Annotated in this window: 81 protein-coding genes, 1 tRNA gene, 2 pseudogenes and 1 riboswitch; of the genes and pseudogenes, 22 read left to right on the top strand and 62 right to left on the bottom strand. The window is 43.8% G+C overall.

The annotated features are described in order from the left end of the window. Positions 1-97: 97 nt before the first annotated feature. The 7 genes from ACTNBF_RS07255 to ilvD form a co-directional block, all read right to left on the bottom strand. Complete coding sequence (locus tag ACTNBF_RS07255) at positions 98-397, bottom strand: hypothetical protein (protein WP_441088943.1); 300 nt, start codon at positions 395-397, stop codon at positions 98-100. 128 nt (positions 398-525) lie between these two features. Further along, positions 526-2310: a sugar transferase gene (locus tag ACTNBF_RS07250; RefSeq protein WP_441088942.1), complete on the bottom strand. Its 1785-nt coding sequence runs from the start codon at positions 2308-2310 to the stop codon at positions 526-528. A 31-nt stretch (positions 2311-2341) separates the two neighbouring features. Continuing rightward, positions 2342-4156 carry a polysaccharide biosynthesis protein gene (locus tag ACTNBF_RS07245; RefSeq protein ID WP_441088941.1) on the bottom strand — a complete coding sequence of 605 codons (1815 nt, stop codon included), beginning with the start codon at positions 4154-4156 and terminating at the stop codon, positions 2342-2344. A gap of 234 nt (positions 4157-4390) precedes the next feature. Beyond that, entirely contained in the window at positions 4391-4591 is a 201-nt protein-coding gene (locus ACTNBF_RS07240) for a helix-turn-helix domain-containing protein (protein WP_427820075.1), read from the bottom strand. Between the two features lie 399 nt (positions 4592-4990). After that, positions 4991-5830: a tyrosine-type recombinase/integrase gene (locus ACTNBF_RS07235; RefSeq protein WP_441025552.1), complete on the bottom strand. Its 840-nt coding sequence runs from the start codon at positions 5828-5830 to the stop codon at positions 4991-4993. A 288-nt stretch (positions 5831-6118) separates the two neighbouring features. Then, positions 6119-7105, bottom strand: a complete 987-nt coding sequence (locus ACTNBF_RS07230) for an ornithine cyclodeaminase family protein (RefSeq protein WP_441017255.1) — start codon at positions 7103-7105, stop codon at positions 6119-6121. 23 nt (positions 7106-7128) lie between these two features. Further along, positions 7129-8796, bottom strand: coding sequence for a dihydroxy-acid dehydratase (gene ilvD, locus ACTNBF_RS07225; RefSeq protein ID WP_427805929.1), 1668 nt, complete (start codon positions 8794-8796; stop codon positions 7129-7131). 171 nt (positions 8797-8967) lie between these two features. Between ilvD and ACTNBF_RS07220 the strand changes: the two genes are divergently transcribed. After that, entirely contained in the window at positions 8968-9831 is an 864-nt protein-coding gene (locus ACTNBF_RS07220; RefSeq protein WP_427805930.1) for a LysR family transcriptional regulator, read from the top strand. Positions 9832-9908: 77 nt separating this feature from the next. On the opposite strand, the gene ACTNBF_RS07215 is transcribed toward ACTNBF_RS07220, so the two are convergent. Beyond that, positions 9909-10961, bottom strand: coding sequence for a PTS transporter subunit IIC (locus ACTNBF_RS07215; protein WP_427806035.1), 1053 nt, complete (start codon positions 10959-10961; stop codon positions 9909-9911). 243 nt (positions 10962-11204) lie between these two features. Between ACTNBF_RS07215 and ACTNBF_RS07210 the strand changes: the two genes are divergently transcribed. Further along, the gene (locus ACTNBF_RS07210; protein WP_441088940.1) at positions 11205-12869 is read left to right on the top strand and encodes a DUF885 domain-containing protein; all 1665 of its coding nucleotides are present in this window, start codon (positions 11205-11207) and stop codon (positions 12867-12869) included. A gap of 99 nt (positions 12870-12968) precedes the next feature. Here the strand turns inward: ACTNBF_RS07210 and ACTNBF_RS07205 are convergent, their stop codons facing one another. The 3 genes from ACTNBF_RS07205 to ACTNBF_RS07195 form a co-directional block, all read right to left on the bottom strand. Beyond that, a complete protein-coding gene (locus ACTNBF_RS07205; protein WP_427805932.1) occupies positions 12969-13493 on the bottom strand; it encodes a spore maturation protein in 525 nt (174 codons plus the stop codon). A gap of 105 nt (positions 13494-13598) precedes the next feature. Further along, positions 13599-14957, bottom strand: a complete 1359-nt coding sequence (locus ACTNBF_RS07200) for an MATE family efflux transporter (RefSeq protein ID WP_441017266.1) — start codon at positions 14955-14957, stop codon at positions 13599-13601. A gap of 204 nt (positions 14958-15161) precedes the next feature. After that, complete coding sequence (locus tag ACTNBF_RS07195; protein WP_441029261.1) at positions 15162-16373, bottom strand: Gfo/Idh/MocA family protein; 1212 nt, start codon at positions 16371-16373, stop codon at positions 15162-15164. Between the two features lie 166 nt (positions 16374-16539). Here ACTNBF_RS07195 and ACTNBF_RS07190 point away from each other — a divergent pair, with 166 nt between their 5' ends. Beyond that, positions 16540-17436, top strand: coding sequence for an AraC family transcriptional regulator (locus ACTNBF_RS07190; protein WP_441017272.1), 897 nt, complete (start codon positions 16540-16542; stop codon positions 17434-17436). A 23-nt stretch (positions 17437-17459) separates the two neighbouring features. Here ACTNBF_RS07190 and ACTNBF_RS07185 read toward each other — a convergent pair whose 3' ends face one another. Next, positions 17460-19163, bottom strand: a complete 1704-nt coding sequence (locus tag ACTNBF_RS07185) for a M3 family oligoendopeptidase (RefSeq protein ID WP_441088939.1) — start codon at positions 19161-19163, stop codon at positions 17460-17462. A gap of 198 nt (positions 19164-19361) precedes the next feature. Between ACTNBF_RS07185 and ACTNBF_RS07180 the strand changes: the two genes are divergently transcribed. Beyond that, the gene (locus ACTNBF_RS07180) at positions 19362-19565 is read left to right on the top strand and encodes a hypothetical protein (RefSeq protein ID WP_441049474.1); all 204 of its coding nucleotides are present in this window, start codon (positions 19362-19364) and stop codon (positions 19563-19565) included. A gap of 181 nt (positions 19566-19746) precedes the next feature. Here ACTNBF_RS07180 and ACTNBF_RS07175 read toward each other — a convergent pair whose 3' ends face one another. The 14 genes from ACTNBF_RS07175 to ACTNBF_RS07110 form a co-directional block, all read right to left on the bottom strand. Further along, a complete protein-coding gene (locus ACTNBF_RS07175; RefSeq protein WP_441029271.1) occupies positions 19747-20349 on the bottom strand; it encodes a nucleoside recognition protein in 603 nt (200 codons plus the stop codon). 98 nt (positions 20350-20447) lie between these two features. Continuing rightward, positions 20448-21680 carry an AI-2E family transporter gene (locus tag ACTNBF_RS07170; protein ID WP_441088938.1) on the bottom strand — a complete coding sequence of 411 codons (1233 nt, stop codon included), beginning with the start codon at positions 21678-21680 and terminating at the stop codon, positions 20448-20450. A 43-nt stretch (positions 21681-21723) separates the two neighbouring features. Continuing rightward, entirely contained in the window at positions 21724-24396 is a 2673-nt protein-coding gene (locus ACTNBF_RS07165) for a cation-translocating P-type ATPase (RefSeq protein ID WP_441088937.1), read from the bottom strand. Between the two features lie 346 nt (positions 24397-24742). Then, the gene (locus ACTNBF_RS07160; RefSeq protein WP_427820652.1) at positions 24743-25855 is read right to left on the bottom strand and encodes an ABC transporter ATP-binding protein; all 1113 of its coding nucleotides are present in this window, start codon (positions 25853-25855) and stop codon (positions 24743-24745) included. Between the two features lie 148 nt (positions 25856-26003). Then, positions 26004-26843 carry a 16S rRNA (cytidine(1402)-2'-O)-methyltransferase gene (rsmI, locus tag ACTNBF_RS07155; protein ID WP_427805942.1) on the bottom strand — a complete coding sequence of 280 codons (840 nt, stop codon included), beginning with the start codon at positions 26841-26843 and terminating at the stop codon, positions 26004-26006. 15 nt (positions 26844-26858) lie between these two features. Then, positions 26859-27620: a tRNA1(Val) (adenine(37)-N6)-methyltransferase gene (locus tag ACTNBF_RS07150; RefSeq protein WP_427805943.1), complete on the bottom strand. Its 762-nt coding sequence runs from the start codon at positions 27618-27620 to the stop codon at positions 26859-26861. Further along, entirely contained in the window at positions 27610-28521 is a 912-nt protein-coding gene (locus tag ACTNBF_RS07145; protein ID WP_427820651.1) for a PSP1 domain-containing protein, read from the bottom strand. The genes ACTNBF_RS07150 and ACTNBF_RS07145 overlap by 11 nt, the downstream gene beginning before the upstream one ends. A 3-nt stretch (positions 28522-28524) precedes the next feature. Beyond that, a complete protein-coding gene (gene holB, locus ACTNBF_RS07140; protein WP_427805945.1) occupies positions 28525-29514 on the bottom strand; it encodes a DNA polymerase III subunit delta' in 990 nt (329 codons plus the stop codon). A gap of 69 nt (positions 29515-29583) precedes the next feature. Beyond that, positions 29584-30180: a guanylate kinase gene (locus tag ACTNBF_RS07135; protein WP_427805946.1), complete on the bottom strand. Its 597-nt coding sequence runs from the start codon at positions 30178-30180 to the stop codon at positions 29584-29586. Continuing rightward, complete coding sequence (locus tag ACTNBF_RS07130; protein ID WP_441017813.1) at positions 30173-31582, bottom strand: aminotransferase class I/II-fold pyridoxal phosphate-dependent enzyme; 1410 nt, start codon at positions 31580-31582, stop codon at positions 30173-30175. Before ACTNBF_RS07130 ends, ACTNBF_RS07135 begins: the two co-directional genes overlap by 8 nt. Positions 31583-31722: 140 nt before the next feature. After that, entirely contained in the window at positions 31723-32685 is a 963-nt protein-coding gene (locus ACTNBF_RS07125; protein WP_441024971.1) for a DUF4340 domain-containing protein, read from the bottom strand. A gap of 12 nt (positions 32686-32697) precedes the next feature. Further along, a complete protein-coding gene (locus ACTNBF_RS07120) occupies positions 32698-34149 on the bottom strand; it encodes a Gldg family protein (protein WP_441049471.1) in 1452 nt (483 codons plus the stop codon). 12 nt (positions 34150-34161) lie between these two features. Next, the gene (locus ACTNBF_RS07115; RefSeq protein ID WP_427820646.1) at positions 34162-35028 is read right to left on the bottom strand and encodes an ABC transporter permease; all 867 of its coding nucleotides are present in this window, start codon (positions 35026-35028) and stop codon (positions 34162-34164) included. After that, positions 35012-36052, bottom strand: coding sequence for an ABC transporter ATP-binding protein (locus ACTNBF_RS07110; protein ID WP_441017809.1), 1041 nt, complete (start codon positions 36050-36052; stop codon positions 35012-35014). Before ACTNBF_RS07110 ends, ACTNBF_RS07115 begins: the two co-directional genes overlap by 17 nt. Positions 36053-36284: 232 nt before the next feature. On the opposite strand from ACTNBF_RS07110, the gene ACTNBF_RS07105 reads away from it, so the two are divergent. After that, on the top strand, positions 36285-36776 hold the full coding sequence (locus ACTNBF_RS07105) for a prolyl-tRNA synthetase associated domain-containing protein (RefSeq protein ID WP_427820579.1): 492 nt from the start codon (positions 36285-36287) through the stop codon (positions 36774-36776). A gap of 94 nt (positions 36777-36870) precedes the next feature. On the opposite strand, the gene ACTNBF_RS07100 is transcribed toward ACTNBF_RS07105, so the two are convergent. Then, positions 36871-37953 carry a hypothetical protein gene (locus ACTNBF_RS07100; RefSeq protein ID WP_427805953.1) on the bottom strand — a complete coding sequence of 361 codons (1083 nt, stop codon included), beginning with the start codon at positions 37951-37953 and terminating at the stop codon, positions 36871-36873. Positions 37954-38079: 126 nt separating this feature from the next. Beyond that, positions 38080-38772: a 5'-methylthioadenosine/adenosylhomocysteine nucleosidase gene (locus tag ACTNBF_RS07095; RefSeq protein ID WP_427820580.1), complete on the bottom strand. Its 693-nt coding sequence runs from the start codon at positions 38770-38772 to the stop codon at positions 38080-38082. A 145-nt stretch (positions 38773-38917) separates the two neighbouring features. Between ACTNBF_RS07095 and ACTNBF_RS07090 the strand changes: the two genes are divergently transcribed. Further along, the gene (locus tag ACTNBF_RS07090) at positions 38918-39157 is read left to right on the top strand and encodes a TIGR03905 family TSCPD domain-containing protein (RefSeq protein ID WP_427820581.1); all 240 of its coding nucleotides are present in this window, start codon (positions 38918-38920) and stop codon (positions 39155-39157) included. Between the two features lie 77 nt (positions 39158-39234). On the opposite strand, the gene ACTNBF_RS07085 is transcribed toward ACTNBF_RS07090, so the two are convergent. Further along, positions 39235-41217: a sodium-translocating pyrophosphatase gene (locus ACTNBF_RS07085; RefSeq protein ID WP_427805956.1), complete on the bottom strand. Its 1983-nt coding sequence runs from the start codon at positions 41215-41217 to the stop codon at positions 39235-39237. A gap of 202 nt (positions 41218-41419) precedes the next feature. Between ACTNBF_RS07085 and ACTNBF_RS07080 the strand changes: the two genes are divergently transcribed. Continuing rightward, a complete protein-coding gene (locus tag ACTNBF_RS07080; protein ID WP_427805957.1) occupies positions 41420-42592 on the top strand; it encodes an aminotransferase class I/II-fold pyridoxal phosphate-dependent enzyme in 1173 nt (390 codons plus the stop codon). A 12-nt stretch (positions 42593-42604) separates the two neighbouring features. Next, complete coding sequence (locus ACTNBF_RS07075; RefSeq protein ID WP_427820582.1) at positions 42605-43117, top strand: GAF domain-containing protein; 513 nt, start codon at positions 42605-42607, stop codon at positions 43115-43117. Here ACTNBF_RS07075 and ACTNBF_RS07070 read toward each other — a convergent pair. The 3 genes from ACTNBF_RS07070 to ACTNBF_RS07060 all read right to left on the bottom strand — a co-directional run bounded on the left by ACTNBF_RS07070 (position 43114) and on the right by ACTNBF_RS07060 (position 45520). After that, positions 43114-43272: a hypothetical protein gene (locus ACTNBF_RS07070; protein WP_427805959.1), complete on the bottom strand. Its 159-nt coding sequence runs from the start codon at positions 43270-43272 to the stop codon at positions 43114-43116. The genes ACTNBF_RS07075 and ACTNBF_RS07070 overlap by 4 nt on opposite strands. 105 nt (positions 43273-43377) lie before the next feature. Next, on the bottom strand, positions 43378-44619 hold the full coding sequence (locus ACTNBF_RS07065; protein ID WP_427820583.1) for a replication initiation protein: 1242 nt from the start codon (positions 44617-44619) through the stop codon (positions 43378-43380). Between the two features lie 828 nt (positions 44620-45447). Further along, positions 45448-45520 (bottom strand) — tRNA-Lys (locus tag ACTNBF_RS07060). 225 nt (positions 45521-45745) lie between these two features. Here ACTNBF_RS07060 and ACTNBF_RS07055 point away from each other — a divergent pair. Further along, the gene (locus ACTNBF_RS07055; protein WP_427805961.1) at positions 45746-46213 is read left to right on the top strand and encodes an Lrp/AsnC family transcriptional regulator; all 468 of its coding nucleotides are present in this window, start codon (positions 45746-45748) and stop codon (positions 46211-46213) included. Between the two features lie 71 nt (positions 46214-46284). On the opposite strand, the gene ACTNBF_RS07050 is transcribed toward ACTNBF_RS07055, so the two are convergent. Further along, positions 46285-46890 (bottom strand): adaptor protein MecA, encoded by a 606-nt coding sequence (locus ACTNBF_RS07050; protein WP_441088936.1) that lies wholly within the window; start codon positions 46888-46890, stop codon positions 46285-46287. Between the two features lie 215 nt (positions 46891-47105). Between ACTNBF_RS07050 and trmB the strand changes: the two genes are divergently transcribed. Further along, positions 47106-47762 (top strand): tRNA (guanosine(46)-N7)-methyltransferase TrmB, encoded by a 657-nt coding sequence (gene trmB / locus ACTNBF_RS07045; RefSeq protein ID WP_427805963.1) that lies wholly within the window; start codon positions 47106-47108, stop codon positions 47760-47762. Positions 47763-48033: 271 nt separating this feature from the next. Here trmB and glgB read toward each other — a convergent pair whose 3' ends face one another. From glgB to ACTNBF_RS07030, 3 genes are all read right to left on the bottom strand, one after another. Continuing rightward, positions 48034-49950, bottom strand: a complete 1917-nt coding sequence (glgB, locus tag ACTNBF_RS07040; RefSeq protein ID WP_427805964.1) for a 1,4-alpha-glucan branching protein GlgB — start codon at positions 49948-49950, stop codon at positions 48034-48036. Between the two features lie 128 nt (positions 49951-50078). Beyond that, complete coding sequence (locus ACTNBF_RS07035; RefSeq protein ID WP_441088945.1) at positions 50079-53222, bottom strand: hypothetical protein; 3144 nt, start codon at positions 53220-53222, stop codon at positions 50079-50081. A gap of 136 nt (positions 53223-53358) precedes the next feature. Continuing rightward, the gene (locus tag ACTNBF_RS07030; protein WP_441024981.1) at positions 53359-54276 is read right to left on the bottom strand and encodes a ketopantoate reductase family protein; all 918 of its coding nucleotides are present in this window, start codon (positions 54274-54276) and stop codon (positions 53359-53361) included. 1384 nt (positions 54277-55660) lie between these two features. Here ACTNBF_RS07030 and ACTNBF_RS07025 point away from each other — a divergent pair. Continuing rightward, positions 55661-57070, top strand: coding sequence for an amidophosphoribosyltransferase (locus ACTNBF_RS07025; RefSeq protein WP_427805967.1), 1410 nt, complete (start codon positions 55661-55663; stop codon positions 57068-57070). 429 nt (positions 57071-57499) lie between these two features. On the opposite strand, the gene ACTNBF_RS07020 is transcribed toward ACTNBF_RS07025, so the two are convergent. From ACTNBF_RS07020 to ACTNBF_RS06990, 7 genes are all read right to left on the bottom strand, one after another. Beyond that, a complete protein-coding gene (locus ACTNBF_RS07020; RefSeq protein WP_441088935.1) occupies positions 57500-59455 on the bottom strand; it encodes a beta-propeller domain-containing protein in 1956 nt (651 codons plus the stop codon). Between the two features lie 27 nt (positions 59456-59482). Next, positions 59483-59929: an RNA polymerase sigma factor gene (locus ACTNBF_RS07015; protein WP_441017829.1), complete on the bottom strand. Its 447-nt coding sequence runs from the start codon at positions 59927-59929 to the stop codon at positions 59483-59485. 194 nt (positions 59930-60123) lie between these two features. Further along, positions 60124-62415, bottom strand: a complete 2292-nt coding sequence (locus ACTNBF_RS07010; protein ID WP_427805969.1) for a hydratase — start codon at positions 62413-62415, stop codon at positions 60124-60126. A gap of 43 nt (positions 62416-62458) precedes the next feature. Then, positions 62459-63562, bottom strand: a complete 1104-nt coding sequence (locus ACTNBF_RS07005) for a PucR family transcriptional regulator (protein WP_427805970.1) — start codon at positions 63560-63562, stop codon at positions 62459-62461. Between the two features lie 12 nt (positions 63563-63574). Next, positions 63575-64999 (bottom strand): pyruvate kinase, encoded by a 1425-nt coding sequence (gene pyk / locus ACTNBF_RS07000; RefSeq protein WP_441024986.1) that lies wholly within the window; start codon positions 64997-64999, stop codon positions 63575-63577. Between the two features lie 158 nt (positions 65000-65157). Further along, complete coding sequence (locus ACTNBF_RS06995) at positions 65158-67407, bottom strand: ATP-binding cassette domain-containing protein (protein ID WP_441029298.1); 2250 nt, start codon at positions 67405-67407, stop codon at positions 65158-65160. Positions 67408-67693: 286 nt separating this feature from the next. Further along, positions 67694-68872: a M20 family metallopeptidase gene (locus ACTNBF_RS06990; protein ID WP_441088934.1), complete on the bottom strand. Its 1179-nt coding sequence runs from the start codon at positions 68870-68872 to the stop codon at positions 67694-67696. Between the two features lie 189 nt (positions 68873-69061). On the opposite strand from ACTNBF_RS06990, the gene ACTNBF_RS06985 reads away from it, so the two are divergent. Then, complete coding sequence (locus ACTNBF_RS06985; RefSeq protein ID WP_427820577.1) at positions 69062-69517, top strand: hypothetical protein; 456 nt, start codon at positions 69062-69064, stop codon at positions 69515-69517. 245 nt (positions 69518-69762) lie between these two features. Here the strand turns inward: ACTNBF_RS06985 and ACTNBF_RS06980 are convergent, their stop codons facing one another. Beyond that, entirely contained in the window at positions 69763-71046 is a 1284-nt protein-coding gene (locus ACTNBF_RS06980; RefSeq protein WP_427820576.1) for a serine dehydratase subunit alpha family protein, read from the bottom strand. Between the two features lie 198 nt (positions 71047-71244). Here ACTNBF_RS06980 and ACTNBF_RS06975 point away from each other — a divergent pair, with 198 nt between their 5' ends. From ACTNBF_RS06975 to ACTNBF_RS06955, 5 genes are all read left to right on the top strand, one after another. Continuing rightward, positions 71245-72126 carry a LysR family transcriptional regulator gene (locus ACTNBF_RS06975; RefSeq protein ID WP_427820575.1) on the top strand — a complete coding sequence of 294 codons (882 nt, stop codon included), beginning with the start codon at positions 71245-71247 and terminating at the stop codon, positions 72124-72126. 136 nt (positions 72127-72262) lie between these two features. Continuing rightward, the gene (gene nhaC, locus ACTNBF_RS06970; RefSeq protein ID WP_427820574.1) at positions 72263-73717 is read left to right on the top strand and encodes a Na+/H+ antiporter NhaC; all 1455 of its coding nucleotides are present in this window, start codon (positions 72263-72265) and stop codon (positions 73715-73717) included. Between the two features lie 18 nt (positions 73718-73735). Further along, positions 73736-74893: a beta-aspartyl-peptidase gene (gene iadA / locus ACTNBF_RS06965; RefSeq protein ID WP_427820573.1), complete on the top strand. Its 1158-nt coding sequence runs from the start codon at positions 73736-73738 to the stop codon at positions 74891-74893. 1 nt (position 74894) lies between these two features. Beyond that, positions 74895-75737 carry a D-amino acid aminotransferase gene (locus ACTNBF_RS06960; protein ID WP_427820572.1) on the top strand — a complete coding sequence of 281 codons (843 nt, stop codon included), beginning with the start codon at positions 74895-74897 and terminating at the stop codon, positions 75735-75737. Between the two features lie 24 nt (positions 75738-75761). Beyond that, on the top strand, positions 75762-76691 hold the full coding sequence (locus ACTNBF_RS06955; RefSeq protein WP_427820571.1) for an alpha/beta fold hydrolase: 930 nt from the start codon (positions 75762-75764) through the stop codon (positions 76689-76691). Positions 76692-76770: 79 nt separating this feature from the next. Here the strand turns inward: ACTNBF_RS06955 and ACTNBF_RS06950 are convergent, their stop codons facing one another. The 6 genes and pseudogenes from ACTNBF_RS06950 to ACTNBF_RS06925 form a co-directional block, all read right to left on the bottom strand. Next, complete coding sequence (locus ACTNBF_RS06950; protein ID WP_427805978.1) at positions 76771-78456, bottom strand: formate--tetrahydrofolate ligase; 1686 nt, start codon at positions 78454-78456, stop codon at positions 76771-76773. Positions 78457-78569: 113 nt separating this feature from the next. Then, positions 78570-78652: riboswitch (ZMP/ZTP riboswitch) on the bottom strand. A 78-nt stretch (positions 78653-78730) separates the two neighbouring features. Then, positions 78731-80347 (bottom strand): AAA family ATPase, encoded by a 1617-nt coding sequence (locus ACTNBF_RS06945; protein ID WP_441024994.1) that lies wholly within the window; start codon positions 80345-80347, stop codon positions 78731-78733. Between the two features lie 153 nt (positions 80348-80500). Further along, complete coding sequence (locus tag ACTNBF_RS06940; protein WP_441088933.1) at positions 80501-82393, bottom strand: extracellular solute-binding protein; 1893 nt, start codon at positions 82391-82393, stop codon at positions 80501-80503. A gap of 6 nt (positions 82394-82399) precedes the next feature. Continuing rightward, positions 82400-83236 (bottom strand): ABC transporter permease, encoded by an 837-nt coding sequence (locus ACTNBF_RS06935; RefSeq protein ID WP_427805982.1) that lies wholly within the window; start codon positions 83234-83236, stop codon positions 82400-82402. A 504-nt stretch (positions 83237-83740) separates the two neighbouring features. Beyond that, positions 83741-84814 (bottom strand): annotated as a pseudogene (locus tag ACTNBF_RS06930) (ABC transporter ATP-binding protein); the annotation flags it as partial. A 15-nt stretch (positions 84815-84829) separates the two neighbouring features. Further along, the gene (locus tag ACTNBF_RS06925) at positions 84830-85363 is read right to left on the bottom strand and encodes a helix-turn-helix domain-containing protein (protein ID WP_427820567.1); all 534 of its coding nucleotides are present in this window, start codon (positions 85361-85363) and stop codon (positions 84830-84832) included. 527 nt (positions 85364-85890) lie between these two features. Here ACTNBF_RS06925 and ACTNBF_RS06920 point away from each other — a divergent pair. Together ACTNBF_RS06920 and ACTNBF_RS06915 are read left to right on the top strand one after the other, a co-directional pair. Further along, positions 85891-86202, top strand: coding sequence for a nucleotidyltransferase family protein (locus ACTNBF_RS06920; RefSeq protein WP_427805984.1), 312 nt, complete (start codon positions 85891-85893; stop codon positions 86200-86202). Further along, positions 86189-86593 (top strand): HI0074 family nucleotidyltransferase substrate-binding subunit, encoded by a 405-nt coding sequence (locus ACTNBF_RS06915; protein ID WP_427820566.1) that lies wholly within the window; start codon positions 86189-86191, stop codon positions 86591-86593. Before ACTNBF_RS06920 ends, ACTNBF_RS06915 begins: the two co-directional genes overlap by 14 nt. A 101-nt stretch (positions 86594-86694) precedes the next feature. On the opposite strand, the gene ACTNBF_RS06910 is transcribed toward ACTNBF_RS06915, so the two are convergent. From ACTNBF_RS06910 to ACTNBF_RS06900, 3 genes are all read right to left on the bottom strand, one after another. Then, positions 86695-86856, bottom strand: coding sequence for a hypothetical protein (locus ACTNBF_RS06910; RefSeq protein ID WP_441088932.1), 162 nt, complete (start codon positions 86854-86856; stop codon positions 86695-86697). A 14-nt stretch (positions 86857-86870) separates the two neighbouring features. After that, positions 86871-87914, bottom strand: a complete 1044-nt coding sequence (locus tag ACTNBF_RS06905; RefSeq protein ID WP_441088931.1) for a 3-isopropylmalate dehydrogenase — start codon at positions 87912-87914, stop codon at positions 86871-86873. Positions 87915-88257: 343 nt separating this feature from the next. After that, a complete protein-coding gene (locus ACTNBF_RS06900) occupies positions 88258-88782 on the bottom strand; it encodes a nitroreductase family protein (protein WP_427805987.1) in 525 nt (174 codons plus the stop codon). Between the two features lie 341 nt (positions 88783-89123). Between ACTNBF_RS06900 and ACTNBF_RS06895 the strand changes: the two genes are divergently transcribed. Continuing rightward, entirely contained in the window at positions 89124-90494 is a 1371-nt protein-coding gene (locus tag ACTNBF_RS06895) for an NAD(P)/FAD-dependent oxidoreductase (RefSeq protein ID WP_441088930.1), read from the top strand. An 82-nt stretch (positions 90495-90576) separates the two neighbouring features. Here ACTNBF_RS06895 and ACTNBF_RS06890 read toward each other — a convergent pair whose 3' ends face one another. The 3 genes from ACTNBF_RS06890 to ACTNBF_RS06880 all read right to left on the bottom strand — a co-directional run bounded on the left by ACTNBF_RS06890 (position 90577) and on the right by ACTNBF_RS06880 (position 93216). Beyond that, entirely contained in the window at positions 90577-91116 is a 540-nt protein-coding gene (locus tag ACTNBF_RS06890; RefSeq protein ID WP_427805989.1) for a Uma2 family endonuclease, read from the bottom strand. Between the two features lie 24 nt (positions 91117-91140). Then, positions 91141-91872, bottom strand: a complete 732-nt coding sequence (locus tag ACTNBF_RS06885; RefSeq protein WP_427820560.1) for a DUF554 domain-containing protein — start codon at positions 91870-91872, stop codon at positions 91141-91143. Positions 91873-91986: 114 nt separating this feature from the next. Then, entirely contained in the window at positions 91987-93216 is a 1230-nt protein-coding gene (locus ACTNBF_RS06880; RefSeq protein ID WP_427805991.1) for a helix-turn-helix domain-containing protein, read from the bottom strand. A 174-nt stretch (positions 93217-93390) separates the two neighbouring features. Here ACTNBF_RS06880 and ACTNBF_RS06875 point away from each other — a divergent pair, with 174 nt between their 5' ends. Next, positions 93391-94788 carry an MFS transporter gene (locus tag ACTNBF_RS06875; RefSeq protein WP_441088929.1) on the top strand — a complete coding sequence of 466 codons (1398 nt, stop codon included), beginning with the start codon at positions 93391-93393 and terminating at the stop codon, positions 94786-94788. 12 nt (positions 94789-94800) lie between these two features. Beyond that, a complete protein-coding gene (locus tag ACTNBF_RS06870; protein ID WP_441088928.1) occupies positions 94801-97020 on the top strand; it encodes a glycoside hydrolase family 2 protein in 2220 nt (739 codons plus the stop codon). A gap of 95 nt (positions 97021-97115) precedes the next feature. Here ACTNBF_RS06870 and ACTNBF_RS06865 read toward each other — a convergent pair whose 3' ends face one another. The 6 genes and pseudogenes from ACTNBF_RS06865 to ACTNBF_RS06840 all read right to left on the bottom strand — a co-directional run. Next, positions 97116-97379, bottom strand: a complete 264-nt coding sequence (locus ACTNBF_RS06865) for a Fic family protein (RefSeq protein ID WP_441088944.1) — start codon at positions 97377-97379, stop codon at positions 97116-97118. A gap of 33 nt (positions 97380-97412) precedes the next feature. Further along, positions 97413-97742: a glycoside hydrolase family 2 protein gene (locus ACTNBF_RS06860; protein ID WP_441088927.1), complete on the bottom strand. Its 330-nt coding sequence runs from the start codon at positions 97740-97742 to the stop codon at positions 97413-97415. Continuing rightward, positions 97720-97908, bottom strand: coding sequence for a hypothetical protein (locus tag ACTNBF_RS06855; RefSeq protein ID WP_427820557.1), 189 nt, complete (start codon positions 97906-97908; stop codon positions 97720-97722). Before ACTNBF_RS06855 ends, ACTNBF_RS06860 begins: the two co-directional genes overlap by 23 nt. Positions 97909-98138: 230 nt before the next feature. Then, complete coding sequence (locus tag ACTNBF_RS06850; RefSeq protein WP_291818514.1) at positions 98139-99110, bottom strand: LPXTG cell wall anchor domain-containing protein; 972 nt, start codon at positions 99108-99110, stop codon at positions 98139-98141. A gap of 184 nt (positions 99111-99294) precedes the next feature. Continuing rightward, positions 99295-101892: a transglutaminase domain-containing protein gene (locus tag ACTNBF_RS06845; protein ID WP_441088926.1), complete on the bottom strand. Its 2598-nt coding sequence runs from the start codon at positions 101890-101892 to the stop codon at positions 99295-99297. 149 nt (positions 101893-102041) lie between these two features. Next, a pseudogene (locus tag ACTNBF_RS06840) lies at positions 102042-103702 on the bottom strand (hypothetical protein); the annotation flags it as partial.

Here is a 103702-nt window from a genome sequence, read left to right as displayed (position 1 = left end):
AAAGATAAATTCGACAACAATAAATCCATAAATTCGACGGCAAAATATTACATATCTAATTCTTAATCAGAAGGATTCAGCCTTCATAGACACAAAACTATTTACGCCCTCCAGAAAAACCACGATCTTTAGTATGTTCCATCAAATAAATAGGAATTTGAGAAATAGCTACCGGTGCTTCTAAAAACGTTTTGCGATACATTTCTGTATCGCCGAACCAAGAACGATTCATGCACCAAATGGCATACGGACAAGCCAACATAATTGCTGCCCCCCAGCTCCATCTATTCTCCGTCTTCCCCAACACTCGCTCCGGCCTTTTCGGCACCGCAATTGTCAAAATCCCTCCGGCGACAAAAAGCCATATTAGCAGCCACCAATAATTCGTTAATGTCATATCTGTGTCCCTTTCTTCCCCCGCATCACCACCACTCCCGATGCCCAATTCATCCGAAAAGCCAGCATACACGAAAACGATATGAATTCTCTCCCTTCATATCGCCTTCGACTTTCTCTATCCAATCACTATCCCCGTCTCTCAATCTCCTCTATCGTCCGTCTCACAACGTCCCCTTTATCAAATTCCCTCTCCATCTTCCGACGTCCCGCCACTCCCATGGCTTCTCTTTCTTCCGATGGCAATTCCAGAACTTTCTTCATCACCCGGTACAGACTTTCGACATTCTTCGCTTTACACAAATAACCAGTCTTCCCATCCTCCACCGCTTCCCTGCACCCGGGAATATCGGATGTAATAACCGGCCTTCCGGTTGCAGCTGCTTCCAGATTCACATTGCTCATCCCTTCATGATAGCTTGGCATTACGATACAGTCAGCCGCTGTATAAAAAGGTCTCGGATCCTCCTGGAATCCGTGAAATACAACAATACCTTTTCCCGTCAGCGTTTCCACTTTTTCTTTATATTCATCTTCAAAAAAACCCACCAGATCCAATACAAATGCTTCTTGCTCCTCATGAAGCCTTTCTGCCGCTTTGAAAAGTTCATCCATCCCTTTCTCTCTCATGATTCTTCCAAGATACAGGAAATGAACTTTATCATTCTTCGGATACGGCTGCAGGGAATAATAGTCCAGATTAATGCCAGCTCCGTGAAGTACAACTTCTTTGTCTTTTTCGATAATCTGTCTCTTACAGAATTCTTCTGCATTTGCCTCATTTTCGAAAAAGACTGCTTTGACTTTTCGGAACGCCGCTTTATACAGCATCGAAACAAATCTTGCCAGACTTGGATTCTGAAATGCGGTTCCCATTCCCTGCACATTGGCGAAGAACGGTATTTTCAGCACTCCACACACGAACCCGGCATAAATGTTTGGTTTAATCGAATAGGTAAGAACGATATCCGGTTTTTCATCCCTGATCACCTTAAAGTAGCTTTTGATAAGAGACATATCTTTTACCGGATTCATCCCCCGGCGCTCCACATTGGTCTGAATGCATTTCACACCCATGGCTTTGAAATCTTCTTCGTGTCCCACGAACGGCATGCTGATGATGACATGGTATTTTTTCATCAATTCAGCAATCAGCTCTCTCCGGAACTGCCAGAGCATATAAGAATGATTCGTCACAATTAATGCGGTCTTCTTTTCAGTCCTCTCTTCAGCGGTCTTCTCTTCTCCCTTCCCACGAATTGCCCCTGTACCACCTTCTACAACCCCATCGCTCTTTGCCACAGAAACAATCGTTCCAAGAAAGGCTTTTATATCAATTACAAATCCTAAATGTCTTAAATAATATCCGTCTAATTTGGCTTTCTCCCTGATTTCCAGTTCATCCCGCCCGTGGATCTGTGCCCAGCCGGTGAGGCCCGGCTTGATCTGGTGAACACCATATCTGTCCCGCTCTTCAATCAGATCGAACTGATTCCAGAGTGCCGGGCGCGGTCCGATGACTGCCATATCGCCTTTGGCAATATTCCATAGTTGCGGCAATTCGTCAAGTGAAGTTTTCCTCAGTATTTTCCCCACTTTGGTTATGTACTGTTCCGGATTTGCGAGCAGATGGGTCGGAGTGTCATGCGGCGTATCCAGTTTCATACTGCGGAATTTATATAGTTCAAAATGCTTTTTATGAATGCCCACCCTTTTCTGTGAGAAAAAGACTGGTGCATTCCATCCATCTTCTGATTTACACATAACGATTATGATCAGAAACAGTGGTGATAATATACAAAGTCCTATGATAGCTAGTACTCTGTCCAATATATCCTTCACCTTCATGTAACGTTTCTGATATTCCGTAAGCTTATGATACGGATTTTTCTGATGTCTTTTTTCCGTTTTCATAGCCACCCTCATCCCCCAAAAACGTAACTCTCTATTCTTCTACAATTCCTTGTGGAGCATATTCCGGCACCAATTCCTTGATGTAGGAACGGATATCCTGCGTCTCATCGTATGCTTCTTCGATCAGTTTCTGGACCGCCTCCTGTATTTTTGCAGAATCGACACCCGTCTGCTGGGCAACGAAAATGCGGTCTTTATCCGTCTTTTTCAGATTGTCCTCATCAATCAGAAGTTCTTCATACAGTTTTTCACCAGGGCGCAGTCCTGTAATTTTGATCTGAATGTCTACATTCGGTTCGTATCCGGATAAACGAATCATCTTTTCAGCCAGTTCTATGATTTTAACGGGTTCCCCCATATCCAGGATGAAGATTTCTCCTCCTTTTGCAAGGGCGCCGCATTGAAGGACAAGGTTCACAGCTTCCGGGATCGTCATAAAATACCGGATCACTTCCGGATGAGTCACCGTCACCGGTCCGCCTTCTTCAATCTGTTTTCGGAACAATGGAACAACGCTTCCGTTGCTTCCCAGTACATTTCCAAAACGCACCGCCGCATATTCTGTCTGCGAATTCTGTGCAAAGCTTTGCACGATCAGCTCGCATACTCTTTTTGATGCTCCCATAATGTTGGTCGGGCGCACGGCTTTATCGGAGGAAATCAGAACCATCTTCTTTGCCCGGTACGCATCTGCAGCGCGGGCCACGATCCAGGTCCCGGATACATTATTTTTAATCGCCTCATTCGGGCTGTCTTCCATAAGAGGCACATGTTTGTGTGCTGCAGCGTGGAAAACCAGTTCCGGACGATACTGTTCAAAGATGGAATCGATCCGTTTTCTGTTTCTCACAGACCCGATCAGAACCTTCAGGTTCATGTCCGGATATTTTGCAAGGAGTTCATTCTGTACGTCGTAGGCATTGTTTTCATAAATGTCCAGAATAATCAGAAGTCCCGGATTGTGCAGTGCCACCTGCCGGCAGATCTCACTTCCGATCGATCCTCCGCCTCCTGTAACCAGTACGACTTTGCCCTGAACATATTCCATGATTTCATCCATCTCGAGATTGACCGGCTCTCTTCCAAGCAAGTCCTCAATCTGAACCTCGCGGAGCATGGATACACTGACTTCATCGTTGACCAGCTGATAGATTCCCGGGAGAATCAAGATTTTACAGGGTGTTTTCTGGCAGATATCCAGCAGTTCCTTCTGGCCTTCTCTGGATATCGTCGGAATCGCAATTACAATTTCTTCGATTCCATATTTCTCAGCATAATACGGAATCATTTCTTTCTTTCCGACGATCGGTATTCCCTGGAGATATGTTCCCTGTTTTGCGGGATCATCGTCAATAATACAGGGAATCTTTCGATTCAGATGCTTGCTGTTATTCATCTCACGCACGATCATGTAACCGGCTGATCCGGCGCCTACGATCATCGTCTGAATGGGCGAAATTTCTCTTTCTTTCCTGTATTTGTGCATCGCGATCCTCAGGAATCGATAAGAAAATCTACTTACAATCGTCAAAAGGGCAAGCAACAGCAGGTAAAGGAACGGATAACTTCTCGGCACCTCACACCCCATAAGTTTCATCCCTGCAGTCTGTGTCACCGATGACAAACACACAGCGATAATGACATTCTTAAGTTCTTCTATACTCGCGAAGCGCCACAAACTGCTGTATAATCTCAAAATTGAATAAATCAATACTGTACAGGTAATATTAATGAGCATATAATCATGCACAGATTCCAAAAAAATACTGTCAATCTTACTAAACTGGAAATCACATCGAATCCAAAGCGCTCCCCCCATGCTGATAATAATGATTGCTATATCCATAAATAGAAGCGCCATACTCCTCAAAAACATCTCTCTGTTTTTAACAATCTTTTTTCTAAAGTCTCTCATTATTTACTTTTCACTTTGTCTTCTCATGCATCCTATTATTCCGTCCACAAAGCTACGCTTCCTCCTGGTATTTATGAAATAACTAGTTGCTTATAAATCAATTGGCTATACCAAAACGCATTGTCTCCGGTACTCCTCTACCTGAAACAATGCGTTTTGAAATTCTTATTTTTGCTCTCTTCCGACTAATTCATCCAGACTGATGTGATACAAATCCGCAAGCATGATCAGCACTTTTATAGATGGCTCCCGCAAGCCCCTCTCATAGTTGGAAAATGCCTGACGGCTTACACCTGCATATTCTGCGACTTCTGCCTGTGTGAAACCATGCCTTTTTCGAAATGTCTTTAATAACTTATAGTTCAAAATCCGTACCTCCTTATACTTGAAAATCCACACTGAAATGGAATCAAAATATTCTATAAATATATAATTTATGACATAATTCACATTATGTCAGTACAATAGATTTAATCCACATAAGTATCTAAAATTTATCAACGAAAGTATAGCATAAAACAGTCGAAAAATCAAGCAATGCGCTCGAAAAAATGCGATTCCTGTAGGGAGAGGCAGCAAGAATTCTGTCGAAATCCGTCGAAGCGCAAAGGAAGATGATCCCCAGTCAAGATTTCTGTGAAATCAAAAAGGAGGATATTTCTTCGTGTACTCAAAAATCCGAAAAAATACCCCTAATATACCTGAAACATATTCATTTTTTTATCAGTTAAATAACATAATGTGAATTATGTCAGTTTTTTATATTCACACGACAAGGCCAAGCTGTTCGATCTTTTTTCGATGCTCTGCCCCTGTACTCATGATATAAATCCGGGTCGTGTCGATGCTGCTGTGTCCCAGAATATCGGCCAATTTGGCGATATCCTTTTCGATACCGTAGAATGTCCTTGCAAAAAGCTTCCTCAGGTTATGCGGAAATACCTTTCCGGGACTCACGTTCGCCTCCTTACAAAGTCCTTTCATCTGTTCCCAGATATAACTCCGGTTTAACGGTGTTTTCTTTTGACTCAGGAAAATGGTTCCGGATTGTATTTTCTGCTTCCGGGCATAATCAAGCAACCGTTTCCGCAGTTTCCCGGGAATCAGGATCGTTCTGGTCTTTCCTTTACAATTGACGATGACCTCTCCTTGTTTTACCGCCTCCACAGTAAAATGCTGCAGTTCTGAAACACGGATTCCGGTTCCGCATATTGTCTGCATTACCAACTGTAGCTGCGGTTTTTTCTTTGACGCTTCCAGAAGCCGGAAATATTCTGCCTTGGTCAATTCTTTTTCTTCGGCACAATACACTTGTTTCTGCATTTTAATATTTTTCACTTTGCATTCGGACCATCCCAGGAAGTCCAGCAGACTGCTCAAACTTGCCAGCATGGAATTGATCGAGCGAACTGCATATTCTTTCACCTGCAAATTCTGTTTATAGTCCATAACAAGTTCTTTTGTCACAATCTTGGAACCGATATACGTTGAAAAGGTCCGGACATCGCGAAGATATTTCTCGATTGTTGCCGTACTTTTTTCTTCCTGAACTAAATATTGATGAAAAGATTGTATGATTTCCTCCGTTATGATTCTTTCTCCCATTTTTACACTCTCCAATTAATTGATTTTGTTCCCCTCTGTCTTCATTGTAACGAATTTATTCATTTCTTTTGTAAAACAATGAAAAAAAGCGCCGTTTCAAGTATTTTATCTCTTGAAACGGCGCTTTACCATTCGTTGCTTATTTTTTATTCTTTCCTTAACGCTTCCAGATGCTCAACATTCATTTCCGCTCCCATTACCCATAGAACATCTCCCTGCCGGATCACGGTTGTGGCATTTTATCAATGAGAACACAATTTCTGAAAGTTTTTTTGAATTTATTTTATTCTATTTCCACTCAGTTCCTACATTTGCTTCCACCGCTTTTTCATAGATCTTCTTGGCAGCCACCAGATCCTGAACCGCAACTCCTACGGTCTCGAAAACAATGATTTCCTCATCATTTTCTCTGCCTACGAGTTCCCCTTTCAGTACCATTCCAAGATCTCCTGTAAAGTCTTCTTCGGTGATGATTCCTTCTTCTAATGGAATCAGAATATCTCCGGATTCAGACAGCACCGCCTCTTTCGAATCGAAATAAATCTTGGATGCTCTCGGCAGGATTGCCGGATCCATCTCCTGCATGTGGTGCTGGTATGCTCCGACACAGCTAATGGTCGCTCCGGCTTTCACCTTTGTTCCGTCAAACACCGGTTTGGAAGATGGTGTCACGGTGATCAGAAGATCCGCGTCATCGATTGCTTCATCGGAAGAATGAACCGGAATAATCTTTGCTCCGTATGCCTTCAGTTCTTCCTGCATTCTTTCTGCAAATGCGGCAGTACGCTCATAATTCAGGTCATAAACCCGGACTTCCTCCAATTTTCTTGCTTCCAGCATTGCTTCCAGCTGAGTCGCTGCCTGTCCTCCGGTCCCGATCAGTGCACCGATCCGGCAGTCTTTCTTCGCCAATACGTCGAATGCCGCGCCGGAAGCCGCACCTGTACGGATCTGGGTCACATAGGTTCCGTCAAGCACAGCCGTAACGATTCCGGTCTTTCCGTCAATCAGAAGAACCTGTGCCGGAGAGGACGGCTTTCCCTGGTCAATATTGTGCGGAAAAATGTTGACGATCTTCACCGCAGCGGTATCCATTTCTTCTACATAGGCCGGCATAAACAAAAAACATCCGTCATATTTCGGCGCCTGGATATTTGTTCTGAGCGGGGAATCGCATTTTCCCTCAACAACCAGACGGAACGCCTCCTTATCCGCCTCGATTGCATCCCTCATAGTGAATACTTTTTTAATATCTTCTCTTGATAATAACAGCATCTTTTCACTCTCCTAAAATTTTATTATTTGAATTTCGCGTCCAGTCCCCACGGCTGCATCGCTCCGCCTTCTTCTGCCGGGCGGCACATCTTTGCGTAAATGTTCAGGCATCCCTTCTCTTCCTTAAGCGGCGGGCATACCCAGTTTTCACGTCTTTTTGCCAGTTCCTCATCGGATACCAGAAGCGATACTTCACCGTTCGGAATATCGATCACAATCTCATCTCCATTTTCCACCAGTGCGATCGTACCTCCGTCATATGCTTCCGGTGAAACGTGCCCGATAATAGCACCGAAGTTAAATCCGGAGAATCTGGCATCGGTAATCAGTCCTACACTCTTATGTAATCCAAGTCCGATCAGAGCATCAATACTCAGCATCAGTTCTTTCATTCCCGGTGCGCCTTTGCATCCTTCATAGCGGATTACAATGATATCGCCAGGCACGATCTGTCCACCCTGAATTGCTTCAAATGCGGAACGGTCATTTTCAAATACTTTTGCTTTGCCTTTCATGTACTTCACTTCGTCATAAACCGCTGTCGGACGTACGATTGCTCCGTTCGGGGAAAGATTTCCGCGAAGGATCTTAAGTCCCGGTTCATGGAACAGCGGACGGTCCAGAGAATGGATTACTTTATTTTCCTGTGCGGTTACTTTGGACAGCACTTCGCTCCATGGACATCCGTACATGCTCGGTGCGTCTGTATGCAGTTTGCTCTCCAGCATTTTCATGACATTCGGTACGCCTCCGGCATAGTGAAAATCTACTACCGTATACGGGCCGCTCGGTACGACTGCATTGATGCACGGGATTTCCTTGGCATAATGTTCAAAGTCTTCCAGTGTCAATTTGATTCCCAGTTCGTATGCATAAGACAGCAGATGCAGTACCGCATTGGTTGATCCGGCTACCGCCATGTCAAACATGATTGCATTTTCCAGAACTTCCTTCGTGATCAGATCGGAAGGTTTTCTTCCTGCTTTTGCCATCAGAACCGCATATTTTCCTGCTTCACGAGCTTTGCGAAGTTTTGCATTATCGGTTGCAGGGATCGTTGACGTTCCCGGAAGTACCAGATTCAATACTTCCCCCAGCATCTGCATCGTATTCGCTGTTCCCATGGACGGACATGCACCAAATGACGGGCAGACATTGTCTTCCATTTCCATCAGTTCACTCTCATCGGCGCCTGAGAAACGTGCTGCATCCAGATCCGCTTCTACGACTGTTTTGCCGCAATACTGTCCCGGCTGCATAGATCCCCCTGTCACCACCATGGCAGGGATATCCAGGCGCATTGCCGCCAGATAGCAGCCGGCAATAATATTATCACAGGATGCAACCATAACCAGCCCGTCAAAATTGTGGACACGGCTGACAAATTCTACCGACATAGCCACAATGTCGCGTCCTACCTGCTCATATTTCAATTCTTCCGCTCCATTTGCGATGTTTCCACACGTTGCCGGAATTCCAAATTCTACCGGAACACCTCCTGCTGCCCAGATTCCTTCTTTTACCGCAGCTGCGATCTGGCGCAGATGTGCGGATCCCGGTGATCCCTCCATATATGAATTCGGTACACCAATATGCGGTTTCTTGCGGATATCACTATCTGAATATCCGGCCGCTTTCATCATCACTCGTCTATGTGCCGCTTCTGCTCCATTCCAGAATTCTGTTCCCATAAATTTCTCCTCCTATTTAGTATGCATTTGAGGCAGTGACTGGGTGACTATGTACCCGTCCCGCTCTTGACAAAAAACATTCATCCATGTTTATAATAAAAGATAAAAAGCAATTCGAAAAGCAAATTATTTTAATAGGTAGTATCACTTTTTTTAATAGAAGGAGTTCGCATGAATAAATATGAAATCATTCTAGATGTCTGCGAGACACACAGTATTTCTAAAACGGCCGAAAAACTGAATTATACGCAGTCTGCCATCAGCCAGGCGATCCGAAGTTATGAGAAAGAGCTTGGTTTTCCCCTGTTCAAGCGTTCCAAATCCGGCATGGATCTTCTGCTTGGCACCGAGGAGATCATTGAATCACTTCGGATCATCTGCCGGGAAGAGCAGCAGATCAACCGGCTTGCGGCGAGACTGAACGGACTGGATACCGGATATATCCGGATCGGTACAATCCAGAGCATCGCCTATCACTGGCTCCCAGATATTCTGAAGGAATTCTCTTCCGTCTATCCGAATATCAACTTTGAACTTACGGTCGATGGTTTCAGCGGATTGAAAGAACGTCTCCACAGCGGCGAACTGGACTGTATCTTCGTCTCCCGCTATTCTGTCCCGGAAGCTTCCTTTATTCCGGTGGGAACGGATGAGCTGATGCTGGTCACCCCCGCCGGCCACCCGCTTGCATTTCAGGCCGAAGTATCTCTTGCCGATATCGATAATGAGAACTTTATTCTTTCCTCTGATGGTCTGGATTACGAGATGGGAAATATTTTCGCCATGAACAACATTACCCCTAAGATCCGCTACCGGCTGAACGAGGATTTTGCCACTTTGAAAATGGTGGAAGCAGGTTTCGGTATTACCGTACTTCCGCGTCTTTTGCTGACCAATGCGCCTTTTGACGTCTGTGTCCGCTCTTTTTCCAGCCACTATACGCGTGTTCTGGGTGTCGCTTATTCTGAAAATGCAGCCGCAGCCCCGGCAACGCTTCGGTTTCTTGATTTTGTCAAAAGCCACAGCAATTCATAACAAGTAAAAAAACGAGTAACCTCTTCGATCCGGTTTGGTTACTCGTTTTTCTTATATGTATTCGTCTAAATCTTCTTTTACAGATCCAGTTTCAGATCGTTTTCTCCGATCCAGCCTTTCTTGCGCATCGGAATCGCGATCAGCCATGACAGAAGTCCCGGCAGGATAAAGCAGATCAGGAGCAGGCCGATCCAGTCCATTGCTGTGATCGCGGCTTTCGCTCCGTTTGCGATATCACTCACCCATCCGGTGTACACACCGATCTGTCCCACAAGGCCGCAGGTTCCCATTCCGGACGCAACTGCTGCTCCGTTCATCTGAAGGCGGAAGATACAGGTGGCAATCGGGCCTGTGATTGCTGAAGCCAGAATTGGCGGGAGCCAGATCTTCGGATTCTTAACGATATTTCCCATCTGAAGCATGGAAGTTCCGATTCCCTGGGCAAAGAGTCCGCCCCATTTATTTTCCTTGAAACTCATCACAGCAAATCCCACCATCTGGGCACAGCATCCGGCCACTGCAGCCCCTCCGGCAAGCCCTGTCAGAGAAAGAGCCGCACAGATTGCCGCACTGCTGATCGGAAGTGTCAGTGCAATTCCTACGATCACAGATACCAGAATTCCCATAAAGAATGGCTGCAGTTCTGTCGCCCACATAATTGCAGTTCCTACGGTGCTCGCCGCCTTGCCGATTGCAGGCGCACATCCGAGGCTGAGCAGAACGCCGACTCCGATCGTCACCATCGGTGTTACAATAATATCAATTTTGGTTTCTTTGGAAACCAGTTTTCCAAATTCAGCAGCGAAAATCGTCACGACCAGAACCGCAAGCGGTCCGCCTGCTCCTCCCAACTCGTTTGCCGCCATACCTACCGCCGCCAGTGAAAATAATACCAGCGGAGGACACTGCAGCGCATATCCGATGGATACCGCCATCGCAGCACCGGTTGCTCCCTTTGCATAAGCTCCCACCGTCACAAGGATCTCAATTCCGGTCTGTTCTCCAATCGTACTGATGATCGTACCGATCAGAAGAGACGCAAACAGCCCCTGGGCCATTGCACTGAGTGCATCGATCCCATATCTCTTTGCAGAGAAAATAATGTTCTTTTTCTTTAGAAACTCTTTCATAAACCCTCCATTTTCCATTGCCATCCGGCATGTCATCTCATCACTTGTCATCTGTCTTGTCACTTGTCGTTTCTATGAATATTATCCACATTTTTCGCATTTCGTCAATATCTTTTATTTCTTTTTTTCCCTATTTCTTCATATATTAATAAAAAATCTTATGGAGTCTCTATGTCCTATCACCTTCTTCACTCCCAGAAGAAACGAATTTCTCTCATTCTTCCCTTTTTCATAATTCTTACTATGCTGAACGGCTGCAGTCAGATCAGCTTTTCAACCAATGAAGATAAAGCATTTCGTAAATTCACCCACGATCTTTTTTGCCGTGAAGTTTCTTCCAACACGATCAGCCTTCACTACACCCTTCGCAACCCGGCCGATTACGGTATTTCGGACTGCCCCGTTACATACGGGAGCTTTCCCAGCGATCCGGATGCTGCTCTGGCTTCGATTGAGAACTGCCAGGCATCGCTTCATCAGTTTCATCCCGCCTCTCTTTCTGAGGAGAATCGGCTGACATACGAAATTCTGGACTCTTATCTGGATACTTCCTCACAAATGGCGGAATATCTCCTTTACCAGGATCCTCTATCGCCAATCACCGGCATTCACGCCCAGCTTCCTGTCCTGCTCTCGGAATTTCAGTTTTACAGTGTCGAAGATGCCGAAACATATCTGGAACTTCTGGAAGATACCGATGACTATTTTGATTCTTTGATTGCATTTGAAAATGCCCGTATCGACGTCGGCATGTTTATGCCGGATTATCAGGTGGATTCTGTTACGAGCCAATGCATTTCCTTTGTAGAAATGGGAGAAGATAATTATCTGTACGAAACATTTGAAGAACGGCTGGATTCTCTGGAGCTTTCCGATGAGGAACGGAGCAACCTTATTTCACAGAACGACGCAGCGCTTCAGAATGTGATTTTCCCTGCATATCTGGAACTTGCCGATTCTTTAAATGCATTAAAAGGAAACGGAACGAATGAGAAAGGGCTTTGCTATTTACCCGATGGGAAAACCTATTATGAGATCCTGGTCCGCAGTAAAACCGGCATCTCCGATTCCATCGAAGATCTGAAGAAAATGACTCAAAAACAGATCATAGAAGACCTGACTGCCATGGAAGAGGTTCTTTATTCCGATCAGCTTCTGTCGGTTCTGGATTCCATGGCGCCTTCTTCGATGTTAAATGACCTGAGGCAGAAGATCAACGGTGCGTTTCCAGAGATTCCGGACGTAGAGACCTCTGTCAAATATGTCCCGACCGCTCTGGAGGATTACTTAAGTCCTGCATTTTACATGATTCCTGCAATCGATAATATTTCCGAAAACGTGATTTACATCAATCAGGGGCAGACTTCCGGCGGACTTTCCCTCTACACCACACTGGCTCATGAGGGCTATCCCGGTCACCTGTATCAGACTGTATATTTTTCTTCACAGAACGCCGATCCGATCCGCAGTCTCCTCGATTTTGGCGGCTATGTAGAAGGCTGGGCAACCTACGCAGAAATGATGTCCTACTACATGGCACCGATTTCCAAACCGGAAGCCAGCCTGTACCAGAAGAATACTTCTGTTCTTCTTGGGCTCTATACGCTTGCCGACATCGGAATCCATTACGACGGGTGGACGCTGATCGATACCGCTGTGTTTTTCAAAGACTATGGGATCACAGACCTCGCAGCGATCCAGAATCTCTATGAACTCATCATCGGTGATCCGGCGAACTATTTGAAATATTATCTTGGTTATCTGGAATTTCTGAATCTGAAGAAAGAAATCGCGGGAACACAAGGCGACGATTTCTCGCAGAAAGAATTTCATAAGGCCGTACTGGATGTGGGGCCTGCACCGTTTGATATTGTGTATGAATCTGTCAGAAAGGCACTTTCAAATTGAACAAAGACAACTAAAAAAGGAGGATCCTTCGGGACGCTATACTAGTACCGGTTGCAGGATTCCTCCTTCAAAAAACTGTTTTCAGCAAGACATCGTTTCTCACATCATCCCGGCCAACACCACACTTGCCGCCAGCCCCGCAAACGTAGCCACGAGCGCCCCGGCAAATGTGTATCTGGTCTTCGTCACCTTCGCCGTCATGAAATACACGGACATGGTATAGAAAATCGTTTCTGTACATGACATCGAGATGGAAGCGATCAGACCCACTCTTGAATCCGTTCCATATTCCCGGAAAATATCCAGCAAAAGGCCGGTTGCCGCCGAAGAAGAGAACATTTTCACAACCGTAAGCGGCACCAGTTCTCCCGGAAATCCGACATACTGTGTCACTCGTCCCAGAAGTCCGGATATGTATTCCAGGAATCCGGACGCTCTGAGAATCCCGACCGCCACCATGAGCCCGATGAGCGTCGGCATGATCTTGATCACCGTGAGGAATCCGCTCCTGGCTCCCTTGATGAAGGTATCATATACATCCACATTCATACTGATCCCATAGATCACAATGCCAAGAATCAGAAACGGTACAATAAGATCGCTCATATAGAGAAAAAACTGCATAAAAAACTCCGCTTGAATTCCTTATTACAAGTCTATTCAGCGGAGTTTTTCCCCATTCTTCCAAAATTCAAGTACGCCGAGTCTTTATCTTCTTTCAAGATAAATTTATTCCGACACAGGTTGTTCGAATTTCTTCATGTCATGCTTCATAATGTAGAAATACATCACCAGAAGCAGACTTCCTGCCAATACCCACGCGGCAGGACTTGCAAGGCACACACCCACATAGCTTTTTCTTCCGGCAGCGACCACGGCGACTACTCCTCTTCCGATCAGTTCCGCCACCCCTGCCATCATCGGCATGAGTCCATATCCCATTCCCTGGATTCCGTTTCGGTATACATTCACGATCATAAGCGGGACAAAAAACATCACCACACATTTCAGATAAATATCCACCGACTGCATAATCGTATTGACGTTATCAGAAACGAAAACATATGTCATATATTTTCCAAAGAACGCTATGAGCAATCCAATCACTGCCGAATAAACGCATCCCATCATTGTGACTGAGCGAAATCCCTGATGGATTCTTTTTACTTTTCCGGCACCGATGTTCTGCGCCGAATAGGTCGCCATCGTTGTTCCCATCGCCACATATGCCTGATTTGCAATTTGTTCCACTTTCCCTGCTGCGGTAAATGCTGCCACTTGCACGGATCCCAGCAAATTCAATGACGTTTGTACCATCATACTTCCGATCGCTGTGATGGAATACTGAAGTGCCATCGGGAAACCCACTCTGAGTTGATTCCATATCAAATATGATTTGAACCGGAAGTCATCTCGTTTCAAATGTAAAACAGATACCTTTTTCACAATATAAACCAGGCATAAAACCCCCGAGATACCCTGCGCTGTCACGGTTGCCCATGCGGCCCCTGCCGTTCCCATTTTACATACAATAATAAACACAAGATCCAATACAATATTGAGAAGTGCCGCCAGTATCAGGAAATACAACGGAACCTTACTGTTCCCCAGCGCTCTTAAGATGCTCGACAGCAAATTATACAGCATCTGTGCAAAAATTCCCGCACAGATAATCATGATATAGACATAAGCATCCTGAAATATATCCTCCGGTGTCTTCATAAACCGTAGGAGCGGCTTCATAAATGCCATACTGACCACGGTAAGAAGTACAGACATCAACGTAGAAAGTATCGTCGCACTCGCTACTGTCTGGCGCATTGCTTTCATATCACCGGCTCCGAATTTCTGTGCAGTAAGCACCGTAAATCCGGCCGTCATCCCCATCACAAAACCAAGGATCAGAAACATGATCGTTCCGGTGCTTCCCACTGCCGCCAGAGCACCTGTTCCCACAAACTTCCCGACGATCACCGTATCCGCCATATTATAAAACTGTTGAAATACATTTCCAATAAAAACCGGGAGTGTAAATTCAAAAATAATCTTCCCGGGGCTTCCTGTTGTCATATCTTTCTGTAATGCCATGCTCTTTAGCTCCCCTTCTCATATATTGCTATCGTTCAAGCGACCGCCCTCCTGCTTTTCAAGTGCTATCGGAGAGCGGCCGCTTTCTTTCAAAATTTACAAATGCAATTATAAGAAAAATAATAGCAAAGCACAATTGACGTTTTTACAAAAAATATAGGAAAATACAATCTGTTTTTCGTAAGAATGATAAACCGGTAACAATTACTCCCTTGGAAGGATCTCACTATCCCACTTTCCATTTGTGAAATCCGGAATATCCACCACTGCTCCGCCTCTGGCAATAGACATTTCCGAAAGTACAGTAATTGCCATCCACGAAGCGGCATCGTAAACATCGATTGGCATAGGTGCATTTTCTCGAAGTGCACGGAAGAAAGTCCTAAATTCCAACCAGTCCATTCCATCATGTGTTCCCTGAACTCCTTCGGCAAGATACTCCTTCCAGACCGGATGCTCATACTGTTCTTCATAAAGGTGAGCATTGTTTATATTTGTCTTTCCCCAGTCAAAATCATGGGCAATATCCTCTTCTCGGTCCAGAAATACAGAATCTGTCACTTCCTCATACATTCCCGCGGTTCCCCGTACTGTAAAATTGCGGGTATAATATCGCGGCAAAGTTGTATCCAGTGTCAGCACAATCGTTTCACCCTTTGCACATTTAATGACCGTCGTCACGACATCTCCCTGTGTAAAAATCTGGTTCTTCAGAAATTCATCTTCAGGTTTATTCTTTAAAATGTAATCACGAAGTCCGGACGCCTTTGAAGCCGTTGATGTCAGTGTCAGCATACGATTTCCATGATTGATATTCAATATTTTGGCAATCGGTCCCAGATCATGTGTCGGATAGTTGTCACAGTTTCTTGACAGGTAATTTCTGAGGCGATAATGCCTGTTCTCTTTTCCAAATGTAACTTCCTTCCTGAGATCATGCTGGTATCCACCGGCGCAGTGCACGATCTCGCCAAATACGCCCTGCTGTACCATATTGAGTACCATCATTTCGCGTCTTCCAAAACAGCAGTTTTCCAGAAACATAAACGGTGTCTTTGTCTCTTCATAGGCTTTTACCAGATCCCAGCACTGATTCAATGTATAGGCTCCCCCTACTTCCATCGCAACTGCTTTCCCCGCATACATAGCAGCGATTGCGATCTCCACATGGCTTTCCCACGCCGATGCTATGATCACCGTATTCACTTCTTCATCCCGGATCACGTCCTCCGCATCTGTATATACATGAGGTCTGTCCTGACCCGCTTTGTTCACCAGTTCCGCTCCATTTTCCGCCCGGTCAGCATAAGAATCACAAACCGCCGTCACGTGTTCCCCCTGTCCAAGCACAATGTCTTCCAACAAATTCGCGCCTCTGCTTCCGAGTCCAATAAATCCGATCTTGATATCCGTCATATCATTCTCCTCCTTTATCTCCATAAGAATCACTTTTCAATTTCTCTGGACAATGCTATAATATCACCATCAAAAAGATATATCTATGGCTCATTAGCTCATATATATGTATTTTTAGCTCATTTTATAGACAAAGAATATGGGACCACTAAATCGCAGCATGCAAATGCAGAATCTGACACAGATACGGGAGAATATCGGTATGCAAAAAGAAAACATAGTCTGGATGGCCTATCATATTGAAGAGCAAATTATAATAAATAGTCTTTATTCATTATTTGAAATGCATTATAACGATGGGTATGCTTTTCAAGGGGAAACCCACAATTTCTGGGAATGCCTTTACGTCATAGACGGTAAAGTCTGCGTCTCCGGAGATGAGCGTGTTTACAACCTTACACGCGGTAATATCGTATTTCATAAACCGATGGAATTTCATAAATTTCTTATTCATGGGGAAGTCGGTGCCGATCTGCTGATTTTCTCATTTTCTGCCGAAGGATCACTTACTTCATTTCTCAAAAACAAAGTATTTGCTCTGTCCGAATCCGAAAAAGAGATTATTTGCCGGATGCTCTCTTATATGAGATCCGAGGCAGATAATCTCTCTTCTTCGAATTCTAAAGGCATTGACTACCTGGAGTCTTTCGTTCACTCCCCCGCTTACTTTCAGACAGTGAGTACCTACATTCAGCAACTGATTCTTCATTTGTCCGAAAATGGAGTCGTATCCTCCACTTCCTCCGCACCGGATGCGGTATGCTTCAGCAGAGCAATCAGTTACCTGAACAGCAATATCCATCGCCAGCCGTCCATATCAGAAATAGCCAGGTTCTGCAACATCAGCGAAGCAGGAATTAAACGCATTTTTGAGAAGTTTGCGGGAATCGGCGTCCATAAGTATTTGATCAAACTCAAAATGAAGACCGCTTCCGAACTCCTTCAGGATGGAGAAAGTGTGTCTTCTGTCGCAATAAAGCTTGGTTTTAACAGCCAGAGTTATTTTTCCCGCGCTTATAAAAGGGAAACCGGCAGAATACCCTCCAATGAAAAACAAAAATAAACACGCTAAAGCAATGTCCGTTTTTATTGAATCCCTCCCAAATCGAACTCGCTCAGCCATTTCTTTGCAGCTTCCGCTACTGTCTTCAGGCAGTTTTCATCAAACGGGCTTACCATTCCCGCATGCTCCAGGAGCTCTGTAAACACGCGGCTTCCTCCCTGTCTGGTATAAGCCATGTAGTGTTCCCACGCATCCTTCCGATCTTCCTGGATCATGGCCCAGAATTCCAGTGCCACCGTCTCTGCAATACAGTAATCGATATAATAGAATGGAAGCGAATAAATATGGTGCTGTCTCTGCCATCCCTCTCCTTCACTGTAAAATGGAATCTCGCCGTCCAGTTTCATCCATGGCATGTAAATTCCCAGCAGTTCTTTCCATACTCCGTGCCTTTCCTTCGGTGTCATATCCGGTTTTTCAAACACAATGTGCTGGAAATGATCCACCATCGTTCCATACGGAATGAATGTCAGTGCACCGGCGAGATGGCTGTACTTGAATTTACGGGTGTCTTCACCAAAAAACCCGTCAGCCCACGGCCATGCGAAGAATTCCATAGACATAGAATGTACTTCACAAGCTTCCATTCCCGGCCAGATCTGGCTGTACGGTACCCGGTCGCGATTCAGCCAGGCCGCAAATGCATGTCCCGCCTCATGTGTCACGACTTCCACATCTCCCTGGGTACCATTAAAGTTCGCGAAAATAAACGGCACTCCATAGTCAGCAATGCTTGAGCAGTAAGCTCCGGCTTCTTTTCCAGGCGTTGATAATACATCAAGAAGTTCCTGATCCAACATGGTGTTGAAAAATTTGCTGGTCTCCGGAGACAGTTCATCATAGAATTTCTTGCCTTGTGCAAGAATATCTTCCGGCTCCCCGCACGGCTTTGGATTTCCAGAACGGAACTTCAGCGCCGCATCCGCAAAGCTTAGCGGATACGCTCTTCCGATGCGTTTCGCCTGCTCTCTGCAGACCTCGTCCGCTACCGGCACAAGATATTTCACAACCGCCGCGCGGAAACGCGCTACATCCTCTTTACCATAACAATTTCTCTGCATTCTGTAGTAACCAAGTTCAGTATATCCGTCATACCCCAGTTTTCTTCCTATTTGATCGCGTACATGCACAAGCTGATCATACAGATCATCCAGTTCTTTCTGATGATCCTTGTACCACTGACCTTCCGCTTTCCATGCTGCAAGACATCTGTCATCGTCTGCATCATTTTTAAACGGTGTCATCTGAGAAAGCGTGTACATATTCCCTTCAAACGGAATCTGCGCTGATGCAAGCAGTTTCTCATATGTTGTCGCCAACTCATTTTCCTTCTGCAGATCCGGGATGATCTCCGGTGCAAATGTCTTCTTAGCCATCTCCGCTTTTATAAACATTACATTGCCGTATTCTTCTTCGAACTGCGGACGGAACGGGCTTTCCAGCATTACTCTATTCCATTCCTGGCGGTATTCTTCCAGAACCGGTCCTGAGGTATTCCAGAACTTCATCTCCTCATCATAGAATTCATCTCTGGTATCAATAGAATGGCGGATGGATACCAATGACTCCATGGTATCCACATGCTTCTCATACGTTTCCCTCTCAAGGAAAACAGCCTTCGCACTTTCATAGCTTTCCGCCTTTGCCAGACGTTCATTAAATTCATTTAATTGCGCCTTGACTGCCTCGAGATCCGGGCGTTCATAAGGCATTTGTGAAAACTTCATTTCTTTGCTCTCCTTTAGTGTTATATGATTTTTCCACAAATAATGGTATCACAGTTGAAAAAGAATCACAAGCGCCCAAAGCGGAGAGCTGTATTTTTCTCGCCGTAAGGCATCTCATTTTCGGTGCTTTCCTTTCGAGGCAATAACCCGCTAATGATGAAACAAACAATATTATTTTTTACCAAGGAGGATTTGCCTATGTCAAATAATTTGCACACTCTATTCCCATTTCTCCACACACAAGAAGCACTTTTAGGAGAAACCCATATGCACAAACATCTGCTTTCTCAATTCGAAAGCTGGCAAAAAGAACAGCAAGAAGGTATGATTGATGCCCAGCGGTTAAAGTTATCCAAAATAGAACAGGAACTCCTGGAATTACGAAAGAAGTTAAATTCTTAAACCTAATAGCAACTTCGAAATCGAAAAGCAGTCTTTACAGATTATTCTCATTCTCCCGTAAAGGCTGCTTTTTGTAATTGTCATATATGTTTCTCTTACCATAGTATTTGAAGCCAAAGGGCGCTGGTCGTGGCAAGATGCTGGGGTCAAAAGCCCTGGCATCGTGGCAAAAGAACCGTCCCTAAGTTCTAAGTTTACAATACACAACCGCCACTCCGGTACTCACCGCCGTCGCCAAGATCCCCGCCCCTACAATCGCCGCCGGGTTCACGCTCCCATACTGGCTCCTGTAGGCGATCACATTTACCGGGATCAGCTGAAGTGAGGAGATATTCAGAATCAAAAAGGTACACATCTCATTACTTGCGATTTCTTTCTTCCTTACCGGTCCCGGAAGTCTTCCTCTCCGTCTGTCTTCTTCCAGATCCGCCAGCGCTTCCATCGCTTTCAGCCCGGCGGGGGTCGCGGCCCAACCGAGGCCGAGGACATTGGCAATGATGTTACTTGTTATATGTTCTTCCGCGGGATGTCCTTCGGGTAATTCTGGGAACAGAAACCGTATGAGTGGTCTCATTTTCTTCGCTGCAGCTTCCATGATCCCACCTTTTTTCGCGATTTCCATGATGCCTACCCAGAACGACATCACTCCCATCATCGTGATACACAGGGTGACTGCCTCTTTAGAGGAATCCAGTGCGGCATTTGTGACATCTGCCATTTTCCCGGTAAATGCGGCAAATATGATTCCCATAATAATCATGCCCGCCCATAAATAGTTCAGCATTTATTTCACCTGAAAAAGCTTCTCTCTAATAGATATGCGGAACCTTTTCAATATTTCACTTATAGTTCTTCTTCTTCAAATACCCAGATTGTTTCTTCTTAATCTTCCGCATGCTCCGCTTCGAAGATTTCCTGCATTTTCTGCACTTCTTCCTCCGTGTATTCTTCCACAGTCTGCGCTGTCACATTTTTGATCTTATGTTTCTTAAGCTCGAGATATACGATTTCCCGGAATAATGTATAGATTACTGAAACGATCGGGATAAAGATCAACATTCCGACAACCCCCATCAGATTTCCACCGATGCTGACTGCTGCCAGCACCCAAATCGACGGAAGTCCCACAGAATTTCCTACAACATGCGGATAGATCAGATTTCCTTCTATCTGCTGAAGCACCAGGAACATAATAACAAAAACAACCGCTTGCCTTGGATTTACCATAAAAATCATAAAAGCTCCCAGGGCACATCCGATAAATGCACCAAAAATCGGGATCAGTGCGGTGAAGGCAATAATAATTCCGATCAGAAGTGCATACGGCATTCTAAGAATCGTCATCGTCACCACAAACATGCATCCCAGAATGATTGCTTCCAGACATTGCCCTGTCAGAAAATTGGAAAAGATCTTATAGGTCAGTGAGCATATCTCCAGTGCCGCCTCCGCTTTCCTTTTGGGAATAAATGCAAAAAATACCTTTCTGACCTGTACATGCAGTTTTTCCTTCTGAAAGAGAACATAACAGGCAAATGAAAACGCAATAAAGAATTTGGCCACGCCACCGACAAGATTACTCACCGCATTAAATGTCGTATTCATCACATTTCCGGCTCCGTTTCCAAGCATTCCCATTAGCCAGCTGATCATCTTATCCGGATTAAATTCAATCTGATCCACCCATTTCATCACATCCGGATTGTTATTCGTAAAATTCCCGACCCATTCCTGCAGTTTCGGAATGAACGCTGCAATGCTGCTTCCCAGGCTGGAAAATGTATCCCCCAACTGCGGTACAAGAACAAACATCACAAGTACGATCAGACCGACAACAATCGCAATTGTTAATACGAGACTGACCGGCCTTGCCAGCTTCTTCGCCGCTTTTCCTCTGTCTTCCTTATTTTTTCCGAACATTTTCGCTTCGATGAAGCTCATCGGGACATTGATGATAAATGCAATTGCACCTCCAAGTACAAACGGAAACACAAGTCCCCATATCATTCCCACAATCTCTAAAACTTTATCGAAATTCCAGAGTCCAACCATAATCAAAATCGTAAATACAATCAATCCTCTTATTTTTCGAAGTGTTTCCTGACTCCAATCCATTTACGCCACGCTCCTCCTGCATTTCTTTCTGTAATTCTTCCTATTATTTCTGCTTTCTCCAACCTTTTCTCACTGCCCTCAGCACCTGAATCACCGGAAGATTCAGAATCGCCAGTCCACAGACGGTCAGGAACTGCCCGCCATCCAGCGTCACCACCTTGAACACATTGTGAAGTCCCGGTATCATCAGGACTGCTGTAATGAAAACAAAACCGATTCCGAATGCACCAATCAGATATTTATTATTAAACAGCTTTTTGCTGAACAAAATCATATCATCTGATTTACAGTTGAATCCGTGAACGAGCCTTGACAGGCACAATGTTCCAAATGCGAAGGTGCTTCCGAGTGCAGCTCCGCCCTGACGGTATCCCATCAAAAAACCGATCGTTGTCATCACTCCGATCACCAGACCTTCCAGACCGATTTTGAGTAAAAAAGATTTCGTCAAAATGGATTCATTCATCGGGCGAGGCTTTTCTTCCATCACATCTCTGCTGTGCGGTTCCAGTCCCAATGCGATTGCCGGAAGGCTGTCAGTCAGCAGGTTGATAAAGAGAAGATGAACCGGTTCAAACGGCACCGGAAGTGCTGCCAGCGAAGCAAAAAGTACGGTAAGAATCGCGCCAAAATTGCCGGACAGGAGGAACTGAATCGAATTCTTAATGTTTCGATAGACATTCCGTCCGTTTTCCACCGCTTTTACAATGGTTGCAAAATTATCATCTGTCAGCACCATCGCCGCCGCATCTTTGGCCACTTCGGTTCCGGTTATTCCCATCGCAACACCGATATCCGCCTGTTTCAGAGCCGGTGCGTCATTGACTCCGTCACCGGTCATGGCTACAATATTGCCTCGCTCCTGCCATGCGCGGACAATCCTTATCTTGTGCTCCGGTGAAACGCGGGCGTAAACCGAAATCTGCGGAACAAATTCTCTCAGTTCTTCATCCGTCATTCCATCAATCACTGCACCCTCACATGCCTCTGAAAAATCCTTTAAAATGCCGATGCGTTTTGCGATTGCCGCTGCAGTAATCTTATGATCCCCAGTAATCATGACTGGTCGGATCCCTGCTTTGATACATTCTGCGACTGCTTCCATGGATTCTTCTCTCGGCGGATCCATCATCGCGATCATTCCCTGAAATACCAGATCCTGCTCATCTTCCATTTGTAATACCGGAGCCTGTTTATTCGCAAGGCTTTCGCCCAACTTGCCGCCATCTTCTAACGGAATGTCCCGGTATGCAAATCCCAGAACGCGGAGTCCCTCTCCGGAGAAATCCCGATTCTGTTTTTCAATCTTTTCTATGTCCTTGGCATTAATTTCCCGGACACCGTCTGCCGTCTGGATCCGGCTGGCACGGTCAAGGATCACGTCCACCGCACCTTTCACAGCCATGCGGTACACTTGCTCTCCCTGCTGATTTTCCATCAAATGCAACGTAGACATCAATTTTCTGTCACTGTCAAACGGAATTTCAGAAAGTCTCGGATACTGTGCCCTCTCTTTGGCTGCCTCGATTCCCAGTGCACTTCCTATATTAATGAGCGCTGACTCTGTGGGATCGCCAATCTCAATTCCGTCTTCATTCGTTGAATCATTACAAAGGATACTATACCGCAAAAGCTGTCTCTGCAGTGTATCATTCAGATCCACCTCTGCAGCGCGGATTCTTCTGGCATCCACATAATAATCTTCCACGGTCATTTTATTCTGTGTCAAGGTTCCTGTTTTATCAGAACAGATCACAGACACACTGCCCAGCCCTTCAACTGCCTGAAGTTTACGGATGATTGCATGCTCTTTAGCCATTTTCTGTGTTCCAAAGGAAAGCACGATCGTTACAATAGAACTGAGCGCTTCGGGAATAGCGGCAACCGCGAGTGCAACGGCAAAGAGAAATGCATTTCCGATATTCTCTCCCCGCAAAACACTGATTCCGAATAAAATGGCACAGAACACTAAAATAATAATGGATAGCTTCTGCCCAAACTGATCCAGATTCACTTGAAGCGGTGTCTTTTTCTCGGAAGCATTTTTCAGCAAACCGGCGATTTTCCCGAGCTCGGTCTGCATTCCCACATCCGTCACGACAAAGCTTCCACGCCCGTATGTGACATAGCTTCCCGAAAACACCATGTTGGTCCGATCTCCCAGAGGAACTTCGTTTTCAATGACATCTTCCTGCTTCTCCACTCCAAGGCTCTCCCCTGTGAGTGCACTTTCATCGATCTTGAGGCTTGCATTTTCCAGAATTCTTCCGTCCGCCGGGACATAGTCCCCTGCCTCCAGCATCACGAGATCTCCCACGACAAGTTCCCGGACCGGGATCGGGGCGACCGCGCCGTCACGCATGACTTTCGCCTCCGGACCCGAAAGTTTCTTCAAGCTTTGCAGGGACTGTTCCGCTTTCAGCGTCTGTACCGTTCCGAGGATCGCATTGATCGTAATGACCACCAGAATTACAATCGCACTCTCCATATCTCCTAAAATTCCGGATATAATCGCAGATATGATCAATATAAATACAAGGAAATCTTTGTATTGCTCCAGAAAAATCTGCAGTACACTCTTCCTCTTCCCTTCCGTCAGTTCGTTCCATCCTGATCTCTCACGACTTTGTTCTACTTCCGTTTTGGATAGTCCGTCCGGATGGCTGTTCACTCTCTCCTGCACCTCAGCAGCTGTTAGCTGGTAAATTTCTTTCATCGTGTTTTCCTCCTACTTCCAAGTATTTACAATTCAGAAGACACTATGCAAAAAGATAAAAAGAAAAGACTTTCATTGCATACTTCTTCCTGCAATAAAAGTCTCACCGTTTTCTCACGATACCGGATGGGTTCCATCGTATTGACGATATCGTAAACGCATTCATGACAAACGTAGGTTACTCCCTTTTACTTATTAGTTATAATAATCAGATTCTATTATTTTGTCAATCATTTTCGGAAATTTGAAAGATTAAAAAAATTCCACCGGATCTGTTTGGCGTACACATGGCAAAAAACAAGAGACATATCTCAAATGGGATATGTCTCTTGCGGATTACACATTCTTAGTTTGTGATTGTCTTTTCTGTTTCTTTATCGAATACATGAATCTTGTCTGCATCCAAAGCAAATTTAACAGTATCGCCTGTTCTTGCTGTTGTTCTAGGATCAACTCTTGCAGTCATGCTTGCTCCTTCGTAATCGAAGTGTAAGTAAACTTCTGCACCAAGCATTTCGTATACACGGATTGTAGCTTCAATCAGAGTACCCTGAGATTTTGCGATAAATTCTGGTTCGTCATGTACATCTTCCGGACGGATTCCGAGAACAACTGTCTTTCCATCATATCCGCCATCGATAAGCTTTTTAGCTTTTGCAGCCGGAAGTTCGATATCAGAAGGGCCAGCCTGAAGGTATACTTTGTCGCCTTTTACTTTACATACAGCATCTACGAAGTTCATCTGCGGAGATCCGATGAATCCTGCTACGAACAGGTTGCACGGGGTATCGTATAATACCTGTGGAGTATCTACCTGCTGAACAACACCTGCGTTCATAACTACGATTCTGGTTCCCAGTGTCATAGCTTCTGTCTGGTCATGTGTTACGTAGATGATGGTTGTACCTAATCTCTGATGTAATTTAGAGATCTCAATACGCATCTGTCCACGAAGCTTAGCATCCAGGTTTGAAAGAGGCTCATCCATAAGGAATACTTTCGGGTTACGAACGATAGCACGTCCCATAGCAACACGCTGTCTCTGTCCACCTGATAATGCTTTCGGTTTACGATCAAGCAGGCTTTCCAGGTCAAGGATTCTTGCCGCTTCACGAACCATTTTATCAATTTCCGGTTTCGGAACTTTTCTTAATTTAAGACCAAATGCCATGTTATCATATACAGTCATATGTGGATACAGAGCGTAGTTCTGGAATACCATTGCGATATCTCTGTCTTTTGGTTCTACATCGTTCACTACTTTATCACCAATCTTTAATTCACCGCTTGAGATGTCTTCCAGACCTGCGATCATACGAAGTGTTGTGGATTTTCCACATCCTGACGGTCCTACAAAGATGATAAATTCTTTATCTTCGATTTCAAGGTTGAAATCTTTAACTGCCTCAAATCCGTTTGGATAAGTTTTGTTGATATGTTTTAATGATAAACTTGCCATTGGTTCTTTCCTCCTAAAATGTTTTGATTACTTTTTATTACGGCTCAGCCGTTTTCTCTATCTGTCATTTAGTATAGTAAAAAAATCGTTTCTGGTCTATGTTCGGGTTGAACAAAGTTTTATAAACAAGGTGTACAAATTGACGAAACTACAAAAGTGCCTTATATACGTCACGTTTGCCGATCCCTCTGTCCTTTGCGACGCATTTCATAGCCTCTTTCTTCTCCATTCCCTGGTTCAGATAATACTCCATATGCTCCGGAATGCTCATCTGCTCCCATTTCCCTTGTTCTTCACGTCGTATCATTTCACGGCTTTTTCCCTCTGCAACCAGCACGCATTCTCCCTTTGGCTCATTTTCTTCATAATAAGAGACTGCTTCGGCAAATGTTGTGGTAAATGCTGTTTCGTGCTTCTTCGTAAGTTCTCTGCATACAGTCAGCCGGCGGTCTTCTCCCAGAACCTGCCCCAGTTCCTTCAAGGTCTTCACCAGGCGGTGCGGTGCCTCGTAAATGATCATGGTTCTGGTTTCTTCTGCCAGTTCCGCCAGAACTTCCTGACGCTCTTTTTTATCGGATGGCAGAAATGCCTCAAAAGCAAATCTTCTGGTTGACAATCCGGATATCGTGAGCGCAGTAATACATGCGGCCGCACCCGGAAGTGAAGTCACTGTAATCCCGGCTTCATAGCACATCTTCACCAGTTCTTCTCCCGGATCCGAGATTCCCGGCGTACCTGCATCTGTAATCAATGCTATGTTCTGTCCTTCCAGCAGTTTATCCACCAGCTTTTGTCCCTTTTCGATTTTATTGTATTCATGGTAACTGGTCATCGGTGTCTTAATCTCAAAATGATTCAGCAGCTTGATGCTGTTCCTCGTATCTTCTGCTGCGATCAGATCTACTTCCTTCAATGTCCGGATCACCCGGAACGTCATATCTTCCAGATTGCCGATGGGTGTCGCACACAAATATAATGTTCCCGCCATACGCTCTCCTTTCCGTTACCTGCCGTTATTTCCCAAGCCGTCCATTCCATAGTGTTCCAGTACTTCCTGTGTATATGTTCCATCTTTTTTGTAAACGATCAGCGGCGGTTCGATCGTCATTCTGGGCTTCGCACCCCGGATTCCTTCAATCAAAACCATATTTGGTTCCTTATCTATGTATGGATATACCAGACGCATCCTTTTGGGCTCCAATCCCGTTTCTGTCATTTTGGACAGAATCTCAGCAAGCCGAAACGGCCTGTGAACCATGTAAAATCGTCCGCCCGGTTTCAATACTTTTGTACTTTCCCGGATAATGTCATCCAGTGTACACAGTACCTCGTGGCGTGCGATCGCTTTCTCGCTTTTCGGATTTGCCAGTCCGTGTCCGCCGATCATATACGGTGGATTTGTACTCACCACATCCATCGATGACGGCCCGAAGATCATCGATGCTTCCTTAATATCACCGGTTACGATTTCCACCCGTTCTTCCAGGTGATTGTGCTGTACGCTTCTTCTCGCCATATCCGCACTCTCCTCCTGGATCTCCAGCCCGGTAAAATGCCTGCCTTCTGTCTTTGCAGCGAAAAGAATCGGGAGAATTCCCGTTCCTGTCCCAAGATCAAGAACACATTCTCCCGCTTTTATCTTTGCAAATGCACTGAGAAGAACCGCATCCATCCCAAAGCAGAACCTTCCCGGATGCTGTATGATCTCATATCCTTTTATCTGTAAATCGTCGAGCCGTTCCCCCTGTTTCAGATTAGTTGTCATCTAATTTTGACGCTCCTTCACCCTTTTCCAGAGCCGCAAGCTCTTTCATCTCCTGTTTCGTCAGCTTCACATCATTCTTACGCTTTCTCGGCCGGAACTTCAGTTCGCTGACCTTATAATCCCGGATCTCCTTCTCGTCGTTATCCAGGTTTACAATCACCTTTACCTGCTGTCTTAAGACACTCAATGAGTGTACCTCTCCCCGCAGTCCGTCACTGGTCGTCACGGTATCTCCCACTGCCGGGAGGCGGCTGTTCAGTTCTTCGTAGGTCTCTTCCTCGTTCGTCAGACAGCACATCAGCCTGCCGCATACGCCTGAGATCTTTGATGGATTCAGCGACAGATTCTGTTCCTTCGCCATCTTAATCGATACCGGTGCAAATTCAGACAGGTAAGTGTGGCAGCAAAGCTCACGCCCGCAGATTCCGATTCCTCCGCGGATCTTCGTCTCGTCACGTACCCCGATCTGTCTTAATTCGATCCTCGTACGGAACACCGCCGCCAGATCCTTGACCAGTTCACGGAAGTCGATTCTTCCGTCAGCTGTAAAATAAAACAGAACTTTATTATTGTCAAATGTGTATTCCGCATCGATCAGCTTCATTTCCAGTCCATGCTTCTGAATCTTCTCAAGACAGATGTTGAATGCTTCTTTTTCTTTTTTCCGGTTCTTCTCTTCGGTTCTCCGGTCTTCGTCTGTTGCAACGCGGATCACCGTCTTGAGCGGCTGGGTGATCTCCTCATCGGGGATTTCCTTCGGTCCCATCACGACATTTCCAAATTCCACTCCCCGTGCCGTCTCCACGATTACCTGATCCCCGCGCTGAATCTGCAGCTTGCCCGGAGCAAAAAAATAAATTTTCCCTGCAGCCCTGAAACGGACTCCTATTACTTTTGTCATCGGCTAATTCTCCTTTATCGTCAATAACAGAAGCTCCATTACCAGGTCAAAGTTCACATTCGCTTTCAGACGTGTTTTCGCCTTCTCCAGCGCATTCAAAATCGTTTCTATCCCTTCATAGGAGCTTTTCTTCGCGCGTTCCTTGATATAATCAAGCTGTTCGCTAAAAATCACTCTGTCAATATTCTTCGTTGCTTTGTAGATCAATACATCCCGATACCAGATCATCAGGATATCCAGATAGTCATTGATCTCGATCTTATACGCGGTAATCCGCTTAACCGCCTCGACCAGGTCGCTGACTTCCATCGTATCAATGTTCTTCAAAAGCTGGATTGCTTCTTCCTTGATCTCATTAAAATGCTCTGAGTTTGCCAGCATAATGGCCCTTCCCACATTGCCCTGTGCAAATGCCGTGCAGACATCCGCTTTGTAATCCGGAATCTCCAGCGTCTCCATCAGATACTTTTTCACCAGTTTATCCTTGATATTGCGAAGCTTCAGCATAACACATCTGGAACAGATCGTCGGGAGCAGGCTGTCTGCATTCTCCGTAAGCAGGAAGATCACCGCATAAGACGGCGGTTCCTCGATCGTCTTTAACAATGCATTCTGTGCCTGTACCGTCATCAGATCTGCATCCGGTACGATATAAATCTTATATTTCCCGTTGTACGGCTTCACCTGAATATCTTCATTGATCTGTACACGGATCTCATCTACACTGATGGAATTCGGTTTTTCATGGGTCACACGGATAATATCCGGATGATTGCCACTCATGGCCTGACGACAGGAATGACATTTATTACACGGCTCATCCCCATTGTTCTCACACTGAAGTTCCTGGGCAAAAAGCTTCGCCAGCAGCTTCTTTCCTGACCCTTTCGGTCCATTTAAAATATAAGCGTGAGACACTTTATCCTGCTTCACTGCATTTTTCATATATTCAATAATCTCAGTATGTCCAACGACATCTTTAAAACCTGACATAGCTTCACCTTCTTTAATGTATAAATTCCCGTAACTACCTGTTATTGTATCATAATTTCAGCGGAATACCTAGCCTAATTCGCCTGTTTTCTGCTGAATTCTTTCTGAAATTTTTCTTACCGTTTCCTCAAGTTCCCGATTTTCAAACCGTTCGGTAATTCCCACCGCTTTCAGATTCTCTTCCGAGAAATCCTCGGTATCTGCAAGGAAGCGTCTGCACATTTCCGCATATTTCGGCTCTTTCTGCATTCTCTCTCTGGTAAGTGCACGCATCAGACGTTCCCCGTCCTCCACTTCGATATAGAGTGGCACTATTCTTTCTTCGCCAAAATATTCTCTCATCTTCTGATAGGATTCCAGTGTCCCGATCATAAGATAATCTGCCGTATCCTGATCAAACTGTCCGTCATCCACAGTAAAATAGTTCCAGGGACCATGAACGGTGTCATAGGTGCGCAGCTCAATCACTTTCCCATCATCCAGTAACTGCTGCAATTTCTCTTCATTTACGAAATAGTATTCTTTCCCGTTCTTCTCCCCCTCACGGATCGGGCGGGTCGTGTAAATCGTGACCGTTTTCAGTTCCGGATGCAATTCTTTGATTCTTTTGTAAATGGTATCCTTTCCGGATGAACTTTTTCCCATCAGATAATATATATTACTCATTTTTCAGCACCCTGATTCTTCCTTTTTCCTGAATTCCTTCTATCTGAAATTTCTGTTCTTCATAAAATGCAAGAAGCTCCACCGCCTCTCTGCTGATTCGCTCGCCCGGCACAATGACCGGACTTCCCGGCGGATAGAGATACGCATATTCCATAGAGACTCTTCCTTCACTCTGTCTCCAGGAAATACTTTCTCCCAGTCCCTGTTCGTTCTTTTCGGCAATTTCAAACGGTGTAAACACCTGCTCCTGCCGCGGAAGCTCACCGGAAATCTCTGCACAACACTTCGGCTCTTCCAATTCCCCGTCAATCTCTAATAGTGCCTTCACCAGACGGTCCAGGCCTTCCTTCGTATCGGCGACCGATGTCATGGCAATCAAATACGTCCCTGCCACCATTTCCATTTGCAAATGATAGTCACGCAAAAGTTTCTCATATAACTCATGGCTCGTCAGATTCGCTTTTGAAACCGAAATTACGATTTTGGACGGATCATAATGATCGGATTCCAGAAGTCTCAGAAAGCGCAAAGAGGCAAGTTTATTTCTGGTTTCCGCAAGGCGTTCGGCATAAATATGAAATGCCCTCGCACCTTCCTCCCCTGCCACAAAATCAATGCATGCATCCATACTCGCCATGAAGACATAAGAGGGGCTGCTGCTCTGCAGCATATCCAGATAACGCCGTATCCGTTCTCTGTTTGCAATCGGTCCGTTCATATGAAGAAGTGCCGTCTGGGTCAAGGATGGCAGCGTCTTATGAAGACTCTGGATCACCACATCGGCTCCCAGTCCATTTGACCGCTCCGGGAAATACGGGTGAAAGCCAAAATGTGCTCCGTGCGCCTCGTCCACAATCAGAGAAATTCCCTTTTCGTGCACGATCCGTGCAATCTCCCTGATGTCTGAAACCACCCCATCATAATTCGGAGAGACCACAACGACCGCCCGTATGTCCGGCTCTTCTTCGAGTGCTTTTCTGACATCTTCCGCGCGGATTTCTCCATTCCAGTGTTTTTCACCGTCAAAATCCGGATAGAGGTACCTCGGTCTCAATTCATTTAAATAGATAGCATGATGAACCGACTTGTGACAATGACGTGCCACCAGGATCTTATCGCCCTTCTTTGTACTTCCCAGAATTCCACTCAGAATTCCCACTGTACTTCCATTTACCAGAAAATGTGTCTCATCCGCCCCAAATACGGATGCCGCTCTTTCCTGCGCTTCCTTCAGAATCCCATCGGCATGATGCAGATCGTCGAACCCGTCTATCTCGGTAATGTCAATCGCATACGGCAGATCCACTCCCAGAATTTCTGTATTTCTTTTATGCCCGGGCATATGAAAGCCATAATAATCCTGCCGGGAGTATTCTTCTAATCTGTCATATAATCGTTTCATGCGTCCTCCATATTTCCTGCAGAACCACTTTTTTGTGTGTTCCGCCAACCTCTCATATCATAGCGCAACAAACCGCTATACCAAGTCCAGTTCTTAGTATAGCGGTTTTAAAATGGAATTACAACAAACGATATAAATTTCTATTCCGGAAGAATGGTCTTAATGCTATCGGAAAGAACCCGGTTTACCCGGATGGAACCGTCAAGCTGAACATAATAATATGAGCCGTCCTCATCTTCTTTCCCCACATAGAAGATCACCGTTTTCTCTTTTTCTCCGTCCTGCGAGTCTTTGTAAGTCACTTCCACCTTCGTTCTGGACGCCTCATCCAGACCATACCCGGCTTTTGTCTCATCTGTCACATGATAATCGACACAATCGGTAAAATACATTCCGGCAATTCCATTTGCAACTTTCTCAACCGGATTATTTTCTTCTGCATCATCCGACTGTTCTGTCTCATCTTCCGAATCTTCTGTTTCTTCCACTGCTTCATACACCGTTTGTGTTCCATCCGGTGCCGTAATCACCTCTTTGACAAAATGATCTGCAATAATCTGAATAAAACTGTCTTTCTCGGCAATATCAGCCAGGTTCCACAACATCTGGGAAGTCAGTTCTGAAGAAACTGTGTAGACATTTTCTCCGTTCTCCTCCATAAAATAAATCTGCTCCCCTGTTGTATTTCCAAACAGATACTCATGTTCCGTTCCATCTTCCTCTGTGACGGAAAGGCGGTATGTCACCGCATCGAACCCATAATCTGATAATTCATCGGGCGAGCTGATCTCTTTGATCGCCTGAATGTCCGAAAAAGCATTTTCCATATCCAGCATCACATCCTCCTGAAGCTCGATCACCGGATCTTCACTGAACTTCCAGACCCCTTCTTCCTTCTCGAATGCCATACTGTTTCCTTCTGCATCTGCATATGTCATCGCATTCAGACTGTCTGCCTTCAGAACCTGGATTTTTTCCTCCTCTTTTTTCTGCTCTTCCTTCTCTTCATTCGCATGATTTACATACTTCATTCCAAAGAATGCCAGTAACAGAATCACAATCACTCCTATAAGAATTGCAAATGTTTTCTGCTTTTTCTTCATATACAGTCCTCCCTATGATTTTCTCCTGCGCATCCATGTCACAAATCCAATCACAAGAATCGCAATCGGAATCACAAATATGATGATCAGACTGATCGTTCCTGCATGAACCGGTGTGTTCTGCTCCACACTCAGACTCTTCGCTTCAATTGCAACATTTTCCACATCATCAAAATTGTTCATGACAGAATTCACAAACAGTGTCAGGTTATCCAGTGTTGTGAGCTGATCGGTAATATCCGAACTGATCAGAGAATCCGAAGCGACGACTGTTAACCGGGAAACCTCCGATTCTTCTGTATCCCCGGAACCGGCATCCTCCTCATCTTCATTCGTATCTTCATCTCCGGTATCGCAGGTCTTCTTTACAACTGCTCCCAGAATGTACTGTCCTTCCGTCTCTCCGTCTTCCCGCACCGCATAGCTTTGCGTTGATGTTTCCATAAATGTTGACACCGTCAGTGCGTCGTCTTCTGTATCCAGTTTTTCCAGTCCATGCGAATTCAAGAGCAGAACCATCTCATTTTTAATTCCCTGCCCCAGGTCACCGGTCAATGTAAGCTGCGGGAAGATCGCATAATAATTATTCTGATAGCATCTCTGCATATCCGCAATATAACCATCCGCACGTCCCAGCCCATAATCTGCCATAATCGCTTCCAGGTTCGGCAGATCCACTTCATCCGTACCCAGAATCAGATACACGTTGCCTCCATCCGCGAGATAATCCTCTATCAGCGTCTTTTCATCATCCGTAATATCAGAAGATGGCGCATAGAGGAACAAAAGATCACAGTCCTCCGGAATCTGCGCATTCATACTCAGATTGATCTCGGATGTCTCCAGATTATTCTTGGAAAACAATTCATTTACCGATGTAGAAAACGTCGCCTCACCGTGTCCGCTGGTGCGATAGATTTTCTTAGTCTCGGTACTGGTCACATATCCGATTGCGCTTGTAAGTTGTCCTTCTCCATCGAATTCCGTCTCACTAAGCTGTCCGGACATATAATATGTGTATTCATCATATTTGATAATATCGTCAAAGGCAATCTGCGTGCTCTTTCCTGTTTCTTCACACTCTACGTTGATGATGTCGCCCTCTGTATTATACTTCTGCAAAGCGGAAGGATGCTGTACACTATCGATCCATTCCAGGTCGATCTTCTTCGATAAAGCCGCATATTTCTTTACAAATGTCTCAATTCTTTGATCGACAGAATCCAGATCCGCCACGACCGTCAGCTTCACCTCTTTATCCAGTTCGTCCAGAATTTCTTCCGAGACCTCACTGATCTCGTAGATTCCGTTGTCACTGATGTCAATATTTCTCATACTTTCCGGAAGCTGACCGGCCACAAGATTGACCAGCACCGCAATCACCAGAACCAGTACGGTAAGGCCTACACTATACGTACCATTTTTGGAGGATACACTTTTGAACATTTTCTTAATCTTTTCCATGTCTCACCCCTCCTAACTCCAACGTCTTTTCTGAATGGACTGCATCGTAAAAAAAACAAACACTGCAATCACGGTCAGATACATCACAAGTCCACTTACATCAAACAGACGATTTACCGCTATATTCTCAAACACTTCCGTAATATATAATTTCTCCATCAGATTGACCAGAAGATTCTCAAACAGTTCCGCCTTTACAAAACTGAGAGCCACGACTATGGCTACGCCGATAACTTCTACAATACCGGAAATCATCCAGTTTTTCGTCATCTGATAAATAACTGCTGCCACGATCGTCAGAAGAATCACCATCCCGATCATACCACTGGTCTTGGATGTTGGAAGGAACTGAGTCAGTCCTCCCCAAAGATAAACCAGAAGCAGCGCGCCAAAGGTTGTGACGGCCGCGATAATCTGGCTCTCTGTGAGGGATGAAAGGAACATTCCGATTGATATGTATACACATCCCATCAGGAAAAACATTAAAATTGATAAATAATCCACTTTCAGATAGGCCGTCCCAAAGCTTTTGATAATCAACGGAAATGTGCAGAATATTACGCATGGTACTGCAAATACAGTAATCATCGCCAGATATTTCCCCAGTACTACTTCTGTCAGACTCACCGGTGCAGACAAAAGCATCTGATCTGTCCTGCTCTTTCTTTCCTCCGCAAAGGAACGCATAGTCAAAAGCGGTACGATAATAATCAATATATAATTAATACTCAGCAAAACATACGAAAAATACGGATACCCCGAATTCAGATTATACGCCATAAAATAAATCCCGGTAAACACGACCATGAATGCGGTAAGTACATATCCTGTCATGGATTGGAAATAGGATTTTAGTTCTCTTTTATAAATCGCCGTCATCGCCCGATTCCTCCTCTCCTTCATACAGTTCTTCTTCATCCCATAGTTCTTCTACATCGCTCTTTGTCCTGGCTTGTTCCACGGCGGCACTCTCTTTTTGAGTCAATTCAAGGAATACATCTTCCAGTGTTGTCCTGCTGTGATATAGCATCAGGAGCGGGCAATCCGCACCGGCAAATGCACGGAACACATTCTCACGGATATCCTGATTTTCTGTAGGAATCACACTTGCCTTTGTCGTTCCGCCTTCTTCCCCCGGTTTTACGTCTGCGCTTTTCACCTCAGGAATCGACTTCAGAATCATCCTTACCTTATCTTCCGTTCCTTTTGCAAGAATTTCAACCGACCGCTGTCCTTCAAGGAGTTTCTCCAGATTTTCCGGTGTATCACTCGCCACAAGCTTTCCTCCGGAGATGATCATGATATAATCACAGACCTCCTGAATCTCCGCCAGAATATGGGAACTTAATATAACGGTATGCTTCTTTGCCAACTCACGGATCAGTTCGCGAATTTCAATGATCTGCTTCGGATCCAGTCCGACCGTCGGTTCGTCCAGAATGATGATTTCCGGGAATCCCAGAATTGCCTGTGCCAGTCCGACTCTCTGCTTATATCCTTTTGACAGGTTCTTGATCAGACGATTCTCTACATCTGTAAGTTTCACCATCTTCATCGCCTGTTCCACTGCACTTTTCCGCTCTTTCTTCGGTATCTTCTTCAGCTCCGCCGCAAAATCCATATACTCGCGGACCCGCATCTCCAGATAAAGAGGCGGCATTTCCGGCAAGTATCCGATGCATTTCTTCGCCTCTTCCGGTTCTTCCAGAATATTATGCCCGTTAATCAGGACTTCCCCTTCGGTTGCCCCCAGATATCCTGTCATAATGTTCATCGTGGTCGATTTCCCGGCGCCATTCGGTCCCAGAAATCCGTATATCTGCCCCTTCTCTACTGTAAAACTCAAATGGTCCACGGCCAGATGTGTCCCATATCTCTTTACAAGATTCCTTACTTCAATCAACACGTTCCCTCCTAGCTTTTTTCTATCTTTCTCAGCTTATGCTTCAAACTGCCCGGATACCACCGGATTTTTCTGATTGCATAAGAGCCAGTATAAGGAATAACTGTGAAAGTTTTGCGTGAGAATTGTGATTTTTGTGTGTCTTAACATACGAATCTGCCAGGTTCAATCTTTACATTCCAGACGCTTTCGCCTATAATGATAGAAAATAAAATGCAAAGGAGATATGGCAATGGGAGATCAAAAGCAGCGCATTTATGATATGTTAAAAAAATTGAATATTAAGTATGAAGTTGTCGAACATGAACCCGTTTATACAATGGAAGATATGGACCGCCTTGGTCTTCCTGCAAAAGGGATCCTGTGCAAGAACCTGTTCCTCAGGGATTCCAAGGGCAAGCGGCATTTCCTGGTAACTTGTGATGAAGCAAAGAAAGTCGATTTAAAATCTCTTGCCAGACAGCTTGGCACCGGCGGACTTAGCTTTGCCTCCGAAGAACGCCTTGAAAAATATCTGGGGCTGAAACAGGGAAGTGTTACTCCGTTCGGACTCATCAACGATACCGACCATGCAGTCGAATTCTTTATCGACCGTGACCTGACCAAATGCAAGAGCCTCGGCATTCATCCTCTTGAAAATACGGCAACTGTTTTCCTGTCCTATAAAGATCTGGATAAGTTTTTATGGGAACTTGAAGTTGATGTTATGCAGATTCGGCTATAGTGCCGAATCTTTACGATACCTGAAATATCTTTGAGTTTACGCAAAGAGAGCTGATCGTTTTTTTATGAACAATCAGCTCTTTTTCAATCTATTATTAAGCGAGGAATTCTTCCAGGATTTCCCGGATTCTCGCCTCCTTCTCCAACTCTCCTGTTTCATTTGTCACCGGTGCTTTCGCATACCCACGCTCCTGCTCCGGCATATATTCTCTCCTCATACTCTGCATTCCATACTGTTCGTAATCATACCTTGTATTTTGCGATTCCGGCTGTGGGTAGTTCTCCGCCGCGTACGCATTTCCTGAAGCCGCCACCGTCTCTGCTTTTTCCTTTTTCTTCTTTAATCCGTGCCCGAACGGTGCTTTCCCTTTCTTCCCCTTTTCTGCATTTTCTTCTGATGCATTCGGTGACTGCTGCCCGGTCATGGTATATGCCTGCGGCTCCGTCACCGGAACCTGCTGAGGCTGTGGCGTGACGTATGGAGCAGGCTGCGGATCAACTACGGGCACAGGCTGCGGACGCGGTTCACCTCCGGGTATCGGCTGCCGCGGCATCTGTCCGGGCATATTTCCCGGATCTGAAATCGGTTCTCTCTGCGGCGGAACATTTTCCCGTTCCTCCATTGCACGCTGTACGGTAACCTGAAATTCTTTCCGGGGACCTTTTGTATAACGATGAGCATATGTATTTTCCAGGAAATCTACCATATAAGTTTTTGCCGCCTCGAGCTGATAGCGTTCATCTGAAGTGATATGGAGCAAGAATAACGCCAGCATACCGACAGAGCCCAGAATCATGTACTGATACATGATCGTATCAGGTCCTTTCACATAATATACCATACCTGCACCGGCAAGACTCAAAAGACCACAGAGCCAGATTGCTGTTCTCTCAAGCTGACGCCATGAATGCAGTCTGAGTCCTAGCACTTTGTACTCATATACATACTTGTCCACAAATGCCCGCACATTCTGCACTTTATCACTGATCATACATGCATGCTCAAATTTTGCTCTCACAAGCTTCATCAGTGCATGATTACTCTTTCCCATGTTACTTGCCGCCTTAACCAGACGTTTTAACGAAATGCCGGCGATAATCTTTGCAAGAACTCCAATAGCAATCACAGCGCCGACGAAGTAGAAAAACACTTGCTGTGTTACGATCCTCTCTAACATAAAAAGAGTCCTCCTTCTTTGATTTGCCACCATTATAGCGTAAATCTCAGGAATTGGACTCTATAATCGTTCTTCATATTCCGACATTCCTAAATGCCGAGATGTCAGAATCTGCCTCTTCATCTGTTAAACTTTACCCATCAAATTCCGCACAAGCCTTACCGTATGGGTGATCGCCTGCTTTTCAAATGCAGCATAATCCATCGTCGAACTGTTGTCAGCTTTGTCCGAAATAGCCCGAATAATGACACACGAAATTTTGTTGAGGTAAGCCGCCTGCGCAATCGCAGCTCCTTCCATCTCCGTACATTTTGCCTGAAACTGTGTCACAAGCCGTTCTTTAACAGCCCCGTCCGATACAAACTGATCTCCGCTCACTACTCTTCCGGTAAATGTATGAATATCCGGATTCGCCTCCTCATTCGCCTGAACAGCAAGCTGTACCAGTCTCTCATCGGCAGGGAATGCAAATGTATCCATACGCGGGATCTGTCCCACAGGGTCTCCCAGTGCACTGACATCCATATCATGCTGCACGGCATCTGTTGAGATTACAATGTCTCCGATATCGATCGCCGCATCCAGAGATCCCGCAACTCCTGTATTAATGAGCGTATCCACTTCAAAAAGATCGGCCAGAATCTGCGCGCAGATTCCCGCATTTACTTTCCCGATTCCGCTGCGCACCACCACAACATCCTTTCCGTCCAGCTTTCCCTTAACAAAGGTCATTGCTGCACGCTCTACTGTTTTCTCCACCTGCATTGCCTCTTTTAAATGGGCAACTTCTTCTTCCATTGCACCGATAATGCCTATCATGTTCTATTTCCTCCAAATTCTGTTGTTATACCTTCTGATTTTATGACATGGTTGTATTATAGCAAATTTCCGAATATAAACCTAGCTTTTTTTTCTTCCTTCTGCTATAATCCACTCAGAGAAAGATTATCAGGAGGTCTATGACATGGATTACAAACCGCATGGCGTATGTTCGCAGCTAATTCACATCGAAGTAGATGATGAGAAACGAATTCACAATGTTGCATTTACAAAGGGATGTTCAGGAAATCTACAAGGCATTGCACGCCTTGTAGAGGGCATGACGGTAGATGAAGCCATTTCCCGTCTGGATGGAATCCGCTGTGGAATGAAATCAACATCCTGCCCGGATCAGCTTGCACAGGCTTTAAAAACGCTTCGTTAATAATGAACCTTAATTCCGGTTATTAAAAAATCCAGGTCTTTGTTCTGAAGGCCTGGATTTTTACACTCAATATAGTTTTAAATTAATCCCCCGATTCTCAGGAACAATGGTGCAAATACCAGTGACACGATCGTCATCAATTTAATCAGGATATTAATGGAAGGTCCTGAAGTATCCTTAAACGGATCCCCTACCGTATCTCCGACTACTGCCGCCTTATGGGCTTCACTTCCTTTGCCGCCATGATGATCATTTTCAATATATTTCTTTGCATTATCCCATGCGCCGCCCGCATTAGACATAAAGATCGCCATCAGCACACCCGTTACCAGTGCCCCTGTCAGCAAACCTCCCAGAGCTTCCGGCCCAAGTAAAATTCCCACCGCAAGCGGCGACAAAACTGCCATAATCCCCGGAACCAGCATTTCTTTCAAAGCTGCCGTCGTGGAGATTGCAACACAGGACTTATAGTCAGGCTTTGCCGTCCCTTCCATGATTCCCGGAATACTCCTGAACTGCCGCCGCACTTCTTCGATCATCTGATACGCCGCTTTTGAAACGGATTCCATCGTCATCGCCGAAAAGAGAAACGGAAGCATTCCTCCGATGAAAAGTCCTATGATCACCCTGTAATTCAGGATATCAATGCTTTTCAGTTGTACCGCCTCTGCATAGGAAATAAAAAGCGCCAGTGCGGTCAAAGCCGCAGAACCGATTGCAAATCCTTTTCCGATCGCCGCTGTTGTATTTCCGACCGCATCCAGTTTGTCCGTAATGTTGCGGACGGATTTATCCAATCCGGACATCTCTGCAATACCACCTGCATTATCTGCAATCGGGCCGTACGCATCTACCGCCACGGTAATCGCTGTAGTTGAGAGCATTCCAACTGCCGCAAGTGCAATTCCATAAAGCCCACATACCTGATACGCCGCAAAAATACCTGCACAGATCAGCAGAATCGGAGCCGCTGTAGATTTCATTCCCACAGCCAGACCGCTGATTACCGTTGTGGCCGCTCCTGTTTCTGACTGTTCTCCGATCACTTTTACCGACTTATAGTCCTCTGACGTATAAATCTCTGTAATGGCGCCTATCAGAAGTCCTACGATCAATCCGGAAACCACGGCAACAGCCGCCTTAAAATTTCCAAACAGCATTTTACTGAAAGTAACGGACACAAGAACCACTACAATACTCGCTACATATGTACCCATTTTCAGCGCCTTGTGCGGATTTGATTTTTCATCTCCCTTTACAAAAAAGGTACCAAGCACGGATGCAAGCAGTCCAAAACCGCAGATCATAAGCGGATACATTGCCCCTTCCGCCTGAAAATACACAATTCCCAATGTCAGTGCCGAAATCAGAGCCCCCACATAAGATTCAAACAGATCTGCTCCCATGCCGGCTATATCACCGACATTATCACCGACATTGTCGGCAATGACCGCCGGATTTCTGGGATCATCCTCAGGAATTCCTGCCTCTACCTTACCCACAAGATCCGCTCCCACATCTGCAGCTTTTGTATAGATACCTCCTCCGACACGAGCAAACAAGGCGATCGAAGACGCCCCCAGGCTGAATCCCGACAGCACATCTACATTTTTGGTGAGCAGATAGATCGCACTCACTCCCAGGACACCAAAACCTGCCACGCACATTCCCATTACCGCGCCGCCGGAAAACGCCACCGACAGCGCTTTATTCATTCCACTTACTCGAGCCGCATTTGCCGTTCTGACATTGGCCTTCGTCGCCACACTCATTCCACAATACCCCGCCATGGTAGAAAAGAGCGCTCCTACGACAAAGCAGATCGCAGTCACCCAGTTACCGATCCCGATGCCAATTAAGACAAACAGCACGACAACAAAGAAAATGAGAATGCGGTATTCGGCCATCAGAAATGCTCTGGCCCCTTCACTGATCGCTCCTGCTATCTCTTTCATACGCCCTGTTCCTTCTTCCTGACGGGCAACCTTTCTTGCAAGATACGTTGCAAACAGCAACGCCAGTATTCCAAACACCGGAATCATTTTTACAATTGCTTCCATTTTACCCCTTCTTTCTGAAATTTATTGTATTTCATCCCATATTATCTGTTAATTATATTTTATCAGACATACCCGGAACTGTGAAGTAAAATATATTATTTTCAGTGATAATCCATAGTTGTCTCTCTTGTTCTCCTATTGCAAATGCCGCTTTTCAGTGCTAAGATTACCTTATTCAGAAGATAACAGGAGGTACTGAAAAATGGAATTTCAATTTTCAGATATGGTGAATCAGTTCCAGACCGGCATTTTTGCCATGTTAAATGAGAAGAAGGAGGAACTGATCCGACGCGGCCGAAAGATTTACAACCTCTCAATAGGTACCCCCGATTTTTCACCGGCGCCGCATATTATGAAAGCTATGCAGGATGCCTGTGGGAATCCCGAAAACTACAAATACTCTCTGCGTGATATTCCGGAACTTATAGAAGCCGTACAGTATCGCTATAAACATCGCTTCCAGGTAGATCTTGAACCGGATGAGATCATGTCCGTCTACGGTTCCCAAGAAGGAATGGCACATATTGGAATGGCGCTGTGCAACCCGGGCGATACCATCCTTGTACCGAATCCCGGATATCCATTATTTGAAATGAACGGGATTATGGCAGGTGCCCATATTGAGTATTACAAAATCGAAGAGAAGAACGGATACCTTCCGGATCTTGAACATATACCGGAAGAAATCCTGAAACAGGCTAAATATATGATCGTATCATATCCTCTGAATCCGGTATGCGTCTGTGCCCCGGATGAATTCTATGAGCGATTGATTGCCTTTGCAAAGAAAAATAATATTATCATCATTCACGATAATGCTTATTCCGATATTATATTTACCCGTAAGCAGGGACGTTCTTTCTTGTCCTTCGAAGGCGCGAAGGATGTAGGTGTAGAGTTCTACTCCCTTTCCAAATCCTACAATCTGACCGGTGCCAGAATTTCTTTCGTGATCGGTAATAAAAAAATCGTTGAAAAATTCAAAATACTGCGCAGTCAGATCGACTACGGCATCTTCCTGCCGGTACAATATGCCGCAATCGCAGCACTTACCGGTCCTGATGATTTTGTCGAAGAGCAGCGTCTGAAATACGAAGAAAGAAACCGTGCCCTCTGCGGCGGTCTCCGTGAGATCGGATGGAACATACCCGACAGCCAGGGAACTATGTTCGTATGGGGACGCATCCCGGAAGGCTATGCTTCTTCATTGGATTTCTGCATGGAACTGATGGAACGCACCGGACTGATCGTTACTCCGGGCAGCGCATTCGGCAGCGAAGGTGAAGGCTACGTTCGAATGGCTCTCGTCATTGATCCCGATGAAATCAAAGAATTGCTGGAAGTTCTGAAGGCTTCCAATATGTTTCAAAAATAAGGAGATAGATTAATGTTTGAAAATACCAGTACTTATCCGGAAGACAAATCACATCTGTATCCACTTATAAAAACCAGGCTGCTGGGGCTGATTGATGGGAATCCCCACTGGCTTCCTGCCCTGGCTAATGCATCTGCGCTGTTAAATCTTGCCTTAACAGATATTAACTGGGCCGGATTCTACCTTATGAACAGTTTTCTGAATCCGGCTGCAGATTCTTCCGAAGATTTTTTGATACTCGGTCCTTTCCTTGGCAAACCCGCCTGCGTGAAAATTCAGGTAGGGAACGGAGTATGCGGCACCGCTGTTGCCCGTGACGAGATCATGCTCGTAAAAAATGTACATGAATTCCCGGGACACATTGCCTGTGACTGCGCTTCCAATTCGGAAATCGTAATTCCACTTCATTCCAATGGAAAGGTGATCGGAGTCCTTGATATCGACAGCCCCGTCATCGGACGTTTTGATGAGGATGACCGTAAAGGTCTTGCTGAATATGCAAAAATATTAGAGCAGCTATTTTAATGCTGCTCTGCTATTTTATGGAAACAGGCTTTCTTTCCTTCATACCAGCTCCCAACCAGTCCCAGTACAGAAAGGGCCACTCCCACCGGCCAGTAGATCAGGAGCGCTGCTCCCCATATAAAAATAAACAAATCGCTGTTTAAAAATCTTTTCATCTCAAACTCCTCCGTTTCATAAACCAACCTTTATGTTTCTCATATGTTCTGAATTTATGATATCGAAAGAGGTGAGTCATAAAAAGTACACCTTACATCGGCTTGCTATTTACATAAACAAACTTTACTCTTATCTCTTTCATTAAGATACTCCTGATATAAATCAAGTGTCATCTGAGATTCTTCCACTGTTTTCCCTTTAAACTTTGGCATCGTCTCCGTTTCATACCATTTTTCTTCAATGCATCTTCGCATCCATCCGATCAGATTATGCACAAAGCTCTGCTCCTGTGCCATCTGAAATGCCTTCTTTATCACATCCGGTCTGTTTTCCGATACCTGGAGCAGCATGCGGATCTCCTGAATGGTGACCGGCTCTTCGCCAAATATTTCAGCCACTTCAAGAATCATACTTTCATTCACAACTACTTTCTTAGGTGCAAGAACATCCGGTGCTATTTCTTCCATTTCCGCTTCCACCGCCTGCATACGCTTCAGATCGGAATGATGTGTACAATTCGGGTTCTTCTTTACCAAAAAGCGGATCCCTGTCACTTTTCCGCCTTTTCCGCTCTTGACCGGTTCATAATCAAAACAGATCTCCGAATACTCGGATTCTTCCAGCTCTTTCTTCGCGACCTCCAGAACTTTTCTTCGGAAATTTCTCCAGTCATCAAATGGCGCATCTTTGATTTCTCCCAGCGCTTCTTCAAATCTTCCCTGCTCTACCAGGCGTTTCACTGCTTTGGAAGCATTGGCATCCACCACATTCAATGTAAATTTCAGTTCTGCAACAGAATACGGTTTCTTAGGCGGCCGCGGCACCACCAGCACATCCCCCGGTTCACGCTCAAACCGGTAGTACTGTGTCCTCAGGATTTCGTAGATTCGTGTTGTAAACAAGGATTTAAACGAGCAAAGTACATCCAGACTCATCCGGGTATAATCTTTTTTAAGATTATAAATATGCGGCTTCATTTCTTTTGTAAAACGCGTTGTGAACACGCCATCCTGGTATTCACATTTATTCACAACATTAAACATGATAAAATTCTCTTTTTCGTCATCCTCAATACTTACAACATGTCCCAAAGTCTCCTTTGACACCTCTTTCAGCCTTGAATAGATTGAATTTCCGCTAATATGCAGATAATTCTTAATCTCCTTCGTCGACACTTTTGCAATCAGCTCCCCGTCTTCAATATATGCCTTCGAAATTGCAATATTCAAAAGCTTCCGTTCAAAAAGAGATGTACTGGACTTACTCTCAATCAGCACATTCGAGCGCGACACCATGTCCCGTTCCATCAATTGTTTATCTTTCGTCTTTTTCCCTGTCTCCACCATTCCTTTAACCCCTTATTATCTTGCATCGTCATCGTGTACCTTTTGGGTGTATAAATTGTTTTGTGTACCTTTCAGGTGCCATATTCCCTCACAGCACTCTTCTCTGCACCCTTTTCCTTACAACTTGTGTACCAATCGGGTTATTGTGTACCTTTTGGGTAACACGTTCAAAAATATATCACTCTTTTCGTGTACCAAAAAGGGTATTCCTACACTAAAAAACAGAATCCGCCATCCCCTCAGGAATCCTCTTTCTTATCGTGTACTTTTCAGGGTACCCCTTTCCTTTTTGTGTACCAAAAGGGTGCGTCGCATTCTAAATTATGTGTACCAAACAGGTACACTGCATAAAGCAATTATATACAAGATATAGGATTTTGTAAAGAAAAAAATCCGATTTTGTATCATTGTGTACTTTTCCGGTCATTCATATTCCCTTTAAGGTACACAACATGCCCCTTATTCCTACACAAGTCCCCCCTGAATTGTACACGTCTTTACCCTGAAAGGTAAACAAGCTACCCCTTTCCGGTACACAAAATCCCCCTAAGAATCCCTCAACCACGCGGTTTTCAAGGCTTTCTAATATAAACAAAATTTAATTAAAATATGTTGTTGTTATCTTCAATATATATAAGAATGTCCTCATTTTTGCTATTCCCCCAAAAGTACCCCTCTTCTTTATATTGTGTACCTTTTTGGGAGAGCGGGATACATGAATGATCTTCAAAATGGATGGACACCTTTCTCTTAATATCATTTTTTATACAACAAAAAAGCACCGCCCCCGATGTCTCTCATACAATCATCGAAAACAGTGCTTATAAATGCGCCTTCAGGGACTCGAACCCTGGACAAATAGATTAAGAGTCTACTGCTCTACCAACTGAGCTAAAGGCGCTTGCTTTATGTCACTTTCGTAACGCAAGATTTATTATATAACCCCTTTCGCAAAAATGCAAGTGTTTTTTTATATTTTTTTTAAATTTTTTCAACCCATTATACGCAAAACTATTACAATTATCAATTCCTACCAAAATTAATCGAAATCTTTTGACAAACTGTACATTTTATATCATAATAAATGTGTGAGACCTTACTTGAGTTAGCGAAAGGAAGTGGCATTATGGACTCACTGGATTACCAAATTTTATCTATACTGAAAAAAAATGCAAGAATCAAAGCATCTGATATAAGCAAAGAGATTCATCTTTCCGTATCAACTGTCATCGAACGTATACGCAAACTTGAAAACAGCGGCATCATAGAATCATACACCATTATTACGGATGAACACAAAATGGGTAACGACTTAACGGCCTTGATGGAAATCAGTCTCACTCATCCGCGCTTTAACGATTCATTTATCGAAAAAATAATGGAACACCCTAACATCATTTCCTGCTACTATTTAACAGGTGATTTTGATTATCTGGTAAAGATTTGCTGCCGTTCTTCGGAACATCTTGAGCAGATACATAAATGGGTCAAAGATCAGAGGGGTGTTCGTTCTACACGAACTCAATTTGTTTTACGAAATGTTAAAAATATTTATACCTCTCTTCCCGAACCCTCTCCTGAAGATAATGCTTGATTTTCGTTCAGAAATCCACAAACTGATGGAATTACGCAAAAATGCTCTGACGAAGCATTTTTGCGCTTTTCCTATGAATCCATTTCACACAATTTCTCTATTGCGCATTCCTTAATCAGACATTTTTCATGTTCATTGAGAAACAATTCCGATATCACGTTCTGCTCTACAAGCCCTCCGAACTCCTCTGCCACAATGATGGATCGTGCCGCGTCTCTTCCTTCTTCGGTATTATTAAAATCCATCATCAAGTAATACATCCTATCATTCTCATAAAGTCTGCTCTCTGCCGCCTTTCCGGCTCCGAATGCCCCACAGAACTGTATCATGTGATCCAACTCGGGAAATACGATTTGATAAGACAAACATTCTACAGCATCCTCGCTGGTAAGCTCTTCCTTCACGCGTTGCAGCTGATTCGCCTTCTGCTTTTCCTCTTCACAGGCAATAGAAAGAAGAAGACTTCGATCCGGCAATAACGCGCCATAGAAACTTGTTACATCCCCGCTCACCTGCATATTGAGAACCTCACATCCCTTTTCAAGCAGCAAATTCAGGAACTCTTTTGTCCGTTCATGATTCTGCATCAGTTCTTCCATGCTGTAACCCAATATTTCTATCTCTTCCTGCGTGATCAGGCAATTCATTTTTGTCTCTGTTATTTTCCAGAATGTCATATGTCCACTCCCCTCTTCTTCTAATCAATCCACGCCTTGTTCTATATGTTGTATAACATTATTTCTGTTTTGTCAATCTTTTCATGCGAATTTATACTTTTTTCAGTTTTTACCCTCTATGTACGAACGTTTATTTTTCTTTAATTTCCTATTTCAAATTCTACACAGATAGTGTAAAATAAATTAGGTTATACTATATAAGGAGAGAATAAATTATGAGATTACGAAACGTACCGGGTGCCGATGCCTATTTAACAGCACATCCTCTGGTAATCAAAAATGAGACACGGTATCGCGGAACCTGGAAGGAAACCTTCGAACACCCCGAAAATCCGATTCATATAGAGATTGGCATGGGAAAGGGACAGTTTCTTCTTACCCTGGCAAAAGAAAACCCGAAAATTAATTATATCGGCATCGAACGCTATTCCAGCGTCCTGGTACGTGCTCTGGAACGTTACGATCATGATGAAGCATATCAGGATGTTTCCAATATCCGTTTTATCTGTATGGATGCGCAGAACCTTCCTGAAGTCTTTGCCGTGGGAGAAGTGGATAAGATCTACCTGAATTTCTCCGATCCATGGCCAAAGGCCAGACATGCCAAACGCCGCCTGACATCTCGTCAGTACTTTGAGCGTTACGATAAGATTCTTGCTTATGACGGGGTTGTTGAGTTTAAGACAGATAATAAAGAGTTATTTGATTTTTCATTGGAACAGGTCGATCTGGCAGGGTGGGTTCTTCTCGCAAAAACCTATGATCTCCACAACGATCCAACTCTCAGCCGTGGCAATGTTATGACAGAATACGAGGAGAAATTTGCCGGACAGGGACATCCAATCCACAAACTGATTGCCATGCGGCAATAGGTATTTTTTGAACGCAAAACGCATAATATAAAGTAACACAGATCACAAAAAGGCGTACACAAATGAAACAAAAATGTAAAATAAAGCATTTTATGTGCTGCTTCTTTTATGACAATCCATGTATAAACCGAAAATTGAGATGTCTTCGGAAGTCTTTTCGGGAAATACATGATATTCTGAATCCCAAATGCATACCATAATCAAAAGAATCCGGCTTAGCGCTTTATAAAAGTACCAAGTCGGATTCTTTCGTTCCATTTTACTACTATATTTAGAACTCAAATACAGCTACGCCATATGGCGGCAGTTTATACGGTATAGAATATGGTCTTCCGTCACATTCTTGTTTCTCAGGTTTATATACCTTCGGGCGTTCTTCTCCCTTTCCTCCATACTGAGGTTCATCACTGTTCAAGATCAGTTTATACTGCTTTCTACGCGATACCCCAACTCTGTAATCTTCCCATTCCATCGGAGTAAAATTGCATACAAAAAGCAGATTCTTTTTATTATCTTTCGAATGACGTATAAAACTATAAACACTTCTGTATCCGTCATCCGCATTCACCCATTCAAATCCTTCCGGTGAACAGTCTTCTTCATATAACGCCTTATTCTTTCTGTAAAGATGCAGAAGATCTTTATAGAAATTCTGAATTGCCTGATGCTCTTCTTCTTTCAGAAGATACCAGTCTAGCTCGCGCGCCTCACTCCATTCACGTAACTGCGCAAATTCTTGTCCCATGAAAAGCAGCTTCTTTCCGGGATGTCCCATCATGAAAGCATAGCCCACTTTCAGATTTGCAAACTTATCAAATCCAAGTCCCGGCATCTTATTCAGCATAGAGCACTTCAAATGCACCACTTCATCATGCGATAATACCAGAATGTAGTTCTCACTGTACGCATAGCTGCTGGCAAATGTCATGAGATTGTGAGCGCCTTTTCTAAAATACGGGTCCAGTTTCATGTACTCTGTAAAATCATGCATCCATCCCATATTCCACTTCATACTGAATCCCAGACCACCATCTTTCGGTTTTCCGGTTACCATCGGCCAGGCTGTAGATTCCTCTGCAATCGTCACAACACCAGGATTTCTTCTAAGTACAACGGAATTCATATGACGGAAGAACTCAATCGCTTCCAGATTCTGGTTGCCGCCATACTTGTTCGCCACCCATTGCCCATCCTGACGTCCATAATCAAGGTAAAGCATGGATGCGACTGCGTCTACCCGAAGCCCATCAATATGAAAATGTTCCACCCAGAACAGAGCATTGGAAATCAGGAAATTCTTCACTTCATTCTTACCATAGTCGAACACTTTGGTTCCCCAGTCCGGATGCTCCCCCTTACGTGGATCCGCGTATTCATATACCGGTGTTCCGTCAAAATCAGCAAGACCGTGGGCATCTCTCGGGAAATGAGCCGGTACCCAGTCCAGAATAACACCAATCTTATTCTTGTGGAAATAATTGATCATATACGCAAAGTCTTCCGGCGTTCCATAACGGGCAGTCGGTGCGAAATAACCGGTAACCTGATATCCCCATGAACCGTCAAATGGATACTCTGCAATTCCCATCAACTCAATATGTGTATACCCCATCTCTTTCAGATAACTGACCGCCTCATGGGCGAATTCTCTGTATGTATAAAATCCTTTATAGTCTTCTCCCGGATGGCGCTTCCATGAACCGATATGCGCCTCATAAATTGCCATGGGTTCTTTATGGTGATCCCATGTCTTTCTGTGCTCCATCCACTTTCCATCCGACCATTTTAAATTTGAAATATCTGTGATTCTGGATGCAGTTCCCGGGCGCATCTCTGCACTGTTAGCAAACGGGTCTGCCTTGTCAATGAAGGAACCACTGAATGTCTCAATGCAGAACTTATATAGATCCCCCTTCTTTGCTTCCGGGACAAATGCGGTATAAATGCCAAGTGGGTCATTGCGCTCCATCGGACACGCTTTAGAATCCCAGTTGTTAAACTCTCCTATAACAGATACGGACTTTGCATGCGGCGCCCAAACGGCGAAATAAGTACCGTCATTCTTTCCATCATTTACCAAATGAGCTCCTAATTTCTTATAAATCTCATAATGGGTTCCCTGCCCAAATAAATACTGATCCAGTTCGCCTATTTCATATTCTTTTAATGTTTTCTCTTTCACAGCCATCCTCCCGCCTTCTTGTTCAAATGATTATGAATATTATACTAGAAATCGTTGAAAAAAGAAAGAGTTTTGGTTGATTTACACATGCCAAAACTCTTTTTTCTTCCTTTGTATTTTGCAAAAGCACTTATTTAAAGCTTAAAGTCCTCTTCTTTCAAAATTACGCGGTCCGAATCGTCCTTATTCTTGCCGAATACACGTTTCATCAGATGCTTCACATTGGCTTTCTGAGAATGCTCAATCGCTTCATCCATGATCTCTTTCACTTCCGCCACAGTCACTGCATGATCTTCTCTCTGCATCATATCAATACGGCTGTAAAGTGCAAGGATACCCATTTCATCGATCCGGTAACCATTTTCCTTTGCATAAGTCTGTCCAAATGTTACCAGCTCATCATTAATAAACACCGGAAGTTCCAATCTGGACGTAAACTTCTTTTTGAAATTAGGATTTGCTGCAAACAGCTTCTCCAAAGGTTTTTTCTGCTCTTCCAAAACAAACAGCAATTCACCGGTCTGCTCATCCATCAGATCATTCAGTTCATTGACGGTTCTGGCATTCATTTTTGCTGCTTTTTCAATAATCAATGCCCCACCATTCAGTTTTCTGATGATTCCGCCAAGTTCTTTTTTATTCAGAGAATCACCGGTAATAATCGCTACTTTACCCTGTTTCAACTTACGCTGCTTCTGAATTGCTTTTACAATGTCTACTGCAAGCACGGTTTTTCCGGTGCCCTTTTTACCTACAACAACAATATTACCTGTGCGGGATGTTCCATATCTGTTCTTACATCTCTTGTCATTGTCCAGAACTTCTACCAACTGTTCGCTCACCCCTCGAATCGGGACAAAGTAAGAAAACAGTTTCTTCTGTTCCTCAGTAAGACCGGCTTTCAGACCAATTTCACTCGTTGCACTTAGATCATAACGTCCCTGCACAATAAATCCTGTATCAAATTTATTCATACGGGAAGTAATCTCTTCCTCTGAAGGTTCTTCAATTTCCAGAACTTCTTGTTTCTGCTCCGGGCGCTTTGAACGAGGTCTTTTCTTCGAAGCCGGCTCTGAATCTGTCTCTGATTCCAGTTCAATATCAAAATCAGGATTAATCGCAAATTCTGGATCTTCTGCAGAATCTGATTTTTTCTGTGCTTCGAGTATCGCATCTATATCCAGTTCATAGACATCCTTTTCATCCAGATATTCATCCTCGAGCTCATCGTATTCTTCTTCATACTCGTCGTCTTCGTATTCCTCTTCCGCATACTCTTCCGCATCTTCATACTCGTCTTCCTCGTATTCTTCCGCGTCTTCATACTCCTCTTCCTCGTATTCTTCCGCGTCTTCGTACTCCTCTTCCTCATACTCTTCTGCGTCTTCGTACTCCTCTTCCTCGTACTCTTCTGCGTCCTCGTACTCCTCTTCCTCGTATTCTTCCGCATCCTCGTACTTGTCGTCCTCGTACTCTACTTCATCCTCATACTCTTCCGCGTCTTCATACTCCTCTTCCGCGTATTCTTCCGCGTCCTCGTACTCGTCTTCCTCTTCTACTTCTTCCTCGTACTCTTCTGCGTCTTCATACTCCTCTTCTTCGTATTCTTCCGCGTCCTCGTACTCGTCTTCCCCTTCTACTTCTTCCTCGTACTCTTCCGCGTCTTCATACTCCTCTTCTTCGTATTCTTCCGCGTCCTCGTACTCGTCTTCCCCTTCTACTTCTTCCTCGTACTCTTCTGCGTCCTCATACTCCTCTTCTTCGTATTCTTCCGCGTCCTCGTACTCGTCTTCCTCTTCTACTTCTTCCTCGTACTCTTCTGCGTCCTCATACTCCTCTTCTTCGTATTCTTCCGCGTCCTCGTACTCGTCTTCCTCTTCTACTTCTTCCTCGTACTCTTCTGCATCCTCATACTCCTCTTCTTCGTATTCTTCCGCGTCCTCATACTCGTCTTCCTCTTCTACTTCTTCCTCGTACTCTTCCGCGTCTTCATACTCCTCTTCTTCGTATTCTTCTGCATCTTCGGACTCGTCATCATCATCGTCCAATTGTAAGGATTCTACAACATTTCCCATATTGTCAACGTCATCATCCTCATATTCTTCGGTGATGCCATCTTTCTCTTCATCTTCCAGCGTTTCTGAAGGTTCTGTTCCATTTTCCAACTCCTCCATCAATCTCCGGATATCATCCGCCAGGATTGTCTTGGTATCTCCCAGCGACTCTTCCTCCTGTTTTCTGGCTGCCTTCCTGCGTTTTTTCTCTTCTTCATTTTTTTCAATGATTTTTGCATTTTCGCGCTGGGTTACTTCCCAGTTTGCCAGAATCTCTTCAATCTTCATCTGACCTGTCACCTGAGGATCATCTTGCTTCTGCTGCTGTGCAGCAACATCCACACCACTTGCCACAGCCACACCGGCCTTCAGGACATCGGCCAAATTAGAGCCGGAGATCGTAGTCACAATCTCAGAAGTATTCTCGATCTTGGTTCTCGGCCTTGGCGGTACCGGACGCTCATCCGGAAGACTTTCCAGATCTGGTGATACAATTTCTGCCATCGGCTCAGGAAGATCAGGAAGGTCAATGCTTCCCGTCACATGTACATTTTCCCGAATCTTCTGAGCAATCCTTGGATCCGGTGCCGGACGTTCCTTCGGTTTCTTGAACATCGGTTTCTTTTTTACAGGTTCTTTCTTCTCCCCCGCAAAACGGCTATCATATTTTTCCTGCTGTAAAGGTGTGAGCGGTTTATACTTCATTTTCAGTTCCATTGCCTGATAAACGTACGTGCCTTCACTGAACCATAAAATCAGATCATCACATTCCTCCAGACACTCCGCAGTCATGCCAGCTTCATGATATAACTTAGCAAGTTCATAAGCCCATTTTTCTACATACTCAGCATGCTTGAAATCTTCAAGTGCTTCAATCTGCTGTGCGATCGGTGCATTCTGGGCTCTAAGAATCTTATATTTCAAAATATGCTGATTCGGATCCTTTGGAGCCATCTTGACAAATTCCTCATAGCAGTCCATTGCCTCATCTAACTCATTTGACTTCAATGACAATAGTCCAAGACGATATACAATCTTGCGGCTTGTCGGTGCTTTATCATATGCAATAAACAAAATTTCTTTTGCTTTTTGCAGTTCCCCCATATTTTCGTATATCTCACTCACAGTAGAAAGCATGGATGAATTCTTAACTTTACGCCAGTCAATTGTATCCGCAATTTCCATTGCTTTTCTATAGGATTTTTCTTCGGCATATTTGAGCATCTGCTCTGTTTTTATGCGATATTCATATTTATCCACTGTTTCTCACCTCTTACAATTATTTTTACTTTTCCTCGGTAAGTTTATATATTTTTACCAGTTAAGTGTAACATACAGCGTAGTCAATGTCAAAAAATATCTAATAATCAAATTTACCATCATTTTTTTCTTCCAACGCTCTAATCAAATAATATGTATATTCACAATACGGCACATCTATTCCATATTCTTTGCCCATTCGTATCATTTCTCCGGCAAACATTTCAATTTCTGTATGACGCCCCGCATCCAGATCCTGCAGTGTAGAAAATCTTGCATCTGCTTTCACTCCCCGGAAAAGCACAACTCTCTCTGTAAGAGGAATTCCTTTGGCATGAGCTACATTTGCCACTTCTTTCCAAAGCCGTTCTGCAATCGCATATACACTTTTACTGTCTTTATACGCATTGAATCCCACTCCAAGAATAGCCTGCGGAAGATTCTGTGAAATGTTGCTTGCATATTTTATCCACATATCCAGCACAATATCTTCCATAACATGGCAGCCAAGTCCTGCACTTTTCAGCAATTGTTCCACAGCCAATACTCTTTCTGTCGGCTCTCTGGTCCCTTTCTCTCCAATATAAACCCCAGCTGTATGCTCCTCGGAAAATGTGATCCGGTTTCCTTCCCTCACCGATGCAATCCGCATAACCGCATACAGCATATGCTCCATACCTATCACTTTTCCAATTATTTCTTCAGAGCTCACCCCATTAAGCAAGCTGATGACGATGGTATGTTCATCAACAATGTTCCGAATATCTTCCAGGATCCCCTGCAACGCATCTTGTTTACATGATACCAGCAGCAGATCCACTCCTTTTGCTGCTTCCGGCTCCTTTACATGCAGTGAATACTTCTTTCCGTTTATGACAATTCCGTCTCTTTCCAATCGTTCTTTCCGTTCGTCACTGGCTATAACACAGAAATGATCCCCCATCTTTTCTGAAAGTCCCCATATAAAATATGCTCCTACCGCGCCAGCTCCCAGAAGCGCTACTCTTTGTATTTCCATATTTCTATGTTCTTTACCTCCATCTTTATCCCGAAACTATCTGCTCTTTACTTCAAACACTGTAATTATACTACATTCTATAAAATAGAGTAAACCTAAGGAATCTTAAACATTTATAAAAAAACAGCCATTACCTTTTTGTAATGGCTGTTTTTTATATTAAGTTGTTATAATCTTCTTTTATCGGAGGAATCAATCTTTCATTCCTGTTCCTATGTTTATATATTTTATATAATTTAAAGCTCCGGACTATCGTCTTTCATACCTGATTTATAACTTCCAACTACTTTTTTATAAATATCCCTTTGTTATTCTTATCTATAATTTCATCTATGATTATTGGTGCCTTTTTCAATCATTCATATTTGATAATTATTCCGTCTATAACTGATATCTACTTTCATTTTCTATTTATAAATCATCGATATCTGCTATCTGATGTTTCTTTACACATCTTATAGCTCTTTAAATTATTGTGGTATTTTTCTCAATATGTCTGCAAATTCTGAATCTTTTAATCTTTATTCCAGCTTCTATATCTCTCCGATATATTTTATCATTTCTTTTTATCTCTGCCGGTTAAAATCTATGGTAAAGGCTCATCTCACAGGAACTTTCATTTGCCATACCACTAACATATTGAGTTGTAAATTCTGAATTGTCCAACGGTCAAAGCCTCCTTCCTTTCCAACTCTTTGTCCAAAATTTTTATAAGATATCTGATACTTTCAAAATAAATTTCTTTTACTCATCGAATACTGTAAGTTTTTTATTAAATATAAGTTTTATCAGAAGCTAAATTAAAATTTTCTCTTAATATTTATGAATCATCAATTTTAAAAATTAGATTTTATACACCCCACCTACAAAACTCTCATAAATAAAATGTATACTCGCTTTCTTAAAACTTTCAAATCTTCAAATACTAATTATTCTTTTAATCCTTTTCCGATCTCATCTCTTATATTTTCTTTTATACTCTTGGCGAGTATAATAAATTCGTAAAAGAAAAAATATTTATTAGTAAAAAATTCTTTTTTGAAATTCCCTTTCTCGTCAGGAACTTCTTTTCTTTTGGATTGATTAAATAATACCACCTCAATGTATATTTGTCAATACTATTTTGAAATTATTTTTAAGTTAATTTATAATTTGTTATTTGTGCACTATTTTTCATACAATTTATACTTTTTATTAAATTTAACAGTTTTCCAATTCACAGAGCTTATCAACATCATAGAATGTTTTTTCCCAATTATTGTATTTTTTATAGTTATCACCTATTTTTTATTTTTCATTTTGTAAAATTCATGTTAAACTGTTTTCGTAGGATTTTCGACATACTCCTACGTGTCTTTTTGAAACAGGAAAGGAGAACTTAATTATGGGAGGTTTTTTTGGTGTTGCCTCAAAGTCTGAATGTGCTCTGGATTTGTTTTATGGAATAGATTATCATTCTCACCTGGGGACAAGACGTGGAGGAATGGCTACTCACGGGGAAGAAGGCTTCAACCGTGCAATTCATAATATTGAGAATTCGCCATTCAGAACAAAATTTGACAAAGATGTAGACGATATGAAGGGGAATATCGGAATCGGATGTATTTCCGATTTTGAGCCACAGCCGCTTTTGATCCAGTCTCATATCGGCAGTTTTGCAATTACGACTGTCGGCAAAATCAACAACGCTGATCAGCTTATGAAACTGGTATACGAAAAAGGGCATGCGCATTTTCAGGAAATGACGAACGGGCAGGTAAATGCTACTGAACTGATTGCAGCCTTAATCAGTATGCGTGATTCTTATGTAGAAGGTATCCGTTATGTCCAGTCTCTGGTCGACGGCTCTATGACCCTGCTTCTCATGACACCGGAAGGCATCTATGCCGCCCGTGATCTTCACGGACGTACTCCGGTTGTAATCGGGAAAAAAGACGACGGATATTGTGTTTCTTTCGAAAGTTTTGCTTATATCAATCTTGGTTATACCGATTACAAGGAACTAGGCCCCGGTGAAATCGTTTATATTACCCCGGAGAGTGTGGAAACTGTAAGCCCGGCATGTGATAAAATGCGTATCTGCTCTTTCCTCTGGGTTTACTATGGATATCCGACCTCTTCTTATGAAGGTGTAAATGTAGAACAGATGCGTTATAAATGCGGAAGTCTTCTTGCCAAACGTGATGCCGGAACAGTAGAACCCGATATCGTTGCCGGTGTTCCGGATTCCGGTATTGCACATGCGATCGGCTATGCAAATGAATCCGGCATTCCATATGCAAGACCGTTTATTAAGTATACCCCAACTTGGCCGCGTTCTTTTATGCCTACCAATCAAAAACAGCGTGATCTGATCGCGCGTATGAAACTGATTCCGGTTCACGATCTGATCGAAGATCGTAAGTTACTTCTGATCGATGACTCGATCGTCCGTGGAACGCAGCTCAGGGAAACAACGGAATTCCTTTATCAGAGCGGTGCGAAAGAAGTACATGTCCGTCCGGCGTGTCCGCCGCTTTTGTATGGATGTAAATATTTGAATTTCTCACGTTCTAAATCAGAGCTTGATCTGATCACACGCCGTATTATCCGCGAGTGGGAAGGCGACAATGATGTCAATGTACTGAGTGAATATGCGGATCCGAACAGTGACCGCTATGCAAAGATGCTGGATGAGATTTGTAGGATTCAGAATTTTACTTCGCTGAGATATCATAGACTGGATGACCTGATCGAATCGATTGGGTTGGATGCTTGTAAGGTTTGTACGTATTGTTTTGATGGTCGGGAATAAGGTTGTGGTCGCGGGGAGCGCAGGAGGGGATGCATTGCTCCAACGCTCTGGTCCCTGCGACTCGGGACTTCAGAATGTAACAAAAAGGCAGGATGTTCGCCAAATGTGGCTCGCATCCTGTCTTTTTTAACATTCTGATAGTCGCGATTCTCCGGGCCCGCCGCTTAACTTCCGCAATGCATCCCCTCCTGCGCTCCCGCTCTTCAACTTTAGTCCCTGGGGGGAGGGTTGTGTGGGGAAGGATGAGGTTTGACGCAGCGGCGCTGGGGTGTGACGACTCTGCGAGCGTCACACCGGGGGAGGTTTTGTTTTTTGGTGGCGGCTCTTCGAGCGCACTTTGAGGTTGTGATTTTTGGGGGGCGGCTCTGGTGAGCGACTTATGAGTGTTTGTGATCGGGGGCGGCTCTGATGAGCGCCTCCCGGATGATTTTATATCAGCAGGTCATCGATTTTGGTATAGTCTCCGATCTGGTAGCTTTCTATGGCGTTTCCTTTGACAATGTAGAGGCGGTCGTTTATGTAGATGCCTCGGGCGGTCATCCAGGAGTTGCCGTTGACTTCTTCTTGCATTTCGAGGTTGAAGCCGTTGGTTTTGTCGTATTGGAAAATGTAGTACATTTCCTGGTTGCCGTATGCGGAGAAGCCGATCATGTTTTTGTTGTGATCGATGAGGACTGCGCGGTAATCGTAGAAGACGTCGGAATAGTAGGACTCTTTCATTGTGTATTTGTGTATTTCTTTGACGTCTTTCGGATCGGAGATGTCGAACATGGATATTTTCATGCCGTTTGTCGTTCCGGATTCTTCGTCGGCGTCCATTCCGATTCCGAGGAGGAGGTTGTCACCGTAAAAGTGCAGGTATTCTGAAAATCCCGGGATTTTGAGGGTTCCTATGATTTTCGGATTTTCGGGATCGGAGAGGTCTACGCTGAAGAGGGGATCGGTCTGGCGGAAGGTCACGAAGTATCCGGTATCTCCCATGAATCTTGCGGAGTAAATGGTTTCTCCTTCGGCAAGATCTGTAATTTGTCCTATGATTTCCAATTTATTGTTTAAAACATAGACGGCATTCGTTGTCTCTGTTGCACCGTCAATCGTCGCAACAATACGTAGATTACCGTTATATTCGTCGATGCTGAAGGAATCATTCAAGTAACCGTTGATTTTGCCCTGAGCCTCGCCGGTGAGTACACCGTCTTTGTATGAAATTCTTCGAATCATAGTCTGATTTACATTTTCAAAAACAGTCCTTGCAAGTACGCTTGAACGTGTATTCTCATAAACATAGATGTTGTTTCCGCTCACATAGCATTCGCTGAATTCGGACAATACCGCTTTCTGATCCACGATTTTTCCCGGGTCATCTGCTTTGACGGAGCAAACGACCAGATACTGGGTTGCCGCTTTTGCCGGAGGAAGATAAATATCTTGGTCGGCAATAAAGCTTCCATTCACCTGAGGCACGTAAGCAACTTTATCATTTTTTCCTCCATCCGTGTAAGCGTAGAAATTACTGAAGATATACAGATAGCCATCTACATACCTGGAACTATGATACCTTCCGCTCTGTTCCAGGCTCGCTTTCAGCTTGGGATTGCTTACATCAGAAATATCATACGTATCCATATAGGCCTTTTCTGTATCGTAAAACGTCTCATCTGTGTCGATTATCACATCGTAAGTATTACCGAGTACAAAAAGCTGATTCCCGTCAACGTAGAACTCACTGATCTGCGTATTTTCTCTCGCTTTTATCGTTCCGGCAATTTTCATCTGTTCGTTCCGGGTATCAACGATCGCTATTTCCATGGCGTTGTCCTTCAGAGCGTAGAGATAGGTTCCGTCTGTCTTGACAATATCTGCTTCTCCGACTCCTTCTGTCCGCACATTCGTATCGGAGTATCCTTCTCCCGGCATCGCCCTGTCGGATTCCATACTGGCTGCACTGTCCGTACTGCTCGATTTCTCGACCGCACCATACCATGCGGCACCGTCACCGAAACCAGCATCATACCTTCCATTTTCTTCTCTTAAAGCTGTGTTATAACTCTCCAGATATTCATACACTTGATCGTAATCTTCCGCCAATGCGATCTCAGTATTGATCCGGAATTCTCCTTTACTGTTTTTTCTCGCACTTTCTCCTGATGTAACGATTCCCAAACCATTTTCAGATCCACTCAGGGAATGAACCACTGCTCCTGCCAGCAGAACCAGTGCCACGCTCGCTGCGGCAAGTCCATAAGTATAAGATCGTTTCCACCTCTTTACCTTCTTTTTCTCCAAAAGTTTTTGTATATTCTCCGGCTGCAGGCTTTCCGGAACTTCTATATCCTTCGTCGCATCGTTGATTTTATCAAGAATTTCTTTTTCCTGTCTTGTCATAATGCCTTCTCCCTTCGATTATTATTCTTATGCCTTCACGCAGTCTTTGTTGTCGGGCGGGCCGCATAATACGATTCTCATCTTTTCCAGCGCTCTCTTCCTCTTGGATCGCACCGTACTGGAATTCAGTTTATACATTTTTCCGATTTCTGCACTGTTATATCCGGCAAAAACGGAAAGTGCCACAATAAACTGCTCTTCTTCCGAGAGTATAAAAAAAGCTTTTCTCACGTCTTCTGTTATCTGATCGGTAAAATCTTCCGATGCATGTTCTTCCTCAATCGGCACTTCGGTACGTTCTTTTGCCTTTAATTTCTTTTTACATACATTGGCAAGAATTTGAAAAATCCACGAGCGAAATGCCTCTTCTTTCCGCAGCTTATGTACGTTTTCATATGCCAGAAGTACAGATTCGCTGACTGCATCTTCTGCATCATGTGAATTCTTCATCATACACAATGCAAAACGATACATATCTTTGTAAACTAATTTATATAATTCAGTGAATTGCTTCGCATCAATCACCGCTGCTCCCTCCTCCCTTGAAAGTCGACTTCTATTTATTAGAGTAAATAAAAGGGGCAAGTGTTGCAAGAAAAATAAATTTTTTCGAAAAAAGAAGCACCCCGATAAATGGAATGCTTCTCTCACTTTATATTTTAGTTGTATTACCCTCTATAGTAATTGATCAGACATCCTTTCAGGATGATCTCTCTTTCTACATCCGTCAGATCTCCTAACTTCAGTTCGATTTCTTTCAACTCATCACCGACAACATACGCCTTGATCACTGCTGCTTTCTCTTCGACAGCTTTTCTGACATCTGGTACGAAGATGTAATCGCCATTCTTGAAGGAAAGTGCGGTATGATCTTCTTCTGTGATAAACGGAAGCATACCCCAGTTGATCAGATTTGAGCGGTATCTCTTGGTAGCATATTCGTTGGCGATATTTGCCCAGCCACCAAGCACTTTCTGACAGGATGCCGCCTGTTCACGCGCGGAACCGTCTCCAGGTTTTACAGCAAAAATCGTACTTCCTACACCCAGATTTCCTCTGCCTGCCTCCGGGAATTTTACATTTACCTTCTCCATAACAGACTTCATTTCCGGAAGTACATCCAGCGGGCAGGTTCCTGCTTCAATCGCTTTCTGTGCCTTCTGAACTTCTTTTGCCCTTCCTACATAAGCCGGATCCTTTCTGGAAAGTGCAAATTCTGCAAGTCCAAGCGGATTAGAACGGTAAGAAGATGTCTCTCCGGATGGAATCAGTTCGTCTGTTGTCGTTACTGGATCGTGAATTTCAGAAACCACTTTGAGAAGCAGATTTTCCGGAAGAGCACTCATCGCCGGCCAGTCCTTGATATTCGGGCCGAATTTGATTTCCACAGACGGATCTGCAACGCCGTGACTGTCAAATACACGGTTTGCATAAATGTTTTTATCAAAATGATAGGTCGGATTCTTATATTCTACATCCATCGCGGTAGCCGGTGTCAGGAATCCTTTATTTGCTGCGGTTGCCGCAATGGAACGTGCATCCATCAGTGCTACGGATGCGATCTGTCCGCTCTGCAGCTTGCTTCCTTCACGGTTCGGGAAGTTTCTGGTAGAGTGTCGGATGGAGAATGCATTATTGGCAGGTGTATCTCCTGCGCCGAAACATGGTCCACAGAATGCGGTCTTCACGATCGTTCCTGCTTCCATCAGTGTCGCAACTGCTCCATTTTTCACAAGTTCCATGTAAATTGGTGTACTTGCAGGGTAAACACTGAATGTAAATTCATCAGAACCAATATATTTTCCTTTGATGATATCTGCTGCAGCGCAGATATTTTCAAAACCGCCGCCCGCGCATCCTGCAATAATACCCTGATCTACATAGAGCTTTCCGTCTACCACTTTGCTCTGCAGTGAATAATCCACTGCACCATCAAGACTTACAAGGGCTCTCTGTTCTACATCATGAAGCACGTCTGCAAGATTTGCATTGACCTCATCAATGGTATATACATTGGATGGATGGAACGGCATCGCGATCATCGGACGGATTTCGCTCAGATTCACATAAACCAGTCCGTCATAGTAGGTCACTGCTCCCGGGTTCAGTTCTTTGTATTCTCCGACTCTTCCATGAATATCGTAGAATTCTTTGATCTTCTCGTCGGTTCTCCAGATTGAGGACAGACAAGTGGTCTCTGTAGTCATGACATCGATTCCGATACGGAAATCTGCACTCAGTTTGCTAACTCCGGGTCCCACAAATTCCATCACTTTATTATTAACATAGCCATTTCCGAATGTCGCGCCGATGATTGCAAGTGCAACATCCTGCGGTCCTACGCCTTTGATCGGTTCCCCGTCAAGATAAATCGCCACAACACCCGGCATTTTGATATCATAGGTCTTATTCAGCAGCTGTTTTACCAGCTCCGGTCCGCCTTCGCCCATCGCCATCGTACCAAGCGCTCCGTAGCGGGTATGACTGTCTGAACCAAGAATCATCTTACCGCCGCCTGCAAGCATTTCCCTTGCATACTGATGGATGACGGCCTGATGAGGCGGAACGTAGACACCGCCGTATTTCTTTGCGCAGGTAAGGCCAAACATATGGTCATCTTCATTAATCGTTCCTCCAACCGCACACAGGCTGTTATGGCAGTTCGTCAGAACATACGGAATCGGGAATTTCTCAAGGCCGGAAGCACGCGCCGTCTGAATGATTCCGACAAATGTAATATCGTGGGAAGTCAGCTTGTCAAACTTAATCTGAAGCCGTTCCATATTTCCGGAAGTATTGTGTGCCTTCAGTATTCCATACGCCATGGTCTGCTGTGCAGCTTCCTGCTTCGTGATCTGAGTTCCTGTCTTACTTTTTACTGCCTCCAAAGCATCCGGTGCGTCCGGAATAATTTCCATACCATTTACAAGATACGCACCACCATCATACAATTTCACCATTGTCAACACTCCTTTTCTTTTATGCTGTATTTATCTGAACCTGTTATTCCTTTGAGCGGACAAATTTCACATGGTCAGCAACCATTAATGCAATTTTAAATGTAAGTGCATCTTCAAATACTCTGACATCCAGCCCTGTCTGTTTTTGAATCTTCTCCAGACGGTACACCAATGTATTGCGGTGTACGAAGAGCTGCCTTGCCGTCTCCGAAATATTCAGGTTATTTTCAAAAAATTTGTCTACGGTAGACAAGGTTTCTTCTTCAAACTGATCCACTGCTTTTCCAGCAAATACTTCCTCCAGAAACATGTCACAAAGTGACAGCGGAAGCTGATGGATCAGACGACCGATTCCCAGTTCCTTGTAGGCGAGAATATTTTTTTCCGGATAGAAAATCCTTCCGACATCCAATGCCATCTGCGCCTCTTTATAAGACTGGGAAACATCCTTCAGTTCCTCCACAATGGTACCGTAAGCCACTCGGACATTTACCATTGCTTCTGTATTGATCATATCGACCAGCATCTTCGCATTGTGCTGGATCTCTCTTGTGCTGTCTGTTTCATCCAGCGCCTTGATCAGGATTACATGTCCTTCATCGACCGCCGTTACATAATCACCGGTTCCCGAAGTATAGATGCCTTTCACCATCTCGAGGACGATGGTATCCTCCGGATTCTTTGGTTCGATCAGAATGACTACTCTGCGCTTTTCCACCGGAATGGACAATTTCTTTGCCTGATTGTAAATATCGACCAGAAGAAGATTATCCAGAATCAGATTCTGCATGAAACGGTTCTTATCCATCCGCTCCTTGTTCATGCGGATCAGGCCTTCCAGCTGACTCACACAGAGTTTTCCACTGACCCTTCCGTTCAGTTTGTCTTCATGCTCGATCACAAAAATATAGATCGGCTCCAGTTCATCACAAACCGGGAAGACCGCAATCTCATCTGTCACAAGTTCTGCCGTACAGCCCACCTCCTGAACCTCCGAGATAAACGCTTCTACTGCGTGCTGGATCCAGCCCTTCTTCGCTCCGACTGCGGCCAGCATGGCCGCTTCCATATTCCAAATGGAACAACTACATTCCACAATATCCCCGATTTCATGAATCGTTCTCTGTAAAATCTGATTCGATAACACTTTATTTTCCTCCTAATACTCTCCGACAATCGCCGCTTTAATCAGATTCGTTTTTCCTGGGCGCCCTACCGGAACACCGGCAGTCAGGATCGCCACATCTCCTTCCTGTACAAATCCCTCTCGTTCAGCTGCTTCTGTCGCATGAAGGAATAAAATCTCCATGCTGTACTCTTCTTTGATCAAAATCGGTGAAATACCCCAAGACAGATTTAATTTCCGGCAGGTACGCATATCGGAAGTACATCCCACGATCGGACATCCCGGTCGAAATCTGGACACCATTCTCGCAGTATGGCCGGACTTGGTCACGGTAATGATGGCCTTGGCGTCCATATCAATGGCCGTCATACAGGTTGCATGGGAAATCGCCGTCGTCATATCTTTCTTTTCTTCTTTTTTCCGGACACTGAACAGTTCATTATATGGGATGTCACTTTCGGTTCGCACAGCGATACGAACCATTGTTTTCAGTGCCTCCACCGGATATTTTCCCGCTGCAGTTTCTCCGGACAGCATGATTGCGCTGGTTCCCTGGTAAATCGCATTTGCCACGTCCGTCGTCTCCGCACGAGTTGGACGTGGATTTTTTATCATGGAATCCAGCATCTGAGTTGCCGTGATAACCTGTTTCCCCGCATTGTAAACTTTGGCAATGATTTCCTTCTGGATGACAGGAACGTCTTCCAGCGGGATTTCTACACCCATGTCACCTCTGGCAATCATGATTCCATCGGCAGCTTCGATGATTCGATCGATATTATTCACGCCCTGCTGGTTCTCGATCTTTGCAATGATTCCGATATCAGCTCCACCGTTCTCATATAAAATCTTACGAATCTCCGCCACATCTTCTGCTGTACGTGTAAAAGAAGCTGCAATGAAATCAAATCCTTCTCGAATTCCAAAAAGAATATCTTCTTTATCCTTCGGGCTGATAAACGGCATATTCACATCCACTCCCGGAAGGTTCACGCCTTTACGGTCTGAAACCATTCCCCCGTTTTTTACAACACAGTGGATTTCTTTTCCTTCAATACTTACGACTTCCAGACCGATCAGACCATCGTCGATCAGCACACTGTCTCCCGGCTTTAAGTCTTTATATAAATCTTCGTAGGTTACGGATACCTTTTCGTTTGTTCCTTCAATGTCTTCCGATGTCAGTGTAAATTCCTGTCCTTCGACCAGTTCAGCCTTTCCTTCTTTAAAAGTACGAATCCGGATCTCCGGTCCCTTCGTATCCAGAAGAGCGGCAACCGGTCTTCCGAGCCGTTCCCGGATCTCCTGAAGTTTGATCAGACGTTCCTTCTGTTCCCGATGACTTCCGTGAGAAAAGTTAAATCTGGCAACATCCATCCCTTCCTGAATCAGTGTTTCCAGTACCCCTTCTTTATCGGTTGATGGTCCTAAAGTACAAATGATTTTCGTTTTGCGCATCCTGTTCCTCCTACTGTTATTCTTCTCTTGCCCTGCTTTTCCATATGCTATGTGGACGTGGCATAGCCTTTAAGTCACATATTATCTATTACACCACTTATCGTAACATGATTTTAATTCACACACAACTGCGTCTTTTGCACAAAAATCTATGCATTCTATAAGTCTTCTTTGAGATACGGCGCCGTTACAGATTTTTCACTTGTTACAAGTTCTTCCGGCGTACCTGCAAACAACAGATTTCCTCCTTCATTTCCTCCGCCCGGCCCCAGCTCGATCAGATAATCACATCCTTTTATGACTTCCAGATTATGTTCGATCAGGAAAAGGGAGTTCCCGGCATCCACCATTTCATCAAACAATTCCAGAATGTTACAAATGTCTTCCATGTGCAGTCCGTCGGTAGGCTCGTCCAGAATAAAAATCTTTCCACTGCTGTTCAGATACGATGCTAGCTTCAGCCGCTGAAGTTCTCCACCGGATAATGTGGACAGGGACTGATTCAGATGAAGATAGGAGAGTCCCACCCTCGTCAGCGGATGCAGCATTTTTGCCACCTCTGTTCCGGCAAACCATTCTTCTGCTTTACTTACAGTAAAATCCATGACTTGGGCAATGTTATATCCGTCTACCTCATATTCCAGCACCTCTTTGGAATATCGGAGACCACCGCATGCTTCACATACTGTTTCGATGGAATCCATAAAAGCCATATCCGAGACGACCACTCCTTTTCCTTTGCATACCGGACATTTCCCTTTTCCATTAAACGAGAAAAGTCCGGCACTGACGCCACATTTTCCGGCAAAAATCTTCCGGATTTCATCTGCCGCTCCAAGGTATGTTGCAGGAGTGGACCGCAGACTGATTCCAATGTTTTTCTGACTGATATAAATCGGTTTTTCAGGGCATGTCTCTGCAAAATGTTCCATCAGTGAGCTCTTTCCTGATCCGGCAACTCCTGCGATCACAGTCATCACGCCCAACGGTATTTTTACGGAAATATCCTTTAGATTATGGTATGTCACATTTTGAAGTTCATACCAGGTCTTTGGTATTCTGACACATGTTTTCAAACCACTTTTCCTGCGAAGCATTTCCCCTGTCCGGGTATTGCTTTTCACGAGTTCCGCATAGCTTCCCTGAAACAGGATATTTCCTCCGGACGCACCTGCCCCGGGGCCAATGTCAACGATATGATCCGCTGCCCGGATCATTTCCTTATGGTGCTCCACCATCAGAACGGTATTGCCTGCATCCCGTAACTTTTCCACCGCCCGCAGAAGCCGGTCGATATCATGACTGTGGAGGCCTACGCTCGGTTCATCCAGAATATACAGCAGATCCGTAAGAGATGAATTCATGTATTTGGCAATCTTGCATCGCTGTGCTTCTCCACCTGACAGGGTTCCGAGTCCCCTCGCCAGTGTCAGATAATCAAGTCCAATATCAATTAGCGCCTGGATTCTGGCAGAGAGTGTTCGCTTAATATCCTCCGCCAACGGTGACTCTATTTCATTCAACCATACGCTCAGTTCTTTAAGCGGCATCGCAGTCACTTCTGCAATATTTTTCCCGTTTATCCGGCATGAAAGCACCTTCGGATTCAGGCGGGTACCTCCGCAATCCGGACATACTCCGCGGTGCGTCATGGGACCCAGGATCTGTTTGTGCAGTTTTCCTTCCTCTGAATTCAGAACACTGCGGTACATTCTGTGAACCAGGCCTTCATACTTTGCCGTCTTCGGCCATCCTTCCGGTGGGTTTTTCAAACGAATCTGCGGCGAATACAGAAACAGTTCCAATTCTTCTTCCGAATAATCTTTTATCTTTTTATTCAGGTCAAACAGCCCACTGTTGGCATATCGAATCCATCGCCACTGTCCCGGCTCAAATGCGACATAATTAATCACTCCGGGATCATTCAGACATTTATCAAAATCGACCAGCTTGTGTACATCCAATTCCGTAATCTCACCGATTCCATCGCAGCGCGGACAGCTTCCCTGCGGATGATTGAATGAAAATGTATCCGAATAGCCGACAAACGGTTCTCCCACTCTTGAAAAAAGAAGTCTCAAAAGTGTATAAGTGTCTGTATACGTTCCGACTGTAGAGCGCATATTGGGTGCCGGTTTTTTCTGATCGATCACGATCGCGACCGGAAGATTATCGATTCGTTCTACATGCGGCCGCCCGTATTTGGGCAGATAATTCTGGACAAATCCCGGGAACGTATCATTCAACTCCCGCCTGGACTGGGCTGCGATCGTATCCAATACCAAAGAAGATTTCCCTGAACCTGAAACACCGGTGAACACCGTCATCTTATATTTCGGGATATCTATCGAAATATGTTTCAAATTATTTTCATAGGCATTCAATACTTGAATAAATTCTCTGTTCATTTGCAAATTTCAGCTTAACCTTTCCTTTTTTGAGCTTTGACAATATATTATCTCAAACTATATTCACAATATCATTCATGTTTTGTATGGTCAATGTTCTTTCCAACATTTTTCTTCTGCCGACAAAACCAGTCTAGCGTCCGATCAATACATGCACATTCGCGCGAAGAAACATTTACGCACAAAAAGAGGAACGGCCTTGTTCCTCAATGTCATCTGCTTAACAGCGTGGTGTGAAAGCCGTTCCTTTTTTCTGTTGTATTTTCGTTTCTTTTTAGGCTAAAGACTACTTATTATTCTTCAGCCACTCAGTTGCGCAGTGAGCCAGGCAGGCTGATCCGATCGGAAGCACGTCTTCATTAAACAACACCTTCGGATTGTGAGCGGAAACTGCTCCTCTTTCATCCAGAAATCCTGCGGATATATACATAAATACGCTCGGGATCTGCTCTGCAACTACAGCGAAATCCTCTGAAGCGCTGGCGGTAATTCCCGGATAACCCATAAGTCCGGGGATTGGCAGCTCATTCATGTAGCCTACCATTTCCTTTGTCAGAGCAGCATCGCTGATCAGCGGGCCGACTCCGCCGGTCATAACTACTTCTGCTGTACCGCCGTAAACTTCTGCCGTACGTTCGCTCACTTCTTTCATACGTTTCAGCAGCAGATTACGGGCATCCGGACTATTGGTACGGATCGTACCGCTCAGTACCGCACTCTCCGGAATAATGTTCGGAGCGGAACCGGCCTGAAACTGTCCAATCGTCAGGACACAAGCATCATTCGGATTGCTCTCTCGTGCAATCAGTTCCTGCAGTGCAAGGTGCACATGCACACCGATGTTGATCGGGTCAATAGACATATGCGGATATGCACCGTGTGAACCACGTCCTTTGATATGAATCTCAAATCCATCCATGGAGAACATGATAGCCTTACCACTGTCATTATACATATACGTACCCATCGGAATCTTTCCAGGACCGACATGGTAAGCCATCGCAATATCCGGTTTTGGATTTTCCAGAATTCCGTTCTCAACCATGTTCTTTGCTCCTGTAAAATTCTCTTCTCCAGGCTGGAACATAAATTTGACAGTTCCTTCCAATGCGTCCTCATTCTCTTTTAACATTCTCGCTGCTGTCAGAAGCATTGCCGCATGAAGATCGTGTCCACAGCAATGCCCTTCTGTTCCCGTAGGGCAGGCAAATGGAAGTCCGCTGTCTTCCGGCATCGGAAGCGCATCCATATCGGCTCGAAGCATAATGACTTTACCGCCTTTTCCAAGCGTAGCGGTAACACCCTCTCCACATTCTTTCGGATCAAGACCATATTCCTTCAGTTTCTCCAAAACATACGCTTTTGCCTTCGGCATATGCAGCCCCACTTCTGCATTGGTATGAATATAACGGCGATCCGCTATAGTCTCCTCCTTCAATTCCAGTGCACGTTCATAATAATTCATAAACATTCCTCCTTTGTGTCAGCGTTTTGATTTTGCTCCCCCGGCAAAACTTTTGCTAAAAAGAACTATAGCACGAATATGTAAAAACTACAAGAGTCACCCGCCCCAGTCACCCTTGAATTTCCCCTTAAAAGCTGTTATGATATGGCATATAGCTCATTTTCACACAGCCAAACAGGAGGGATATCTTTGTCCGAATATACACCAACTTCCAAAACGGAAACGGAAGAAACGATTATGAATCCAGACCCGGTAGCGGAAGCACCAGATCCTGAGATCAGAGCGGAAAAAGAAATGGAACCAGTCTCAGAGGAAGAACCGCCGAAACGGCTTTTTTCTCCATTCCGCTCGAAGAAATCTGATTTTTCACGAGATGAGTGGATTCTTTCTCATATTGATAATTCTCAGCTTATGGAATATCTCAAGTTAGAGCAAAAACGGTTTGAACAGCTTCAGGAAGCAAAAGAACGAAAAGAGAAGCGGTTATTTACAGCCTTTAAGCTTTCCGTCTCTCTGGCTGCAATCGTTGCGGTCATTTATTTATTGAAGGATGTGCCTACCATCCTTGTCAATATTTTATACATAGCCGGTATTCTTGCAGCGTTCTGGTTCTGGAAGAATCCGAAAGATAAGAATGAGAAATAGCACTATTTTATATTAGAAAAGGCTGTATGCAAACCACGGATAGACCATCTGTTTTACATACAGCTTTTTATCATTTTTCATCTTAAGATAAGATTAACGTAACTGTTCAGAGCCAACCTCGAAAACACTTCGTGTTTCCTCAGTGTGGCGTATCCGCCAAATAGATTTGTACAAAAAAGTGCTCACGAATGCAAGCATTCAACACCCTTTTTTGACAAATCTGCTTGGCTCTGAACAGTTACAGATTAACAATTCTCCCCAATCATAATCCGGATGATTTCTTCATTTGTTTCTTTCATGCCTTGTTTTCCAAGTCTTCCGACGTTCTGAAGGGTCGCTTCAACACCATTTGTAACGATTCCGTCTCCACCTACAAATTCCTGTCCATGTACATACATCTGATACCCAAAAATTCCCGCCTCAACTGCAGACGCAATCTTTGCTGCACAGGATGCTTTTGCTCCGTCGCAGACGATCCCGGAAACAATTGCCAATGCGTTTACTACTGTATGAATAATTTCTTCGTATCCACCGCCGCACAAATATGCGATACCTGCACCTGCTCCGGCTCCTGCACTGACTGCTCCACAGTATGCGGAAAGCCGCCCGATCGGTGTCTTCTGGTGAATTGCCGTCAGATTAGAGAGCACCAGCGCACGGTACATTTTCTCCTTTCCTGACTGTGTTCCTTCTGCATATACAATAACCGGTACAGATGCCGTGATTCCCTGATTGCCGCTTCCGGAATTGATAATAACCGGAAGTTCACATCCATTCATACGGGCATCGGAACCTGCCGCTGCCATTGCCTTCGCTTTTACCATAAGATTGTCTTGCCCAATATCCAGCAGGACAGAACCAATATTTGCTCCGTAATTTCCCCGGATTCCTTCTTTTGCAATTGCCATGTTATATTCAATCTGGCGGTCAAGGATCCCTTTCACATCTTCAATTTCCACTGTTTCGGCAAAATCAAAAATATCTTTCATATTCAACAAGCTTCTGTCTGTAAGTCCCTCTTCGCTTTCGTCATCCACTGGTACTTCTTTTAAAACCTCACCATTTTTCTCAATAAGAACAATATTCGTATGATAGTTTGCAATTCTTACTTTTGCATATTCTTTCCCTTTATACAGCGTCACAATAATTTCAAATGTAAGTCCGTTGTCGATATGCTCGATTTTGATTTCTACATTTTCCAGATATTCTTTCATCCGGGCTATTTCTTCCGCTGTTACTTCTGCAATTACCTCAAGTTCTTTTTCCGGCTTTCCCGCAATAATTCCCGCCACAGCAGCTGCCGGAATTCCTTTGAGGTGATCCGTATTCGGTACGATTACAGATTTGACATTTTTAATAATACTGCCACTTGCTCCGATTACTACTCTGTCCGGTAATTCTCCCAGAACTTTGCGAGCAGTCGCTGCTGCATAAGCCAGTGCAATAGGTTCCGTACATCCCATCGCCGGAACAAGTTCTTCTCTCAGAATATTCACATAGGCTCCGTATTTCTCATCGTTTTTGTACATTTCTTTTTCTCCTTTTCTTCTTGCCTCTAGGTATCGCTATCCCTATTTTTCCTCTCGCATTTTTGTCCACTCTTTCTCCCCAGAAAGAGCTTGCTGTTCTCGTAATCTCAGTGTATCATGGAATTATCACAAATGTAAAATTTAATGTTTTTATAATATCGTTAAATACTTTTTATATTATAATCAGGAGGAACCGGTATGGAATTCCGCGAAATATCAACGTTTTTGCAAGTAGCAAAGTTTAAAAGCTTTTCCCGCGCCGCCGAGCAGCTTGGCTATACTCAGGCTGCCGTCACAATTCAGATTAAAAATCTGGAAAATGAACTCGGAGTTCATCTTTTTGATCGAATCGGAAAACAGACGCTTCTTACACATCAGGGACGTATTTTTTATAATTACGCCTCTAATATCACAAGGGAAATCTCTCAGGCTAAAGATGCTCTATCGAATCCGGATGAGCTGACAGGAAAGCTCTGCCTGGGGACCATAGAATCGGTCTGCGCGTCTGTTTTCCCCGTCCTTTTGCGTGAATATCATCGTCGTTATCCCAAAGTAAATATAAAAATTGTCACAGATTCTCCCGAAATCCTTCTTCATATGATGGATAAGAATACATTGGATATCGTCTATTTTCTGGATAAACCTGTGTATAACACAAAATGGGTAAAAGTACTGGAAAAACCGGAAGAGGTTTTTTTCGTATCTTCTTCTGAGAATCCGCTTTCGAAGCGCAGAGAACTGAATCTGGACGAGGTGATCTGTCAACCATTTATTTCCACAGAAAAGGATGCCAGTTATCGTCTTCTGCTTGAAGAATCACTTGCTGAAAAAGGGTATGAACTTCACCCATTTCTCGAAACAGGAAATACAGAATTTATCATCAATCAGCTTCGCCACAATCTGGGAGTATCATTTCTGCCCGGATTTATCGTAAAAAAAGATCTGGATGAAGGTCGTCTGAGCAGGCTGGATGTCCGTGATTTTCATCTGCAAGTCTGCCGCCAGATCGTCTATCATAAAGACAAATGGGTAACCCGTGAAATGAAGGCCTTTTTAGAACTGGCGCAGGATTTTTTATGAATTGTGCACAAATCATTCATTACAAGAAGTGCTTTCATTGCCATTATTCCCCATCTATGATAAAATGAATATCAATACAATTCGCAAAAACAGGTAAAGAAAATTTACTGTTTTCGCAACTAAAGGAGGAGAAAATATGAGTAAAGAAACAAAAGAGAGAAAAAGTCATTTCAAAAGAAAACCCACGTTTACAGAATCTATCATTCCTATTATTGCGATGTTGATCATCCTGACCATCGGCAAAGGAATCTATGGATTCAATACTGAACCACTTCTTATCATGGTTGCCTGCGTCGCTGCATTCATCGCATTCCGTGTAGGTGTTACCTGGGATGAAATGCTGGATGAAATTTGTAACAAAATTGCCAAAGGTATGCCTGCCATATTAATTTTGGTCTGCGTAGGCGCGTTAGTCGGTACCTGGATGGCTGCCGGAACTATTCCGCTTATGATTTATTATGGTGTTCAGATTGTAAGTCCAAAATTCTTGTTGGTAACTGCATTCTTAATCACAGCAGTAGTTTCTATCGTTACAGGTACATCCTGGGGATCTGTTGCAACAATGGGTGTCGCTCTGATGGGTATCGCAAGTACACTTGGTGTTTCACTTCCGGCAACAGCAGGTGCAGTTATTGCCGGTTCCTATTTCGGAGATAAGATGTCACCGCTTTCTGACACAACGAATCTGGCTCCTATCGCAGCCGGAAGCGAATTATATGAACATATCGGACATATGTTTTACACCACCATTCCTGCTACGATCGTATCTCTGGTCGTATATGCTATTGCCGGAATGAATGCAAATGTTTCTGCCGGAGCGAATTCAGAGGCAGTAACAACGATGTTGGCACAGTTGGATCAGATGTATAACTGGAATCTCCTGCTTCTTCTGCCGGTAGTACTTATCCTTGCCGGTTCTCTTTTGAAAAAGCCAACCCTTCCGGTCATGCTCCTTTCTACTGTTGTTGCCGGAATTGAAGCATTTATCTTCCAGGGACAGCCTCTGAAGAATATTTTTGCTTCGACTGTAAATGGATTCAATGTAACGATGATAACCAAATCCGGATTCGACTCTGCAACCGCTTCTGCCGAAATCACAAAGCTGCTTAACCGTGGCGGTATGAATGGTATTATGAGTACGACACTTCTGGTATTCTGCGCATTCTGCTTCGCAGGTATTATGAGCCGGGCAGGATGTCTGGATGTTGTTCTTCAGAAAATCCTGAGCGTCGCAAAGAGTACCGGTGCACTGATCGCAGCCACCGTAGGTTCTTGTATTGTTATGGCACTTACAACCGGTAATTCCTACTTGTCCATTTTAATCCCTGGTGAAATGTTCCGTGATGCATACAAAGAACGTGGTCTTGCAGCAAAGAATCTTTCCCGAACACTGGAAGATGCCGGAACCGTATTTGTACCACTGGTTCCATGGTCTGCAGCAGGCGCATATATGGCGGGAACACTGGGAGTTGAAACATTATCCTACCTGCCATGGGCAATTCTCTGTTATACAGGATTCATTTTTGCACTGATTTGGGGATTCACCGGATTCGGTATTGCTAAACTTGATAACACAAAGGCTGGGAAGTAATAAAGGAGTAAAACAAACATGATCAAATTATTTAAGAATGCTCAGGTGTACGCACCAGCTCCACTTGGTAAGAAAGATTTATTAATCGTAGATGAGAAAATTTGTCGAATTGCCGAAAAAATCACGGGATACGAAGGACTTCCTGATGTAGAGACATTTGATCTGGAAGGAAAAATTCTGACACCGGGATACATTGATCTTCATGTTCATATTACAGGCGGAGGTGGAGAACAGGGCCCGGCTTCACGTGTTCCAGAATCACAGCTTAGTGTATTTACGACAAATGGTATTACTACCGTAGTCGGACTTCTTGGTACCGATGGTATTACCCGAAGTATTGAAAATCTGGTTGCAAAGGCCAGAGCACTGAACGATGAAGGTATCACTGCCTACACTCTTACAAGTGCATATGGCTATCCGCCGACAACGCTGACCGGAAGTGTCGAAAAGGATATTATGATGATTCCTCCTATGGTTGGTGTTAAGGTTGCTGTATCAGACCACCGCAGTTCCAACCCGACTGGAGAAGATCTTATTGCTCTTGCGACCGCTGCCCGAAGAGCCGGACTTTTGAGCAACACCGCCGGAATTGTGACTATGCACATGGGAAGTGGCAAAGGACGTCTGGAGCCTATTTTCTACGTACTGGATCACTCCGACGTTTCTCCTAAAAACTTGCTTCCGACCCATATGCTCCGCACACCGGAATTGATTGATGATGGTGCCGAACTGGTGCGCCGAGGTGGATATATGGATTGTACTGCAGGGTGTACACCAGACGAAATGGAACAGAATGCGGCACTCATTCTGGAACTCCTCGGACGTGAAGGTGTAAGTGCCGACCACGTAACGATGTCCAGCGATGCTTTTGGAAGTCAGCCTAGATTTAATGAACGCGGGGAATGTATCGGACTTACCTATGCCTCTCCAAAATATCTGCACCAGACAATCCAGAGTCTCGTACGCAGAGGGCTGCCTTTGGAGGAAGCACTGAAACTTCTTACCACTACTCCGGCAAATGTTCTGGGACAGAAAGAGAAAAAAGGATGTGTCATGGAAGGGGCTGACGCCGATCTTCTTGTTCTCGGAGATCATCTCGCTATCGAAAGCGTTTTTGCAAGAGGCAAAACAGCCGTGTGGAACGGTGAAATTCTGATGAAAGGCAGATTTGAATAAAATGAAAGATTTAGCTTATTATAACGGGGAAATCGCAGCGATCGAGGAGATGCGAATCCCCATCAACGACAGAGCCTGCTATTTTGGTGATGGAGTTTATGAAGCAACCATGGTAAATAACCATAAAATCTTTGCTTTAAGCGAACATTTGGAAAGACTTTACAACAGTGCCAGACTGGTTCGTATCTCTATTCCTTATACCAAAGCAGAAATGGCAGAAATTCTAAATGAATTAGTCCGGAAAGTGGACTCTCCGGAGCAAATGCTTTACTGGCAGGTTACACGCGGAACAGCTCCTCGCAACCACATCTTTCCAAAGGCTGATGTGAAAGCGAACTTATGGGTTACCATTAAGCCGATGAAGCTCAAAGATCAAGAACACAAACTACATTTGACTGAAACGGAAGATACTCGTTTTCTTCATTGTAATATTAAAACGTTAAATCTGATGGTCAATTGTATTGCAGCTCAAAAAGCTGAAGAAGCAGGTTGCGATGAATGTGTGTTCCACCGGGGAGATATCGTTACTGAATGTGCGCACAGCAACATCAGTATAATAAAAGACGGAGTACTTATTACACACCCCACGGACCATTATATTTTACCGGGAATTACCCGAAAACATATCATTGAGATTTGTAAGGCAAATAACATCCCCGTTGATGAAACTTCTTTTACTATGCAGCAGCTATTTGAAGCTGATGAAGTACTTGTATCCAGTTCAACAAAGCTTTGTGTAAGTGCAGAAAGTCTGAACGGAACTCCTGTCGGCGGAAAAGCTCCCGAACTGGTCGCACTCATACAGAAATGTTATCTGGATAAATATATAAGTGAAACAACATAATTTCAAAAGAAAGAGGTGTTTATTATGCTACACGAGGTAAAATTCAAATCCTTCAATGAACGCGATGAGGTCTATGGCTGGATCTATGTTCCGGCTGCCAAACCAAAGGGAATTGTCCAGGTAATTCATGGTTTTGGCGAGCATTCAAGAAGATATCTGCATATGATCGTCAAGTTTCTGGATGCCGGCTATATAGTAGCTGCCGACGATCATGTAGGACACGGAAAAACGGCTTTGGAAAATGATACCTGGGGCGACTGGGGTGACAAGGGTGTCCACACGATGATGGAGGATGAACACACACTGAAAGAACTGGTTTGTGAGAAATACCCGAACCTGCCTTATTTCCTGTTCGGACACAGTATGGGCTCTTTCATCGCAAGAGACTACATCGCCAAATACGGAGACGATCTTGCAGGTGTAACCATTTGCGGAACCACCGGTATTTTCCGCGGTGCTTCCGAAGCCCAGACCGGGCTTGAAAAAATTGTAGCCGAAGGAAATGGAAAAGGCTGTAACCCCGAATTTGTTGGTTCACTTCTGGGATGGATGTGCGAAAGATGCGGCGAAGTCAGCATCGGAAATGAATGGATCTGTGCTGATCCGTATGTACAGCATGATCATGCGGAAGATCCGTTTGATGCCTTTACCAAACCCACAAACAATCAGTCACTGCTGTATTTCACACAGATGATGGATGTCATAAAAGGAACTGAATGGGCCGAAAAAGTACCGGTATCACTGCCGATCTATAATATCGCCGGCGATCAGGATCCTGTCGGCGAATATGGTCAGGGTATTTGTGAAGTTTCCAACTGGCTGGTAAAAACAGGACATCAGGTAAAAACAAAATTATATTCCGGATACCGTCATGAAATACATAATTATGCTGATATTAAGGATGCGGTTGAAGCGGGAATTATTTCATTTATGAATGAAATTCTAACAAAATAATATTTGCAAAAAGCCACGGAGACACCTTGTTGTGCCTCCGTGTTTTCATACTCAGATAGATTATTGATTTCTTCTGTTTTTAGAACAATCCTGTAATCTTTCCGGTCTCATCCACATCAATTCTTACTGCTGCCGGAACTTTCGGAAGCCCCGGCATTGTCATGATCTCACCGGTAAGAGCAACAATAAATCCTGCACCTGCAGAAATCTTCAGGTTACGAACCGTAACTTCAAAATCCGTCGGAGCGCCAAGTTTCGTCGGATCATCTGTCAGACTGTACTGTGTCTTAGCCACACAGATCGGGCAGTTTCCAAAGCCGAGAGCTTCCAGCTCTTTCGCCTGTTTCTGTGCCTGGGCCGTCAGTACGACACGCTTGCCACCATAAATCTTCTGAACAATCTGATTTAATTTATCTTCAATACTTCCCTCAAGTTCATAAGAATAAGAGAAATCATTCGGTTCTTCTGCGAGACGAATCACTTCTTCTGCAAGCTTCACACCGCCTTCGCCGCCTTTCGCCCATACTTCAGAAAGTGCAACATTTACGCCAAGCTCTTTACATTTTGCTTCAACCAGATCCAGTTCAGCCTTTGTATCGGTCGGGAATGCATTGATCGCAACAACACACGGGAGCTTATAAACATTTTTAATATTACTTACATGCTTCAGCAGGTTCGGAAGCCCTTTTTCCAGCGCCTCCAGATTTTCGTTATTGAGATCTGCTTTTGCTACACCGCCGTTGTATTTCAAAGCACGAACAGTTGCTACAATGACAACTGCATTTGGCTTGATTCCTGCCATACGGCATTTGATATCAAGGAATTTCTCTGCTCCGAGATCCGCACCAAATCCGGCTTCTGTGATTGCATAATCAGCCAGCTTCATTGCCATTCTTGTAGCAGTTACAGAGTTACATCCGTGAGCAATATTTGCAAATGGTCCGCCGTGTACAATGGCCGGAACTTTCTCAAGTGTCTGTACCAAGTTCGGTTTCAAAGCATCCTTAAGCAGTGCAGCCATAGCTCCCTCTGCATGAAGATCGCCTGCTGTTACCGGCTTCTGGTCTGCGATCTTTCCGTATGTGTATCCGATGATGATACGAGATAGACGTTCTTTTAAATCTGTAATATCCTTTGCGAGACAAAGAACTGCCATGATCTCAGATGCAACGGTAATGTCGTATCCGTCTTCACGAGGAGTTCCGTTCGGTTTTCCGCCAAGTCCGTCTACCACATAGCGAAGCTGACGGTCGTTCATGTCCACGCAGCGTTTCCAGGTAATCTTTCTCGGATCAATATTCAATTCATTTCCCTGGTAAATATGATTATCGATCATTGCTGCAAGAAGGTTATTCGCTGCGCCGATCGCATGGAAGTCTCCTGTAAAATGAAGGTTGATATCTTCCATCGGAACTACTTGTGCATATCCGCCGCCGGCAGCCCCACCTTTTACACCAAATACAGGTCCAAGGGATGGCTCACGAAGTGCAACCATAACATTTTTACCGAGCTTCTGCATACCATCAGCAAGTCCGATCGTAGTCGTAGTTTTTCCTTCTCCGGCCGGAGTCGGGTTGATTGCGGTAACAAGAATCAGTTTTCCATCCTTTTTATCGCTTTCTTTTAACAGATTGTAATCAATTTTTGCTTTGTATTTTCCGTACTGCTCTAAATACTTGTCATCAATGCCTGCCTTTGCTGCAATTTCAGTAATCGGTGACATCTGACATTCCTGTGCGATTTCAATATCTGATTTGAATCCCATGTTTTTCTCCCTTCTTCTTTTGCAGGTAAATGCTGCCAAAAATAAAATTTACTGTTATATTAGATAAATCGTCCTGTTAAAGAGGAACAAAAAAGGCAACACATGTAAAATACATATGCTGCCCAGACGGTCGGCGTTCCAGAATCCGGCTCCCCCGTGGTACTCCACGCTTTCTCCGTCAGTAGACCGGACTCTTCTTTAACTACCGTCATCGTATCATACTCACACAGGAAATGCAAGCCTAATTCTGCATTCTCTTATGAATCCTACCCTACTAATTTAATACTTCTACTTTGCAGGCATGTTTCTTCTGCTTTTTATTATAACTAATTCCAACCGCAAGAATTCTTCCTGCACATTTACGTTCTTCACCCAATTTCCCTGTAAAACGTAGAATATATTTTTTATCTTTAATCTGCCTGATTGCTTCATCGGGACTGTGATCTACCTTTAATTCCAAAATAATCCCATCCGCATCCCGATTTACCGGATAAAAAATAAAATCCACATATCCTACACCGGACTTATCTTCTCGTTCCACACGATAATTGTCTCTTGCTGATAAATATACAAGATTCACAACAGCTGTTAATTCTGTTTCGTCATTATAGCTTAATAACGGTATTTCCGTATCATGTGCAAGCTCCAGAATTTCTGCCATCGTTTCCGTATCTCCGGCTAATGTAGCTCTAAGCATTCGATCCGATTCTTTCGCCAATCGATACACATAACCCAATGAAGCTTCCTTTTTTAACATATCAGCAAATTTATCCATTAGCTCTTTGTTGGGAATCATAACTTTTCCATTTTCATATGTCAAAAATCCATATACCACCATCGCAGAAAATATTTCATCTCTTGTCTGCAAATTCATAGATGTCGCTGCATATTCCTGAATTTTTGCGGGTACCGGTATACCTGATACCATAAGTGCCAAATCTTCTCTTACATCAGCAATATTGTTTTCAATATAATAAAAAATTTCATCATATGGTCCTGAACTTGTCCAGTAATTGCCTGTATTATTATTAGAAAGTGATAACACGATTGAACGAGGATTATACAATCGTTCTCCTTTACGTGTATGATAACCATCATACCACTCCCGTAAATCATCCCTTGTAACCATCTTGGTTGATGCGCAATTTTCTATATAACGCAAATAAAGCACATCTACTTCTTCGTCTGTAAAACCAAAATATTCAGAAAATCTTTGTTCCGTCGTCATAGTAAATTCTGCAAACATATTCAGTTCAGAACCACTGGAATATTTGGCAATTGGTAAAATTCCTGTCATATATACAAGTGCAATGTACGGTCTGTCCTTCAAAAGATTTCTCAAGAATTGTAAATAGGATAACTTATCATCTTCCGTAACAAATTTCTGATGAAAAATAAAATCCCACTCATCAAAAACAAATACAATATTTATATCTTGTTTTTCGGCGTATATTTCAAGAAGAGTATCCCACACTGCATTCTGATCGTCTATTGGCATATCCGGATATTCTTTTTTCAAGTCCTTGATTAATGTTTCTTCAATACGATCAATATACTGTTTGTATGAATTACAATTTCGTGGCAAATCATTAAACATAATATGAATAACCGTATATTTATTAAGATATTTTTCATAATCTTTGTCCTGATAAATCTGCAAATTCTGAAAAACATCATTTGCTCTGTGTCCTTTTGAAAAAAAGGAAGCAACCATATTAGCCATGACCGTTTTTCCAAAACGCCTCGGTCTCGTTATGCATAAATAATGACTTCCTTCTTCCACTAAAGGGAACAATTCCTTTAACAACACAGTTTTATCCACAAAGTATGGTTTAGCCGTTTCTTTTTTGTATAGTGCGTAAGCATTTTTACTATTCACATATATACCCATCTATACACTTCACTTTCTATCTGATTCATTTATTACATTTTAGCATTTCCAATATCACTTGTAAATCGCTTTTGTATTGTATCCCCCGTCTTGAAAAGCGGAGCTGCCGCTGCTATCAGCGACATCTCCGCCTCTTCTTCAAAACACCTTATCTTAATTTGCATTACTAGCCGCAATCTTCACCTTACTCCACAGATTACTGATTTCTTTTCTCGTATTCTCATTGTAAACGAATACTTCGTCCAGTTCATAACCGCTTCTTGGAATGTATGCATCAATTCCTTCAAAATCTCCGCCTTCACCGGACAGATCTTCCAGCACTTCCTTATTTGCCGAAGTATATCCGACATAACTGGAGTTATCATATGCACCTTCATACTCACATACATGATTGATAAATGCATGTGCCAGCTCCGGGTTCTTGGCATTTTTCGGGATAACCATCGCATCAGACCACAGGTTTGTACCACTCTCCGGCAGGTAATATCCCATATCTTCATTTTCAGACATGACATAGGTCGCATCCCCGGAATAAATAAGTCCCAGTGCCTTTCTGCCCTGCGCCATGTTGTCAATGATCTCATCCATAACGATTTCAGGCTCCATGGTCTGTACACACTGTACCAGCCATTCGTAAGCTTTCTGAAGTTCATCCGGATCTTCCGTATTCATGGAATATCCGAGAGCCTTTAAAGCGATCATGAATTCATCTCTTTCTGAATCATAAAGATAAATATCTCCTTTATATTTCTCATCAAGGAAAATATTAAAGCCTTCTCTTTCCAGATCTTCCAGGTCTACTTTTGTCGTGTCATAAACGATGCCGACTGTTCCCCAGAAATATGGAATAGAGTACTTATTGCCCGGATCGTATGGCAGATTCTTCACATCGTCAACGAGATTATCCAGACAATCCAATTTCGAGTAATCCAGCTCCTGGAGATAATCCTCTTCAATCAGTCTCTGAATCATGTAATCACTCGGAACAAGGATATCGTAAGCCTCTCCGTTTGCCACCTTGATGTACATCTGTTCATTCGAATCAAAATTCTCCATAACCACTTTGGCACCGGTTTTTTCCTCGAAATCGGACAGAATATTTTCGCCCGTATACTCACCCCAATTGTACACATAAAGAGTCTGACCTTCAAACGGACGTGCATCTGCCTGTCTGCCGAATCGGAAGATTCCCACAGCAATCAAAATCACACAGACTGCACCGATCGCCGGAATCATCATCTTCTTTCGTCCGATATCCGCCTTTTTCGCTTTGCGGGCTGTAATCATCGGCACCACATTAATGACGAGAAGCGCGATTGTAATAATCACAACCACCAATGTTGAAATCGCATTGATACTCGGATTAACACGTTTACTCATGGTATACACCATAATACTTAAGTTCTTCACACCACTTCCGGTCACGAAATAGGAAATGATAAAATCATCTACAGACATCGTAAATGCAATCAGCGCTCCGGAAACGATTCCCGGTGTGATCTGCGGCACAATGACTTTTGTCAGTGCCTGCCACGGAGTTGCTCCCAGATCCATGGCCGCATCTGCCAGATTCGGATCCAGTGACCGGATCTTAGGCATAACGGACAGAATCACATAGGGAATACAAAATGCAATGTGTGCAAGCAGCATGGTCACATAACCTTTTTCCACTTTGAACGTGATAAATAAAAGCATAAAGCCAATCGCCGTAACAATCTCCGGATTCATAAGCGGGAGATTGTCTACCTGCTCCATCACATCCCGCACGATCTTCTTTGATTTGCTGAGCCCAATCGCTGCGATTGTACCGGCAACCGTTGATATTACCGTAGCTATTATTGCAATGCTAAATGTCGTATAAAGCGACTCCATCATATCCCTGGATTCCAGCATATGCTCATACCATCGCAAAGAAAATCCAGTGAAATGAGTAAGGGATTTTCCGTCATTGAAGGAAAAAATAATCATATATACGATCGGCAGATAGAAGAAAATGATCATCACTGCCATAAGTATTTTCCCGAAAATACGGTTGTTCTTTTTCATGATGACTTATTCCTCCTTTCCGCCCTGATTCCGGATTTCCACCTTACGCACAACCATCATCAGAAGCATCATGATCACTGCCATTATCATGGAAATCGCACTTCCGAAGTTCCATTCTCCGACGGTGATAAACTGATTCTCGATCAGATTACCGATCAGGAAGTACTGTCCGCCTCCGAGCAGCTTCGGAATAAAGAAAGAGCTGACCGCCGGAAGAAACACCAGTGTGATTCCGTTGATGACTCCCGGAAGTGAAAGCGGAAGCGTCACTCTCCGGAAGGTCTGTACCGGGTTCGCTCCCAGATCCGCACTGGCCTCCAGAAGCGAATGGTCCATTTTGCATAATGCCGTATTGATCTGCAGAATCATGAAGGGAAGGAAGTTATATACCATGCCCAGAAGGACGGCACCTTCCGTGTACAGCAATTCTTTTCCCCCAAATCCAAGAAAACTCGCAATTCTCTGAACCAGACCACCTTCACTGAGAAGACCGATCCATGCATAGGTTCTTACCAACATGTTGATCCACATTGGAATCGTTACGCAAAGCACCAGAATATTCTGGACCTTTTCGCTGCTCCGCGCGATAAAATATGCAATCGGATAGCCGATAAGAAGACAAAGTATGGTTGTTTTAACTGCAATCCAAATGGAACGCCAAAGTATAATCAAAAAATCCTGGTCGGTGAAAAATTTGACGTAGTGATCCAGTGTGATGGAAAATGAAATGATGGAATTTCCCGGTTCCGTGATCGAATAAAGTGCGATCAGAGCCATAGGAAGCACCAGCATCATTGCGGCCCACACAATATAAGGGATTGCAAGCTGTGAAAAGCGTTTCATTTAATATACCATCCTTGACATCACATGAATATCTTCCGGGAAGAATGTCAGTCCGACCTCCTGACCTACTTCCGAATAATCGGTCGTGTGAATCTTGAATTCACGTCCCGGCGTGGAGAATGTAATCTTGTAGATACCTTCTTTTACATTTTCCGGTTCAAAATCATAATCCACGCTGATGTCAATGCTCTGATCTTCATCACTCAGTTTCCAGCCCTGTGCATTAGCCCATGTCTTAATATCCGTATCCAGGGCCTGAGACTCTAAGATCTCATCTACCGTTTTCTGGAAATTGAATGCCATGATCGCTTCATTTGCCTTTTCATTTTTAACAAACGGCTGATTGACTACGAAAATCGTACGCTCAATACTGGTTCCGTTCGAGGTAGAGAATACAACCGGATACTGTCCTTCTTCCTCTTTCAGATCGTATTCAATTTTGGAAATGGAAATATAATCATCGGTCTCCGGATTCCATGCCTGTGCATTGGAAAGAGCGACGATTTCCTTGTCATCCAGATTCTGTACGTCTTCCACGTCCACATAGAAATTGTTGGCACTGATCTTTTCTTTTCCGTCTTCACTGGTCACATCATGGTTATGGATCACGCGCATATCGACCGTAACACTGGTACCCGGAACCGTTTCCACAATGATTTCATAGTGTACGCCTTTGAAGAGAACACTTAAGACTTCACCTGTCATCTTACCGTCTTTTACATCTACGATATCAATGTCTTCCGGACGGATGACAACATCGACTTTTTCGTTTTCACGGAACCCAAAGTCCACACAATCAAAGGTGATATCATCAAACCGAACTTTGTAATCCTCCAGCATAACTCCCGGAAGAATATTGCTTTCTCCGATGAAATTTGCCACATAACGGTTTGCCGGTTCATTATAAATCTCTTCCGGCGTGCCTACTTGCTGGATCTCTCCGTTTTTCATGACCACGATCTTGTCCGACATCGTAAGCGCTTCTTCCTGATCATGTGTTACAAAGATGAAGGTAATCCCTACTTCCTGCTGGATGCGCTTCAATTCGTACTGCATTTCCTTACGAAGCTTTAAGTCCAAAGCCGCCAGAGGCTCATCAAGAAGCAATACCTTCGGTTCATTTACCAGCGCTCTTGCAATCGCAACCCTCTGCTGCTGACCTCCGGATAGAAGGGTCGTATTCTTGTTCTCATACCCTTCCAGACCGATCAATTTGAGCATCTTCATGACTTTCTGCTCAATAACGTCCTTACTCATTTTCTTGATTTTCAAGCCAAATGCAATATTCTCATACACGCTGAGATGTGGAAACAGCGCGTATTTCTGGAAAACCGTATTCAGTTCGCGTTCATACGGCGGTTTCTGGCTGATCTCCTCACCATCAAAGATCACCTTCCCCTCATCAGCTTCCAGAAAGCCTCCGAGGATTCTTAAAAGTGTCGTCTTCCCACAACCGCTGGGGCCCAATAACGTCACAAATTCATTTTCATAAATGTCAAGGTTAACTCCTTTTAACACAATCTGCCCATCAAAGTTTTTCACAATATTGCGAAACTCAATCAGCTTCTTCTGTTCCATATCACCTTCTCCTTCCTAGAACATCGGTGGTGTTGTGATCCACAGCACCTTCGCGTCACTACTCCCATGATTGTACAAATAGTGGCTCTTTGTTCCGTCCATGTAGAAAGTCTCCTGCGCTTTCAGCTTATATTTCTTATTACCGCAAACCAGCGTCACGTTGCCTTTCAATACATAACCGAACTCTTCGCCCTGATGTGCCAGTAATTCATTACTTTTTTTATGTGGATGAAGCGTCAGCAAAATCGGCTCCATCTTATTTCTCAGCGCATTGGGGATAACCCATTCTATCGTGTAATCATCCTGGATGTCCTCAAAGAAATCCTGAGTTCCAAAGACGATCTGCTTTTCCTCTTCCTCGTGAAAAAACTCGGATAAATTGGTTCCAAGCGCCTCCAGAATGTCCTCAAGAGTTGCGATACTTGGCGTGGTAAGATTCCGTTCCACCTGGGACAGAAATCCCTTCGTCAGCTCGCTTCGCGATGCAAGATCACCTAATGTCAGGTCATTCGCAAGCCGCAACTCCTTCAGCTTCTTTCCGATATCCAAAATTACACCTCCCGTTTTATAATACTATACTTTTTTTTAAAAATTACCGAACAAATTACATTATACATATATGGTGGGGTATTGCAAGTGGTTTTGTGAAAAAAGGAGGGGAAATTTGTGTGAAAATGGGGGAGGGACGCCCAAGATTCCACCTGTCCCATGCAGGACTCGCTTTCGCTCGGGGGAAAACGCAGCGGTACTACGCTTGCAGGGGCGCCGCTAAATGCGGCTTCTGCAAGCAAGTGCCGGCGTTTTCCACGGTCCTGCATGGGACAGGTGGAACCTTGGGCTGGTAATTCTTCATTTTTACGCTTTGTGATTTCCTTAGATAGTAGTGTGTGTTCGGCAGCGAAAAAGAGAGCGTTTGCTCTCTTTTTTGGTTGCTTTATGGCACTGATTCTGCTTGCTCTGTGAGAAAAAAATATTTTTTTGTTTCGATGAAATTTATCTTCACGGAATAAGATGACTTTACCGGGCAATAATGATAAAATGTAAAATAACAAAAATGATGATTAAGAGGAGCCTTTATGGAATATCTAAAAGAAATAGGCAAGACAGGTATTAAGCCGGTTGTTTTAGAAGAAATCATAAATTTTGCACAAAAATACCAAATAAAACAAGTCATCTTATTTGGTTCCAGAGCACGTGGAGATTTTTACCGCGCAAGTGACATTGACCTTGCAGTGCACGGCGGAAATGTTATAGGTTTTACACTTGCAGCAAGGGAGGAGACTTCGACACTGTTGGATTTTGATGTAGTCGATCTAGATAAATCTGTCGACAAAAAACTACTAAATTCTATTGAAAAGGAAGGGAGGATTATTTATGAAAAAATTTGATAATTTTATTTCCAACCTTAATATTCTTTCCAAAGCTCAGAATGAAGACCTGACAAATGAATTTATCATCAGTGGTATCATTGATAAATTCTTTATCCAATTTGAACTGGGTTGGAAAGTTCTGAAAGAACTGTTGAGATATGAAGGGAAAAGCATTGCACTCACTGGTTCACCCAGGGAAATTATCAAGGCGGCTTATTCCATATATGATTTTCTTGATGAAGACATATGGCTTTCTATGCTGAAGTCACGTAACGATATGACACATATTTATAATGGCGAAGCCGCCAGAAACCTGGTCCAGATTATTATAGAAAGTTATATACCTGCATTTATATCCTTGAAAGAACATATTATGGAAAAATATGAGAATGTTTTAGAAGCGATTTAGACAGATGGGGAAGGGACGCCCAAGATTCCACTTGTCCCATGCAGGACCGTGGAAGTTTTGGCTGATACTTTCTTCATTTTTACTTTATGGAATTTCTTTGGTTAGTGAGGTTCTGTTAGATATTTCTCGATTCCCATCGTTTCAATATCCTCGATTTCGATACCATCCACACCACTGGAACCTTTGTTAGCTTTTACTCGTTTCCATGCCTCAGAGAGTACATCCTCACGATATAACAAAGGGAACACCGCGTATAGCGGCATTCCCTTGTTATATTTCACATCTTCTGCATATGTTTGTAAATTGAAATCGTATCATATTCCGGCGCGAAGTCCTTCATTACATTACAAATTCTTTCAATGACCGATACATCTTCCTCCAAATCCTCTGCGATCTGTTCCGGAGATTTATGTTTTTTAAGCTTTTTAGCTATCAATTCAAGTAAGCTTAGTTCTGCACCTTGCTCGATTCCCTGCTCGATTCCCTGCTCGATTCCCTGCTCGATTCCCTGCTCGATTCCCTGCTCAATTCCCTGCTCAATTCCCTGCTCAATTCCCTGCTCAATTCCCTGTTTAAGTCCCTGTTTAAGTCCCTCAGCCACTGCTGCTTTTCTCTTCATTTCCAATTCATCCGCAAACCATTCTTCATACAATTCTCTTAACGCATCACACATAACTTTCCGTTCCTCCTCGATCACTTTTCTGTTTGCCCGAAGAATAATATCCATCACAGCCTGATAATAAACCGATTCCTTCTTCATCTCATACCGGTCAAGCAGCTCCATGAATTCTTCTTTTTCTTTATAATCGTTCCTTATACTTTTCAACCAGAAATTATTTGTATCGGACAATTCCTTTGTCACCACTAATTGAATCGGGAACGCTGCTCCTGTCAGATAATATATTCCGCCCTCCTTTTTTACTATGTGCATATGCCATACTTTCTTCAGATGTTCTAACATCTTCCCTGGATAGGAATGGGCAACAAATGTAATTGTAATTTCTTCCGGATCTATTTCCATTACTTTATCCGTATCTGCCTGATAACGACAGGCATACCCAAATACATTATAGAAATCGTTAATACTGAGATAGTCTTCCGGCGATTTATATTCAATTATATTGTGCTTCCTGAATATTCGTCCAATATTCTTACGAATACGAATTCCGACATCCTTTTTGACAATCAGAACATCTATCTGCATCGGTTTCTTTCCCAGGAGGTGTTCCTCTTCTATTAGCAGATTATCCACATTTTCCTCAAGTTCAATTCTTAGCGCAGAGGCAAACGCTGAATGCCATTGCAGTTTTACTTCCTGCATCCATTTCTCCTTTCAGTATATTACACTATTTTTTTCGTGCGCAATAAAAACAATTAGTTACTTTCATTGCAAACTTTCTTGTGTTTTATACTGGTTTCTCCGCAATGTCACTCTCTAAAATAATGCTTTCCTGATTTTTTGATTACATTCAATATAAAAAATAGAACGACCGATGTCAATAGCCTTTTGCCAATCGATAAATAAAGTGATATTTCGATAAAATTCGACGTTTAAAACAGTCTACCACCACATTTTAGCGTATGCATGGCAAAAAAGATGAGAAGACCTTCACTTTCATGAAACTCTTCTCATCTTCTGAAAAGTCATCTACCAAATATTCTCTCTAGAATTTTTCTCTGTGGATCTTCTCCACCGGAAGTTTATCCAGCTCATATGCTGCTTTTTCTTCGTTCGGTACTCCTACCGTCAGGATTGCAAGGAGTTTATAATTCTCCGGATAGCCGAGAATATCTCTTACATACTCTTCTGTATCTCTTCCGTCATCTGCTTTACGGAGTCTTCCCTGTACCCAACAGCTTCCAAGTCCGAGGGCATGTGCCATCAAGTGCATGTTGCTCATGACTGCTGAACAGTCCTCAATCCATACATCAGAAGCATCACCGTTCCCGACAACAACGATCGCGCAAGCTGCTTCTTTCAGCATTTTAACAGAGCCTGCACGGCATCCGGCCATTTTCTGAAGAACTACTTTATCTTCAACTACGATAAAATCCCATGGACGGATCGCTTTACCGGATGCGGAAAGCATACCTGCCTGTAAGATTTTTGTGATATCTTCCTCTGACACTGCATCGTCTTTGTAGCTTCTGACACTGCGTCTTGTTCTCATAAGTTCCAGTAATTCCATCGTCTTCTACCTCTCTTCTTATCTTCTAATCTTGCTATTTTAAGATAGTTTGCAGCAATTCTCTCCTTTAATTTTATTTTCTTATTTCCAAATTGTCAATTTACAATATCGTTTCGATAGTGTAAACTTCTCTCTGGAATCGCTCTATAAATTGTGCTATGATAAGAGCAGAAAAACATATACGACAAATAGGAAATGTTAAGAAGTGACTACATCGGAACTCGTATTCTTATCCCCAAAATAAGACTGCGAGTTCCTTATGTTATTAGGGAAACTGCATATCCTATAAAAAAGTGTCTTCTGTAAATGTTGTACAGACCACATGACGAAAGGAGATCATTATGAAATATGACATTATTATTATCGGCGCAGGACCGGGGGGAATTTTTTCTGCATATGAATTAGTAAAGCAGAATGCTGATTTAAAGATTGCCGTATTTGAGCTGGGCAACCCGCTCGAAAAACGGCGCTGCCCAATCGACGGCGAAAAAGTAAAATCCTGCATAAACTGCAAAACGTGTGCAATCATGAGCGGTTTTGGCGGTGCAGGTGCATTTTCTGATGGAAAATACAATATTACCAATGATTTTGGCGGTACACTCTACGAACATATCGGGCGCAAAAAGGCAATCGAGTTGATGGAATATGTAGATGAAATCAACGTAACACACGGCGGAGAGGGAACGCGTATGTACTCCACAGCCGGAACCCGATTCAAAAAGCTCTGCATGCAGAACAAACTGAATCTTCTGAATGCTTCTGTCCGTCATCTGGGAACCGACATCAATTATGTGGTTCTGGAAAACCTTTACGCTGAACTGAAAGATAAGGTTGAATTCCGCTTCAATTATCAGGTTGACCGCCTTGAGATGGCAGACGGAGGTTATCGCGTATACTGCGGCGAACAGTTTGACGACTGCGAAAAATGTATTGTATCCGTAGGTAGAAGCGGTAGCAAATGGATGGAAAAAGTCTGTCGCGAAATGAAAATACCGACCAGCTCCAACCGCGTTGATATCGGTGTGCGTGTGGAAATTCCGGCTGAAATCTTCTCTCACCTGACCGACGAACTCTACGAAAGCAAGATCGTATACCGCACTGAGAAATTCGAGGACAATGTCCGTACCTTCTGCATGAATCCGAACGGAATCGTCGTAAATGAAAATACAAAAGGAATCGTGACCGTAAACGGACACAGTTATGAAGATCCCGCAAAGCAGACAGAGAACACAAACTTCGCCCTGCTTGTTTCCAAGCATTTCTCTGAGCCATTTAAAGACAGCAACGGATACGGAGAAAGTATTGCCCGTCTGTCAAATATGTTGGGCGGCGGCGTGATCGTACAGCGTTTCGGGGATCTGATCCGAGGAAGACGAAGCAATGAGAAACGAATCGAAGAAGGACTGGTGCGCCCGACACTCGCCGCAACTCCGGGAGATTTGAGTCTGGTACTGCCGAAACGAATCCTTGACGGAATCATCGAGATGATCTATGCTCTGGATAAGATTGCACCGGGTACCGCGAATGATGATACCCTTCTCTACGGCGTAGAAGTTAAGTTTTATAACATGGAAGTGGATATTGACGAAAACCTGGAAACGCCATACAAAGGACTGTATGTGATCGGTGACGGAAGCGGTGTGACCCATTCCCTGTCCCACGCATCCGCAAGCGGGGTGTATGTGGCAAGGCATATTGCGGAGACAGCTTAGAGCTAAAAACTTATAACAACTTCCAAAAAAGGGATGCCCTTTACCCAAAGCAGCATCCCTTTTTCTTACCTATTTGATAATTTCAAATAACATTCGAAAAATCCATTTCAAAATCTTCAAATATTCCAGCCTTCACCATATCCGAGAAAGAAAATTCTTTTACGTCATCGTTCTGGAAATTGTACACCGTAATTCTGTTTCTCTGTCTATCAACGATCCAATATTCCCTGACCCCAGCCGTTCGATACTTGAACAATTTTATCATATAATCCATACGCTGGCTCCCTTGCGAAACAACTTCAATAATCCAGTCCGGTGCTCCCAGGCAGCCTTTTTCGTTCAATTTATTTCTATCACAGATAACAGCAATATCCGGCTCAACATAATTTTTATCATTTTCATTCAAAAATACGGCAAACGGCGCAATATATGGCTTACATGATCCATGATTGGAACGTATATAATTTGAAATTTCTCTGTATAGTTCCCCGACTATTTCCTGATGTTGTCTATTCGGAGGCGCCATCATATAAATCTGCCCATCAATCAATTCCGCCCTCTGCCCTTCCGGTAAATTGTAAATATCTTCAATCGTATAGATCTTTTCACTCGCTAACGCCATACCATATCCTCACTTTCCATGCCATCAACTGACAAACGGCATAATATATGTAACCCATATCCAACTGCAGGGCATAACAAGTATCATCGCAGGTATCATATCCGCTGTCGGAAACATTTTCACTTTAATCATACGAAAACCTGTAGCAAGAAGAAGGAATCCGCCGCAGGCCTTGAAATCATTGATCATTGCAGGCGTCGTCAGTGGATAGATGATCCCTGCCAACAAAAATATCAAAAAGAAAATGAGAAACTGCGGAATTGCAATAACGGCCACCACGCCTCCCAGAATGCAGGCAAAAATCAAAGCCGTGAAAAAATCCAAAATCGATTTTGCTATCAAAATGCTGTGATCGCCGTTCATACCTGAAATAATGGAACCATATATACCGGTTCCGCTGGCGCAGAACAAAACGATTACCGTGACAAGCGTATCTTCAAATTCCTTTTCCGATAACCCATGATTTCCGGATTTCATAAACTTTCCGATGATCGTTTCCATTCCTTTTGACGCTTTGTTAATCTTCTCTCCAAGATGTATGAGCAATCCGAACGATGTTCCAAAAATCACTGCAAAAATAACTGCGGGCATGTTCTCCATCAGTGCAATTGAGCTGATGCCCATCCCCATAGCGCAAATGCCGAAGATCATATTTAACTTTTCTTTGAAATCAGCTGAGAGTCTGTTTCCCGCTATCATCCCCACAATACCGCCAACGATCACAGAAAGTGAATTGGCAATAATTCCGATTGGCATATACGTTCCTCCTTCCTGTTTCCACACTGAATATGCAACTCTAAATTCATGATAACAAACCTTTCTTTTCAAATCAAGTAATCAGATCAAGCAATCATATCCAGAATCATTTTCCTATCGCATCACATACCCTCTGTACTCCGTAGGAGTCATTCCGACAAGCTTTTTGAATGTTTTCGTAAAGTAACAAAGATCCGGAATTCCGCAATACGCCGCCACCGTCTGAATCTGCATATTGGTAGAGTTAAGCAGAAAGATTGCCTGGTCAATCCTCTTTCTTGTCACGTATTCTGTCAGGGTGAGACCGGTCTCTTTCTTAAACAGGGTTGACAGATAACTGGGATTCACTTCCAGAAGCCGTGCCTGCCTGCTGAGGCTTAAGTCCGCGGCCAGATCGGAATCAATATTGATCATCACCCTTCTTATAACAGGAGAATATCCCCGAAGAGAATGATTCTTTACAAGAAGTGTATATTTTCTCACCATCTCTTTCATCAGCAAAGTCACCCCTTTTTCGGAAGTCTGAAGTTCGATTTTCTTTGCGAACTCCGCTGAGACTTTGTCGATATGGAATGGATGTACCGCGCAATTTTCCACCGTTTTTCTCAAGAGTGTGTTTGTGATGATCGCATAATTCTTGGCATTTCGTGTCCGGTCCGCCACCCGCTGTTCTACCGTCTGCAGGTTGATCCGGCCAAGATACATCTCGATCTTATGGAGCTGTCCTTTTGCAACTGCCTGAAGCATTTCATTTTCTGACAGATATTTTTCTTCCAGATTCTTCATTTTCATCTGCAGTTCATCCGGAGCTATGAAAACCTTCTCCCTCTTCCCGGCATCAGGAAGGATCTCCGCTCCTCCGATTAACTCCTGCATTGTAAATGCATCCCTGGATCCCCAGATATTTTCCGCAAACACATTTACCAACATAAAAAGCGTGCTGGAATCCACCACGATCGGAACAGATTCATAACAGTCCTTAAATGCCGGATAGAGACTGGATGAAACATGAAATTCCTGCGCTTTATTTAAGATTGCATCTTCGGTCCACGGGTTCATCGTATAAGGTCCGATGACCATATAAGACGGCACTTCGGTGTCCGGAAGCAGCATGATGATAAAATTAAACAGAAATTCATCAAACACTTTGTAAATCGTGTTTGGCTTGCAGGAAGAGAAAAAACGATACGCATATTTTTCATAATCGATCAGCTGAAACACAATTTTGCGTATTCCGCCTGCCATTTCTTCCACTTCCCCATACGGCTTTTTGAAAATCCTGACTTCAAGCTGCATATTTTCCATGATATCTGTAAAAAATTTTAGAGTAGCATCGTATTTCATTCTCATTCTTCCTTCCATATTTTGTCTTACATTCCAATTATTGTATATATTTTATTATTTTTCAACATAATATAAAAATATTACAAATTCAGCAAAGATATTACTCACTGAAATTTCGGATATCCTTTAGGATAAGCATTACAAATAAATCTTTAAACAAAGGAGAGAAAACGAATGAACAAAGAAAAACAGATTCGTCCCTTTGGCTGGCGGGACAAGGTCGGCTACCTGATCGGTAACCTCGGTAACGACTTCACATTCACATTTGCCAGTGTATTTTTGATGGTGTTCTACACAAAAGTACTTGGAATCAGCCCGGGGCTTGTAGGAACCCTGTTTGTTGTAGCAAGGGTCGTTGATGCATTTACCGATGTAACGATGGGGCGTATTGCCGACAAGGCAAAGCCTGCAAAGGACGGTAAATTCAAACCGTGGCTGCGCCGTATGTGCGGACCGGTGGCACTTGCCAGTTTCCTGATGTATCAGACTTCCATGGCCAACGCGCCGATGACGCTGCGCATCGTCTATATGTTTGCCACCTACCTTCTCTGGGGCAGCATTTTTTACACCGCGATCAATATTCCTTACGGTTCCATGGCTTCTCTGATCAGTCCGGAAGCAGATGACCGTGCAGCGCTTTCTACCTTCCGAAGCCTTGGTTCTGTAGTCGCAAATATTGCTGTGGGCATCGGCGCTCCGGCCATTTTGTATGCTTCCGACGCGGCAGGGAATCAGATTGTAAAAGGTGAACTTTTCCCGATCGTTGCCCTTGTATTTTCTATTCTTTCTATTGCCAGCTACCTCGTCTGTTATTTTATGACAACAGAGCGTGTAAAAGCTGTTCCTGCAGAGAATGTAAAGCAGGTGGGATTTATTGATACGGTAAAAACATTGGTCACCAACCGCGCACTGATTGGTATTGTCATCGCTTCCATCTGTATCCTTGCAGCCCAGATCCTGAATCAGTCCATCAACCAATATCTGTTCATCGATTATTTCAAGGACAAGAGCGGCGTGATGGTCATGAATGCAGTCAGCATGCTGCCCGGTATCATTCTGGCACCGGTCGCTGTCCCGCTCAGCCGTAAGTTCGGGAAGAAAGAACTTGGAATCTTCGGAAGTCTCAGCGGCGCGATTGCCTGTTTCCTGCTGTTCCTTATGCGGACCAGGTCCATGTGGACTTACATTATCATCAATGTCATCGGTTTCCTTGGATTCGGTGTGTTCAACCTGATCATGTGGGCCTTCATCACCGACATCATCGACGACCAGGAAATCCGCACCGGAAGCCGCGAGGACGGAACCGTTTATGCGGTATATTCCTTTGCGCGTAAGCTGGGACAGGCCGTTGCCGGAGGGCTTGGAGGATGGGCTCTCGGATGGATCGGATTCGATTCTGCGGCCCAGGTGCAGACCGAAGCTGTTGTACAGGGTATTTACAATATTGCAACCTTGATTCCTGCTGTATTATACCTAATTGTAGGACTCAGCTTGATCTTCATCTATCCGCTGGGCAAGAAAAAAGTACTGGAAAACATCGAGATTCTAAAGGCGAAACAAAGCGCCAATTAGGAGGAATATAACATGAGACAGATTCTGAATTTTAATACCAAATGGGCATTTTCCAAAGAGGCAGACTCCGTACCGGAACACATGCCCGAGCGCTGGTACTGGGTGAATCTCCCGCACACCTGGAACGCGATCGACGGCCAGGACGGCGGAAATGACCTGTATCGCGGAACCGCATTTTACGCAAAAGAACTTGAAAAATCAGAACTTCCGGAAGCAGACCTGTATTATCTGGAACTCTGCGGAGCCAACTCTTCTGCTTCCGTCTATGTGAACGGCAGGAAGCTGGCAAGTCACGACGGCGGATACTCCACCTGGAGAGTCAACATCACGGACGCTCTGAAAGCCAAAAACCTGATCGTAATCGAAGTCGATAACAGTGTAAATGACACCGTCTATCCACAGCACGCGGACTTCACATTCTACGGCGGCCTGTATCGGAATGTCAATATCCTTGCCGTAAGCAGTTCCCATTTTGATCTGGATTACTTCGGCGGCCCCGGCATCCAGGTAACACCGGAGGTTACCGGAACATCTGCAAATGTAAATGTAGAAGTATTCGTGACAAATAAAACAGATGCCCAGCAGATCCGCTATACGATAAAAGACGCAGAGGGAAATGTCGTTGCCGAGACAACATGCGCCGATACTGCCGTTTCATTTACGCTGGAAAACGTACATTTGTGGAACGGAAGAAAAGACCCGTATCTCTATACGGCAGAAGCTGTGCTGGAAGAAAACAGAACGGATCTTGACAATGTGTCCGCACGTTTTGGATGCAGAACCTTCCGGATCGATCCGGAAAACGGATTCATTTTAAATGGCAAGGAATATCCACTGCGCGGCGTATCCCGCCATCAGGACCGATGGGGAATCGGAAACGCCCTGCTTCCGGAGCATCACGAAGAGGATATGGATCTGATCTGCGAACTCGGAGCGACCACCATCCGTCTGGCTCACTACCAGCATGACCAGTATTTCTACGATCTCTGTGACGAGAGGGGAATGGTCGTATGGGCAGAGATTCCGTACATCTCCACCCACATGCCGAAAGGACGCGAGAACACCATTTCCCAGATGAAGGAACTGATCGTACAGAATTACAATCATCCGTCCATCTTTGTGTGGGGACTGTCCAATGAGATCACTATGGGCGGCGAGTCCGATGAGGATCTTCTTGAAAACCATCGGATCCTGAATGATCTGGTTCACGAAATGGACAAGACACGCCTGACCACCATCGCATGTCTTTCCACCTGCAGCATAGACGATCCGTACATCCAGATCCCGGACGTAGTATCCTACAACCACTATTTCGGATGGTACGGCGGAAATACTTCTATGAACGGGCCGTGGTTTGATAACTTCCACGAAAGACATCCGAACATTCCGATCGGCTGCAGCGAGTACGGCTGCGAAGCACTGAACTGGCATACTTCCAATCCGGATCAGGGGGATTACACAGAAGAATATCAGGCATATTACCATGAAGAACTGATCAAACAGCTTTACACCAGAAAATATCTGTGGGCAACCCACGTATGGAATATGTTTGACTTCGGAGCAGATTCCCGCAACGAAGGCGGTGAAAACGGACAGAACCACAAAGGCCTTATCACTTTTGACCGCAAATATAAAAAGGATTCCTTCTACGCTTACAAGGCATGGTTATCCGAGGATCCTTTCGTTCACATCTGCGGCAAGAGATATGTGGACCGTGTAGAAGATGTGACAAAGGTAACCGTCTACTCCAACCAGCCGGAAGTCGAACTGTTTGCAAATGGAGTCAGCCTTGGAAAGCAGACTTCACCGGAACATTTCTTCTATTTTGAAGTTCCGAACAGTGACGGAACAACGCTGACGGCGATTGCAGGGGAATGTAAAGATGAAAGTTTCCTTCGCAAGGTGGAAGTATTCAATGAAGACTACCGTCTGAAAGAAAAGGGGGCCATCCTGAACTGGTTCGATATTACTGCACCGGAGGGATATCTCTCACTGAATGATAAACTGGAGGATATTCTGAAAGCCGAAGGCGGAAAAGCGCTATTTGCCGCTATGATGGAACAGATGGCAGGCGGGCAGCAGGCAGCTTCCATGCTTAATGAAGCTACTATGCAGATGCTCGGAAGCTTTACCCTTCTTCGCATGATCAGCATGGCAGGAATGACCGGCCTGACCGTGACGAAAGAACAGCTTCTGGCTTTAAATGAACAGTTGAATCAGATTAAGAAATAAGAATTCAAAACGTGCCGTGACAAGATTGTATTTCCTGTCACGGCACGTTTTTTGCAAAATCAGGCAGAACAAGATCGGTCAAATTTCATACCTCATCACAAAAACATATTCAACTTTACCGGCATCCTCTTCTTTTTCTCCCACGTCTTCACCATCTGCTCTTTTAGAAACTCAATAAAACCGGATATCTTCCTCGTGTTATCGTAAACAGCCAACGCCATGTAATATGTCCTCTTATCTTCACTGTAAAGAATCAGTGGCGGATAATCATGAGTCATAAGATAATAATTCAGAAGCGTTCTTCCCACACGCCCATTACCATCGGCAAAGGGATGGATCTCCTCAAAACGTAGATGCAGATAAGAAAATACACAATCATTATATTTCCGAACCTATATAAGACTCCGCACCCTCAACCTTTCTTGCAGTTCCATAGCATCCGTGAAATTCCCATTTCGAACATCCTTCTTCCGAAGCACCACCTCACGCATCTCACCTGTCAAATGAAAATAATTGTCACTGAATATCGCATCCGCATCCTCAAAGTCCAGCTCTACAAACGGTGCAAATACGTCACTTGTCACCTGCAAAATATACGCATCCTCTTTTTCCTGCACCTGCACCTCAATCTCCGGCTTTTTCAAATCCAGATATTTATTAGGCAAAAGTGTCTCCACCTGTTTTACTACATTTCCGTCCTCAAACCGGAAATGCCGTCTCATTTTCTACAAACAGGCTTATAATTTTTTCTTCTTTTACAAAACTTGCCATCATCGGCGCGAAGAAGCGGCGTGCCATGTATTGAAGTGCCTTCCACCTTCCAAAATAATTGATGGAAGACCAGGAGGCAACCGGCCAGTAAAAGGTATCTCCGGCATATTGTTTCATAATCCGGGGAACTACATATTCAAACAGCTTAACATAGTCGGCTTTCAGTTGCTTTGTTTCCCTCTGGAACTCTGCCCAGTGATCCCACGCAGATTCAATCTCATTATTCCCACACCAGAGTCCCAGACACGGATGCAGTTAAAAACATATCTCTGATTAAAAACAATATCATTTTTGCCAAAAAAATCCCCCACAGTGCTATCCACTGTGGGGTTTCATCATCTCAATGATTAATTATGTTTTCTCTTTTTATCATAAATAACAACGCCTGTACCCAATACTCCTGCAAGAGCAATTGTAGTAACCCAAAGAGCTACGTTGCTTTCATCACCAGTCTTCGGTGCTTTTTTAGCTGTATTATCTACTTTAGTCTTTACGTTTGTTTTATCTGTAGTTGCCGGTTTGTTCTGATTATTGTTATCTGCCGGTTTAGCAGGATCTACCGGTGTAACCGGATCTACCGGATCAACCGGATCAACCGGATCTACCGGATCTACCGGGTCGACCGGATCAACTGGATCTACCGGATCTACCGGATCTTCCTTCGGAAGCTTGTCGATCGGTCTTGTTTCTTCTGCATCACATCTGGTGCAGTGTCTCTCTTCTTCGCCCTCTTCTTCCGTTGTAGGCTCTTTCACTACTTCCCACTCTGTCCAGTCATGTCCTAATGGATCAATTACTTCTGTTTCTTTGTGACCGCAGCAGATACATTCTTTCACGCTGGATCCTGGTTCTGTACAGGTCGGTTCTGTAATAACAGGTTCTCCATAGATGCATCTGTGTTTCATGGTAACTGTCACAGTATCAACTTTTTTAAGTACTTCCTGCGGGCATGTATTGATAAAATAATATCTTCCGCCTGCAAGGTTAAGAGCTCCAATGCTTGAAGTAACTGATGTAATCGTCTGACATGGGCACTTCGGAACTAATGAAATGCTGTATCTTCCAGCAACAGCGTCTGTATACTGTACAGATTCAGTAGCAAATAATAAATCATCTACTGTCTTTCCTTCCAGTGTTCCGTCTTCCGGAATATCTGTTACCTTAACATTTACTGTTGTCTGATAGCATCCACCATACAGATTTGCACGGTATGTTGTTACTGTTTTTGAAAGCGTTTCGTCTTTAGCAAGTGCGGTCGTAGAAACGAGTCCGATTGCAAGACAAGTCGTCAGCAACAAGCTGACTAATTTTTTTCTCATATAAATCCTCCTTTTTTTCTGTCCCCTTATTGGAATCATTCATAATATTTTGTAGACTTCTCCACGATTTATATCATCGTATCACAGTGCAATACTATTTGCAACACCTTTTACACTATTATGTAAATTTTGTGAAATTTTACCACTTCGTTTACTGTTTAGACACATAATAATTGCATAATAATTATTTCTGTTTGTACGAATTGTCCGTATTTCCCTCAATGCTTTCCCCTTTCGGAACAAGCTGAATCTGGATGGCTTCCAGTCGGTATGAATAACCTGATGTTCCTGCCGGAAGTCCATTTTTAGTCCATCCCATCCAGCCGAGGTTTTGAGCATGGACACGATAATAAACGTCATAATGTTTAGCCATTTCTCCTGTCAGTCTAATTCTAATCGCTTCCAGGCGCTTAGACTTTCCGGATGTCCCGCTCGTAGCACCATTGGATTTCCATTCGTTCTCGTCTGCAAGTTCCCAACCGATATCCTGAATGTGGGTTGTGTACTGAATGCTTCCACTATACTTCTGGTTCTCCAATTTAATCTGGATCGCTTCCAGACGTTTCGATTCGCCGGATGTTCCACTTACAGCACCATTCATTTTCCAGCCCTGTTTCCACCCATAATCCTGAATATGGGTTTGGTAAGATATCGTTTTCATCACATAAGGTTTATCCGTTTTCCCAGGTGCCTGAGCTCCCTTTTGAATCAAAACAATTTCAATCGCTTCGAGGCGTTTACTAAGTCCACTCGTTCCGGCTTCCTCACCATTTTTTGCCCAGTCTAACCATCCATAATCCTGTGCATGTACACGATAGTAAATATCATATTTCTCTTCCAGCTGTCCTGTCAGCCTTATGCGAATAGCTTCCAATCGTTTGGATTTTCCAGAAGTACCGCTAACCTCTCCATCCTCTTTCCAATCCTCTTCACTTTTATTCTCCCATCCAATATCTTGGATATGGGTTGTATATTGAATTGATCCATTATACTTAGAATCTGCAATTCGGATCTGAATAGCCTCCAAACGCCTGGATTCTCCCGAGGTTCCGCTGGTTTCACCGTTTATTCTCCATCCCTGTGTCCATCCATAATCCTGAATATGGGTTTGATACTGCACACTTGCGCCAGTAACCGTTACAACACAGGTTGCTGTTTTCCCGCCTACGGACGCTGTAATCTCTGTAGTTCCGGCTTTTCTTCCCGTCACCTTTGCAGTTCCGGCATCACTTTCCACGGTTGCTATATCCTCATTGTTGCTTTTCCAATCAATTTCTTCAGGTTTCTCTGCCACAGGATCGCAAACAGCTGTTAAAATAATGTTTTCACCCGTTTCCAGACTGCATTTAGTATCACTTAGCGAAATGCTTTCTGCCGTGAGGACTGGAAGTTCTTCCGTTATCTCACTGCCACATACAGTACAGACAGCTTTCTGAAGTCCATTTTCTTTATAGGTTGATTCCTTCACCGTCTGCCATTCTCCATACGAATGCTGACTGGTCGCCGGAACCACCACTTCTTTTTTATCCGAAGCAGAACCGACTTCATTTCCATCCGCATCTTTAACCGTCGCAACAGCCACGTAAACATCCTTTCCCGGTTCGCTGCAAGTAGGAAGAATGCTTTGTTCTTCATCCTTTGTCACAACAGCTTCCAGATCCTTGTTCACATCCCCGCATTTACTGCAAGTCACATCCGCCCGGACAGCAGTGTACCCATTCACTATTCCGTCATCGTCAGTGCTCTCTGTCCATGTAAAGGTTCCCTCGTATTGATGCTGACCCGCTTCACACATAACCGGAATCGCATAATCTTCCGAACTCATAGGATAGGACTGATAAAACTCATCTGTTGCATAGTCTTCATCTCGTGTATGATTCGGGAAATTCGCTTCACACTTCAGGAAATATTTGTACGTCTCTTTTCCCGCATCCCACGTTGTATCCAGATTATAATACAAATCATTCAGCTCTACAATATTCCATCCGTGTGTCTCCGAACTGGTCTTTCCCGGAATCAGGCGGTTATCAACTCCAAGTTCCAACGCCATCCGGTAAAACAATACCGAATATCCCTGACATACTGCCTTTCCATCTATCAGAGCTCCATAAGCAGAAAACTGGAGCCTATAGTCTTCATCGTTCTTGTGTTCATCATCATACTCGACATGACTGCAAATATAATCATAGATTGCCCTGACTTTCTGATAATCACTCTTATTATACACATTTAGTTCATCCAGGACTTCATGCGTGCGGGCAGTAACTGCCTCTTCTTGTTCTGCGTTCGTATTATAAACGGGTGTAAACACAAAGTTCATTCGACATACATTGCCCAATGTTTCTTTGGTTCCTCCGACTTTCACATTCTTAAAACATGCCAGAAGATAATCTCCTTCCGTCGGATTTCCGGTATGTTTGCAGGCAAGCTTTATGATTTCTGTACCAAGACCATTCACATACGCCTCTGCCTCATAATAGACCTTGATTGTTTCCTGTCTTTGCTTCATTCCTTCCCGCAGGATGGCAGCACATTCTTCCTTAGAAGTCAGATATTCTATTTCCTCATTCGCATAGGAAGATATAGAACTATTTCCAGCCTCTTCCTGAAGATCAGATTCCTGATTCTGATTCTCATATAACGGATTCACGTACATTTCAGAAATAATGTCATCCGCATACCGCGTGTTGGAATGATCATTCGCAAATGTAACGAAACTCTGAGTGGAGATCACTGCAATTGCCAGAAGAAATGCTGTAAATCTTTTTATACTTTTATTCATAATAAATCACTCACACTCCCTTTTCATATGATTATTTATGTTATCACATGACCCAAGTTCTTATCAAGTAGCATTGCCAAAAAAGGACTGCTGTTTTCACAGCAGTCCTTTCTGTTGATTTAAGCATTATATCCAGTCAATCACCAATACTATTTTTTCTTGCTGAATGCATTTTTAGTCGTTCCCGGAGCAGGTCCATCCTTTTCTACCAGTACGATCTGGATTCCTTCCAATCTGTAAGCATATCCTTCTGTTCCGGCAGGTTCGCCATTCTTTGCCCAACCCATCCATCCAAAGGACTGTGCATGTACACGATAGTAAACATCGTACTTCTTTTTCATTTCGCCTGTAAGCTGAATTCGAATAGCTTCCAGTCTCTTAGACTTTCCGGATGTTCCACTAATTGCATTATCAGATTTCCATGACGTCTCCCATCCAATATCCTGAATATGTGTCTTATACTGAATGCTGCCACTATACTTCTGATTTTCAAGCTTAATCTGGATTGCTTCCAGTCTCTTAGACTTTCCAGTTGTACCACTTGTTGCACCATTACTCTGATAGCTCTGCCATCCGTAATCCTGTACATGAGTTCTGTAACTTACTGACTTAAATATATATGCCGGATTCGTTCCTTCATCCTTAGGAGCCTCATCTCCATCTTTGACCAGCATGATTTCGATTGCTTCCAATCGTTTACTGAATCCTGCAGTTCCGGCTTCTTCGCCATCTTTTGCCCAACCGAGCCATCCATAATCCTGTGCGTGTACTCTGTAGTATACGTGATATTTTTCTTTCATTTCGCCTGTGAGACGGATTTTGATTGCTTCCAATCTCTTAGACTGTCCTTCTGTTCCAGAAGTATTTCCATCTTTCTTGAAAGACTGCCATCCAATATCCTGAATATGAGTACTATACTCAATACTTCCTTCATATGGACTACCTACAAGCTTGATCTCGATTGCTTCAAGTCTTCGAGATTCTCCTGATGTTCCACTCATTTCACCATTTGTCTTCCATACATCTTCCCAACCATGATCCTGTACATGAGTTCTGTACTGAACACTTGGTGTAGCCAGAGGAGCAATCTTATTTGTTTCTACCTTTCCACACTTAGAGCAAGTTCTCTGTTCCTCGCCCGCCTCTGTTTCAGTAGGTTCTTTTACGGTTTCCCATTCAGACCAATTATGGCCGGTAGCCGCTTCAGTATAGAAAGGCTGTTCGGTTTCAAACCTTATCGTTTCATCATACTGCACTTCAGCGATATATGTTTTTTGTCCAGGTTTATCACAAGTTGCAGGTATCGTACTGCCTTCTTTCAGCCTCACATTTGCTTGAATACCTTTATCACTGAAATCACATCTCTTACAGGTTAAATCCAATGTTGCAGTATAAGGTACTTCAGCATTCATATCCTCTGCCTGATCCCAGTTCCAATTAGTATTATAATCGTGACCTAATGGCTTATCAGTAACAGTTTTTTCATCTTTGTATGTTACTCCTTCATACTTTGCTGTAGCAGTGTATATAGTTGTTCCTGCGACTGTACATGTTGCATTGTTGGTTTGATATTCAATCTTTACAACATCTTCTTCATTTTCTTGGTTTTCAATTTTTACCTTTTCTCCGCAAGATGTACATGTAAGTTCCAAAGTTGCATTCTTGTAGTCTTCTGACCATGTCCATGTTTCATGTTCCACATCATTGCCATCCTCTACATAGGAATGACCCTGGGCCTTCACTGTGTCAACTTTTTCATTATTAGTATAAGTTTCTCCATTGAAGGTTGCTGTTGCCTTATATACTGTTA

This window comes from Bariatricus sp. HCP28S3_A4 (genome assembly GCF_052066395.1).
GTDB lineage: Bacteria > Bacillota > Clostridia > Lachnospirales > Lachnospiraceae > Allocoprococcus.
The sequence above is the reverse complement of the archived record's forward strand: the minus strand, read 5'-3'. Positions and strand labels throughout refer to the sequence as shown.

What these genes read in the sequence shown, in the direction of transcription:
- ACTNBF_RS06990 (WP_441088934.1), bottom strand. Translation starts at nt 68,872, where the DNA reads ATGAATTATTATGAACGTGCACTGGAATTGAAGGAGGAGACTATAGCG.
- nhaC (WP_427820574.1), top strand. Translation starts at nt 72,263, where the DNA reads ATGAGTAAAGAAACAAAAGAGAGAAAAAGTCATTTCAAAAGAAAACCC.
- ACTNBF_RS07165 (WP_441088937.1), bottom strand. Translation starts at nt 24,396, where the DNA reads ATGAAAGAAATTTACCAGCTAACAGCTGCTGAGGTGCAGGAGAGAGTG.
- ACTNBF_RS07080 (WP_427805957.1), top strand. Translation starts at nt 41,420, where the DNA reads ATGGAATTTCAATTTTCAGATATGGTGAATCAGTTCCAGACCGGCATT.
- ACTNBF_RS06920 (WP_427805984.1), top strand. Translation starts at nt 85,891, where the DNA reads ATGGAATATCTAAAAGAAATAGGCAAGACAGGTATTAAGCCGGTTGTT.
- ACTNBF_RS06955 (WP_427820571.1), top strand. Translation starts at nt 75,762, where the DNA reads ATGCTACACGAGGTAAAATTCAAATCCTTCAATGAACGCGATGAGGTC.
- ACTNBF_RS07015 (WP_441017829.1), bottom strand. Translation starts at nt 59,929, where the DNA reads ATGTATCGTTTTGCATTGTGTATGATGAAGAATTCACATGATGCAGAA.
- ACTNBF_RS06860 (WP_441088927.1), bottom strand. Translation starts at nt 97,742, where the DNA reads ATGAGACGGCATTTCCGGTTTGAGGACGGAAATGTAGTAAAACAGGTG.
- ACTNBF_RS07160 (WP_427820652.1), bottom strand. Translation starts at nt 25,855, where the DNA reads ATGGCAAGTTTATCATTAAAACATATCAACAAAACTTATCCAAACGGA.
- ACTNBF_RS07035 (WP_441088945.1), bottom strand. Translation starts at nt 53,222, where the DNA reads ATGCTCAAATATGCCGAAGAAAAATCCTATAGAAAAGCAATGGAAATT.
- ACTNBF_RS06870 (WP_441088928.1), top strand. Translation starts at nt 94,801, where the DNA reads ATGAGACAGATTCTGAATTTTAATACCAAATGGGCATTTTCCAAAGAG.
- ACTNBF_RS07180 (WP_441049474.1), top strand. Translation starts at nt 19,362, where the DNA reads ATGTCAAATAATTTGCACACTCTATTCCCATTTCTCCACACACAAGAA.
- ACTNBF_RS06880 (WP_427805991.1), bottom strand. Translation starts at nt 93,216, where the DNA reads ATGAAATACGATGCTACTCTAAAATTTTTTACAGATATCATGGAAAAT.
- ACTNBF_RS07010 (WP_427805969.1), bottom strand. Translation starts at nt 62,415, where the DNA reads ATGGTGAAATTGTATGATGGTGGTGCGTATCTTGTAAATGGTATGGAA.
- ACTNBF_RS06935 (WP_427805982.1), bottom strand. Translation starts at nt 83,236, where the DNA reads ATGAAACGCTTTTCACAGCTTGCAATCCCTTATATTGTGTGGGCCGCA.
- trmB (WP_427805963.1), top strand. Translation starts at nt 47,106, where the DNA reads ATGAGATTACGAAACGTACCGGGTGCCGATGCCTATTTAACAGCACAT.
- ACTNBF_RS07220 (WP_427805930.1), top strand. Translation starts at nt 8,968, where the DNA reads ATGAATAAATATGAAATCATTCTAGATGTCTGCGAGACACACAGTATT.
- pyk (WP_441024986.1), bottom strand. Translation starts at nt 64,999, where the DNA reads ATGCGCAAAACGAAAATCATTTGTACTTTAGGACCATCAACCGATAAA.
- ACTNBF_RS07255 (WP_441088943.1), bottom strand. Translation starts at nt 397, where the DNA reads ATGACATTAACGAATTATTGGTGGCTGCTAATATGGCTTTTTGTCGCC.
- ACTNBF_RS07100 (WP_427805953.1), bottom strand. Translation starts at nt 37,953, where the DNA reads ATGTTAGAGAGGATCGTAACACAGCAAGTGTTTTTCTACTTCGTCGGC.
- ACTNBF_RS06905 (WP_441088931.1), bottom strand. Translation starts at nt 87,914, where the DNA reads ATGCAGGAAGTAAAACTGCAATGGCATTCAGCGTTTGCCTCTGCGCTA.
- ACTNBF_RS07135 (WP_427805946.1), bottom strand. Translation starts at nt 30,180, where the DNA reads ATGAGTAATATATATTATCTGATGGGAAAAAGTTCATCCGGAAAGGAT.
- glgB (WP_427805964.1), bottom strand. Translation starts at nt 49,950, where the DNA reads ATGGCTGTGAAAGAGAAAACATTAAAAGAATATGAAATAGGCGAACTG.
- ACTNBF_RS07120 (WP_441049471.1), bottom strand. Translation starts at nt 34,149, where the DNA reads ATGGAAAAGATTAAGAAAATGTTCAAAAGTGTATCCTCCAAAAATGGT.
- ACTNBF_RS06940 (WP_441088933.1), bottom strand. Translation starts at nt 82,393, where the DNA reads ATGAAAAAGAACAACCGTATTTTCGGGAAAATACTTATGGCAGTGATG.
- ACTNBF_RS07115 (WP_427820646.1), bottom strand. Translation starts at nt 35,028, where the DNA reads ATGACGGCGATTTATAAAAGAGAACTAAAATCCTATTTCCAATCCATG.
- ACTNBF_RS06890 (WP_427805989.1), bottom strand. Translation starts at nt 91,116, where the DNA reads ATGGCGTTAGCGAGTGAAAAGATCTATACGATTGAAGATATTTACAAT.
- ACTNBF_RS07105 (WP_427820579.1), top strand. Translation starts at nt 36,285, where the DNA reads ATGGGAGATCAAAAGCAGCGCATTTATGATATGTTAAAAAAATTGAAT.
- ACTNBF_RS07075 (WP_427820582.1), top strand. Translation starts at nt 42,605, where the DNA reads ATGTTTGAAAATACCAGTACTTATCCGGAAGACAAATCACATCTGTAT.
- ACTNBF_RS07250 (WP_441088942.1), bottom strand. Translation starts at nt 2,310, where the DNA reads ATGAAAACGGAAAAAAGACATCAGAAAAATCCGTATCATAAGCTTACG.
- ACTNBF_RS07170 (WP_441088938.1), bottom strand. Translation starts at nt 21,680, where the DNA reads ATGGATTGGAGTCAGGAAACACTTCGAAAAATAAGAGGATTGATTGTA.
- ACTNBF_RS07145 (WP_427820651.1), bottom strand. Translation starts at nt 28,521, where the DNA reads ATGACAAAAGTAATAGGAGTCCGTTTCAGGGCTGCAGGGAAAATTTAT.
- ACTNBF_RS07130 (WP_441017813.1), bottom strand. Translation starts at nt 31,582, where the DNA reads ATGAAACGATTATATGACAGATTAGAAGAATACTCCCGGCAGGATTAT.
- holB (WP_427805945.1), bottom strand. Translation starts at nt 29,514, where the DNA reads ATGTCAGGTTTTAAAGATGTCGTTGGACATACTGAGATTATTGAATAT.
- ACTNBF_RS07030 (WP_441024981.1), bottom strand. Translation starts at nt 54,276, where the DNA reads ATGGAAATACAAAGAGTAGCGCTTCTGGGAGCTGGCGCGGTAGGAGCA.
- ACTNBF_RS07050 (WP_441088936.1), bottom strand. Translation starts at nt 46,890, where the DNA reads ATGACATTCTGGAAAATAACAGAGACAAAAATGAATTGCCTGATCACG.
- ACTNBF_RS07200 (WP_441017266.1), bottom strand. Translation starts at nt 14,957, where the DNA reads ATGGCATTACAGAAAGATATGACAACAGGAAGCCCCGGGAAGATTATT.
- ACTNBF_RS07190 (WP_441017272.1), top strand. Translation starts at nt 16,540, where the DNA reads ATGCAGAATCTGACACAGATACGGGAGAATATCGGTATGCAAAAAGAA.
- ACTNBF_RS07215 (WP_427806035.1), bottom strand. Translation starts at nt 10,961, where the DNA reads ATGAAAGAGTTTCTAAAGAAAAAGAACATTATTTTCTCTGCAAAGAGA.
- ACTNBF_RS07175 (WP_441029271.1), bottom strand. Translation starts at nt 20,349, where the DNA reads ATGCTGAACTATTTATGGGCGGGCATGATTATTATGGGAATCATATTT.
- ACTNBF_RS06910 (WP_441088932.1), bottom strand. Translation starts at nt 86,856, where the DNA reads ATGCCGCTATACGCGGTGTTCCCTTTGTTATATCGTGAGGATGTACTC.
- rsmI (WP_427805942.1), bottom strand. Translation starts at nt 26,843, where the DNA reads ATGGCGGGAACATTATATTTGTGTGCGACACCCATCGGCAATCTGGAA.
- ACTNBF_RS06885 (WP_427820560.1), bottom strand. Translation starts at nt 91,872, where the DNA reads ATGCCAATCGGAATTATTGCCAATTCACTTTCTGTGATCGTTGGCGGT.
- ACTNBF_RS06895 (WP_441088930.1), top strand. Translation starts at nt 89,124, where the DNA reads ATGAAATATGACATTATTATTATCGGCGCAGGACCGGGGGGAATTTTT.
- ACTNBF_RS06975 (WP_427820575.1), top strand. Translation starts at nt 71,245, where the DNA reads ATGGAATTCCGCGAAATATCAACGTTTTTGCAAGTAGCAAAGTTTAAA.
- ACTNBF_RS06995 (WP_441029298.1), bottom strand. Translation starts at nt 67,407, where the DNA reads ATGAACAGAGAATTTATTCAAGTATTGAATGCCTATGAAAATAATTTG.
- iadA (WP_427820573.1), top strand. Translation starts at nt 73,736, where the DNA reads ATGATCAAATTATTTAAGAATGCTCAGGTGTACGCACCAGCTCCACTT.
- ACTNBF_RS06945 (WP_441024994.1), bottom strand. Translation starts at nt 80,347, where the DNA reads ATGGGTATATATGTGAATAGTAAAAATGCTTACGCACTATACAAAAAA.
- ACTNBF_RS06875 (WP_441088929.1), top strand. Translation starts at nt 93,391, where the DNA reads ATGAACAAAGAAAAACAGATTCGTCCCTTTGGCTGGCGGGACAAGGTC.
- ilvD (WP_427805929.1), bottom strand. Translation starts at nt 8,796, where the DNA reads ATGGGAACAGAATTCTGGAATGGAGCAGAAGCGGCACATAGACGAGTG.
- ACTNBF_RS06960 (WP_427820572.1), top strand. Translation starts at nt 74,895, where the DNA reads ATGAAAGATTTAGCTTATTATAACGGGGAAATCGCAGCGATCGAGGAG.
- ACTNBF_RS07205 (WP_427805932.1), bottom strand. Translation starts at nt 13,493, where the DNA reads ATGCAGTTTTTTCTCTATATGAGCGATCTTATTGTACCGTTTCTGATT.
- ACTNBF_RS07235 (WP_441025552.1), bottom strand. Translation starts at nt 5,830, where the DNA reads ATGGGAGAAAGAATCATAACGGAGGAAATCATACAATCTTTTCATCAA.
- ACTNBF_RS06915 (WP_427820566.1), top strand. Translation starts at nt 86,189, where the DNA reads ATGAAAAAATTTGATAATTTTATTTCCAACCTTAATATTCTTTCCAAA.
- ACTNBF_RS07230 (WP_441017255.1), bottom strand. Translation starts at nt 7,105, where the DNA reads ATGCTGTTATTATCAAGAGAAGATATTAAAAAAGTATTCACTATGAGG.
- ACTNBF_RS07210 (WP_441088940.1), top strand. Translation starts at nt 11,205, where the DNA reads ATGCTGAACGGCTGCAGTCAGATCAGCTTTTCAACCAATGAAGATAAA.
- ACTNBF_RS06950 (WP_427805978.1), bottom strand. Translation starts at nt 78,456, where the DNA reads ATGGGATTCAAATCAGATATTGAAATCGCACAGGAATGTCAGATGTCA.
- ACTNBF_RS07245 (WP_441088941.1), bottom strand. Translation starts at nt 4,156, where the DNA reads ATGGATATAGCAATCATTATTATCAGCATGGGGGGAGCGCTTTGGATT.
- ACTNBF_RS07125 (WP_441024971.1), bottom strand. Translation starts at nt 32,685, where the DNA reads ATGAAGAAAAAGCAGAAAACATTTGCAATTCTTATAGGAGTGATTGTG.
- ACTNBF_RS06850 (WP_291818514.1), bottom strand. Translation starts at nt 99,110, where the DNA reads ATGAGAAAAAAATTAGTCAGCTTGTTGCTGACGACTTGTCTTGCAATC.
- ACTNBF_RS07095 (WP_427820580.1), bottom strand. Translation starts at nt 38,772, where the DNA reads ATGATAGGCATTATCGGTGCAATGGAAGAAGAAGTTGCCCATTTAAAA.
- ACTNBF_RS07195 (WP_441029261.1), bottom strand. Translation starts at nt 16,373, where the DNA reads ATGACGGATATCAAGATCGGATTTATTGGACTCGGAAGCAGAGGCGCG.
- ACTNBF_RS07025 (WP_427805967.1), top strand. Translation starts at nt 55,661, where the DNA reads ATGGGAGGTTTTTTTGGTGTTGCCTCAAAGTCTGAATGTGCTCTGGAT.
- ACTNBF_RS07065 (WP_427820583.1), bottom strand. Translation starts at nt 44,619, where the DNA reads ATGGTGGAGACAGGGAAAAAGACGAAAGATAAACAATTGATGGAACGG.
- ACTNBF_RS07150 (WP_427805943.1), bottom strand. Translation starts at nt 27,620, where the DNA reads ATGACAACTAATCTGAAACAGGGGGAACGGCTCGACGATTTACAGATA.
- ACTNBF_RS07085 (WP_427805956.1), bottom strand. Translation starts at nt 41,217, where the DNA reads ATGGAAGCAATTGTAAAAATGATTCCGGTGTTTGGAATACTGGCGTTG.
- ACTNBF_RS06855 (WP_427820557.1), bottom strand. Translation starts at nt 97,908, where the DNA reads ATGAAACAATATGCCGGAGATACCTTTTACTGGCCGGTTGCCTCCTGG.
- ACTNBF_RS06900 (WP_427805987.1), bottom strand. Translation starts at nt 88,782, where the DNA reads ATGGAATTACTGGAACTTATGAGAACAAGACGCAGTGTCAGAAGCTAC.
- ACTNBF_RS07020 (WP_441088935.1), bottom strand. Translation starts at nt 59,455, where the DNA reads ATGACAAGACAGGAAAAAGAAATTCTTGATAAAATCAACGATGCGACG.
- ACTNBF_RS07185 (WP_441088939.1), bottom strand. Translation starts at nt 19,163, where the DNA reads ATGAAGTTTTCACAAATGCCTTATGAACGCCCGGATCTCGAGGCAGTC.
- ACTNBF_RS06845 (WP_441088926.1), bottom strand. Translation starts at nt 101,892, where the DNA reads ATGAATAAAAGTATAAAAAGATTTACAGCATTTCTTCTGGCAATTGCA.
- ACTNBF_RS07070 (WP_427805959.1), bottom strand. Translation starts at nt 43,272, where the DNA reads ATGAAAAGATTTTTAAACAGCGATTTGTTTATTTTTATATGGGGAGCA.
- ACTNBF_RS07090 (WP_427820581.1), top strand. Translation starts at nt 38,918, where the DNA reads ATGGATTACAAACCGCATGGCGTATGTTCGCAGCTAATTCACATCGAA.
- ACTNBF_RS06980 (WP_427820576.1), bottom strand. Translation starts at nt 71,046, where the DNA reads ATGTACAAAAACGATGAGAAATACGGAGCCTATGTGAATATTCTGAGA.
- ACTNBF_RS07055 (WP_427805961.1), top strand. Translation starts at nt 45,746, where the DNA reads ATGGACTCACTGGATTACCAAATTTTATCTATACTGAAAAAAAATGCA.